The sequence below is a fragment of the uncultured Anaerofustis sp. genome (assembly GCF_938029165.1).
Taxonomy (GTDB): Bacteria; Bacillota; Clostridia; order Eubacteriales; family Anaerofustaceae; genus Anaerofustis.
The window spans coordinates 288358-403700 of record NZ_CALHFB010000039.1 but is presented as its reverse complement, the minus strand read 5'-3'; the positions used below and the strand labels follow the sequence as shown (position 1 = coordinate 403700).

The window sequence follows — 115343 nt, the reverse complement described above, 5'->3', positions numbered from 1 at the left end:
TTTTTTTATTCATGGCTGTTACCTATACATCTAAGAATTTCCTAATCGAGAAAGCACTTCCTGCTGCACCTATGATTATTCCGTAAACGATAAATAATAATGTTACTTGTCCCATTATTATTCCCGGAGGTGCTATTCCGCTTCCTAGAGGAAGTCCCGTTCCTCCGCCTTGAATAAATCCGATTACATAGTAGTAAATATTTCTTATTATTAGGATAGATACGCTGGAACCCAAAAGTCCGAGGATACTTCCTTCTATTAAAAATGGGAATCTTATAAAACAGTCCGTGGCACCTACGTATTTCATAACCGTAATGTCATTTCTTCTTGCATAAACAGTTAATTTAATGGTGTTATAAATGATAAATATACTCACTATACTTAGAACTATAAATATCACTATACAAACCACACTGGCCATATCGTTAAATTTAAGAAGGTTATCAACAACTTCTTCGCCGTAAACGACATCTTTTACTCCTGAAATATCCTTTGAGTAAGAATACATGTCTTTTAGCTTTGTAGAATCAGTTACTTTAACTATGTAAGATTCTGGAAGAGGATTGTTTTTCCCTTCATATCCGTTTAATAAATAGGATTTATCTCCAAAATCCTGTTTGAAATTTGTAAGAGCATCGTTTTTAGATTCATAAGTTACACTTTTACATAAACTATTTTTTTCTATATTTGTTTTTACACTATCTTTTTGTGCTTGGGTCAGTCCGTCATTAAGATAAACTTTAAGCTCTAAATTGTTTTCAATTTCACCTGTCATAAAGTTTAAATTTAATGCAAAAACGAGGAATACTCCGATAATGATAAGTGCGGCGACTACTGATAAAACAGATGCTACACTCATCAAAGAGTTTCTTTTGATATTTTGAAAAGAGTCTCTTATGAACACCTTTATAGTTGATAATTTAATTGTTATATCCTCCTTTTCTGTCTCCGATTATTTTTCCGTCTTTTAAAAGCACTACTCTTCTTTGCATAGCATCGACTATTGTTTTATCGTGTGTTGCTATAAGTAAAGTAGTTCCTCTTCTGTTAATGTCATGAAGAAGTTTCATTATCCCTATTGAGGTATGAGGGTCTAAGTTACCGGTAGGTTCATCGCATATAAGTATCTTTGGATTATTTATGATACTTCTTGCAATGGCTACTCTCTGCTGTTCCCCCCCTGATAATTGATTGGGATATTTTCTAGCTTTATCTTTAAGTCCAACCATTTTTAAAACATTTGGGACCCTTTTATGTATTTTATCGGGTTTATGCTGCATAACTTCCATTGCAAAAGCAACATTTTCGTATACAGTCCTGTTTTCCAGAAGTCTGTAATCTTGAAATACTACGCCTACATGCCTTCTTAAAAATGGGACTTGTTTGTTCGTTAAGTTGTTTAAATCATATCCCGCAACGGAGATGTCTCCGTAAGTTGGAGATATTTCTTTTAATATAAGTTTTAAAAGTGACGATTTTCCGGCTCCGCTTTTTCCGACAATAAATAAAAACTCGCCCTTATCAACATTTAAATTAATGTCTTTAAGTGCAGCTTCTTCTCCGCCTTCATATATTAATGATACATTATTTAAAGTAATCATACTTACTCCTATTCTAAATTTAAATAAATACTAAAAATACACATCTAAATATTACACTTTTAATATATTAATAAATAATTAAATAAATTTAGATGTTTTATTAAAACATTATAGCATATTTTGTCGTATTATCAATTATTTTGTCATTTTTTAATAATAGACAGCATCCATTTTATGGCATATATAGTTATATTTTCAAAAATATTAAAGAAAAGGAACAATATGTTGAAGGTTAAGTGATGATTATGTGGATTTATGGTTTTAAGTGGAAATCAAATAAAATTTTATTATGATATAATATTAATGAAATATTAATAATTTCCATAAAGAATATTAAATATTATGGTTTATAATTTATTCAACACTTAATTAGGGGGAAGACCATGGGTAAATATAATATATTAGTAGTAGACGACGATAAAGAAATTGTAAAAGCAATAAATATATATCTTTCCAATGAGGGATACAACATATATGAAGCTTATGACGGATATGAAGCATTAGGTATTTTAGAGAAGGAAGAAATCCATTTAATAGTACTAGATATAATGATGCCTAAATTAGATGGGATAGCAACCATTACCAAGGTTAGGGAAAAGCAAAATGTTCCTGTTATATTCTTGTCCGCAAAATCCGAGGATACCGATAAAATAATAGGACTAAATATCGGCGCCGATGATTATGTTACCAAGCCTTTTAATCCTTTGGAACTTATTGCAAGGGTTAAGTCTTTGATTAGAAGATATACGATACTCGGCAATATGAGTGAAATGGAAGCTGATAATATATTGACCACCGGTGGGCTCAGCTTGAATGAAGATACTACAGAGGTAACTGTTGACGGAGAAGAGGTAAAGCTTACCAGCACGGAATTTAAGATACTTAAGCTTTTAATGTCCAGACCTAATAAAGTGTTTTCCATGGAGGAAATATATGAAAAAGTTTGGGGAGAACTTTCTTATATGACAGATAATACTGTAGCTGTACATGTTAGGCATATAAGAGAAAAGATAGAAATCGATCCTAAAAATCCAAAATATTTAAAGGTGGTGTGGGGAATTGGATATAAAATTGAAAAACATTAAGGGAAATAAAAGTTTACTTAACCATATACTTTTGATAATAGCAATATTTATTACATTTAGTTTTGTAGTTAATAACGGCAATAAAGTCATTTTAAATAAATCTTATCAAATGTTTGGTAATCATGCTTATCTTACTTCTTCCGACTATGGATACAAGTTAGATGAAATACATGCTTACTTAAATAATGCTTTATACAGAGAATATAAAGAAGTACATGATAATAATCCGAAGGCGGATCTATTTAAGAGTGTTGCCGATATGTCTCCAAAACTTAGAGGTGAGCTTAAGGCAAACGTTATAGGCAGTTACGGACCTGAAGTATCCTACTATATAATGGATAATAATACCGATGTAGGCTATACGAACTCAGGTGTCAGGACAGAAAAAGAATTTGAAAAAGAATATAAAAAGGAAGGTTATACTTTTATTAGTACGAGAAGCAATGTGACAAACACATATGTGAACGGAAATAAAGAATTATTAAATGTGTCTTATAACCTTACAAATAATTTTGATATGTATGATGACAATAATTCTTTTCTTCAAACTAAAATACTTCCGCCGACGGTACTTGTAGCTGTGAATCATGACTTTACATCCGGAGGTTATTTCAAGGAAAGCTATGAGGCTTATAAATCAGATGGAGTATGGTCTACTTTAGGCTTTATTTTTTCCTCTATATTATTATTATATCTATTGATTATAATAAAAAAGAAATATGGAATAAAAGATTCTCTAGAAGTAATAGGACAAATATTTAATAAAGTATTCCTGGAAATAAAATTATTTGTAGCTTATTTTATATATAATAATTTTTATAGCATAAATGGCACGATAACTGCAATATTATTTGTTTTTTGTCTATACTGTGCTGCAATGTATGATAATGAAAATTTATTAAATGTATCTGTATATAAAAAGGTTATGGATATATATAAAAGTAATCAGGTCTTCAAACCATTTAGTAAAAAGGTACAGTCGAGAATGGTCAACGGGATTACAAGGTGTGTTGTTTCCGGCGGAATATTGATGTTTTCTTTTCTACTGTTGGCTATGGGATTATCGGGACCGTACGAGCAATTATATGCAGTAGTAATTGTAGCTTCTTTTATATATTTGATGTACTCGATATTTAGATTATATTCGTCTTCAATAAAGAGTGTAAAAGATATAGAAGATGTATATAACTATACGGAAACGCTTGGACTAGGGCACTTCAATGAAAATATTTATTTAAGTGAAAACAGTTATTTTAAAGAAATAGAATATAATTTGAATGCACTTAACGACCACATAAAAGAAGCAGTAGAAGAACAAGTGAAAAGTGAAAAAATGAAGAGTGAACTGGTAACTAATGTTTCACATGATTTAAAGACACCTCTTACATCTATCATTAATTATGTTGATTTAATGAAGAGGGAAGATATAAAGCCGGAAATTGCAAAGGAATATCTTGAAATACTCGATAGTAAATCTCAAAAATTAAAAAAATTGGTAGAGGATATATTTGATATTTCAAAGGCAACGAGCGGAAATATAGATTTGCATAATACAAATATCAATTTAAAAAGCTTGATTAATCAAAGCATAAGTGAGTTTAGTGACAGTATAAATGAAAATAATCTTGAAGTTAGAGTAAATGTGGATGATGATGTTTATATTTATGCCGACGGAGAAAGGCTTGGAAGAGTACTTGAAAATCTAATTCAAAATGCGGTGAAATATTCACTCAAAGGAACAAGGATATATATAGACTTGGATAAAGACGACCCGAGTATAACGATAAGTAATATATCTAATTATGAGATGGACTTTTCCAGTGAAGAAATTTTAACCAGATTTGCAAGAGCGGATAAAGCCAGAGATCTTGAAGGTTTTGGGTTGGGGCTTTCTATAGTTCAAAGTTTTACCGGCTTGATGGGAATTGACTTTAGTGTCACGATAGATAAAGATTTATTTAAAGCAAGGCTGGATTTTAAAAATAATAAATAAGATAAAAACGACATCAAATTAATGATGTCGTTTTTTATTGGATAGTAATAATGATTTATATTTATTGTAATTTGTTTAAATATGTTATAATCTCTTTATATATTATAATTTTAAGAGGTCAGTAGTGAATAAGTTTTTATTTGTAGTTTTATTTGTAGTCGCGTCATTAGGGATTGCATTTATAAAAATCAAAGAATATTATTTATATAAAATATGCACTAAAAGTACTTATGCTAAAATACTTTCCATTAAATCATCTTATGGAAATAACAGGAAAATTGCAGGTGCTGTTTTAACATATAAAGTAGATGAAAAATTTATTAATGCAAAAAGCAGTTTAGACGTAAACAGTGAAATGGTAAAGAAAGATGATGTTATAGAAATTTTATATAATCCAAGAAAACCAAGACAAAATGTGTGCTTTAAAAGAGAACTCCAAACTTCAAGATTATCTTTAATGATTCCATTATGGCTAGTGACATTGATAGCCTTAATAGTTTCTTTTATTATATAAAATATATAAAAATAAAAAGCGGATAATGCTCCGCTTTTTTCTTATATTTTTTATTTTGCGTAAGTCCTCGCTCCGTCCATTAGTATTACTTCTCCGCTTATATATGACGCCATTTCACTTGAAAGGAATGCTGTCATATAAGCTACATCTTCAGGTTCTCCAAGCCTTCCCACCGGTACTGTAGCAATTTTTTTCTTTAACATTTCATCATCGAATTTATTTAACATTTCTGTTTTAATAAGCGAAATCGCAAGTGTATTGCATCTAATATTTTCAGGTCCGTACTGTACTGCCATATATCTTGTAAGACCTAATAATCCTGCTTTTGAAGCTGAGTATTGCGGTCCTCCGCCCATTCCCGAATACATTGCAGAAGAGCCTATATTTATGATACTTCCGCCCCCTGCTTCTTTAAGAAGGTCCAAACCTCCTGCCATGATAGAATAAAATGAACCATATAAATTTGATTTTAATACAGTATCTAGATATTCCGGAGTAAGTTCGTCTATCTCTACGACTTTTGAACCTCCGGCATTGTTTATTATTATATCTAATTTACCAAACTTTTCTTTAATATTATTTAAAGTTTCTTTCATTTGGTCAAAGTTGCCGACATCGCATTTATAACAGTAAGCTTCTCTACCTAAAGCTTCTATTTCCTTTACTACTTCATTTGCTGCTTCATCTCTTGATAAATATGTGAATGCAACGTCTGCTCCGCACTCGGCAAGTGCAAGACAAATAGCTTTTCCTACACCTCTGCTGCCTCCTGTAAGAAATGCTTTCTTTCCCGTTAAGTCAATTTTTAACATAATTATTTCTCCTTAAACTTTGTATATTCTATAAATAAAGTTTATCATAACTTAAATATAATGTAAATTAAGATTTATCTAAAAAATGCGGGCACTACGCCTGCTGAAGCAGATTTCGCGCCCGCTGTTCTTACTATAAAATTAATTAATTTGAAAGCTTTATAAGTTCATCTTCATTTATTATTTCTATCCCGCCTCTGAATAGTTTTATGATATCGTTACTTTCAAAGTGTTTAAGCATCCTGCTTACCACTTCTCTCGCACTTCCCAAGTGATTTGCTATTTCTTCATGTGTCATTTTTATTTTATCTTTTTCGTCCCTATGGAAAAGTAAAAATTCCGCCAGTCTTGAATCGAATTTTTTAAATAATACCTGCTCCAAAATCCACATTACATCCGATAATCTTGAAGACATAATGCTATTAACATACTTTGACATTTCAATGTAATTATTAGCTATATCTTTATATATGTGTGTAGGTAAAATAGCTGCTTTTGTTTCCTCCATTGCTTCTATGAATATGTCAAACGTTATGTCTTTCATCACGCATGAAGCGGACATCAAACATATATCATTATCCATTAAATAATATAAACTGAGCTCTCTTCCTGTCTCCGATATCATGTAGGCCCTGAGCTTACCGCTTAAAATAAATATTAGTCCCGTGCATGTCACGGAGTTGTCGTGAACAGTTTCCCTTTTTTTAAATGTTTTAAATTTTAATTCTTTTAGTATTGTTTCCTGGCATTCATTTTTAAGACTATCCCAAAACGGGAGAAAATCTTTCATATTGAAGTTATCATCATTCATATTTTTACCGCCTTATTATATATTCTATAATTATTATTCTTATTTGTCCATTATGACTTTATATTTTCTTATGTGACTTTGTCACAGTCTTTTATTTTTTATTTGAATATAATATAAACAAATAACAGGAAAGAGGTAAGGAAAATGAGTGTAATAGATTTAACAAATAAAACCTTCAAGGAAGAGATAAATGATAATAGATTGGTGATAGTTGATTTTTGGGCTCCTTGGTGCGGACCATGCAGTGCTTTTTCTCCGGTAATAGATGAAGTGGCAGAAGATAGAAATGATATAAAAGTATGCAAGGTCAACGTAGATGATGAAAGAATGCTTGCAATGAAGAATAAAGTAATGTCTATCCCAACATTATTAATGTATAAAGACGGAAAGCAAGTAAAAAGAACACAAGGTGCAATGACAAAACAAGAACTTTTAGAAGTTATTGACCAAGTACAATAAATAAAATATAAACCTTTAAAATTAAATTGTTTAAAAAAGAGCGAAAGCTCTTTTTTATTATCATTAATATGTAAGTCTGGTTGACTGCATATTTAAGTTATGATATTTTACTGTATAATATAAAGGATTTATGATTTATTAAAGGAACAAATAGCCGAAAAAATATAAATTTATTGTAAATGTAAGATGTTTATTGAGTTTTTAAAATGTAACATAATAAAGTTTTAGAAGATGAAAAGAAAGATCATGTAAATTTTCTTTTTTGTTAAAAATATCTAAGGTATATTATGTAAAACCGAACAAATTTTCTAAAAATTTGTTGTTATTTTAAAAAATTTGTGATAATATCATATTAATGTTTAAGGAGGATATTATGACAGACAAAATTGTTATAAGAGGTGCCAGAGAAAACAACCTTAAAAATATAGATTTAACTATACCGAGAGACAAGCTTATTGTATTTACCGGACTGTCAGGTTCGGGGAAATCTTCTCTTGCTTTTGATACCATATATGCAGAAGGACAGAGAAGGTATGTAGAAAGTCTTTCTGCATATGCGAGAATGTTTTTGGGTCAAACAAATAAACCCGACGTAGATAATATTGAAGGGCTAAGTCCGTCTATTTCCATAGATCAGAAGACTACAAACCGTAATCCACGTTCCACTGTTGGAACGGTAACGGAAATATATGACTACTTCAGATTGTTATTTGCGAGAATAGGAACACCTTATTGTCCTAAATGCGGTAAGAAAATAGAAAGCCAGAGTATAGATACTATAATTGATGATATTTTATCTATGGAAGAGGGTACTAAAATACAAATATTAGCTCCCGTTATAAGAGGAGAAAAGGGGACTCAAAAGAATTTTCTTACTCATTTAAAGAAGGAAGGTTATCTTAGAGTATTTATAGACGGAGGGCTTTATGACCTTGATGATGAAATAAAACTTCCCAAGAATAAGAAGCATGATATAAGCGTTGTAATAGACAGGCTTAAAGTAAGGGATAAAATAAAATCAAGACTTAATGATTCCGTCGAGACAGCATTAAACTTAAGTGACGGATTGGTCATATGCAAAACCGATGATGAAGAAAAATTGTACTCGGAAAAATTTGCCTGCATGGACTGTGGTATCGCAATGGATAAGCCCGAACCGAGAAGCTTTTCATTCAACTCACCTTTTGGTATGTGTATGGAATGTAACGGGATAGGTTATCATCAAACCATCGATCCCGAACTTGTTATTCCCGACAGAAGTATTTCCATAAACGAAGGTGCTCTTTCCAATTTTGTAAGCAGTGACGACAGCACTTACTATTCTGTAATTGTCAAAACTTTGGTAGAAAAATATAATTTCTCTATGGATAAACCGCTTAATGAAGCAAGCGACGAATTTATGGAGGCTCTTCTTTACGGAGATAAGGATAAAATCAAAATCGGATTTAATTCTCATTTCGGAGGGTACAAGGAAAGAGAAATCGTATTTGAAGGAATAGTAAATAATTTAGAAAGAAGATACTTTGAAAGCAGCAGTGAGTATGTAAAGGCTAAGTTTAGTAAATTTTTGTCTAATATTACTTGTAATGCATGTAAAGGAAAAAGACTTAATGACAATTCTTTGAGTGTAAAGATCAATGGAGTCAATATTATTGAGCTTACGGAGATGTCTATAAGAGACTGTAAAAAGTTCATTGATAATCTTGTTTTAAATGAAAATGAAGCTAAAATAGCGGAACTTGTCCTTAGGGAGATAAAATCAAGGCTTGGTTTTTTAAATGATGTTGGACTAAGTTATCTTACTTTGGACAGAGCTGCTTCTACGTTATCCGGAGGAGAAAGCCAGAGAATAAGACTTGCCACTCAAATAGGTTCTAAGCTTACCGGAGTACTTTATGTTTTGGATGAACCCAGTATAGGGCTTCATCAACGAGACAATGAGATGTTACTTAATACACTAAGAGAGCTTACGGATATAGGTAATACAGTTATCGTAGTAGAGCACGATGAAGATACAATGAGAGAAGCGGATCATATAGTAGATATAGGTCCGGGCGCAGGTATTCATGGCGGAGAAGTTATAGCAAACGGCCCTTTGGAAGAAATAATAGATAACAAAAATTCTATAACTGCCGATTATTTGTCAGGCAGGAAAAAAATAGACGTTCCAAAAGAAAGGCAGAAAGGCAACGGACAGTATCTTGAAATAATCGGAGCTAAAGAAAATAATTTAAAGAATATTGATGTAAAATTTGAGCTTGGGAATATGACTTGCGTTACAGGAGTTTCCGGATCGGGAAAAAGTACGTTAATAAATGAAATATTATTTAAGGCTCTTAGAAAGAAGCTTTTGGGTTCTGTAGAAAAACCCGGAAAACATAAAGAAATAAGAGGCTGGGAAAACCTTGATAAGATAATAGATATAGACCAGTCGCCTATAGGGCGTACTCCGAGATCCAATCCTGCTACTTATACCGGAATGTTCGATCTTATAAGAGATGTTTTTGCTTCGACAAATGAAGCAAAAATGAGAGGATATAAGAAAGGTCGTTTCAGCTTTAATGTAAAAGGTGGAAGATGTGAGCATTGTAAGGGAGATGGTATAATAAAAATAGAAATGCATTTCCTTCCTGATGTTTATGTTCCTTGTGAAGTTTGTAAAGGACACAGATATAATGATGAAACTCTCCAAATAAAATACAAGGGCAAAAATATTGCAGAAGTACTTGATATGAGTGTTGAAGAAGCCTTGACATTCTTTGAAAATATTCCTTCAATTAAATCCAAAGTACAGACTTTATATGATGTGGGACTTGGATATATTAAACTGGGACAGCCTTCTACGACCCTTTCCGGCGGAGAAGCTCAAAGGATCAAACTTGCAACGTATCTTTCAAAAAGACAGACGGGCAAGACTTTATATATTTTGGATGAACCCACTACGGGGCTTCATATGGAGGATGTAAAGAAGCTTCTTGAAGTACTGTACAGATTAAGAGAAGGCGGAAATACCATACTCATAATAGAACATAATTTAGATGTCATAAAATGTGCAGACTATTTGATTGATTTAGGTCCCGAAGGAGGAGACGGCGGCGGAACCGTGATTGCAACGGGTACTCCGGAAGAAGTTGCCAAGGTCAAAAAAAGTTACACAGGACAGTTTTTGAAGAAAATATTATAAATAAAATATAATAATGAAAAGCACTCTAAATAATTAGGGTGTTTTTTATTTCGGGGCACTACGCCTGCTTCGCAGATTCCGCGCCCCTGTTTCTCTATAAAGATATGATTTTTTATGCGGATTAATATATTAACTTATTTTATTTGTTTTTTACTTTAAAACAGATATGTTAAGATGTATAATTAATGGGAATGATATTTTTATTGGACAATAAATTTTATTAATATAAGGAGATATTATGAAAGCAACGATACTTTGTATAGGTGATGAAGTTTTATGCGGAGATGTTTTGAATTCAAACGGAACTTTTTTTGCAAAAGAACTTACAGAAATAGGAATAGAAGTTGTAAAGCATGTAGTAGTAAGTGATGATGAAGATATGGTAGAAGGTGCATTTAACGATGCGGTGAATATAAGTGATTTGATTATAACTACCGGAGGACTTGGTCCTACACTTGACGATATGACAAAAGAGGCAATAGCCAAAGTCACCGGAAGACCGCTTGAAGAAAATGCAGAAGCCAGACATCATGTTGAGACATATTTCAAAAATAAAGAAAAAGATTTTGTTCTTACTCCAAATAATTTTAGGCAGGCACTATTCCCAAAAGGAGCAAAGATACTTAGTAATGACAGGGGAACAGCCCCCGGTGCACTTCTTGAAATAGATGACAAGATGATCATAATGCTTCCCGGACCTCCAAGGGAAAATACTTATATGTACAACAAGCATATCAAAGAATATTTAATGAATAAATTAAATAAATTCTTTGCTGTAAAGGACTATATGACAGCGGGTATAGGAGAGTCTGAAATTGAGTACAGAATGAGAGATCTGCTTCCTGATCTTGAGGGGGTAAATGTAAATACATATTTTAATGACAGCGGTGTTAAAGTCAAAGCGGTATCCAAGGCTGATAATCTAAAACATGCCATTGAAAATTTGGATAAAATAGATGATATTATAATGAAAAATTTTAAAGAATATATCTATTCCGTTAAAGGAGAAACACTTCCTCAAAAATTTGTTAATATACTTAAAAGTATGGGACTCACATTCTCATGTGCAGAGTCCTGTACAGGCGGACTTCTTGCCAGTTATTTAACAGAGATACCCGGAGTAAGCGAAGTATTTATGGGCAGTGCCGTTACTTATACAAATGAAATCAAACACTCTCTTCTCGGTGTTAAAAATGAAACATTGGAGAAATACGGTGCAGTTAGTTCTCAGTGTGTGGAAGAGATGGCTCTCGGCTGTGCTGAAAGGTTTAATTCGGATGTTGCTATATCAATAAGCGGAATTGCGGGCCCCGGCGGCGGTACTCCCGAAAAGCCTGTTGGAACTGTTTATATGGGATTTTATTATAAAGGACAAGTTTCTTCAACTAAATATAATATAACCGGAGAAAGAAAAAGAGTTCAGACACGAAGTGCATATTATTCGATAAATAATATGTTAAAAATAATGCAATAAATTGTTGACTAATCTCTAAACTAAATGTATAATTGAATAAGAACAAATGTTTGAAAGGAAGTCAAAATAATGAATCCAGATAAAGAAAAAGCTCTAGAGCTAGCAATGAGAAATATAGAAAGCAACTTCGGAAAAGGTGCGGTAATGAAATTAGGCGATAAACCTACCGTTACCATAGATGCTATTTCAACATCATCTATTTCCCTTGATGCTGCCCTTGGTGTAGGGGGACTTCCAAGAGGAAGAATAATCGAAGTATATGGTCCCGAGTCTTCAGGTAAGACGACTGTTGCATTACATGTTGTTGCGGAAGCACAAAAGGCAGGCGGTGTTGCGGCTTTTATTGATGCTGAACATGCTCTTGATCCTATTTATGCGGAAGCTTTGGGTGTTAATATAGATGAACTTATAGTATCTCAGCCGGATACCGGTGAACAGGCTTTGGAAATCACTGAAGCTCTTGTAAGAAGTGCTGCGGTAGATGTTGTCGTAATCGACTCTGTAGCAGCTCTCGTTCCAAAAGCGGAAATCGAAGGGGATATGGGGGACAGTCATGTGGGGCTTCAGGCAAGGCTTATGTCTCAGGCCCTTAGAAAACTGGCAGGAGCCATAAATAAATCAAATACTACGGCAGTTTTTATCAATCAGCTTAGAGAAAAAGTAGGGATTATGTTTGGTAATCCGGAAGTTACTCCGGGAGGCAGAGCATTAAAATTCTATTCTTCTGTAAGGCTTGAAGTAAGAAGGATCGATTCTATCAAGAACGGTCAGGATATAATAGGTAACAGAACTAAAGTCAAGGTAGTTAAAAATAAAGTGGCGCCTCCTTTTAAAATCGCCGAATTTGATATCATGTACGGTAAAGGTATTTCAAGAGAAGGTGATATAGTGGATATGGCCGCTAAATATGGAATTATCAAAAAAGCCGGTGCTTGGTATTCTTATAATGATGAAAAAATTGGACAGGGAAGAGATAAAGCAAAACAATTTCTTGCCGATAATCCGGAAATTGCCGAACATATAGAAAAGCTGGTATTGGATGAAGTTTTGGGCAGAAATAAAGAAGAAGAGCCTGAAGCTGCTGATACTGTAAAATCCGAAGAATAAAAAATAAAAAGAACAGCGAAAACTGTTCTTTTTATTTTTTATTCTAATTATTGTAAGTAATGTTTGTTCTTCCTACTCATATAATTTATCGGATAACGTTGCGCACATAACCGCTTTTATTGTATGAGCTCTGTTCTCTGCCTCATCGAATACTTTTGAATGTTTGCTTCTAAATACCTCGTCTGTTACTTCCATTTCTTTAAGACCATATTTTTCGTAAACATCTCTTCCTACTTCGGTATTTAAATCATGGAACGATGGCAAACAGTGAAGGAATATAACATTTTCGTTGCCTGTCTTTTTAAGCATTTCCATGTTTACTTGATAATCTTTTAAAAGTTCAATTCTTTCCGCAAATTTGTCTTCTTCTCCCATTGAAACCCATATGTCTGTATATATGGCATCACTGTCTTTAACCGCTTTATCAATATCATCGGTAATTAAAATCGTGCTGCCGTTTTCTTTTGCTATTATTTCCATTTCTTTAACCAGATTTTCATCAGGCCAAAGTGATTTTGGTGCCGCCGCCGCGAAATTGATACCAAGTTTTGCACATCCAATCAATAATGAGTTTGAAACATTGTTTCTTGCATCTCCGACATAGGTAAGTTTCATATCATTATTATTATCTTTATTTATATGTTCATACATTGTTAAAACGTCTGCCAATAGTTGTGTCGGATGATATAAATCCGTAAGTCCGTTCCACACGGGTACACCTGAGTATTTTGCTAAATCTTCAACGGTTTCCTGTTTGAATCCTCTAAATTCAATACCATCAAACATTCTTCCGAGAACATTTGCGGTATCCTCAAGAGATTCTTTCTTACCCATTTGAGAGTTTGTTAGGAATGTTACATGTGCACCTTCATCGTAAGCAGCCGTTTCGAATGCACATCTTGTTCTTGTGGAAGTTTTTTCAAACAATAAAACAATATTTTTGCCTTCCAGCAAGTCTCCTTTTTTTCCTCTTTTTTTCTTGGCTTTTAGTTCTTTTGCCAAATCCAGTAAATATTTTATTTCCTCAGTTGTATAATCTTTGAGTGTTAAAAAACTTCTTCCTTTTAAATTTATGCTCATTTATTCCTCCTAAAAATCTATATCTTCTCTTACCAAAGGCATGCTCATACATCTTGGACCGCCTCTTCCTCTAACTAATTCGCTTCCTTCTATAGAAAGTACTTTAATGCCGTTCCTGTCTAAAATTTCATTGGATATTTCGTTTCTGTTATATGTTATGACCACTCCCGGTGAAATAGCCAATGTATTTGTACTGTCATTCCATTGTTCCCTTGCCGAAATCACACTGCTGCTCCCTCCGCTTTTGATGAGTTTTACACTTGGAAGATTAAGTGCTTTTGCAAGTGCAGTTTTTAAATTCTCTTCGGCTTCGTATCTAAGTGAAGATTTTCCGCCTGATGTAATGGTGATGACTTCTATATCATTTAAAATATTAGGGAATATTACAAACTTATCGCAGTCTACCATTGTAAATACAGTATCAAGATGCATAAAAGCTCTTTCATGAGGTATTTTAACCGCTAAAACTTTTTTTACTCCGCTGTTTGAGTTTAATAAGTTAGAAGCGAGTTTATCTATCCCCTCTAAAGATGTTCTCTCGGAAAATCCGATTAGTACACATTCTTTGCTTAGTATAAGTACATCTCCGCCTTCCAAACTCATTTTTTCTTGTTTATTATCGAAGTAAACAGGTACACCTGAAAAGTCGGGATGGTATTTATATATCAGTCTTACAATCAGACTTTCTCTCCTTCTTATAGGTGTTTTCATCCTGCTGAGTGCAACGCCGTTTTTAATCACTACACCTACATCTCTCATGAAATAAAGATTTGGTATAGGTTTAAAATAGTAAGGATATTTATCCTGCATATAATCGGATAATGTCACTCTGCTTGATTTGACTTCGCTTTCACTGAGTCCCGCTATTATACATCTTATAAGTTCTTTGTTGTCTAAACTTAATAAGAATTCTCTTAGTCCGTTTATTGTAATACTGTCATACTGCACTTCTTCCAGTGCTAATTCTACAAGTTCTTTTTTAGCTTCTGCGTTATTATTTATTACTTCCAGCAAGCAATCTGTTACATATAATACTTCGGTACCTGTTTCTTTTAAAACTTTAGCAAAACCGTCATGCTCTTTTCTCATTCTGCTCATCCAAGGAATATCATCGAATAATACTTCCTTCAAGTCATCGGGAGTAATCCTGTCAAGTTCAAAGCCCGGTCTATGAAGCAAAATCTTTTTTAGTTTTCCAATTTCACTGTTAATTGATAATTTATCCATAATAACCTACTTTTTTATAATTTTTTTGTTATAATTATTATAATGTGTTTTTGATATACACTTAGTGCATAATATCAAATTATATATTACCACATTATGCCTTTGTAGTAAAATAAATAAATGAAAAATATTATCATATAAAGGAGAAATTTAATGTTTCCAAAAATAAAAATCGACTTACACGGGATTAGCGAAAATACAAAAAGAGTATGTGATAAATGTAAAGACATTGGAATAAATGTGACTGCTATAACTAAAGTATTTCTAGCAGATGAAAATATAGCGGAATGCTTGGTTACTGGAGGAGCTACCGCTTTGGGAGATTCAAGAATAGAAAATCTTAAAAATTTAGGATGCTTTAATATGGAAAAGTGGCTGGTGAGGATCCCTATGGAGAGTGAAATCGAAGATGTTATAAAATATAGTGATGTGTCGCTTAACAGCGAGATAAAGACGATCAGACTTCTTAATAAAGAAGCGTACAAGCAAGGTACTACTCATAAGGTGATTTTGATGGCTGATCTCGGAGATTTAAGAGAGGGGTATTTCAGTACAGATGATTTGCTTAGTGATGTAGACAAAGTACTTCAAATGAAGAATATAGAGCTTTATGGGATAGGAACAAACCTTACCTGCTTTGGTGCCATTATTCCTCGCCCCGAAACATTACAAAAGTTAGTTAAAATAAAAGAAAGAATAGAAAACGATTTTGATATAGAATTAAAAGTAGTTTCCGGAGGCAACTCAAGCTCATATACTTTGGTTGATAGGGGCGAGATGATTGACGGTATCAATAATTTGAGGCTTGGTGAAGTCATACTCCTTGGTAATGAGACCAGCTACGGGACTCCTGTAGAGGGACTTCATCATGATAATTTTATTTTGGAAGCACAAATCGTTGAACTAAAAGAAAAGCCCTCGGTTCCTATAGGTGAAATCGGAATAGATGCTTTTGGGAATAAACCGGAATTTGTAAATAAGGGAACGATGAAAAGAGCAATAATTGCCGTTGGTAAGCAGGATGTAAGGATCGATGGGATGACTCCTGTTGACAGTAATATTGAAATCCTTGGTGCAAGCAGTGACCATACTATCCTCGATTTAACAAATGTGGATAAGATATATAAGTTAGGTGACACTGTTTCCTTTAAATTGGACTACGGGGCTACTCTTGCGGCAATGACGAGTAAATATGTTGAAAAAGAATATGTTGATATATAAAATAAAAAAGAACACATATGTGTTCTTTTTTTATATAAATTCGACCATAACTGTATTGGCAAAATCCAGGCCTTTATAAGTAAGTTTAAAATGATTGTTTTCTATCATTACTAAACCTTGCCTTTTGAGCTTTTCGATTTTATCATTATAAATATCAGTGAAGTTGATATTGAATTTTTTATTTATTTTTTCAATATCAATCCCTTTTATTTTTCTAAGTCCAAGCATGATATAATCTCCCAGGAGTTCTTCTTTGCTTAGTTTGTTTTCTTCATTTATGGGCAGTATATTATTATTTAAATCATTTATATATTCTTTAATATTTGATTTATTTGTTTTTCTTGTATTTTCATTAAATCCCGAAGCATTAATCCCAAAGCCTATATAATCTTCAAGGTCCCAGCAGCTCATATTGTGTTTGCTTTCATAGCCTTTTTGGGCAAAGTTTGAAATTTCATACTGTTCGTAATCGTATTCGCTTAATTTGTTTATGCAGTAGTGATACATTGTCCTGTCTAAATCATCATCAATAATGATATTATTTTTTTTATAATTATTATATAATTTTGTTCCTTTTTCAAGTATCAACGAATATGTAGATATATGGGTAGGATTAAGCATAATAACTTCTTCGAGACTGTCTATAAAATCTTTTAAAGTTTCATTGGGAAGTGAGAACATCAAATCTATGTTTATATTGTCAAACCCGGCATTTTTGCAAAGTTCATAAGAGGATAAGAATTTTTCAAAAGTGTGTATCCTTCCTATTTCCTTTAATGTATTGTTATTTGCGGATTGAAGTCCCATACTTATCCTGTTAAATCCCGCTATTTTATAATTTTCAAGCTTTTCTTCCGTTACACTTTCCGGATTTGCCTCAATAGTGATTTCCGCTTCTTTTTTTATGTTGAATTCACTTTTCAATATATCCATTATATCAGTTATGTATTTGCTGTCCACATAACTTGGGGTACCGCCGCCAAAATAAACAGTAGAGATATCTCTACTGTTTATTTCATTTTTTCTTAGGATTATTTCTTTTTTTAGTGCCTTATAATATTCATTTATAAAATCTTCATTATTTGAAAATGATGCAAAATCACAATAATAACATTTGTGTTTGCAAAAAGGTGTATGAACGTATACAGATATATTATTCATCTAGTTTTAATACTGCTGTAAATGCTTCCTGAGGTACTTCTACTTTGCCTACTTGACGCATTTTCTTTTTCCCTTCTTTTTGTTTTTCAAGAAGTTTTTTCTTTCTTGTTATATCACCGCCATAACATTTAGAAAGTACATCTTTTCTAAGTGCTCTTACGGTTTCTCTTGCAATGACTTTTCCTCCTATTGCAGCTTGAATAGGTATTTCAAACATCTGTCTTGGGATTTCTTCCTTTAATTTTTTAACTATTTGTCTTCCTCTCGTCTGTGCTTTGTCTCTATGAACAATAAAGGACAATGCGTCGACTATTTCCCCGTTGAGTAATATATCCAGCTTCACAAGGTCTGCTTTTCTGTAATCCAGTAGTTCATAGTCTAGTGAAGCATAACCTTTTGTCCTCGATTTTAAAGTATCAAAGAAATCATATATTATCTCATTCAACGGCATTTCATATTTTAGGTTTACTCTGTTTTCATCTATATAATCCATGGTTTTATATATTCCCCTTTTGCCTTGGCATATTTCCATGACAGCCCCGACATAATCACTGGGAAGCATTATATTTGCGTCAACGAAAGGTTCTTCCATAAAACTGATTTCCGGGATAGGAGGCAGATTGGTAGGGTTGTCTACTTTTAATTTGCTTCCGTCGGTCTTTGTGACATTGTAAATAACGCTTGGAGTAGTCGTCACTATATCTAAATTATATTCTCTGTCGATTCTTTGCTGGGTCACTTCTAAATGAAGCAGTCCTAAAAATCCGCATCTGAAACCAAATCCCAATGCAACAGAAGTTTCCGGTTCATATAATAACGAAGCGTCGTTTAACTTCAGTTTTCCGAGTGCTTCTTTTAAATCTTCGTATTTACTTCCGTCAGCCGGATAAATTCCGCAGTACACCATAGGAGTGATACTTTTATATCCAGGCAGAGGTTCTTTTGCAGGATTTTCTTCATTCATTATTGTATCGCCGACTCTTGTATCCGCAACATTTTTAATACTCGCGCATATATAACCTACATCTCCGCTTTCAAGCTTATCAGTAGGGGTAAGAGTACTTGTAAATATACCCACTTCTTCCACTTCAAAAGTTTTTCCCGTCGCATAGAATTTTATTTTTGTACCCTTTTTTATTTCTCCGTCTACTATTCTTGTACTTATTACAACACCTTTGTATTGGTCGTAATAAGAATCGAAAATAAGTCCCCTTAATGGTTCTTTGTTTTTCTCTTTAGGAGGTGGAACATCTCTTACTATTGCTTCCAATACATCATCGATATTTAAACCTTCTTTTGCGGAAATAAGAGGAGCTTCGTCTGCGGGAAGACCTATATAATCTTCGATTTCTCTTCTTGCCATTTCCGGATCTGCACTGGGAAGGTCAATTTTATTTATTACCGGGATTATTTCCAAATCATTTTCCAACGCCAAATATACATTTGCCATTGTCTGCGCTTGGATGCCCTGAGTTGCATCAACTATTAATATTGCACCTTCGCATGCTGCAAGGGAACGTGAAACTTCATAAGTAAAATCCACATGTCCGGGAGTATCGATCAAATTTAAATAATACTCTTCTCCGTCCTTTGCATGATATACAAGTCTGACAGCCTGAAGTTTAATGGTTATCCCTCTTTCTTGTTCAAGGTCCATTTTGTCCAAGACTTGGCTTGTCATTTCTCTTTTTGAAATGAGTCCTGTTTTTTCTATTAATCTGTCGGCTAAAGTTGATTTGCCGTGATCTATATGAGCTATTATACAAAAATTTCTGGTTCTTTCTTGTTTTGTTTTCATTCTTCACCTTTTAAAATAATAATGTTAATAAATTTTACCACAAATTTATCATAAGTAAAAGTATCATAAAATAAAATACGATTTATTTTTTATTAATTAACTAAATGTTAAATTTTTATTGGTATCATAAGTTTTAATTATATTATTTGGTATTTTTATTATTTTCTTTTAAATTTTGCTCTAATTTAATATTTATATATTTAGTTATTTATAATAGGGTATTTAAATATCTGAAAGAATTAGTATAAATAATAGATTTTTATTTTGAACGTTAACTTTATATCCGGATATCCTTAAGTTTAAAAGTTTTTAGAGTACATAGTTTGGATATATATTTTTAAAGCGTACTTTAATAAGTTATAATTTGAATATTAGGTTCGAAGTACAACAATTTTAAGATAATTGTTGTTTAAAAGCGTACATGGTATAATTAAAAATATAAAAAAACTTTTCAAGGAGGATTATCGTGAGATATATAGTTGATGATAAAAATTTAGATGCAGAAATATTTATCTCTTTTGCAGGTAAAGTTTGGAAGGGAGAATACGATATTGAAAAAACGAAAAAGGCACTAAATAAAACTATCAATATCACCGCATATGAAGATAATAAACTTATTGGATGTATCAGGATATTATCTGACGGTTATTACTTTGGTACGATAACGGAATTATTAGTTTTACCGGAGTTTCAAAATAAGGGTATCGGAAGCAAATTGCTAAACCTTGCAAAAGAAAATTCTCCTACGATGTTGTATTTTGGTGCAAAACCCGGAGTAGAAGAGTTTTATGAGAAGAATGGGTGTGAAAAGGGAATGCAGGCATATATAATTAATAAGTAGTAATTTTAGACATAGATATGTTTAGTTAAATATAAAAATTGTAAATAAATATTATTTGTTTAAATAAAAAGGAATTATAAAAATATAATATTATGTTATATTTATCATTCTTTAATAAAGGGAAAAAGTCTTATTATATGGTTTTATAAGTAGAGAAAGATTATTTAAGTGATAATAATGATTATTTATATATTATTACTGAAAAGGAAATATTAATGTTGCTTATATAAGTAATAGATTACATCTATATTAAGATATTATATAGAATAATTATTTAAATTATTTATTTTCTAAGAATTATGAAAATATTGAAGTTTTTATTAATCAAATATAATATGTTTTACATATTAATTATCTATAGTTGAGTTTAATTGACTTTTATTTTTTCTTATGATAAGGTTTACTTGACGGCATTATGAAACATATCAATAAGTATTAAAACCTTATTTAATGGGATTTTAGATAAATAATTCAGAGCGTAAAATGATTAAGTTCATTTAATAAATTTATAGGAGGTAAAATAATGGGCTTTCATAAAGAAAATAATTTTAACTGGGAAGGTATAGAGAAAGTAGATTATAAGACTGCTTCTACAGACGGACCTATAAGTTTCAATAAGACAGACAGGCATACATTGGTAGGTGACGGACAAAATACTTCTTTTCATACCAGATATTTTGAATGTGACGGAGGAGGGTATTCTTCTCTTGAAAAACATGCGCATGTCCATGTTGTAATTGCGGCAAGAGGAAATGGTGTTGTTATAGTCGATGATAAAGTTTATGAAGTAAAACCTCACGATCTGATTGTTATTCCCCCTTGGGCAAAACATCAGCTTGTAAATGCTTCCGAAACAGAGCCCTTTGGTTTTTTCTGCATAGTAGATGCCGACAGAGATAGATTTCAAACTCTTACTAGAGAAGAAGTGGCGGATATGAAGAAAAATGAAAAAGTTGCAAATGCAATCAGAGTCCATGAAAAATACTGGGGTTAAGATATGGCTGTTTTAAAGTATAGCATAAAAGCAGAAAATGAAGGATATGCCAAGACCAGAGTTAAAGCTAGAAACTTCGAATTTATTATTGACGAACCTAAAAACGCCGGAGGAGAAGACGCTGGTCCCACACCTGTGGAATATTTAATAGGTGCTTTGGCAGGATGTCTTGGAGTGGTATGCAATAAAGTTGCAAAAGAAATGGATATTAAAATAAACTCTCTTAATATTGATATAGAAGGTGATCTTGATACTGACAAGTTTGCGGGTAAAGATACTGATAAAAGGAGCGGATATAGGGAAATCAGAGTGAATATAATCGCAGATGTCGATGCAGACAGTGTTAAGAAATATCAGTGGATAAAAGCAGTAAAAGAAAGGTGTCCGGTGAGTGATAATATCTCTAATCAAACTCCTGTTAAAATCAAACTTTCATAAATAGATGTATATGATTTTAAAGTATTAACCAAATACAATAATAAGCTAAATGAGTATTTTTAATCAATAATTTCTGAATTTATGTTTATTAAACTAAAAATTATTAAAAAATTAAAAAAACATTTGCAATATAGAAAAAAAAATAGTATACTTATTAGGCTACGAATATAGTGAAGAATATAAAATTATTTTTTTATATAATAATTTGTCAAAAGGGGTGAAAGAGATGAAAGAAGCAATACATCCAAAATATGGTAAATGCAAAGTAACTTGCGCTTGTGGGAATACTTTTGAAACAGGTTCTGTAAAAGACGAAATTCGTGTTGAAATTTGTTCAAAATGTCATCCATTCTATACTGGTAAACAAAAACTTGTTGATACAGGCGGTAGAGTTGATAGATTTAAGAAAAGATATAATATGGACTAAATATAATATAGAAGGAGGCATTATTTTATGAAAAGAACGTTTCAGCCAAATAATCATAAAAGAAAGAAAAATCATGGTTTCAGAAGCAGAATGTCTACTCCAGGCGGAAAAAATGTAATCAGAAACAGAAGAAAAAAAGGTAGAAAACAATTATCTGCTTAGATATTAACTGCTAGGGCTACTTAATGTAGCCTTTTTTTATATATGATAGGATCAAATCATGCAAAGATTAAAAAACAGTATTGATTTTAAAAAAGTTTACAATAATAAAAAATCCATTGCAAACAGGCATTTGGTGTTTTATACTTTAAAAACCGAAGGTGAAAGCAGGATTGGTTTCTCGATTAGTAAAAAAATCGGCAATGCGGTAAAAAGAAATAAAATAAAAAGGCGTCTTAGAGAAATTTCTAGGTTAAATGCATACCAAATAAAGGACGGCTATGATATAATATGCATTGTCAGAGTTTATGCTAAGGATATTGACTATAATACCTTGAACAATTCTTTTTTACATTTGGTAAAAAAATCCGGACTGATTTTGGGAGATGAGTATAAAAATGACAAAGATAATGACCGGAATAGTTAAATTCTATCAAAAGAATTTATCCGGACTTAAAAGACCTTGTTGTAAGTATATTCCAACGTGTTCAAATTATGCACTTGAGGCTTATGAAAAACATGGTTTTATAAAAGGCACTATTTTAAGTGTCTATCGAATTCTTAGGTGTAACCCTTTTTCAAAGGGGGGCTATGACCCTGTTCCCGAGAAATTTCTATAGGAGGAAAAAAGGAAAGTATGTCGTATTTATATATGCTATTTGGTAAAGTATTGCTTTTTATCTATAATTTCGTCGGAAGTTATGGATTATCGATTATTCTTTTCGCTTTATTCGCGAAATTGATACTTTTACCGATATCATACAAACAAATCAAATCAACACAAATTATGAAAGTAATCAATCCTGAAGTACAAAAGGTTCAGGAAAAGTATAAGAATGATAAGGCGAAACAAGGGGAGGAAATGTGGAAGGTATATGAGAAATACCACTACAATCCTATGAGCGGATGTCTTCCGTTATTCCTTCAGTTTCCGATTATCATCGGTTTATTTGGGGTAATCAGACAACCTGAAGCTTATGTTTTTATTGATGGGATGAAACATGTGTCCATGTCATTTTTATGGATAAAAGATATAAGTGTTTCTGCACTGGATATTGCAAAAACGAATGGATTTGCACTTCCTACGTTTCTTGCTATGATTATTCCGCTTATAAATGTCGTTGCTACATATATACAACAAAAGCAGGCAACTGCAAACCAAGCTGCCGATATGGGAGCAAGTATGCAGATGATGAATAATATGATGACATTAATGATCGGCTGGATGTCACTTACATTTCCGGGAGCTTTATCAATTTATTGGGCATCTACTACTATTCTTGGAATATTGCAAACGGAGATTATGTATAAATTTATGCCGGTTACTGCTGAATCGCTGCATGTTAAACCAGTGAGTAATTATACGGAGGTACCAAGTGGAAAAAAGAAGAAAAAGCGTAATAGGAAAAGGTAAGACTATAGAAGAAGCTGTTAGCGATGCTTTAAATAAGATAGGAGCTAAAAGCGAAGATGTAACTACTAAAGTACTCGAAGTACCTACTTCCGGATTTATGGGTATAGGTGCAAAAGGTGCCAAGGTAGAAGTTACTTTAATAGATAAATCAGATGAAATTGCAAAAGACTTCTTAAAAGACGTATTAAAGACCATGGGTATTGACGCTTTGATTTCTGTGGATTTCGATGAAGAAAGTAATAATATGTTCATTAAATTAGATCTTGATAACATGGGGATTTTGATCGGTAAACATGGACAGACATTAGATTCACTTCAGTATTTGACAAGTCTTGTTGTAAATAAAAGTTCTGAAGAATATATAAGAGTTATTTTAGATATAAATAACTACAGAGAAAAAAGAAAGACTACTTTGGAAAATCTTGCTGACAAGCTTGCAGATAAAGCTATCAGAAGAAGAGAAAATGTAGAACTTGAACCTATGAACCCTTATGAAAGAAGGATTATTCATTCTTATCTGCAGGGAAGAGAAGATATAACCACTTATTCTGTGGATGAAGGTATAAATAGGCATTTGATAATAGAATACAAAGGTTAATTAGAATGCTGCTTTAAGCAGCATTTTTTATTTTATCCAAAAATATTTATTCTCATGTTATCTATAAATTTAGTCCTATAAAATAGTACTGTCAAATTATGATAACTGTATTGAAAACTATTTATATTATATGTATAATCATGTATAATTCTGCCAGAAAAGTAAAGAGGCTCTGCATGAGTAATAAATTATATTTAAATAAAATACTGACCATATCATCTTCAAATAAAATTGATTATTTATATGATGAAGTTTTTTTTGTTAATTATTTTATTTTGAGACTAAAAAATTATAATATGGCTGATAAGGTGGTAATTGAAAAGTATAATAAAAACGGAGACGATGAAAATTTATATTCATATTTTATTATAAGTAAAAAGGATAATAAAAAATTATATCCCCGATATATAATCATCATTGACAGGAATGGCAGAGGTGAGGTGCACGTATACGAAGATACATTTTTTATGCATGATGATAAATTGTGTGATAGTATTTCTCTTTACCGAACAATAATGAAAAAAGTATTTGAAATATTTTTTAGAAAGAAGATAAAAGGAGTATAAATCATTATTTATACTCCTTTATATTATTTAATTTTTTTTGTACATATATTTATGAAGTCTTTATTGTTCCTTGTCTTTTTCATTAAATTAATTACTCTTTCCGATAAATCAAGACTATCGAGAGAATTTCTTCTGAGCATATTTGCACAGTTTAATTCTTCTTCATTTAAAAGCAGATCCTCTCTTCTTGCTCCCGATTTTATTATGTCTATTGCAGGGAATACTCTTCTTCTGGCTAAACCTCTGTCGAGTATCAGTTCCATATTACCTGTTCCTTTAAACTCTTCAAATATAACATCGTCCATTCTGCTTCCCGTATCGACAAGTGCAGTTGCCAATATCGTTAGACTTCCTCCATCTTCGATATTTCTTGCTGCACCGAAAAACTTTTTAGGATAATATAGACTTTCCGGATCCAATCCTCCCGATAAGGTTCTTCCGGAAGATGGTACGACTAAATTGTTTGCCCTTGTAAATCTAGTTATGCTGTCCATAAGTATTACTACATCTTCACCGACTTCAACGAGCCTTTTTGCTCTGTCTAAGACCATTTCAGCTGCTTTAATATGATTAGCCGGATTTTGGTCAAATGTAGAATAAACAACATCAGAATCAATGCTTCTTTGTATATCTGTAACTTCTTCAGGTCTTTCATCTATGAGGAGTACAATCAAGTGTATTTTAGGATGGTTTTTCCTTATTGCCTTTGCAATTTGTTTTAACAGGATTGTTTTACCTACTTTTGGAGCTGCTACGATAAGCCCCCTTTGTCCTTTCCCAACGGGAGAGAATACATCTATAAGTCTTGTAGAAATTATATTATTTTCTGTTTCTAAGGTTATTCTATCATTTGGAAATATAGGGACCAGTCTTTCAAAATCTGTTCTACCGACGATAGTTTCCGGGTCTTTGCCGTTTACCTTTTCTACATATAAAAGAGCGTCGAATTTTTCGCCTTCGGAAGAAAGTCTAATTTTTCCTTTTACCAAGTCTCCCGCTTTAAGCTTATATTTCCTGATATGCTGAGGAGCCACGTATATATCATTATCTCCCTGCAGATAGTTATTGGTTCTTAAAAAACCATATCCATCTGAGAGAATATCCAAAACACCTTCATGTGATTCGGAGTATAGGGTCATATCTTTTTCATCGTTTTTTTGAAGCTTCCTTTTTTCTTCTTTTAATATATCACTTGTTTTTCTTCCGTTGACACCTTCCAAGAATAACATAGCGTAATATTTTTCGCCTTCTTTTGGCGGACGAACTTTTCCCGATAAAATATCTCCGCTTTTTATTTTAAACCTTTGAACCTGGCTTGCCGCAACGTAAACTGCGTCTTCCGGTTTTTTCATGTCTTTTGGTCTTAGAAAACCAAATCCTTCCGGAAGGATCTGAACTTCTCCCTCCATGTTGAAACTGTTTGAAATAGGGTCTTTTAATTTGGAATATTTTTTTGTATTGTCATTGTCCTTTTCTAAGATAAGGTCAATAATTTCTGCTTTTTTAAGCCCGGTAGTTTTTTCTATACCAAGTTCTTTGGCTTTTTCTTTAAGTTCTGCGACTTTTAAATTGTTTAAGTCTTCAATATTCATTTGTTACCTCCGAGAAAATGAAACGAATAAAATCATTTAGATGTTTTAAAATAAAATAAATTGTTAAAGAGACTAAATTGAAATAATTCTACTTGATATTCTACTATGGTTAAAGGAATAAATCAATTAAAAGTAATTATTTTTTATTTATTTAATATAATATAAAAAAGACGGAGAATAAAAAAAATGTGGGTTGGAATAACATTTAATAAAATATTGTTTTATTTTGTATTTTTGGTTTTATTATACTTTATAACAAAGAAGTTTATTTTAAAAAGATAAATAGTCTAAAATTCTCGTTTTTTTATATAGTAAACTTTATTTAATAAATAAATGGTTAATATTCTAATGATATTTTAATCAAAAAAAGTGATTTTTTTCTTTTATCTTTCACATAAGAGACAAGAGACTGTCAATATACGGTTATATACTTAAGACTGTAAAACAGATAAGGTTTTACAAACAATTTCCCCTTTAATTTTAGAATGTTATGATTTTCTTTAAAATTAGGAAAAATAATCCTTTATAAGGAAGAAATAAATAACAAAGGAAGAAGACCGAAAGGTCTTTTTTCTTTTACTAAAATATTTTGTATATTATTATAATAAAAATGGAGAAAAGTTGTGTCTGAAACAGAATATGAATTTAAACTCCTAAAAGGATATATAAAGGAATAGGAAAATACATAAAAGAGATCCTATGAGAATGACTACCACAGGAGATGAGACCAATATAATGAAAGATCCCGGAGTTAAAAGTAATCCGGAATATATTTTATATTATAATCCAAAGTCATTATAAAACATAACAATCTACCTGAAATAACGATGTATGTAACAGGAAAAATATGTAAAACTAATTATTTTTTATATGTATCACGCCATCGATAAAATGAAGTATTCTATAATTAAGGTTATCTATCCTTATTGAGGAGAATCCTTTATTTATATAATAAATTTTATACATGATGAATAGATAATATAATTATTTAAAAGAGGTATTATATCTTTTTTTATTATGTTTGAAATTACGACAAATATTTATTTTATGTGAACAAACTTATTTAAAATTAATAAAAACCTTCAAAATAAATTTTTATTTAACACTTACAACTTTTGTTTTGATTCCACTTTTACATACGCTTTCACTCAATAAAACCCCCTATACTTTAATTGATATATTTATATATTAAAAATCTATAGGAGGATAAAATGTATATATTTAAAAATGCCCTTAGAAATATTTCAAGGTCCAAAGGAAGGAATGTGTTGATAGGTTTAATTGCCTTTATAGTTGCTCTTTCTTCTTGCATTGGTTTATCGATTAATCACAGTGCCGTCAAACAACAAGAGGAAGGTCTTGAAAATCTAAATGTAACCGCAAATATAAGTGTAGACAGACCAAAGATGATGGAAGGTGCCTCTTCAAAGAGTGATAAGCAGGAAGCTTTTAATAGAGTTTCCGAATTATCTTTAAGTGAACTGAAAAAGTATGCAAAGGCAAACAGTGTAAAAAGTTTTGATTATACTCTTTCATCTTCGTTAAATGCCGCAGGAAAACTTGAGGCGCTGAATAGTTCCGACAGTTCAAGCAGCAGTTCATCCGAAGACTCAAACTCCAATAAAGATGGTTCGAATATTGGTGGTAATGCGATCAAAGGCAGAATGGGAAATGAAGGAGATTTTACTTTGACCGGCTACAGTGAAGCGTCTGCCATGACGGATTTTAGCAGTAATATTTCTTCGATTACAAGCGGTAATATGCTTACTTTCTCTTCTTCCGATATGAACTGTATTATAAATGAAGAACTTGCTGCCCTTAATTCTCTAAAAGTAGGCAGCACTATAAAGTTATCTAATCCAAATGATGAAAATGAAATTTATAAATTAAAAATAGTGGGAATATATAAGACACAAATAAGTTCCGATGCATCAGGTGGACCGATGAGTTTTTCTAACTCTTCTGATCCCGCAAATCAAATTTATGTAAATTATGATACGTTAAAGAGCATTTCCGATAAAAGCACCAAAAATGCAACAACATCTACGGATAATGATGGTAATAAGACTACTACCGCTATTAGAACAAGACTTACCGGGACCTACTATTTTGAAAATGTTGAAAATTATGAAAAATTTGAAAGTGAAGCCAAAGCATTGGGGCTCAGTGATGACTATACGGTTTCGTCAAGTGATATTACTTCTTATGAACAAAGTGTTCAGCCATTGACTTATCTGGCAAGTTTTTCAAAGACATTCTTTATAATTGTTTTAATCATAGGTGGTTTGGTTCTTACTATATTAAATATATTTAATATCAGAGAGAGAAAATATGAAGTCGGAGTTTTAACTGCCATAGGTATGAAAAAAGGTAAAATAGCTATGCAGTTTATTACCGAGACATTTGTTATAACACTTATTGCAATAGTGATAGGTACAGGTATTGGGGCAGTTTCCTCTCCATATATAGCAAATAAAATGATTACTTCATCGGCTGTTACTTCCTCTTCAAATAATGCTCCTAACAATGCAGGTAATGAACTTTCTGGCTCATCTGACAGTAATACTTCCGGTTCGTTGGAAAATAATAATGAAGAAAAAGGTATGGGAGGCGGATTCAGAGGAGGTATTGAAAATGTAAAAAGTATGGTAACTGATATAAATACATCAACGGATTTTAGTGTTATAATCCAGCTTATAGGTATTTGTGTGCTGTTAACCGCTGTTTCAAGTATGGGTTCTGTACTATTTATTTTAAGATATGAACCTCTCAAGATATTAAGTGAAAGGAGTTAATAATGAGTTTATTAAAATTAGAAGATATTTCTTATAAATATGACGGCAGTAATAATTATGTTTTAAAAGACATTAATTTTGAGTTTGAGAAAGGTAAAATTTATGCAATAGTAGGAAAATCGGGTGCAGGGAAAACAACTCTTTTATCCTTACTTTCAGCTCTTACTTCTCCGTCAGACGGAAGTATTTTATATAATGACAATAATATAGAAAAAATAGATAAATATGAATATAGAAGTAAGTACGTAGGCGTTATTTTTCAAAGTTTCAATTTGCTTCCTATGTACACCGCCAAGGAGAATGTTATTCTTTCAATGGATATTGCCGGAGTGAATGATAGTAATAAGGAAGAAACTGCTTTAGATATATTAGAAAAAGTCGAGCTTACAAAAGAGAAGGCTGACAGAAAAATACTTAAATTATCGGGAGGGGAGCAGCAACGAGTTGCGATAGCCAGGGCTCTTTCTTATAATCCCGATGTCCTACTGGCAGATGAACCTACGGGAAACTTGGACAGAGATACAGAATTAGAGGTGATGAATATATTAAAAAAACTAGCTTACGAAGAAGATAAATGCGTGATTATCGTGACACATTCATCGGATGTTTCAAGAGATGCTGATGTAGTGTATAAACTAGAGCCGATAAAAAATTAGTTTTAAAAAGTCCTTAAGGGACTTTTTTATTTATGTTGTATTTATCATAAAGAAAAAAACGTTAAAGGTTTTTAAATTTTTCACATTAAAAACAATGGCATGTCATTTTTAAATTGTATACTCTAAGAGTAAAAAGTTTTAGAAACTTTTTCATAATTTCCCCTAAATGGTATGTAAGAAATTTCATATCATTCCCTCATTTTATCAAAAAAGAAATCCTATGACTAGGATTTCTTTTTTTGTAGTTCCTTTTATTTCCTATATTTTGCCATTTCGCTTTTATAAAGATTATTTCCTTTTGCATCTATTGCAACGATCAATGGAAAATCTTCCACGTAAAGCTCTCTAACGGCTTCTGACAGTAAGTGTGGATATGCTATCAGCTTGGATTTCTTGATACATTTTTTTATAAGTGCTCCGCAGCCGCCTACTGCCGCTAAATACACTGCTCTGTTTTCTTTTAAAGCATTCTCCACTTCATCATTTCTCTCGCCTTTTCCAATTATGAGTTTAAGTCCCTTTTTTAAAAGTAAAGGAGTATATTTGTCCATTCTTGCAGACGTCGTCGGTCCGCATGAACCTATTACTTCTCCGGGTTTTTCCGGACATGGACCTGCATAGTATATACATGCTCCCATTATATCAAAAGGAAGAGCTTCACTTTTTTGTATAGTTTCCACCATTTCTTTATGCGCGGCGTCTCTGGCAGTATATATGGTTCCAGTTAAATAAATCTTGTCACCGGCATTTAGATTTAATATTTCGTCATCGTTTAATGGTAATGTTACTTTCTTTTCCATATTATATCTCCATTTGTGTATGTCTCGATACATGACAGCCTATATTTACACTTACCGGAAGTCCTGCTATATGTGTTGGGTACGTTAAAATATTTACTCCGAGAGCGGTAGTAGTCCCTCCGAGACCTCCAGGACCTATCCCGAGATTGTTTATCTTTTCATATAATTCTTGTTCCATTTCAGCGTAATATGGATCAGTATTTTTGTGATTTATATCTAAAAGCAATGCTTCTTTTGCCATAATTGCGGATTTTTCCATTGTTCCTCCTATACCGACTCCTATTATCATCGGAGGACAAGGCTTGCTTCCCGCCTTCTTTACCGTGTCTAAGATAAATTCTATTACTCCGTTGTAGCCGTCAGCAGGCTTCAGCATTTTGGTTGCCCCGCAGTTTTCGCTGCCAAAGCCTTTAGGCATTACCTTTATACTTACTTTATCGCCTTTAACAATATTGTAATATATAATTCCCGGAGTATTGTCTTTTGTGTTTTCTCTTCTAAGCGGACAGCCAACTACGCTTTTTCTGAAGTATCCTTCATCATAAGCTTCTCTTATCGCTTCGTTTATTTCATCATAAATATAATTTCCTTTGAATATAACATCCTGTCCGACTTCCAAAAAAACTATACACATCCCCGTGTCCTGGCAAATGGGGCAGTTTTCACTTGCCGCAACTTCGATGTTTTCGTTTATTACATTTAAAAGTCCTTTACCTATCTCTGATTTTTCTTCCTTTTCTTTTTTAATAAGTTCATTCTTTATATCGGGACTTAAAAACACGTTTGCTTTTAATATCAATTCTTTAACTGTTTTTTTTACTAAATTTGTATCTACTTCTCTCATAATAACCTCTGTATTTGTTATATTTTTAAGTATATCACAGCAGTAAAATATTTTCTACTTGCGAAATAAAGTAATAGTAAAAATTTTGATTTGTTATATAATTAATTTAAATATACTTTCAAATAAAGGGGAATAGTTATGAATAGCAATGAAATAATCAATGAACTAAAAAAAATGAGTGATGAAAAATATAAGAAAAATATAATTAAGCTGGGTATTCCCGAAGATAGATGTATAGGTGTTTCTACAACGGATTTGAGAAGACTGGCTAAAAGTATCAAAAAGGATAATGAGCTTGCAGTAAAGCTTTGGCAGAGTAATTATCACGAAGCAATGCTGCTTTCTGTTTTAATAATGGATAAAAAGTCAATGACACTTGAATATATAGAAGAAATAATGAAAGATGTCATATCCTGGGATCTATGTGATCATTTATGTAAGAATATAATCATTAAAATAAAAGGATATGAAAATCTTATATATAAATGGTGTGACAGTGACAAATTATATTATAAAAGAGCTGCATTTACCCTTATTGCATCTTATGTGATTCACGACAAAAAAGCTGACGACGATACATTAAATAAAATGCTTCAAATAATAGAAAAAAACAGTGATGATGACAGGGAGCATGTAAAAAAGGCAGTATTATGGGCACTAAAGGAAATCGGTAAAAAAGATGTTTATTATAAAGAAAAAGCCATTGAACTTTCAAATAAATTAGTATCTTCCGGCATAAAATCAAAAGTATGGATCGGGAACAATGCTTTAAAAGAATTAAATACATTGGTTAAAGTTGAAGGGAGAACCAGACTTATTTCCAATAAATCAAAGATGGGAAGTAATGTTTGATTTTTCTTAATAAAATGCATATGAAAATGTTTTAATTGATAGTATAATACTTATAAGTAAAAAGTCAGGGGTTTTATATGTCAGAAAATATCATAGTTAAAAATGTTAGTAAGATTTACGGAAGCGGAGAAAATACTACGACTGCACTAAATAATGTAAGTTTTGAAATAGAAAAAGGTAAATTTACGATTATTGTCGGTCAAAGCGGTGCGGGTAAGACGACCCTTCTTAATCTGCTGGGAGGAATGGATTCTATAACCAGCGGAAGTATTATTGTCGGGGGAAAGGATATAAGTTCGTTTAATGAGAAAGAGCTTACAACATACAGAAGATATGATGTAGGTTTTGTTTTTCAGTTTTATAACCTTGTGCAAAATCTCACCGCAAAGGAAAATATAGAACTTGCTACCGAGATTTCAAATTCAGATATATCCGCCGAAAAAGCTCTTAGTGATGTCGGACTTTTAAATAGAAAAGATAATTTCCCTTCACAGCTATCGGGCGGAGAACAGCAGAGAGTATCTATTGCAAGGGCGCTTGCCAAAAATCCAAAATTACTTTTATGTGATGAACCTACGGGTGCTCTTGATTATAAGACCGGAAAATCGATACTTAAACTCTTGCAGGATATATGTTTTATGAATAATATCCCCGTTATTGTCGTTACCCATAACCTTGCACTTATGTCAATGGCAAATAAGATAATCAAAGTAAAAAACGGAGAAATAAGCGATATAATCATAAATGAAAATGTTAAGAATGTAGAGGATATTGAGTGGTAAGGATATAAGGCTTTGCCTTATGAACCAGTCCTTTTTTAGAGATAAACAAGGACGAAAAAATCTTCGCTCGAGCCGCGAAGGCTTAATCTCGACTGGATTTTTATAAAACTAAATTTTTATAAAACAGTCTCGATTTAAAGCTATATTGAAAATTTAGAAATTATTTTGAAACAATATGGAATAATTTCTAGTTTAGGTGTAAGGACAGTTTTATGAAGACTTTATTAAAAGACTTATTCAGAGAAATCAAGACAACTAAAAACAGATTTATTTCTATCCTATTGATCACGTTATTAGGTGTTTGTTTTTTTGTGGGTTTAAGAGTAATAGGTCCCCAGATGGAATTTACCGCAAATAAGTATTTTGAAGATACCAACTTATACGATATCAACTTTATGTCTACATATGGGTTCAATGATAAAGATGTTGAAGCAATAAAAAATGATAAGAATACAAAAGATATTCTCGCAACATATTCCACCGAGCTGTTATTAAAAAACGGTGATGACAGCATAGTTGCCAAAGCTTTTGGAATGCCGTCCGATAAAGACATAAAAATGATGAAATATGAACTTATTCAAGGAACTTATCCAAAGAAGAATGATGAGTGTGTTATTTCCGACAATTATATGCAGTTCAAAGGATATAAGCTGGGGGATATACTAACAATTGAAGATCATGACGGTGTAAAGTTAAAAGTAAAAAAATTAAAAATAGTTGGAAGTGCTGAATGGTCTTATTATATTACCGATGATGATTATGGTTCATCTACTCTCGGAAACGGCAGTATAAATACTTTTTTGATTTTAAATAAAGATGTTTTTGACAGCAGTGTATATACTGATTTATATGTTAGCCTAAATAATGTAGACAAAGTAAATTGTTTTAGTGAAGAATATAAAGATATTATAGATGATTACAAGACAGATATAAAGAAAGTAACTAATGAACGAGGCAAAGAAAGATTAAAAGAGGAAAAAGATAAGGCTAATAAAAAGATTAAAAAATCCGAAAGTAAGCTAAATAATAAAAAGAAAGAAACTTATGATAAATTAAATAAAGCAAAAAATACCTTAGACAGTAATAAGATAAAGTTAAATAACAGTGAAAATGAATTACGAAGAACTAAAAAAGAAACTAAATCTAAACTTAAAAAAGCAAAAAATGATTTAGATAAAGCTAAAAAAGAATTACCGAGTAATGAAAAGAAACTTAAAAAAGCAAAAGAAGAGATAAAAAAAGCGAGAAGTGAATTTGAACAGGGAAAGGCTCAGTTCGAGCAGTATCTTGCAGGTTTATCCGAGCAGGAAAAAGAATATTTAAAAGATGTAATAAGTAATAAACAAAAAGAACTTGATATTGCAGAAGCAAAAGTAGAAAAAGGCGAAAAGCAGGTTAAAGCTTCCGAACAAGAACTATTATCCGGAAAACAAAAAATAAAAGATGGATATAAAGATTTAGAAAAACAAGAAAAGAAAGCAAACTTAGAATTTAAAAAAGCAGAAGACCAAATAAAAGAGGGCAGGGCAGAATTAAATAAAGGCTATGCGTCTTATGAAAAAAACAAAATAAAAGCAGATGATGAATTCAAAAAAGCAGAAGATAAAATAAAAAAAGCTAAAAAAAAGGTAGAAGATTTAAAAGAAGTAAAATGGTATACATTAGATAGAAACTCCAATGAAAGTTATTTTAGTTACGCGGATAATTCAAAGAAGATAACATCTTTGGCTAAAGTATTCCCTTTGATTTTCTTTTTAGTGGCTGCTTTAGTATGTCTTACAACCATGACTAGAATGGTAGAGGAAAAAAGGACGGAACTTGGGATACTTAAAGCTCTTGGTTTTAGCAAGTGGGCTGTCAGTATAAAGTTTATCGTTTATGCATTTTTAGCAAGTTTTATAGGCAGTGTAGTAGGTCTTTTTATCGGATTTACCTTAGTGCCTAAGATGATTTACAATGCTTATAGGATACTTTATAAAACTCCGGATTTAGCTACCGTTATCTACCCAAGTTATATACTTTTATCATTATTTATAGGCGTTATGTGTACGGTACTTAGTGCATATTTTGCATGTAACAGTGACCTTAAGGAAGTAAGTGCTAGTCTTCTCAGACCTAAGGTAATGAAAAGCGGAAGAAAAACTTTACTTGAAAAAATACCCGCTGTTTGGAATAAGATAAGTTTTAAATGGAAAATAACCATAAGAAACCTTGTAAGGTATAAGAAACGTCTTATTATGAGTGTTGTAGGAATAGGAGCATGCTGCGGTCTGTTGATTGCCGCATTTGGCATAAGGTATTCGGTTTCGGCTATCGTTGACCTTCAGTATAATACTATTTGGAATTACAATATGGAAACTTCTATTGAAAGTGACCTTTCAAACAAAGAGATAAATGATATCAAATATACTTATGATGATAATAAAGAAATCAAGGGCAGTAAGTTATTTTTTAAAGATACTTACAGTGTAGTTGGAAAGAATAAGGATTATTCGTTTTCTTTAATGGTTCCCATTGATAAGGATGCTGTAAATGATTATATTTACCTTAGTGATTATGAAACCGGCGATAAGATAAACATGCCTAAAAGCGGTGTAGTTATAACCAGCAGACTAAGTGAAATAGCAGATATCAAAAAAGGCGATATAATAAAAATCAAGGATCTGGATGATAAAGAGTACGATGTACCCGTAGTGAATATTATCAATAATTATGTTTATCATTACATGTTTTTGAGTGAAGATTATTATAAAACCATAGTAGATGAGGATATTAAACCAAATCTTATTTTATCAAGGCTCAATAAAAACGATGAAAGTACTTATGATAAATTGAGTGAGACATTGCTTAAAGATGAAAATATAAGCAGTATTGAATTCAATGAAAGAGTCGCTGAAAATTTTGCAGGTCAGTTAGATAGTATGGATTTTGTCATTGTAGTTATAATAGTCGCCGCAGGTATGCTTGCATTTGTGGTAATGTTTAATCTGGATAATATAAATGTCAGTGAGAGAATAAGAGAAATTGCAACCATTAAAGTTCTCGGATTTTATAATAATGAAGTAAACTTTTATATAGTAAGAGAAAATATTATTTTAAATATCATTGGAATAATAGTTGGGTGTATAGTCGGGAAATATTTTCATAGATATTTGATTGATACCGTTTCAGTTGATTTTGTCCAATTTTATAAAGGGATCCAGCTGTCGAGTTATATATTTGGAATTATACTGACAATAGTATTTGCATTCATAGTTAACCTTTTCCTAAAAAAGACTCTTAAAAAAATCAATATGGTAGAATCACTTAAAAGCGTGGAATAAAAGAGAAGTTTTGCTTCTCTTTTTTATATTATTATTTAATAATATAAATTAATAAAATATAAGATTTTCTTCCTATTTTTCTTTCTTTTTTAGTTTTTATTTGATAAATTAATATGTATTGTTTTCATAGTCTATAGAGTAAATATAGTACATTGTGCTGTGCGTAATTTATTTAAAATAAGGTAAAGATTAAAATACAATTAAAAATGAAAATTAATTTTATAATCTATTGACAAAGTATTTTCTTGGTGGTATATTTATGACAGTGTTAGCACTCATGTTTAAGGAGTGCTAATAAGAAGGAGAAAGGAAAATGAACTGGGACGATAGAAAGTTTAACATTTTAAGAGCTATCATAAATGATTATATCAAAACAGCCGAGCCTGTAGGTTCAAGGACATTAGAGAAAAAGTATAATCTCGGTGTGTCTTCGGCAACTATCAGAAATGAGATGTCGGACCTCGAAGAAATGGGGTTTTTAATAAAGCCACATACTTCTGCCGGAAGAATTCCTTCTACCAGCGCATATAGATTATATGTTGATAATTTCATGAAAAAGAATGCTTTGGAGTCTGAAATCAGAGAGGCTGTCAGAGCGGAATATGATAACTATATGCTTGAACTTAATAATACAATAGAAAAAACTTTAAATATACTTACTAAAATGACTAATTACACATCACTGGTTATGGCACCTAGATTATCTTCTCTTAATGTAAAAGATGTTAAGATCGTTTTTATAGAAGAAGATAGGGTAATGCTTATAGTAGTTACCAAAGAAGGACTTATAAAAAATTCTGAAATAAGACTTAAAACTTATGTGACACTCGAAGAGATAGAAAGAATCAATAATGCTCTTACTACTATAATAAAGAACAGACCGGCAAATGAAGCAGTCAACTTATTAAGTGAATTGGTTGAAGGGTTAAGTGAGACGGAAAACAGGATACTATCGGAAATAATGCCGGTATTCAGAAGTTTGGTTGAAAATACGAATTCGTCAAAGATATATGCCAGAGGAGTTAGTAAAATTCTCAATTTCCCGGAATTCGGAGATATAGAAAGAGCAAAACATTTTATAGATTCTGTCAACAGTAAAGAGGCTCTTGAAAGTGCTATTTCGGTTGACAGTGATGATGGTGATATTCATATAGTGATAGGAAATGAAAATAAGGTTGAGGACTTTAACGATTGTTCCATTATAACCGCAAATTATAAATTGAACGGTAAAACGGTGGGAACGATAGGAGTTATAGGACCAACCAGAATGAATTATGATTACGCAGTTTCTACACTTGATTTTTTAAGTGATGAACTTACCAAACATATAACGAAAATTTTTAAAAAGTGAGGTAACTAAATGAGTAATGATAATATAAAAGATATAAATGAACTCAGAAAAGAAAAAGAAGAAAGAGAAAAGAAGAAGTATATGAGTAAAGATGAAAACAAAGAGATCAATCAGGATGAAGTGAAAGAAGAAACGGCTGAGAAAGTAAAAAAAGAAAATGAGCCTGAAGAAAAAGAGGAAGTCAAGGAAGAAAGCATGGAAGAAAAATATGATAAATTAAATGACAGCTATATGAGACTCTTGGCTGACTTTGATAATTACAAAAAAAGAGCAAGTAAAGATAAAGAAGCTATGATTATATATTCAACATCTAAGTTTGCGGAAGGTTTGTTTCCTATAATTGATAATTTTAAGAGGGCTTTGGATAGTGAAGCTGATAAAAAAAGCGGTTTTTATGAGGGTGTAAATATGATATTTACACAGCTGACCGAATTACTTAAAAATGAAGGTATAGAAACAATAGAAGCTCTTGATGAAAAATTTGATCCAAATAAACACTATGCGGTAGCGGTGGAAAAATTGGATGACAAAGATGACGATATCATTCTTGAAGTTTTTCAAGATGGATATATATACAAAGAAAAAGTCTTAAGACCAAGTATGGTCAAAGTAAATAAGTTAAAATAAAGGAATAAGGAGAGTAAGAAAGATGAGTAAAGAAAAGATTATAGGTATCGATTTAGGTACTACAAATTCATGTGTATCAGTATTGGAAGGCGGCGAAGCCGTTGTTATAGCAAATGCGGAAGGTGCAAGAACCACACCATCAGTAGTTGCATTTACAAATGATGGAGAAAGACTAATAGGTCAAGTTGCTAAAAACCAAGCAGTAACAAATCCGGAAAAGACAGTTGCTTCAATCAAGAGACATATGGGAAGCGATTATAAAGTTGATATCGAAGGCAAGAAATATACACCGCAGGAAATTTCTGCTTTTGTACTTCAAAAGCTTAAAAAAGATGCAGAAAGTTACTTAGGACAAACAGTTTCTAAAGCAGTTATTACAGTTCCTGCTTATTTCTCAGATGCTCAAAGACAGGCTACAAAAGATGCCGGTAAGATTGCGGGTCTTGAAGTTCTTAGAATTATCAACGAACCTACAGCAGCAGCTTTAGCTTATGGTCTTGATAAAGAACAAAGTCAAACGGTAATGATTTTCGACCTTGGCGGCGGTACATTCGACGTATCAATCCTTGAACTTGCAGACGGAGTATTCGAAGTTAAGGCTACAAACGGTAACAACCACTTAGGCGGAGATGATTTTGATAATAAAATAATCGATTACTTAGTCAGTGAATTCAAGAAATCAAACGGTATTGATTTAAGCGGAGATAAAATGGCTATGCAAAGACTTAAAGAAAGTGCAGAAAAAGCTAAGATTGAACTTTCAAGCAAAACGACAGCGCAAATCAATATTCCATTTATTACAATGGATGCAGCAGGTCCAAAACATTTAGATGTGACACTTACAAGAGCTAAATTTGATGAACTTACAGCAGATCTTGTAGAAGCTACAATGGAACCTGTAAGAAAAGCTATTGCAGACTCAGGTCTATCAGCAAGCGAAATCCATAAAATCGTGTTGGTCGGAGGTTCTACAAGAATTCCTGCAGTACAAGAAGCAGTTAAGAAAATTACAGGAAAAGATGCGGACAAAGGCATCAACCCTGATGAATGTGTTGCTATCGGTGCGGCTATTCAAGGCGGGGTACTTGCAGGTGATGTTCAGGATGTATTACTTCTTGACGTAACTCCGTTATCACTCGGTATCGAAACTCTTGGCGGAGTATTTACAAAATTAATCGAAAGAAATACAACTATACCTACAAAGAAAAGTCAAGTATTCTCTACAGCGGCAGACGGTCAAACGGCGGTAGATATCCACGTACTTCAAGGTGAAAGAGGTATGGCAAGCGGAAATAAAACTTTGGGACGTTTCCAATTAACTGGAATTCCATCAGCTCCTAGAGGAGTGCCACAAATCGAAGTTACTTTTGATATCGACGCTAACGGTATCGTAAATGTTACAGCTAAGGATTTAGGTACAGGAAAAGAACAAAACGTAGTAATCCAGTCTTCTTCAAATATGAGTCAGGAAGATATTGATAAAGCAGTTAAAGAAGCTGAACAATATGCAAGCGAAGACAAAGCTAAGGAAGAAGAAATCACTGTTAGAAATAATGCAGACGCAGCAGTATACAATGCTGAAAAGACATTAAAAGACCTAGGAGACAAAGTAACAGACAAAGAAAAAGCTCCTGTAGACGAAGCTATCAAAGATCTAAAAGAAAAATTAGAAGGTTCTGATGTTGAAGCAATCAAAACAGCAACAGAAAAATTAAGTGAAGCTTTATACCCAATCGCTGAAAAATTATATGCTGAACAAGCTCAGAACGGTGCAGGTGCGGCTCAAGGCACAGATGCAGGAAACAACAGCGAAACTAAAGAAGACGATAACGTAGTAGATGCAGATTACGAAGTAGTAGATGACGACGACAAATAAAATGTCTAACTTCACCCTGCCCAAACCGCAGGGTGATTTTTCATAATATATAAGGGAGTAAATAATAATGTCAAAAAGAGATTATTACGAGGTTTTAGGAGTAGATAAAAGTGCCGGCGAAGACGAGATAAAAAAAGCATACAGAAAACTCGCTATGAAATATCATCCGGACAGAAACCCTGATGATAAAGAAGCGGAAGAGAAATTTAAAGAAATAAACGAAGCATACGAAGTTTTATCCGATCCTGATAAAAAATCCAAATATGATCAATTCGGACATGATGCGTTCGACCCGAATATGGGCGGTGCAGGCTTTGGAGGTGCCGGGTTCGGCGGCTTTGAAGATATGTTTGGTGATATATTCGGCTCTATGTTCGGCGGAGGTTTTAGCGGGGGCGGTGCCTCAAGACAAAACGTTCGACAAAAGGGCAGAGATTTAAGGGTCAATTTGACACTTTCTTTTGAAGATGCTGTTTTCGGATGTAAAAAAGAAATCAAAATAAGAAGGACCGAAACTTGCGATACTTGTTCAGGAAAAGGTGCAGTAAACGACTCTGATATCAAAACCTGCGATAAGTGTCATGGTACAGGTCAGGTAAGAGTAACTCAGCAAAGTTTATTTGGAACAGTTCAGACAGTAAAAACTTGTGATGAATGTAACGGTACAGGTAAGAAAATAGTCAATCCTTGTAAGACTTGCGGGGGAACTGGTAATGTTAAGAAACAAAGAACTCTTTCTATAAGGATCCCTGCAGGAGTAGATACCGGAAGTGTACTTCCTCTCAGAGGAGAAGGCGAAGCAGGAAAGAACGGCGGACCTAACGGAGATGTTTATATTTATATTTCGGTTAAACCCCATGCTATATTTACAAGAGAAGAAAATGACATATACTGCAAGATCCCAATTACATTTGTTCAGGCTGCTTTAGGGGATAGTATAATGGTTCCTACTGTAGACGGTAAAGTTAAGCTTAAAATTCCTGAAGGAACACAGTCAGGTCAGGTATTCAAGCTTAAAGGCAAAGGGGTACAAAATCCTAACGGATTTGGTAAAGGGAATGAATACGTTGAAATCAAAGTTGAAGTTCCAAAGAACTTAAATGAAAAGCAAAAAGCAAAATTAAGGGAATTTTCGGATATTTCAAGCGATAAAAACAACGAGCAAAGCAAAGGCTTTTGGGATAAAGTAAAAGATAATTTTAAGTAAAAAGACCGCCTAAGCGGTCTTTTTTGTGTCATAATTGGATTTATTAATTCTTTACATTAATATATTATTAATGTGTTTACTTTCATTATTTATTAAATCAAACTTCATCTACTGTCTCATATGCTAAAAGAAAAAAAAGATTAAAGTTATCAATATTACTAAAAATAAGTAGAACAGTTTTCTTGATTTAAATATATAAATACTTATGATAATCAATATTTAATCGTATTTAATAATACCTTTATTTTTAAGTATTTTTATTATATAATTTAAAGGTAATTACTTTTAGGAGATTTGATATGTATAAGTATGTAGTTTTTGATTTGGACGGTACGCTGATAGATACGTCTGAAGGCACAGTTAAAATGTTTAAAAAATCTTTAAATCATGCCGGAATATTTGATACTGATGAAAATATAAAAGCTTTGATCGGTCCGCCTCTTACCAGAAGGCTTGTAAATGATTTTGGGCTAAGCGAAGAAAGAGCCAGAGAAGCCGTAGATGTGGGAAATAAGTATTTTTTTGAAAAAGGTGTTTATGAATGTCATACCTTTGATAATATGATAGACACATTGGAAGAATTAAAAGAGCGCGGTATTAAAATGTCTGTTGCAACAAGTCAGCCTGAAGAAACAGCTTTGATTGAAATGGAACATGTAGGGATACATAATTATTTTGAGACTATAGAAGCGAATAATTTATATCAAACAAAGGGAACGAAGAGTGATTTTATTAAAACGTGTTTAAAAACTATGAATGTTAAAGATAAATTAGATGCGATCATGATAGGCGATAAACGTCCGGATATATTAGGCGGAAAAGATAATGACCTTGATACTATAGGAGTGCTTTACGGGTATGGGGATTTAAAAGAAATAAAAGATAGTGAACCAACTCATATAGCCGATTTGCCGGTCGATATACCTAATATAATTTTAGGTTAGTTTTTAGCTGTTTTTTCTTGACACTCGGTGAATAAATATATAAAATTATAAGTTAAGGAAAAGCGTATTATTATAAGCTTTTTGAGCTTTTTAGGATAAAAAAGGAATGGAGTAAGATATGATATTTGAAGATTTAAATAAAAATAGTGTCAAAGATATGGAGAAAGAAGTATCTAAATACTGGGAAGATATAGATATACTAAAAAGATCTATTGAAACAAGAGAAGGATGCGAAAACTTTGTATTTTATGAAGGACCTCCTACAGCAAACGGTAAACCCGGTATTCATCATGTTATCGCAAGGACTCTTAAAGACAGCGTATGTAAGTTTAAAAATATGCAGGGATACAGAGTTAAGAGAAAAGCTGGTTGGGATACACATGGGCTTCCGGTTGAGATCGAAGTTGAAAAGACTTTAAATATGAACGGAAAGGGTGATATTGAAAAATATGGTATTGCCGAGTTCAATAAAAAATGCAGAGAAAGTGTTTTCACATATGAAGCTCTATGGAGAGATATGACAAAGAGAATGGGTTACTTTATAGATCTTGATGATCCATATATTACTCTTGATAATAATTATATAGAATCTGTATGGTGGATTTTAAAAGAGTTTTTTGATGCAGGTTTGATTTATGAGGGTCATAAAATATTACCTTACTGTCCTAGATGCGGAACGGGACTTGCTTCTCACGAAGTTGCACAGGGATATCAAAATATCAAGACCAATTCCGTTTATGTAGCATTCAAGATAAAAGGTAAAGATGAGTATTTCTTGGTTTGGACAACCACCCCTTGGACACTTCCTTCAAACGTTGCTCTTTGTGTAGGCGAAGATATTGACTATATAAAAGTTAAATCAAAGGGTGAAACTTTTATTTTAGCTAAAGCTTTGGTAGATACTGTTATAGGTGACGATTATGAAATAATCGAAGAAATGAAGGGTAAGGATTTAGAGGGTATAGAGTACGAACAGCTTTTAGACTTTGTTAAAGTACCACAGGGTAAAAAGGCATATTATGTGATTTTAGGAGATTTTGTATCAACGGAAGACGGTACAGGTATCGTTCATATCGCACCTGCGTTTGGGGAAGACGACTATAATGTTTCAAGAAAGTATGGTCTTCCAGTGTTAAATCCTGTAGGAGAAGATGGGGCATTCCTTGAAACTCCATGGAAAGGTACTTTTGTTATCGATGCGGATTTAGATATAATAAAATATCTTAAAGAGCATAATATGTTATTCAAGAAACAAAAGATAGAACATAATTATCCTCATTGCTGGAGATGTAAAACACCTCTTTTATATTACGGAAAACCCAGCTGGTATATAGAAATGACAAAGCTTAGAGAAGACCTCGTAGCCGCTAACGATACCGTAAAATGGTATCCTGATTTTGTAGGTGAAAAGAGATTTGGAAACTGGATAGAAAATGTAAAAGACTGGGCTATATCAAGAAGCAGATACTGGGGAACTCCTCTTAATATTTGGAGATGCGAATGCGGTCATCTTCACAGTGTAGGTTCGAGAAAACAACTTGCTATGGACGCCATAGAAGATATAGATGAAACTATCGAACTTCACAGACCTTATGTGGATGAAATCCATATTAAATGTCCGGAGTGCGGAAAATCTATGACAAGAGTAAAAGATGTAATAGACTGCTGGTTTGACTCGGGTTCCATGCCTTTTGCTCAGCAGCATTATCCTTTTGAAAATAAAGAAGAATTCGAAGAGCAGTTCCCGGCGAATTTCATTTGTGAAGGTATCGATCAAACAAGAGGCTGGTTCTATTCTCTTCTTGCGATTTCAACCTTTATTATGAAGAAGGCTCCATATAAGAGTGTACTTGTAAATGACTTGATTTTGGATGCTAACGGGCAGAAAATGAGTAAATCAAAAGGTAATACAGTTGACCCATTTGAATTATTTGATAAATACGGTGCGGACGCGTTAAGGTGGTATTTATTATATGTATCTCCTGCATGGACCCCAACCAAATTTGACGAAGAAGGTTTGAAAGAAGTAATATCTAAGTTCTTTAATACTTTAAAGAATGTTTATACTTTCTTTGTAATGTATGCAAATACAGATGATGTAGATCCAAGAGAGTTCTTTGTTGAATATAAAGACAGAGACGAAATCGACCTTTGGATTTTATCTAAATACAATAATCTTGTAAAAGCAGTAACTGCGGATATGGAAATCAATGAACATACAAAAGCCGTTAAGAAGATACAGGATTTTGTAAACGAAGATTTATCTAACTGGTATATAAGAAGGTGCAGAAGAAGATTTTGGGCTAGTGAACTCGATAATGATAAAAAAGCTGTTTACAACACTACTTATGAAGTTTTGGTAGGTCTATGCAAACTGATAGCTCCTTTTGCTCCGTTTATTTCCGAAGAAATTTTCAGAAAATTGACGGGTAAAGAGTCTGTTCATATTGAAAGATATCCTGAAGCAAATGAAGATTTGATCGATGAAAAAACAGAGTTTAAAATGGACTTGGTAAGGACTTTGGTATCTCTTGGAAGAAGTGCAAGGGAAGAAGCCAATATAAAAGTCAGACAGCCTGTTAAAGATATTTTGGTTTACGGAGCAGATAAGAAGATCATAGGTAACTTAATAGATTTGATAAAAGAAGAACTTAATGTTAAAATAGTTACTTTCCCTGATAACTTGGAAGAATATATGAACTTTATATTAAAGCTTGACTTTAAAGTTGCAGGTAAGATACTTGGTAAAGACGTTAAGAGAGCCGTAGCGGCTTTAAATATTTGTGACGCAAAGAAAACCATAGACGAGCTTGAAAAGAACGGAGAAGTGACTTTAGATACTCCTGAGGGACCTCTTACATTGAAACAGGAATGGGTCGAAGTAAGGACAGACGCAAAAGAAGGTTTCAACGTTCAAAAAGAAGAAGATTTGTTTGTAATTTTGGACACAAACTTAGATGAAGACTTAATTAAAGAAGGTTATGTAAGAGAAGTGATTTCTAAAATTCAGCAAATGAGAAAGAATAATGATTATGAAGTTACCGATAGGATAGATATAACTATAGAGTGTGATGATGTAATTAAGAGTTCTATCGAAGAATTTGAAGCTTATCTTAAAAAAGAAACATTATGTGATAATATCATTTACGCCGATAATGATGGAAGCAATGTTAAGTTAAACGACAAAGAAGCAATAATCACTTTAAAAAGAAAATAAATATAATTAAAAAAGAGTGTGAATGCACTCTTTTTTTGTAAATGAAAATAAAAAGAATAGCTTCAGCTATTCTTTTTTACGAACTTATTATTAATAATTTTGTTTTTTAATGAAGAAATAAGCTTGTGGATGTTTGCAAACAGGACAAACTTTAGGTGCATCTTTAGAAACTACTAAATGTCCGCAGTTACCACATTCCCAAATAACTTCTTCGTCTTTAGCAAATACTTTGTTTTCTTTTACATTTTTAAGTAAAGCATTATATCTTTCTTCGTGAGTTTTTTCGATCTTAAGAACTCCTTCAAAAGCTTCTGCGATATCGTCTAAACCTTCTTCTCTTGCTTCTTTAGCAAATGTTGCATACATTTCTGTCCATTCATAGTTTTCACCTGCTGCAGCGTCTACAAGGTTTTCTTCTGTAGTTCCTATACCGTGAATTAATTTGAACCAAAGTTTAGCGTGTTCTTTTTCGTTGTTGGCTGTTTCTTCAAAGAACCCAGCAATTTGGTTATACCCTTCTTTTTTAGCTTTACTGGCATAATATGTATATTTATTTCTAGCTTCACTTTCTCCGCCAAAAGCAGTTTTTAAGTTCTCAAGTGTTTTTGTTCCGTCTAATTTACCCATAATTATTTACCTCCTATATGATTATATCATTTAACATATTATATCACACTTAATTGGTAAATGTAACCTTTTTTAATTAAAAAATAATAATCATTCCTAAAAATTATACTATATATACATAAATAAAATAGTTTTATAAATAAAAAAGACCGCTTTTGCGGTCTTAAAATATTTTTAATTATTTGTATTCTCCGGTTCTTGTATCGATTCTGATTACATCACCTTCTTCAACGAATAGAGGTACGTTAACTTGTGCTCCTGTTTCTACGGTTGCAGGTTTTGTAGCTCCCTGTGCTGTATCGCCTTTGAATCCTGGTTCTGTTTCTGTTATTTCTAATTCAACAAATAATGGAGGTGCTACGCTGAAAGCTTCTCCGGAATGAAATCTGATCGTTGCATTATCATTTTCCTTTAAGTAAACGATCGCGTCTGCCACTTGGTCATAATTAAGCGGGATTTGGTCATAAGTTTCACCGTCCATGAAGTAGTAAAGTTCGCCGTCATTGTATAGATACTGCATTTCTTTTGTTGAAATATCTGCTTTAGAAAACTTTTCGTTTGGTGAAAAAGTTCTTTCTACCGTTGAACCTGTTTTAATATTTTTAATTTTTGCTCTTACAAAAGCGCTTCCTTTTCCCGGTTTTACATGTTGAAATTGTACGATCGTATAAACATCGTTATCCATTTCGAATGTTACACCATTTCTAAAATCGCCTGCTGAAATCATAATATACCTCCAATAAATTTGTTAAATTCTAATTATTTTTCATTACATATTTAAAATATTATATCATACATATTTTAGTTTGAAAACAGTAATGTATCTTTTTTTTCTAACTTTACTTTATTTGCATTATTTAATCTCGTAAAGTTTTCTTTCAAAAGATTAATAACATTTGTGGCAGATAATATTTCATCTGTCCTTAGGGACAACCTTGTCGTTATAATAAGATTATTGTCGGTTATAACACAATGAAAATCAAATATGCTCGGTTTTATATTTTTTGTTACTGTCCTGCCTTTTTTGTTTTCCTTTGTAATATTTAGTTCATTACTTTTCCAAATAAAATCATTTATTTCTTCTGCTGATATATTATTGGTATCGTCAAATGTAAATATTATATTATATATTGCACTGTCTAAAGATTTTCCCAGGCTTCTTGCATTATCTTCCAGTTTTTCGGTTTTTATTATTTGTAGATTGTCTGGAAGTGATTTATTTAATCTTGTTTGTATTTCATCTTCACTAAAATCCTCTTTAGTTTCCACATCCACATATTCTCCCATTGAAGATGTAAATAGGGGAAGGGGTGGTGCAAAATGAACTTTAGGGTGAGGATTGAACCCTTGTGAATGTTCAAGGTTGAGCCCCGCTCTTCTGAAAGCTCTTTGCAGTACTTTTAATATATCAAGGTGAGATATAAATATTAAATTATCCTTTTTTACATATTTAAGTCTATACTTCAAATTTACACCTCCCGTAAGCTTTACTTATTCCGCATGCTGAACATTTCTTGTGACAAGGCGGAGTAGTAGTTTCTTTTTTTGCTTTTTCGTTCTCTTTTATCAAAAATTCTTTATCAATATGATAATCAAATTTATCCCATGGAAGCTCGTCTTCATAATTTAATTCTCTGGAAGCGTATTCCTGCGGTTCGATACCTATTGACTTTAATGCATCTATCCAGCCTTCATAATTAAAGTGGTCAAACCATGAGTCGAATACACAGCCGTTTTCGTATGCTTTTATGATTGCTTTGGATAAAAACCTTTCGCCTTTTGCAAGTACCGCTTCCAGCATTGATAATTTGCTGTCGTGATAATTATAAGTTACCATTTTTGGCATTAATGATTTTAAATACTGCTGTTTTCTATGGAATTCTTCCATTGAATTTTGAGGGAACCACTGAAATGCGGTAAAAGGTTTTGGTACGAAACAAGATGTACTTACTGTCAGTTTAAATGGTTTAGGTCTTTTTTTCTTCTCTAAACTGTAATATATATCTATTATTTTTTGTGCTAAATCAGCTATTCCTTTTATGTCCTCGTCTGTTTCATATGGAAGACCAATCATGAAATATAATTTTATCTTTGAATATCCTGATTCAAATACTCTTTTTATAGTTCCCAGAATATCCTCTTCGGTTAAGTTTTTATTTATTACATTTCTCATTCTTTGGCTTCCCGCTTCAGGGGCAAATGTAAGGGAATTTTTCTTCATCGAACCTACTTCTTCCGATAGTTCCAAGGAGAACTCATCCATTCTGAGTGAAGGAAGGGAAACATTTATTCTTTTATCTTTGTAATTGTCAACAAGATATTTTACTAATTCCATACAATGAAAGTGGTCTGTAGTACTTAGACTTGTTAAAGATATTTCTTCGTATCCTGTATTCCTTATAAGTTCATCTGCCTGCTCTATTAAAGTAGGCAGAGATTTTTGTCTTACCGGACGATAGATCATTCCCGCCTGGCAAAACCTGCACCCTCTGAAACATCCTCTCATGACTTCGAGTGATATCCTGTCGTGTACCGGTGGGGTATAAGGTACGATAGGTTTTTTAAGTGAATAGACATTGTTCATACTAGGTATTATTGACTTTTCAATATGTTCCTGTTTAATTTCTTCGAGATTTGGGATATACACCCCCACTACTTCACTGGCTTTAATCAAAAATTCATTTTTGGAAGAAGATTTTTTATACAGATCCATTAAATGCGGAAGTACTTCTTCTCCTTCTCCCAGCATTATTAAATCAAAGAAATCCGCAAATGGTTCGGGGTTACAAGTACATGGTCCTCCGCATACCACGAGCGGGTCTTCTTCTTTTCTGTCCTTGGAAAGAAATGGGATATTTGCTAAATCGAGCATTAAAAGTATCGTCGTAAGACACATTTCAAATTGTATGGTAAATCCGACAAAATCGAAATCCGATACTTTAGAAAAGCTTTCCAAAGAAAAAAGAGGAAAATCGTGTTTTCTCATCTCTTCTGCCATATCCATTTTCGGTGCGAATACTCTTTCGCACATTACATCTTCCTCTCTGTTTAGTACTTCATAAAGTATCTTCATACCGAGGTGAGACATTCCGATTTCATATATATCCGGAAAACAAAAGGCAAATCTTACCTTAGGGTTTTTCTTTGGCTTTACGCTGTTGAATTCATCTCCTATATATCTTGAAGGTTTTTCTACATTTGGTAATATATTTTCAAATAAATATTCTTTTAAATCGTTCATAATATAATTTTCCTTATGTTTTTTGAGGCTTTATTATAACATTTTTTACTATTTTTTCAAAATATACTTACTTTAAATAAAAGGATTTGTTATCTATAGCCCTCATTGTGGCAAGTATCCCGTCTAAATGATCGTATTCATGTTGGATAAGCTCCGATAAATCGTCTTTTAAAATCATTTTACAGTCATTGAAATTTCTGTCTTTATAATTTAGAATACAATTTTTATATCTTTCTACCTTTACTATTAAATCGGGAAAAGACATACAGTCGTCCATTACTTGTATTTTCTCACTATCCGGAAATGTCAGCGTAGGGTTCACAATTAAAGTAGGTGTATCTGTATTCATATATAATATTCTTTTTTCTATCCCTATTTGAGGTGCTGCTATTGCCCTTCCCGCATTATGTTTCTTTCTATAATTCATTAATGTATCATGTAAATCAAGTTCGATTTTTTTCAGCAGTGATATTTCTTCTTTCTTAATCTCTTTGCATACATTGTATAGTTTCGGATTTCCGAGTTTTAAAATTTCTTTTATCATATTTTCTCCTTATATAAAAATATTGCCTTTATAAAATAAAGACAATATTAATATTTATCTATGAATTTAATATCTTCATAAATTCCTCGCCGGTTATTGTTTCTTTTTCATATAAGAATTTGGCGATTTCATGAAGTTTAGCCATATTTTCGGTTAGTATTTGTTTAGCTTTTTCATATTGTTCGTTTACGAGGGAAACGACTTTTTTATCGATTATCGTTGCTGTTTCATTTGAGCATGCAAGGGCTGTGTCTCCTCCCAAGTATGCATTGTTTTCAGTCTCCAATGCAACCATGCCGAACTCTTCGCTCATACCAAATCTGGTTATCATTGCTCTGGCAAGTTTAGTCGCCTGTTCTATATCATTTGCTGCTCCTGTTGTAATGGATTTGAATATAAGTTCCTCAGCGACTCTTCCGCCTGTGAATGTAGCGATTTTATTTTCTATTTCATCTTTGCTCATAAGGTTGTGTTCGCCTTCATCCACCTGAAGAGTATAGCCTAAAGCTCCCGAAGTTCTCGGGATTATTGTTATTTTTGTAACCGGTGCCGAGTCGGTTTGTTTAGCCGCAACAAGGGCATGACCTACTTCGTGATATGATACTATAAGCTTCTCTTTATCTGAAAGGACTTTATTTTTCTTTTGATATCCTGCAATGACCGTTTCTATACTTTCTTCCAAATCTGCCTGAGTTACTTCGCTTCTACCGTTTCTTACAGCATGTAAAGCTGCTTCATTTATCATATTTGCGAGTTCCGCACCGCTTGCTCCGGCGGCTGTTCTTGCTATGATGGAGAAATCTACATCATTTGCAAGTTTTATTTCCTTAGCATGAACTTTTAATATTTCTTCTCTTCCTTTTAAATCAGGAAGTTCAACAGGTATCCTTCTGTCAAATCTTCCCGGTCTTAGAAGTGCCGGGTCCAGTGAATCCGGTCTGTTTGAAGCTGCAAGTATGATGACACCTTTGGAAGTATCAAATCCGTCCATCTCCGTAAGAAGCTGATTTAAGGTCTGCTCTCTTTCATCGTTGCCGCCTATATTAGCATTTCCTCTTTTTTTACCTATTGTATCGATTTCGTCTATAAATACTATACAAGGAGCTTTTTCATTTGCTTGTTTGAATAAATCTCTTACTTTTGCAGCTCCCATACCTACGAACATTTCGACGAATTCTGAACCTGAAATAGAGAAAAACGGTACATTTGCTTCCCCTGCAACTGCTTTTGCAAGAAGTGTTTTACCTGTTCCCGGAGGTCCTACAAGAAGTGCTCCTTTAGGTATCTTTGCTCCGATTTGCTGATATCTTCCCGGGTTATGTAAAAAGTCTACGATTTCCGTTAGTGCTTCTTTTGCTTCATCTTCGCCTGCAACATCTTTGAATTTTACTCCGTCTGTTGATTTGACATATACTTTTGCATTGCTTTTTCCAAACTGCATCGTATTCATGCCGCCTGCACCCATTCTTCCTGCCATTTTTTTACTTATGAAGCTGAAAAATACTGTTACAAGAATGATCGGTAATAAGAACCAGAAAATACTTGAGAAGATAGAATTCTTTTCTACTATTTCGCTTCCGAATTTAGCTCCGCTTTCCTGTAATCTGTTTACAAGTCCCGTGTCGTTTACTAATCCTGTCTTATAATATTTTTTAGGGTTAGATTTATCAGAAAAAACTATTTTGTTTGAAGTTATTTCTACTTGATCAATCTTTTTTTGTTCTGTCATGGTAAGAAAAGTGCTGTAATCCACTTCTTTTACCTGCTGGGAAGTCATCATAGGGATCACTATCGTATTTAAGAGTATTACTATAAGCAGTAGTACTGCGTATATACTAAGTGTTCTCTTCGTTCCGTTATCCATTTTGTTCATTTCATTCTCCTTTTATTTATATCCACTACTAATTATCAATCATAAATTATATATAACATTATCACATATAACTTTAAGTAATCTTTCTAACTCTATAATCTCATCATTATTTAAAAATCTTTTGACATGTTCCTCCATTTCCTGTCTTTTAAAGTTTATTTTTTCTTCTATATCCAAAATCTTGTCTGTAAGTTTTATATTTCTTTTTCTTTTGTCCTCACTGCTTGTAGTGACAATAATAAGTCCTTTGCTTTTTAATCTTTTAAGTAATCCTATTACGGTAGGATGAGTTAAATGAAGGTGTTTTTCAATATCTTTTTGATATACTTTTTTATACTTATTTTCCATTAAAAAACATATTACTTCCATTTGTGAGTATGTAAGGTCCAATTCTTTTAATTCATTGTTTGCATAGGATATCATAGCATTGTTTATTCTTTTAAAATAAAATTCGAGATTATCTACCGATGACATAATATCCTCCTAATATGTATTATGCTACATATTTTAATGTAGAAGTATGTTAAAGTCAATAATTCTAATCTAATTTTAATTGACAAATAATAATCAAATTATTATAATAATTTTTAGATTGTGATTACCACAAGAAGGGGTACACCACCGCGGGTGTAGTTTCTTCTTGTGGTATTTTTATTTTATAAATAATTATTAAATTAAGGAGGAGTTATGATTAAAGTAAACGGAAAAGGACTTGATTTAAAGGATATTACTTTAAAGGAATTACTTATAAGTCTTAAATATGATATTTCAAGAGTTGCAGTCGAACTGAACGAAGAAATAGTAAGTAAAAATGATTATGAAAAAGTGATAATAAAAGATAATGATAAGCTGGAAATAGTAAGTTTTGTCGGAGGAGGCTGAGATGAATATACCAACCAGAGAAGAAATCAATCAAATTATTGATATAAGATTTTCAAGTGAAATCCATACTAAGCTTAAGAATGCAAAAGTAGGTATTGCCGGTCTTGGGGGGCTTGGTTCTAACATTGCTGCAATGCTTGCCAGAAGCGGTATAGGAAACTTACATATAGTAGATTTTGATAAAGTCGATCTGAGTAATTTGAACAGACAGAATTATTATATAAGTGACCTTGGGAGGTATAAAACAGAGGCAACGGCTAAAATATTAAAAAATATAAATCCTTATTTAAATATAACTTATGAAACTATCAAAATAAATGAAAATAATGCAGCTGATGTTTTTAAAGATGTCGATATAGTTTGTGAGGCCTTTGATAAAGCAGAAAATAAAGCGATGCTTATAAATACTATTCTTGGAACATGTAAAGATAAAAAAATAATATCCGGAAGCGGTATGGCTGGGTATGGAAGTTCCAATAGTATAAAAACGATAAAAAGGATGAAAAATCTTTATGTATGCGGTGATGAAAAGAGTGACATTAATAGAGGTATTGGGTTGATGTCCCCGAGGGTAATCATTTGTGCGGGACATCAGGCAAATATGGTCATAAGGCTTATTCTCGGTAACGATGAGGTCTGAGTGGTAAGGGGCGCGGATTCTGCGTAAGCAGGCGTAGTGCCCCGTGATTATAGAAATCAATATAAAAGGAGATGTAATATATGAATATAGAAAATGATAAATTATTAATCGGCGGTAAAGAATTTAATTCTAGGTTTATACTGGGTTCGGGCAAATATGATTTGAATTTGATTGACGCAGCTATTAAATATGCAGGAGCTGAAATAATAACTCTTGCTCTCAGAAGAGCAAACACGGTAAAAGGTGAGAACATACTTGATTTTATTCCTAAGGGAGTTACCTTGCTTCCTAATACTTCCGGAGCAAGGAATGCAAAGGAAGCTGTTCGTATAGCTAAGTTATCCAGAGAACTTGGCTGCGGGGATTTTATAAAGATCGAAGTAATCCATGAGTCAAAATATCTTCTTCCGGATAATTATGAAACGACAAAAGCGACTGAAGAGCTTGCAAAAGATGGATTTACGGTAATGCCGTACATGTATCCCGATTTAAATGCAGCAAGAGATATGGTAAATGCGGGAGCAGCTTGCGTAATGCCTCTTGCTTCTCCTATAGGCTCAAATAAAGGACTGTCAACTAAGGAATTTATAAGAGTTCTTATTAATGAAATTGATGTACCTGTAATCGTAGATGCAGGGCTTGGAAAACCAAGCGAAGCTTGTGAAGTAATGGAAATGGGAGCAGACGCGGTTATGGTAAATACGGCTGTAGCAACAGCAAAGGATATCCCTTTAATGGCTGGTGCTTTTAAAAATGCTATTGATGCAGGAAGAAAAGCTTATCTTGCAGGTCTTGGCAGGGTTATAGAAGACGGTGCGGTTTCATCTTCTCCTTTGACCGGATTTTTAAGAGATTAGGAGTCGAATTATGAAAAGTGTTGAAGAAATGAGAAAAGTAAACCATATGGAATATATGGAGGGAATGGAAGAAATATCTTCGGATATTATGAATAAGGTCATTTATGAAATAAATATTACTGATTTTGATACTTTTACAAAAGAAGATGTTATAAGAGCTTTAAACAGTGAAGAAAAGAGTGTTGAAGATTTTAAGGCATTACTTTCTCCTGCTGCTTTACCTTATCTTGAAGATATGGCGAGACTTGCTACAAAAGAAACAAGAAAACATTTCGGTAATTCCGTTTATTTGTTTACTCCTTTATATATATCTAATTATTGTGAAAATTACTGCATATACTGCGGATTTAATTGTTATAATAAGATAAAAAGAGCTAAACTTACATTTGAAGATATTAAAAAAGAAATGGAAGCTATTGCTAAGACAGGGATAGAAGAAATACTAATACTTACAGGGGAAAGCAGGAAAATGTCTGATGTGGAATATATAGGAAAGTCCTGTGAAATAGCAAAAAAGTACTTTAAAAACGTCGGAGTAGAGGTATATCCTATGAACTCAGATGAATATAGATATTTGCATGAACATGGAGCGGATTTTGTCACGGTTTTTCAGGAAACATATAATTCCGATAAGTATGAAACACTTCATTTAATGGGTCATAAAAGAATATTCCCATATAGATTTAATGCGCAGGAGAGAGCCTTGATAGGAGGAATGAGAGGCGTAGCTTTTGCTGCACTTCTAGGTCTTGACGATTTTAGAAAAGATGCTCTTGCAACAGGTCTTCATGCTTATTTACTTCAAAGGAAATATCCTCATGCCGAAATTTCTTTTTCATGTCCGAGACTTAGACCTATTATAAATAATGATAAAATAAATCCAAAAGATGTACACGAACCTCAGCTCCTACAAGTTATGTGTGCATATCGACTATTTATGCCTTTTGCGGGACTTACGATTTCTACGAGAGAAAGAGAATGTTTCAGGGATAATGTTATCGGAATGTGTGCTACAAAAATATCAGCAGGAGTTAGTACCGGGATTGGAAGTCATACGGAAGATATTGATGAAAAAGGTGACGACCAGTTTGAAATATGCGATGACAGAAGCCTTGAGGAAGTTTTGGATGCAATAAAAGATAAGGGCTTACAACCGGTGATGAACGATTATGTGTATATACCGTAATATAATATGTATAACGAATAGGCACTTATGTGACATCCCATTCCTTCAAAGAATAGAAACTATAGCAAAAAAACACCCTAAATATATAGTGTTAAGGGAAAAGGATTTAAGCGTAGATGAATATAATAAGCTGGCAAAAGAAGTCATAAAGATATGTAAAAGAGAGAATATAGATTTGATATTACATAATTTCATAGATACTGCAATTGATCTTGAAGTAAAAAATATACATTTACCTTTACATATAGCAAAAGAAGAAAAGTCAAAGCTTAAATATTTTGATGTTATAGGAATATCAACACATAGTATTAAAGAAGCAATAGAAGCAGAAAATATTGGTGCGACATATATAACTGCGGGACATGTCTTTGAAACGGACTGTAAAAAAGGACTTAAAGGCAGAGGACTTGATTTTATAAAGGATGTAGCAAATAATGTCAATATTCCTGTTTACGGAATAGGGGGAATAAACAAGCATAATATTAATGATGTATTAAAAAGCGGTGCTGCGGGAGTATGTATTATGTCTGAATTTATGAAAGATAAAATATGATAAAAAGAACTTATAACTTAAGTTCTTTTTTATTTATAGATGTTTTGAAGTTGTTATATCAATAAATATATCGAGATATATACTTTTTTATATAACTATGATATAATTGAACACAGAATATAATGGTTACATTTTTGAATGTTAACATGTAAAATGCGTTTTTTTATAACTAAAATTTTATTTTGATTTAAATATTACTAGTTAAAAATAAAATAATTAAATTCAAATGTATTATAAAACCTAAATAACATTTTGTTTATTGATTAAATAAGGGGGATATTTAAGAAGTGTTGAAACAAAAACTTGATTTAAAAAAGTTCAATTTAGGTTCATTGATGCGATGGTTTCGAGTAATTTGCATTATTTTGATCATATTTGATATATCTACTACCGTTGGGTTTTCTATTTCTACAATGAAAGAAAGTTCTTTAGATACCATTAAACGTACAGAAAGCAGGATAAGTGAATATATAAAATCTGTTTGGAATCTTGGTGATGCGATTGCAGCTGCTTCGACAACCAAGGATAGCTCTCTTTCCTTAAGGCAAAGAGCACAGCTCCTTATACCATATGCCGATGCATATGATTTATTTATGCTTGGCATCACAAATGAAAAAGGTATTTTAGGGAGCACATTGGAACGTAAACAGATTACATCAACAGCTATGCTTAATGACGAAGGTTTAGGTGATTTGAGCAGTCGTCCCGCTTTTAAAGAAATGATGTCTACCGGCAAATCTATCCTTACGGATACATACTTAGCTGGTGCAGACGGGAAAACTCAAATTTACACTATTTGGATACCTTATTATAACGGTAAAAAAATTGCAGGAGCAATTACTGTATCAATAAAGTTTGATTTTATTGATAACATTATTAAGAGTAATTCTCTGCAGGATAATTATTATTTCACTCTTATAGACAGCAAAAATACAATAAGTTCAAATCCTGAAAGTGATATTGTTGGAAATACTTTAAAAGAAGCATATGGTAAAAGTAAATGGGTGAGTGTTTCTCTGGATGATTTAGATAAAAATCTAAATGACGGTAAATCCGGGGACTATTGGGGTTTTAATAACGGAAGACTTGAGTATGTAGATTATATGCCAATAGAAGGCACTCCTTGGAAAATAGTGATGCGTACTGATTTCTTTGGCAGTTTCAATAATACTTTCTATTCTCTTGCCATTAAATTGGCAATATATTTATCATTGATTATTTTATTTTCACTTAGCAAAAACAGAGATATTTTTGCAAGGGAAAAAATGTTTAATATGATGACCGAAAATGTTGATGAAGTATTTTTAGCGTACAATTTAGATAAGAAAAAACTTGAATATGTCAGCAGTAATTTATCACATGTACTTGGTATAAATGCTGATGATTGGTTAAATGACGTAAATTTATCTTCTTCGATTCTTAGAATGCTAATTGATAATATGGAAATTGATGAAGAAAAAGGTACATATAATATTGAACGAGAAATTTTTAATCCTAAAACTAATGAAACTCATCCTTTCCGCTTACGTATATATAAAATTGAAGAAGACGGTAGTAAATGGGCTTGCATGGTTTTAACAGATGAGAGTGAAGAACAAGAAAAGAAGAAAGTTTTGGAAGATGCTCTTATTACGGCAGAGCAGGCAAATCGTGCAAAAAGTGAGTTTTTAACGAGTATGAGTCATGATATTCGTACGCCTATGAATGCTATTGTAGGGATGGTTACTATTGCACTGTCTAATTTAGATGACAAGAAAAAGGTTTCGGATTGTTTGAATAAAATATCTTTATCAAGTGAACGTTTAATGGAGTTGATTCAAGGCGTTCTTGATATGAGTCAAATAGAAAGCGGTAAATTGGAGTTACATTTAGATTATTTTGATTTAAGTTCTTTATTAAAAGAAACATATGAGATGTTTAAGAGCTTGGCTCTTGAGAAAAATATTGATTTTAGATTGGATACAAAAAACATTCGTCATTCCTATGTTGAGGGTGATATGCTTCGAGTTAATCAAATACTTTTAAATTTAATCAATAATGCTCTAAAATTTACTCCTTCAGGCGGATTTGTTCATATTGAGGCGGAGGAACAAACTTGTAATCAGGAAGATTATAATATATATAGGATCTCAGTAAAGGATAATGGTATCGGAATTGCTCCTGAATTTTTAGATAGATTATTTGATCCCTTTGAAAGGGCTGAACGTTCTACTGTAAGTAAAATAGAAGGATCCGGACTTGGGCTTTCTATTGTTAAACGCCTTGTAGATTTAATGGATGGAAGTATAGATGTTATAAGTGAAGAAGGAAAGGGTAGCTCTTTTACTGTTTGTTTAAGGCTAAAATCAGCAAAGGAAAATAGTAATGAAGGTTTACATTTAAATAAAAACGCCATAGATAAGGCGTCCTTTAATCAATTTAGGGTTTTACTGGTTGAAGATAATGAACTCAATATGGAAATAGCAAAGGAACTTTTGAGTATGGCAGATTTAAATATAGAAGAAGCTTGGGACGGCACACAAGCCATTGAAAAGTTTAAAAATTCTCCGGAAAACTATTATGATATGATCATTACAGATATCCAAATGCCTAATATGAACGGATACGAAGAAGCCAAATCTATCAGAGAACTTAATAGGTCTGACGCTTTAACTGTGCCTATAATAGCCATGACTGCCGATGCTTTTACAACTTCAAAAGAACGTGCTGAATCTGTCGGTATGAATGGATATATAACAAAACCTATAGAATTCAATAATTTGATAAATACATTAAAAGAATGGCTTAAATAGAAAATAGTAATTTTATATAGATTTAATATAAAATAATAAAAAAGAAACAAATCATTGTTTCTTTTTTATTACAGTTATTTTTAAAGCAATTATTGATTTTGATGTTTCGTAGCTATATAATTATATAAAAATCTGCAAAAGGGTGATAATATTGGGTGGTTTTATAAAAGATATCAAAAATTTCCCTCGAAATTACGTAGCCCAGCTTCCGACAATTTTTTTCTTTATAATTCTTTTTATATTAATTGTTTCGTTTTTCGGAGCCGGATACGCTATAATGGTGTCCGCATTTACAACGGTTTTTAAAGTTAAAAACAATAAAAACTTATCAATATATGAATTATTTAAGTTATTCGTTTTAGAAGCTTTACTATGTTTTCTTGGTATAATTGCTTCATATAATATATTTCTTTGTATATTTTTAAATATATTTGCGCTTTTTATTTTAGTTGTTTTACAGTCATCTCAATTTAATCCAAAAGGTGCCTTTGGATATGCGATGACTTTTGTTTTTGCACAGCTTAAACCTTTAGGTATTGCAAATTTTTCTTATGAATTTTTTGTTATGATAATATGTGATATATTTCTAATAATTTTCTTGTTGTTATGTTCTTTTTTCAATAAAAAAGAATACTCTCAAATAAAAAATTTACAGGAAGGTTTCTCTGTATTATCCAGTAAACTTCTTTTGATTAACAGCAGTGAATATAAAAAAGTCGGTGATGAACTTTTTAGTTACTCAACTTCTTATCAGCAAAGTGCTTACTTTAAGAAAAGTAGGGTAGGAAAGACTACAAATAAAGTTAAAATAGATTATATGATAGCTATTTTATTTCAAAGAAGCACATATCTTTGCTCTGATTTAAATAGCGGAAATTATATAGATAAATTTGAATGTATGTTATGTATGGACTCTTTATCGATATTTTTAAGTAATGTAAAAATTAAGATAGGAGAAGGTGATAATTCAGTTTTAATCTCAGAGGCTAAAAATCTGATTGAAACAGGTAAATTTAAAGATGAAAGAATAAAGACTTTTTATAACAGTTTTCTTTATATGATTATTTTGATTTTAAAGAACGTTACTATTGAAAATAGAGACAAAATAAAACATCCATTGACTTCTAATGTCAGTATATATTTAAAAAAGTTAAATAAAAAAATTAGCTATAAATCTTTTGAAGTAAGATATGCTGTAAGGCTCATATTTGTTATGACTTTAACATTAAGTATATGTAAAGTGTTTGATATAAGCCATCTATATTGGATACCTTTGAATGCACTGCTTCTCCTTCAGCCAAGTTATGAAGAATCAAATAAAAGAATGTTTACAAGACCGATCGGAACAGTGATCGGCTGTATCATCGTCTATTTTATATATCCTATTATTCCCGGTGTGATAGGAGTTTTTATGTTATCATTTATCATGCTTTCAATTATGTATTCTATGACTCCCGGAACTTGGTATCAGCCTATTTTTTCAACAGTTTATGCGCTTTCCATGGCTTCTTTGAGTATGAATAATACAACTGCAATAGGCATGAGATTATTGTATTTATTTATTGCAATTTTCTTAGTTATGATAATAAATAGTCTTTTATTTCCAAGTAAAAAAGAATATCAATTTAAACTTAATTTTAATACATTGAAGGATATACAACTTATGGGCTGGGAGCTTATTTATAAAAGTTTGCTTGCACATATAGATAATAGTATATTTCAGGATTATCTAAATTATTTTCACATGATTTATAATAGTTCGGAGGATTATATAAAAAGTATAGAAGATAAAGAGAAGAATGAAAATTATATGAGTATACTTACTATTCACTGGAGAATGCTATCGGAACTAGAACAGATATTATGGATGATTCAAACTAAAAGTATAGAATATGATGATATGGAAAATTTATTTAGACTGGCTGATTATTTTACTCACTTTGATATAAATAAGTTACCTATATCAGATGATTTTATAAAAGAAAATTTTTTATTTAATGACGAGAATATTAAATACTTTACCGAAGTTTATATAAAAAATATAAATAGACTAAATACTATATACAAAACTGTAGATATATAAAAAAGAACTTAATGATAAGTTCTTTTTATTTTTCAACTAAATAATTTTTTTCTTTTAAAGCTTTTTCGACCAAATCTAAAATCTCTTCATTGTCGGCTTCGACTGTATGATAATGATAATTGGATGTAGTATTTTTAAGAGGTTTTGATTTTCCTTTGTTTATATTATCCATAAAATTCATTACGTCTCTTCTTGATGCAACAGATAGATTAGCGCTGAGCCGTCCATAAACTTTATGTTTTACAAACACGTCTATGACTTTGGCACCCAGATCTACTATTGTATTAAGTTCATCAATGATTTCATCATCTCTGTGATATACTTTGAAAACCCTGCTGCATTTGTTATCCGATGTGAGTACATATCCTTTGTTTGTTGAGATTATGTCATTGTTCTGTGCTCTTAGCAGTGCGATATCCTGAACTATTACCTGTCTGCTTACACCCATTTTTTTTGCTAAAGTGGTTCCCGAGATAGGTTCTAAGTTATATCTTATTAAATTTAATATTTCTTTTCTTCTGCTTTCTGCATTCATATATTTTTCCCTTTATACTGCATGAAGATTTTTAAGTGATATATCCAAAATTTTTGCGGAATGAGTAAGTGCCCCGCTTGAGATATAGTCTACTCCTATGTCTGTAAGCTGTTTTATATTTTCTTTAGTTACATTTCCCGAGCATTCCGTCACTGCTTTGCCTTTACATAATTTAACGGCTTCGATCATATCTTCTTTGGTCATATTATCGAGCATGATTATATCTGCACCTGCATCTAATGCTTCCTTCAACATATTCAAGTTTTCCACTTCCACTTCTACTTTTCTAACAAAAGGAGCATATTCCTTAGCCATTTCAATAGCTTTTTTTACTCCGCCCGCAGCACCTATATGGTTATCTTTAAGTAAAATCCCGTCAGAAAGATTATATCTGTGATTATATCCTCCTCCAACTTTAACTGCGTATTTTTCAAATATCCTCATGTTAGGTGTTGTTTTTCTTGTGTCGAGAAGTTTTGTCTTGCTACCCTCTAATAGGCTTGCTACCTTACTTGTGTATGTTGCTATACCGCTCATTCTTTGGAGGTAATTAAGTGCGGTCCTTTCTCCCGATAAAAGTACCCTTATATCTCCTGTCACTTTTCCCATTAAATCTTTGTTCTTTACTTTATCTCCGTCTTTTACATAAAATTCTACTTTTGTATTTTCATCAAGAAGTTCAAAGGTCCTTTTAAATACTTCCAAACCTGCTATTATCCCGTCTTCTTTACATATTAAGTCAACCTCTCCCGTTTTACTTTCTCTCATTACTGCATTTGTGGTTATATCTTCACTGGTTATATCTTCTTCAATTGCCTGTAATATCAGTTTATCCATATTAAGCTTCATTGTGATTTGATTGTTCATACTCTTTCTTATTCCTTTCGATTTCGCCAAGTACGATTTTTCTATATGACTCTTGTAATTTGTTATAATCATTATAATTACTTAAATCGATGTTTAATTTTATATCTTCCGATTTTTTATTTTCTCTTGTTATATCCTTTGCCGCTCTTTTGGCGAATACCAAACTTTCTAGTAATGAATTGCTTGCAAGTCTGTTTTTACCGTGAACGCCGTTGCAGCTGGTTTCCCCGACGGCATATAAATTTTCCATCGAAGTCTTGGAATTGTAATCCACTTTTATCCCGCCCATAAAATAATGCTGGGAAGGTACTACAGGGATACACTCTTTTGTTACATCATATCCCTCTTTCAAGCAGTGTTCATAGATATTGGGAAAATGACTTTTAATATCTTTATTAGCTATTGGTTTCATGGAAAGCCACACATAAGGCATGTTATCTTTTTTCATCTGTTCCAATATTTTTTTTGTCAGTATATCTCTTGGGAGCAGCTCATCTGCAAATCTTTTCATATCCTTATTTAATAAAACCGCCCCTTCTCCTCTTACCGATTCGGAAATCAAAAATCTTCTGCCGGTCTTCTTTGAATATAAGGTAGTGGGATGGATTTGTATGTAGTCGATATTCTTTAGTTCTATGTTGTTATTTATTGCAATGGCTACTCCGTCTGCCGTTATATGAGGGAAATTCGTCGAGTTGTCGAAAAGTCCTCCTATACCACCGCATGCAAATATCGTGTAATCGGCTTTAATTGGAATTATAGAGCCTTTTTTATCTCTACCGATTATTCCATAGCATTTATTATTTTTATTTATTATATCGACCATGGTAAATTGCTCGATGATTTTTATATTATTCCTTTTTTTTGCTTCATTTAAAAGTTTAGAAGTGATTTCTTTACCTGTTATATCTTTATGAAAGAGTATCCTTGGAGAAGAATGAGCTCCTTCTCTTGTGTATACATATTTTCCGTTATCCTTTTTGAATTTGACATCATATTTTTCCAAATCTTCGATTATCTCTTTTGAAGAGTTTATCATTATTTCTACAGACTTTTTGTCATTCTCATAATGTCCGGCTTTTAGGGTGTCATCAAAATAATTTTTATAATCGTCTTTATTTTTAAGAACACATATTCCGCCTTGAGCTAAAAAAGAGTCGCTGTTTTCAGCCTTATCTTTTGTTATAATTATTATATTTTTGTCTAATGGCAGATTTAATGCAGAAAATAAACCCGCGGCACCTGTTCCGACGATTATAATATCAGTTTTCAGTTCCATTTTTTTATCCTTAATTTATTTTCCTAACTCAAGCATTTTTTTAAGTGGTTTATATGCCTTTTTTCTAAGTTCTTCATCAAGCTCTACTTTTGATTCATTGTTTGTCAGAGAGTTTAAAACTTTTTCAAGTGTTATCTTTTTCATGTCGGGACAGCATTGTCCGCAGCCTAAATTATAAAATTTCTTGTTAGGATTTTTGTTTTTAAGTTCATATAGAACGCCAAGCTCGGTTACGATTATGAATTCATCTTTATCGCTTTTTGTTGCATAGTCTATTATCCCCGCAGTGCTTCCTATGTAATCAGCAATCTCGAGTACATCTTCAGTACATTCCGGATGTATGAGAACCTCTGCATTTGGATAAGTTTCTTTTGTTTTAATTAAATTATCTTTTGTCATTTCCTTATGTATAGGACAGTATCCGTCGTTAAATATAAAATTCTTTTCAGGAACTTTTTTTGCTACATATCTTCCCAAATTTTCATCTGGTATAAAGAAAATATTTTTATTTGGTAAATTTTTAACTATTTTTAGGGCGTTTGAAGAAGTCACACATACATCACTGTGTGATTTAAGAGCCGCACTTGAATTTACATAACAAACTACAGCTACATCTTCAGTTTCATTCTTTATTTGTTCTATCTTTTCTATAGCAGCCATATGTGCCATAGGGCAGTCTGCTGTTTCATCGGGCATCAAAACTGTTTTTTCGGGGTTAAGTATTTTTGCGCTTTCTCCCATAAAAGAAACTCCGCAGAATACTATAGTTTTTTCTTTTACCTTTGTAGCTATCCTCGCTAAGTAGAAAGAGTCTCCCACATAATCAGCAACTTCCTGGACTTCATCTTCCACATAATAATGAGCAAGTATTACTGCGTCCTTTTCTTTTTTTAGTATTTCTATTTTATTTGCTAAATCGTTCATATTCATCTCCTTAAAGAATTTGCAATCAATTATACCACTAAAGTTAACATCTGACAAGACAGGTGTAAAAAATAGTGAAAATAAATAATTTTTATTTGATAGCAAAATACTTTATTTTTAGATAAAAGGATTATTTTATAATTACTTCGTGTTATATCTTTAAAAAATCTTTGAATAATGTATAATATAGTAATAATTATGGAGGTTTGTTATGTTTTGGGATTCTTTTGTTGATGCTTTTATGGACAGCATAAAAATATTTCCATTTTTACTTATAACATATATAGTTCTTGAATATATCGAACATAAAACAAGCGATAAGCTTGTACATATAATTGAACATGCGGGAATACTGGGACCTATACTCGGAGGAATTTTTGGAATAGTGCCTCAGTGCGGATTTTCTACTGCTGCTGCGAATTTTTATGCAGGAAGAATTGTTACGCTGGGGACTTTGATTTCCATATTTTTATCTACTTCCGACGAAATGCTTCCCATAATGATCTCCAATAATGCACCAATATCAATGATACTTAAAGTTCTCTTATTAAAGATGTTTATTGGTATAATCTTTGGTATCGTTTTGGATTTGATTTTTAGAAAGCGTTCCTTAAATGGAAAAATGCATATGGGAGAAACCGATAATCATATGCATGATGACTGCAGTGAAAGCGAAAGTTTTATTATGTCGGCTATAAAACATACATTAAATATTTTTGTGTTTATATTTATAATTTCATTTGTATTAAATATAATCATTGCTTTTATAGGAGAGGATAATTTATCTAATTTCATATTCAATACTCCAATCATTGGCTCACTTCTTGCAGGACTGGTTGGACTTATACCAAACTGTGCTGCTTCTGTAGTGATAACAGACTTGTATTTAAAAGGAGCGATATGTTTTGGGGCAATGATGTCAGGACTGTTATCTAGTGCCGGGGTAGGGCTCCTTGTTTTATTTAAAGTTAATAAGGATAAATTGGAAAACATAAAAATAGTTTCCATTCTTTATTTTATAAGTATCTTTTGTGGTATAGCACTGGAGATTTTAGGATTTGGTATATGATAAAATAATGAGTATTTATTCCGGAATCTTTTTTCTTCAAAATACGATAAGGTATGATATAATAGTATAAATAATTTAATATAATTTATGGAGGAAATTGAAATGCCGGAAGTTAATGAAGTTTTAGTCTGGACATTTGCATCGGAGTGTCCTATTCCCGATGATGTAAATGATTTATTGGTCAATGGGGAGAAAGCTGTCGCAGCATATAAAACAATAAGAGACAGTGCAATATTTACGACTAAGAGATTGATTGTAAGAGATGCACAAGGACTTAAAGGAAAAAAAATAGAAATATATTCTCTTCCTTATTCTTCAATAGAAATGTGGAGTACGGAGAACGCAGGTGGGATGTTGGATTTTAATGCGGAAGTAGAGCTTTGGACTAAAATAGGTCATATTAAAGTTAATCTTAAAAAAGGAATTGATATAAGAAAATTGGATAGACTTATTGCTACTGCTATACTTAGATAAAAGAGCTTTAAAAGCTCTTTTTTAATTTGTTATATAAGTCGATAAATGATATAATTCAGTATATTTTATATTAAGGTGTTAAAATGAATATTTTAAAAGAAAACGAAGAAAAACTGCTTAAAGATATAAGTCATATTTTGAATGTCCCAAATGAAACTACATTTGGATATTTTAAAGAAAAGATAGACAATAACAAAGATATAATTAATACTCTAAAATCTTTGGAAGATAACGGACTTATAAAAATAGACAATATGGAAGATTATCCAATAAATATTGAATTGACTGATTTAGGTAAAAATTATTTTACAGATAAAGATATTTATATTCAAAAAGCTAAGTTAGATAAAAGAAAAATTAAGAACAAAACTATTTCTCTATGTTTTATAAGTTTAATTTCCGGGATTATTATAGGGATTTTAATGTATCATTTCTTTATTATATAATTAATATTATATTGTAATAGTAAGTATTTATTACATATATTTTAATATATGACTTGTAATATTTGTTTGACAGGAATATTATTTGAATTTGTATTTTAATAAAGTAATTAGTTTATTATATTTTATTACACGATTTCCCGGGAAATGATAAATTTAGACTTTATACTAAACTTGAAAAGAATTTTCTATTTGACAAAAAATAAATTAAATGCTAATATTTTAATACAATTAAAAAAGCAGGGGAGCTTACGCGTAGGCTGAGAAAAAATACGAACGAATTTTGACCCTATAACCTCGTATGGATAATGCCATGATATGTAAGCGAAATAATATGTTAGTTCTAAAGCTTATCCAGAGGATAAGCTTTTTTATTTGAAAAAATTAAGGAGAACTGATATGAATTATACGACACAGATGAATGCTGCCAGAAAAGGTATTGTTACAAAAGAAATGGAAATAGTTGCTAATAAGGAAAATATGGAAATAAGTAAACTAATGAAACTTATGTCCGAAGGAAAGATAATCATTCCTTGTAATAAGCTTCATAAAAATATTGAGCCTAACGGTCTCGGTTCGATGTTAAAAACAAAAATAAATGTAAACCTGGGTGTGTCCAGAGACTTTAAAGATATGGATATGGAAATAGAAAAAGTTAATAATGCAGTAAAAATGGGTGCAGAGTCAATAATGGATCTATCTTCTTACGGAGATACGAGAAAATTCAGGAAACGTCTTACAAGTGAATGTCCTGCCATGATAGGTACCGTTCCGATCTATGATGCGGTAGTGTATTATCATAAAGCGCTTATGAAGATAACAGCAAAAGAATGGCTGGATATTGTAAGAATGCATGCTGAAGACGGTGTTGACTTTATGACTATTCACTGCGGGATTAATAAAGAAACTGTTAAAAAATTCAAGAAAAATAAAAGACTTACAAATATTGTTTCCCGAGGAGGTTCAATTATATTTGCATGGATGGAAATGACTGGGGAGGAGAATCCATTTTATGAATATTATGATGAAGTACTGGATATTTGCAGAGAATACGATATAACAATGAGTTTAGGTGACGCCTGTCGTCCGGGTTCCATTGCTGACGGTACGGATGCTTCTCAAATCGAAGAATTGATCACTTTGGGCGAGCTTACAAAAAGAGCATGGGAAAAAGACGTGCAGGTAATGATTGAAGGTCCCGGACATATGCCTATAAACCAAATTGCCGCTAATATGGAAATTCAAAAAACACTATGTTACGGTGCTCCTTTTTATGTGCTTGGTCCAATAGTGACAGATGTTGCTCCGGGATATGATCACATAACTTCAGCTATCGGAGGTGCGATTGCTGCTACGTACGGAGCGTCTTTCCTTTGTTATGTTACTCCTGCAGAGCATTTAAGGCTTCCTAACTTAGATGATGTAAAAGAAGGTATTATAGCAACTAAAATTGCCGCACATGCTGCGGATATTGCAAAGGGTATAGATGGAGCAGGTAACTGGGATAATGAAATGAGTTTGGCAAGGAAAGAACTTGACTGGGAAAAGATGTTTGAACTTTGTATCGATCCACAAAAAGCAAGGAGATACAGAGAAGAAGCAAAGCCTGAAAAAGAGGATACATGCTCAATGTGCGGTAACTTCTGTGCGTTGAAAAACACCAATAGAATTTTAGATGGGAAAATAGTTAGTATTTTTGATGAATAAAACTCCGAACTTTTTAGAGATAAAAAGTATCAAAAATCTCCGTTAAAGCTGTGGGGGATACATAGTTTAATTATTTAAAAAATTCTTATTCAAAATTTTTGAAATAACGGCTATCGTCATCCTCGGTTTAATAATCAAGAAATAAAAAAGACAGTTTAAAACTGCCTTTTTTTATTTTTATTTTATTCAAATATTGAAACTACGCTTCCTTCGTATTTACCGTCGATAAATTTCTTTACGTTGTCTGATTGAAGTACTTTTAATAATTCTTTTGTCTTATCCGTATTTTCATTTCCTTCTTTTACACAGATGATATTTGCATATGTTTTAGCTGCTTCACTGTCAGCAGTTTCGATTGCAAGAGCATCTTTCTTAACGCTTAATCCTGCTTCCATAGCATAGTTACCGTTGATGACTGCAAAATCTACGTCTTGTAAACTCTTTGGAATTTGTGCTGCTTCGAGTTCTTGAATTTTTACATTCTTAGGATTTTTTTCAATATCCTTTGCTGTAGCATTTAGACCCGCACCTTTTTTTAGTGTAATAATACCATTTTTTTCAAGAAGGAGTAGGGCTCTTGCTTCATTTGTTGTATCATTAGGAACTGCTATAGTTGCTTTATCAGGAATGTTTTTGATGTCTTTTGATTTACCTGCGTAAATCCCAAGAGGTTCATAGTGAACTGTTCCTACAGATACAAGCTTTGTTCCCTGTTCTTCATTGAATGAATCCATGTATGGTTTATGTTGGAAGAAGTTTGCATCTAATGTTCCGTCATCAACAACTTTGTTAGGCTGTACATAATCTGTAAATTCCGTAACTTCCAATGTATAACCATCTTTTTGTAAATCTTCTTTTACCGCATTTAAAATTTCCGCATGAGGTACTGCCGTTGCACCAACTTTAATAACTTTGTCGTCAGAACTGCTGCTTCCGCAGCCTGAAAGTAAACCTACGGCTAAAATACCGCTTAATAATACTGCTAATACTTTTTTCATAATTTTTTTCTCCTCATATGTATTTTTATTATATTCTTTTATCAATCTTCGCCGCAATCTTTGTTCCTATTGCCTGAAGAATTTGAACGATTAAAACCAGTAATATTACCGTGACAATCATTATATTTGATTGATATCTGTAATATCCGTATCTTATTGCTATATCACCGAGACCTCCGCCTCCGACAAAACCGGCAAGGGCTGAATACCCTAGAATTGTTGTTATTGAAATCGCGAACCCAACCATGAGTGACGGCATTGATTCCGTAATCATAACTTTACTTACTATTTGATAAGGAGATGCGCCCATGGAAAGCGAGGCTTCAATGACCCCTCTATCGACCTCCTTAAGTGATGATTCAACCATCCTTGCTATAAAAGGAGCTGCGCCTATTACCAGCGGGACGATAGTAGCAGTTGAACCTATTGTTGTGCCTACTATTAATCTTGTAAGTGGAATGACCAAAACAAGTAATATAAGGAACGGAACGCTTCTTAAAACATTTGTTAGTATATCAAGCACCTTAAATAGTATTTTATTCTCCTTTATCCCGTCCTTAGCGCTTGTTACCAGTAATACCCCCATAGGTAACCCTATTATGTAAGCAATAACCGTTGATACTATAGTCATATATAAAGTTTGGAGTATTCCTACACCAACCATTTGCCATTCTGAACCAGTTAACATATTATTCCTCCACCCTTTCTACTACAAGATTTTTTTCATTTAAATAATTCATTACTTTTTCTCTGTCTTCTTTATCCTTTGGGATTTCTATGACTAACTGTCCCAATGCTTTTCCCTCAATATCTTTGACATTAGCGTAAAGGATAGAAACTTTTACACCTAGATCCAATATCATATTTGATATTATAGGTTCATGGGTCGTGCTTCCGTCGAATACTATTCTAAGAGAATTTGTCTTTATATCGGGGCTCATGTTTTTACTGTCAGGATTTATTGTGTTTCTAGCCCAGTTACTCTTAGGATGAGTAAATATATCTTCAACCGTTCCTGTTTCTGTAATCCTTGAATTTTCGATTACCGCAACGTGAGTACATATTTCTTCAACAACACTCATTTCATGAGTGATTATCACTATAGTTATCCCAAGTTTTTGATTTATATCTTTAAGAAGTTCCAGTATCGAAGATGTGGTATTAGGGTCAAGAGCCGATGTAGCTTCATCACAAAGCAGTACGCTTGGATTTGATGCGAGTGCTCTCGCTATTGCCACTCTTTGTTTCTGCCCTCCGCTTAACTGTGCGGGATATGCATTTGCCTTTTCCGTAAGTCCTACTATATTTAATAGTTCCAATGCCCTTTTCTGTGCTTCTTCTTTTTTAGTGCCTATTATTTCAAGAGGGAACATTACATTCTTGATCACGGTTTCCTGCATAAGAAGGTTAAACTGCTGGAATATCATTCCTATTGAATGCCTTACATCTCTAAGCTCTTTGTCGTTTAGTTTTGATAGATCTTTATTTGAAATAAGGACTCTTCCCTTTGTAGGTTTTTCCAGATAGTTTATACATCTGACAAGAGTACTTTTACCTGCACCGCTCATACCTATTATCCCATAAATCTCTCCCTTATTTATTTCAAGATTTATATCCTTGAGAGCGTTTACTTCTCCGTCTTTGGAATAAAAAGTTTTATATAAGTTTTCAATTTTTATAATCGGATAATTCTCATTATTTAAATCCATAACAGCATCATTCCTCATTTTCTTATTAATTTTTAAACGTTAACTAATATTATAGCATAAGTTTATAATTTTTTTAACTGATTATTTATTCCGTAGACGTTTAAATATCTATAAATCAACAAACAAAAAACTTTTTATTTGAAATTGATTTTTTTTAGTATATCATATATTTTCATTATTCGTTAATTCTATTTCTTTATATCTTGATATAGCTAAAAGTTATATATCTTTTATGGTATTTCTTATTGATTAAATAAAAAAAGCTTTCATTATAATGAAAGCTTTTAAATTTATAAAAATTTATTTGTTTTTGAGATAATTTATTAATCCGCCGTTTTTAAGTAACATTCTTTCTCTGTCAGAAACTTCTAATTTTAATTTATATTCTTTATTCTTTGTTTCGTTTTTCACGATTATCTCGTCTCCGTCAAGTTGTTTGAGCATATCTTTTGCACTTAATATGTCGTCAATATCTATATTATCATAATCTGCTTCATCAGTAAATGTTAATGGAACGATACCGTTATTGATCAGATTATTTTTATGAATCCTCGCAAAAGATTTTGTTATAACGACTTTTGCTCCGAGATATAAAGGTGCAAGTGCCGCATGTTCTCTGCTTGAACCTTGTCCGTAGTTATCGCCTGCAACTATTATTGAACCTTTTTCTTCTGCTTTTGCTTTTTTAGAGAAATTTTCGTCTACAGGTCTTAAACAAAATTCACTTAAGTATTCTATGTTAGATCTGAAAGGAAGCAGTTTTGCGTTTGAAGGCATGATATCATCTGTTGTTATATTGTCTTCAAGTTTTGTTACGACTTTTAAATCAAAATTATTATATATCACACTTGCTTTAGGGAAAGGCTTAATGTTCGGTCCTTTTACGCTTACTTTGTTTTTATCAGGTTTAGGCATAATGAACATATTGTCATTGATTATATATTCATTTGGTTCTTCAACGACAAAATCAATTTTTCCGTAAGGATCGGCTATTTCGCCTTTTATTGCAGAATATGCAGCTACTTCGGGAGAGACCAAATATACATTTGCGTCTACAGTCCCGCTTCTGCCCTTGAAGTTTCTGTTGAATGTTCTAAGTGATACTCCGCCTGAGTTTGGACTTTGACCCATACCTATACACGGACCGCATCCGCATTCCAGTATCCTGGCTCCGGCATTTATTAAATCGGAAAGACCTCCGTCCCTTGAGAGCATGTCAAGAACTTGTCTTGAACCCGGTGCTATAGTGAGAGATACATTGTCTGCGATAGTATTTCCTTTTAATATTTTAGCTGCTGTCATCAAATCTTCATATGAAGAATTCGTACAGCTTCCTATCGATACTTGAGTGATCTTTGTTCCTTCAAGTTCTTTTACGTCTTTTACATTATCGGGAGAATGAGGACATGCTGCAAGAGGTTTTAACTCGCTTAGGTTGATTTCAAGATCTTCATCATATATACATCCTTCGTCTGCTCTTAGTTCCTTAAAGTCATCTTCTCTTCCTTGTGCTTTAAAAAATTTTAAAGTTTCGCTGTCAGAAGGGAATATAGATGTTGTTGCGCCCAATTCGGCACCCATGTTTGTGATGGAACCTCTTTGTGAAACAGTTAATGATTTAACCCCTTCTCCGTAATACTCAATTACTTTGCCTACTCCGCCTTTTACGGAAAGTCTTCTGAGTACTTCCAAAATAACGTCTTTTGCACTTACGCCGTTACCGAGTTTACCTGTTAGTTTTACACCTACGACTTTAGGCATAGTAAGGTAATATTCACTTCCTGCCATTGCTGCCGCAATGTCAAGTCCGCCTGCTCCTATAGCAATCATACCGACGCCTCCGCATGTAGGGGTATGAGAATCCGAACCGAGTAACGTTTCGCCTGGCATGGAAAATCTCTCCAAGTTTAGTCTATGACAAATCCCGTTTCCCGGACGAGAGTATATAACTCCTATTTTATCCGTAACTGTTTGTATGTAAATATGGTCATCCATGTTTTCAGGACCGGTTTGAAGCATATTGTGATCGATATATGCAACAGATCTCTTTGTTTTTACTTTATCTTCACTTATGGCTTCATATTGTAAATAAGCCATAGTTCCCGTTGAATCTTGAGTCAGTGTATTATCGATTTTAATGGCAATCCCTTCTCCCGCTGTCATTTCACCGCTGACAAGATGATTTTCTAATATCTTATAAGTAAGTGTTTTTTTCATATACTTATCTCCTTATATTTTCATTTAGATAATACTATCAGAAAAGTTTAGAATTTTCAATAAATATAGAATATATAATTATTAAAAAGAATAATTATGCAAATAATTTGTTTTTTGTATAAATTTGTTATAATCTAAAAAGAACATCCGGTTTCGGAAGTTCCTTTTAGCGACTCACTTATAGCAAATTATGTTTGAAAAGATTGATTTGTTGCAAGTTTAGTATATCAAAGATAAAAAAATAAGTCAACCATAACTATATCATTTATAACTGTATCATCTATAAAGTACTTATATTTTAAATGAGTTTTGTATAGAATAGTTAATATAAATATAAAACAAAGGAAAGTGATTAGTATGGTTTATTTAAATTTAAAGTATCTGCTGGAAAAGAACGATAGGAGTAAATATTGGCTTGTTAAAACAATTAACAGTAATTATGACACTGTGAATAAATTGGTAAAGAATGAAACTACTAAAATATCATTTGATATGATTGACAGATTATTGAATGCTTTCGATTGTGATATGAATACTTTATTTATTAAAGATGACAAGTAAAAAGCTCCTTATTTAAGGAGTTTTTTATTTAGTACAATGGTTTTTGTTTGATATATAGTGTTTTATTTATTATAGCTTGACATGGATTTTTTCTATATGTCATAATAAACCAAATAAAAATTAAGGATAATGATATGGAAGAGATAAAGCAAAAAGGTTTTTTATATTTAATAGGAAGTTTACTATTAATGATTTTATCCGTAATTTTATTTAGATATTTGTGGGTACCATTATTATTAGTTTTATTCATCTATAATAAAAAAATTGACAGCGATAAGAATGAGAAGAAAAAAGTTCTTATAATTGGATTTATTATTTTCTTTATTTCATTTTTATCTTTTATTTTTGTTCCTTCAAATCCTGTTAGACCTGAGAAAATTAATATCTCATGTAAAAGTTATAATATGGATATTAATTCTATTCAAGCTATAGATATTGAAGTTTTCCCGGATGATGCAAACATAAATAATTTAGAATATATTTCTGCCGATAAAAGTGTAATAAAAATAAATAAGGAAGACGGAAAAATAATAGTAAAATCTTTTAAGGAGGGAAAGTCAGATCTATATATAACAGATAGCGAAAGCGGTGTTAAAAGCAATGTTATAACAGTTAGAGTGATTGATAAAAGAGCACAAGCCTTAAAAAAGAAAAAACAAAAATTAAAAAAGAATTCTAATAAAATAACTTATGTCTATATTTCTCGTACAGGAAGCAAATATCACTCAAACAAGTACTGCAGTCATATGAGAAAACCCAACAAAGTCACTATAAAAAAAGCTAAATCTACGGGATATACTCCTTGTAAAAAATGTTATTAAGTATTAGGTATTTTAAAAATAAAAGAGTATAATTAATAAAAAATATTGGAGTAAAGTATGGAAAAGTATAAATTAAATAATGGTATATACATAGATAAAATAGGTTTTGGAACATACAAGGCGGGTAACGGGGATTATGTTCCGACATTATTGGATGCTATTGAAGCCGGATATAGGCATTTTGATACCGCAGCTTTTTACAATAATGAAGAATTGATCAAAGAAGCAATTGCTAGGTCAAGTGTCAAAAGAGATGATTTATTTTTATCATCAAAAGTTTGGAAGACTGAAATGGGATATGACAATACTATTAAATCATTTGAAATATCGCTTAAAAATTTGGGAACGGATTATCTGGATATGTTTCTTATCCATTGGCCAAAAGATAATTTGAAAAATCAAGACTGGAAGAGAATAGATATCGAAACTTGGAAAGCTTTAGAAACTCTTTATAAAGACGGAAGGGTAAAATCCATCGGCGTCAGTAATTTCCTGCCTCATCATTTGATCAATATTCTTGATAACTGTGATATCAAGCCAATGGTCGATCAGCTTGAAATACATCCCGGATATATTCAAAAGGCTGCCATTGATTTTCTAAAAGATAATGATATCTTACCTCAAGCCTGGTCGCCCATAGGAAGGGCAAGGGTATTAAAAGAAGAAAGACTTATCGAGTTTTCAAAGAAATATAATAAATCCGTAGCTCAAATTTGTATAAGATTTATTTTACAGCTGGGTGTTCAGCCTCTTCCAAAGTCTTCGTCAATAGAAAGAATGAAAGAAAATATGGATGTTTTTGATTTTGAAATTTCTAAAGAAGACGAATATGAATTGATGTGCCTTCCTCAAATCGGGTGGTCAGGTGAACATCCCGACAGAGAAAGAGTATATTTTGATTAAGTATTTACTTTTAATAAATTATTATTTACAAGGAGAATGTCATGCAATTTAAACTTATTTTAGCTATTATAACAATAACTCTCGCATTAGTATTTTATACTGTCGGAGTTTTTTCTGAGAGGAAAGCAAAGATATTAAAACCAATTCATGTTATTTTTTTCCTTCTGGGACTTGTATGTGATACTACGGGAACGACTATCATGTCTTTTATTGCAAAAGCAAACAGCAGCAGCTTTGGTATTCATGGCATAACCGGTCTGATAGCAATACTTCTTATGTTATTCCATGCTATATGGGCTATTATAGTCCTTAGGAAAAACAATGAAGAAATGCAGAAAAATTTTCATAAATTCAGTATAGTTGTATGGCTTATATGGCTTATACCTTATTTTATAGGTATGTTTATGGGAATGAATATATAGGAGTTTCGTATGGAATATCATAATATTAAACCTGTTTACGATAAAAATTCAAAAATATTGATCCTTGGATCATTTCCATCTGTTAAGTCAAGAGAAACTCAATTTTTTTATGGGCATCCGCAAAACAGATTTTGGAAAGTAATAAGCAGTATTACAAATACAAAGCTTCCCGGTACAATAGAAGATAAAAGAAAAATGTTAATAAATAATAATATAGCGGTGTGGGATGTAATTGCTTCGTGTGACATAGAAGGTTCAAGTGACAGTTCAATCAAAAATGTGATTCCAAATGATTTATCAGCGATTTTAAAAGAGACGAATATAAAAACTATATTTTTAAATGGAGGAACTGCTTATAATTTGTTTAAAAAGTATAATAAGGATTTGAATATGAATATTATAAAGCTTCCGTCTACAAGCCCTGCAAATGCAAGGTATTCACTGGAAATGTTGATCAATGATTGGAATATTATCCAAGATAAATTGTAAATACAAGAAAATCTGCTGCTAAATCGCCTAAAGTAGCATGAAAATGTTTATGTTTCTTTGAATATATCATTGACGACTTATGATTCTGGTTATATAATGAGAAAAATGTCAGAAATGAAGGGTGAATGTGTAACTATGATTAAGGGGAATGCAAAATATAACGAACAAGATTATAATTTTGTTTATGAGGATTCAATTTTAAAATTGACTTTGGCTCATAATGGGAAACCTGACTTTTATTTTAATACTTATTGTAACATCGGGAATAATTGTTTGGTCAGTTTGTTTATAATAGGTGAAGTCAAAGGTAACAGGGATACTATAATTTTTAAACCAAGAGTGATTATTTCAAATGAAAATAATAATATAATAAAAATCAAAATTGATTATTTTATTACACTTAAAAATAAACAAACCGGATATGACGGTATTTCAATAAGAATAGCCAAAATGAATTATCTGAATTTTGTTGAGTATTTAAAGTTTCTGGATGAGAAAGAAGACGGTAATATAAGTCTTTTAGATTTTAGAAAAGTAAAATCCGTGAATGAAGTTTTTAATTATAAAGGAATTAAGATAAGCTGTTCTTTTCATGTAGTAAGAGATATTTACTATAAATATCCACTTGCAGTATATCCTGCTTTTGATTTATATTTTGATACTATTCAAAATTCGAGATTTCTAGTGGCTCTTGATAAAATTATAAGAGATTTTTTATCCTTTTTATTTTACCGAAGGGATATAAATATAAAAGAGATAGCTTTAATGAAAAAGAATGATAAAGATGAAGATTATGATATGATTGGCGAAATGGTATTTCCAAAGTTCAATACTCATAACTACAATTTTAATCAAAAGGTAGAATTATATCCCAGCATAAGAATAAGGTATATAAACGGACACATCGGTAAAATATTGGAACTTATTTCTAATAATGATTTATATTTAAAACATATACCCGAGAACGGACATGATAGGGATATGCGAAGAATAGAAAAACTTGCATATATTATCGAGGGGTTGGACATAGAATTTGATAAATTATACAATAATAAAAATATACAAAATATGATTTTTGTTAAGAAGATAAAATATCATATAGAGCATTCTAATGATACATTATCGGCTTTGATTGATAGTATTTTTAGTAAATACCATAAAGAATTTTCTCTTGACAGTTTTTTATCTGATATACATAGTGTACAAACACTAAATGATTATGATGAAATAAAAAATATATTATATGCTATAGAAGTATTGGAGATTATGATATACGATATACAACTTAGGAGGATTGGATTATCTAAATCGAATATATTAGGAGCTATAAAAGTGTTATTTGATTTATAAAAATTTAAAAAGTTTAATTAAATAAGTACAAGCAAGATTTTTTACTCACCCTCATATATTTTATGGGGGTGATTTTATGTTAGGTTTTCTAGGGATTTTGGATTTATTGCAGAGAGTATTAGTATTCTTAGGCTATTTCTCAGCCAGCGAATCTTTTCCAAAACCACTAAAAAAAGAAGATGAAACGAAATATTTTATAAAGTTCAAAGAAGAAAATGATATGCATGCTAAAGAAATGCTTATAAATCATAATCTTAGGTTGGTTGCTCATGTAAGCAAAAAATATTCTTCTTCGAATATTTCAAAGGAAGATCTCATTTCTATAGGGATCATCGGTCTTATCAAAGGGATAAATTCTTTTGATTACAACAAAGGAACTAAATTTGCGACTTATGGGGCGAGATGTATAGATAATGAAATACTAATGGCACTAAGAAGTGAAACAAAGACTGCTTCCAATGTATTCTTGGAAGATTATATCAGCTTTGATGAAGAAGGGAACAATATATCTCTACTTGATATTTTAGCTACCGATGAAGACGATGTTAACAGCAAAGTAAATTTAAAAGTAGAAAGCGAATTCCTTTATAAGATAATGGATGAAGTGCTTGAAGACAGAGAAAAAGAAATACTATATCTTAGGTACGGATTAAAAGGAAAGCGAAGTTATACACAAAGAGAAATCGCAAATTTGTATGATATATCAAGGTCTTACGTTTCAAGGATTGAAAAAAAAGCTATAGAAAAGATAGCAATTTCATTTAAAAAGAAGTATTAAAAATCGTTGATATGATAAAAAATAAAAGTTAAAAGGTTGTGAATTATTATATAAAAGGGTAAAATCATAATATAGAAATCAGTAAAAGAGGTATCAATATGAAAGTATCGATTTTAGGATGCGGGCGCTGGGGGACTTTTCTTGGATGGTACAGCGATAAGATAGGTTACGACGTAACTATATGGGGAAGAAGCGGTTCTAAAAATTTAGAAGAACTTAAACATACAAGAAAAAATAAATATTTATATTTGAGCGAGACTACCAAGCTTACGAATGATTTAATTGGAACGATAGAAAAAAGTGATTATATAATAATTTCAATTTCATCACAGCATTTAAGAAATCTTTGTGAAGATATAAAAAGGTCAAATTATAAAGATAAGACTTTTATCCTTTGTATGAAAGGTATTGAGGTAGCAACAGGAAAAAGGCTAACTGAGGTTTTTAGGGAAATACTCGGAAATAAAGTGAATTTAGCCATTTGGGTAGGTCCGGGACATGTTCAAAGTTTTGTGAAGAGGATCCCTAACTGTATGGTTATAGACAGCGATGATAAAAATGTTACCGATGATGTCGTAAAAACATTCTCCAGCGATTTGATAAGACTTTATATAGGTGAAGATTTGATAGGTGATGAGCTTGGTGCGGCAGCTAAAAATGTTATCGGAATTGCTGCGGGTATGCTTGATGCCGTCGGATATTCATCTTTAAAAGGCGCATTGATGGCAAGGGGTGCGAGAGAAGTTTCAAGACTGATAAAAGCAATGGGCGGAGATGAGATAACCGCCTATGGACTTTGTCATTTGGGAGATTATGAGGCTACACTATTCAGTGAATTTTCCAATAACAGAAGATATGGTGAAAATTTTGTAAGGGGGACTTTGCGTGATGATTATCTTGCCGAAGGTGTAACTACAGCCGAAGCTATTGTAAAGTTAAGTGATGATTATAATGTTGAAATGCCTATAATAAAAGGAGTCAATGCAGTTCTTAAAGGTGAATTAAGTCCTCATAAAATGCTTAAAGATATGTTTTTAAGAAGCGTTAAAAAAGAATTTTATTAAAATAAATTAAACGTCTAGCGGTTAGGCGTTTTTTTATTGTAAATAAAAATTATATATTTCTTTATTATGTAAATATTAAGTTTTCATATTGCTAAAAATAGTAAAAGATTCAATTTAAATTTATTAATAATAATGAGGTATATATATTGAAAAAAAATAATGAAAATAAAATAGATTTAGGCAGCGGGAATATAGGGAAACTTATTTTTACTCTTGCTATCCCGGCAATAATCGCACAAATCGTTAGTGTGCTTTACAATATCATCAATAGGATGTTTATAGGACATATAGAAAATGTAGGTACTCTTGCACTTACCGGAGTCGGTGTTTGTTTTCCCATACTTATATTGGTGTATGCTTTTGCGGCTCTTACGTCAATGGGAGGTGCTCCCAGAGCAGCTATAATGCTTGGTAAAAAAGATAAAGACAGTGCTGAAAAAATTCTCGGGAGCTGTACTATCGGTACAATTATTTCAGGTATCATTCTGACTATAGTTATTTTACTGTTTGGTGAAAGGCTATTATTCCTTTTTGGTGCAAGCACGGCTACCATTGAATATGCATTATCTTATTTAAGGGTTTATTCCTTGGGGATTGTATTTATTCAAATCGCTATAGGACTTAATACATTCATTATGGCACAGGGCTTTGCTATCACCGGAATGATAAGCATTTTAATAGGGGCAATTTTAAATATGATTTTAGACCCTATTTTTATATTTGCTCTTGATATGGGTGTAAAGGGAGCTACCCTTGCTACTGTTACTTCACAGTTTTTATCTGCTCTTTGGGTGTTATATTTTTTAAACAGCAAAAAAAGTTATATAAAAATAAAAAAAGAAAACTTAAAGATTGATTTAAAAATATATCTTCCTTGTCTTCTTCTTGGATTGTCGCCTTTTGTCATGCAGGTAACGGAAAGTGCTATAGCTATTATTTTTAATTCTTCGCTGCTTAAGTACGGCGGAGATATAGCTGTCGGTTCGATGACCATTTTAAATATTATATTACAGTTCTATACTATGCCTATACAAGGTTTTACTCAAGGTGCACAGCCTGTGATAAGCTTTAACTACGGAGCGGGAAAATCCGATAGGGTCAAGAAAGCATTTTTATTTCAAATCGTGATATGTACGTTTTATTCCCTTATCCTTTGGTGTTTAACGATGTTTTTACCTACGGTTTTGATTAGCTTGTTCACTTCGGATGCTGCACTGATAGCATATACGCAGTGGTCGATAAAGATTTATATGGCTGTTATGTTCTTGATAGGAATCCAAATATCATGTCAGCAAACTTTTGTTGCTCTCTCTAATGCTAAGGTTTCTCTTTTCCTTGCTATATTCAGAAAGCTAGTACTTTTGATACCACTAATACTGATATTGCCAAAACTAATCACAAATAATGTTTTAGGTGTATTTTTAGCACAGCCCATAACAGATATAATAGCTGTAAGTGTGACTGTCATATTATTTATAATCGAGGTCAGAAAAACATTAAGAGAAATTAAAGAATAAAATATATCATTTTTACTAAATTTTCCATTATTGCTAAGATAAAAAGATAATTGTGGTATAATATTCCCGAGGTACTAACTATGAAAAAGAAAATAGATGATAATTTGGTATTTTTGCTTGGTGTCAGGAATGATACAGAGGGGTGTATTATCGAAGGGCTTTTGGATTCATGCGGAGTAAAAGCAACGCTTAAATATGATACCGACATCGCATGGGCAGAAGTGATAATAGGTAAAAGTGCCATGCCTGTAAGTGTTTATGTAAACAAAGAAGATTATGATAAAGCTAAACAAATACTTGACAGTAAATTGGAAGATGATGAAGACGAGTAGGTGACATTATGGATTATTATGACATAAATTTAAATAAACTTATAGATTATTTTAAAAGTGGTATAAAAGAAGAAAAAGATAAAAGTATGGGGTTGGAGCTTGAACATTTTATTGTAAAAGCAGATACCATGGAAAGTGTTGATTACTATGAAGAAAATGGGATAAGAGATATTTTAAAACTTCTTAGTCCATATTTTGAAAAAGAAATTTACAAAGACGGAAATCTTATCGGACTTGTAAAAGATAAATCCAATATCACTTTGGAACCTGCAAGTCAGCTAGAAATCAGTATAGGTCCTTTTATCGATACTCTTGATATTCTTGAAGAGTATAATTATTTTTTACTTAAGATAAAACCTATATTAAAAAAATTTGATTATAAAATGATATATGCGGGTTATCAGCCAAAATCCAAAGTCGATGATCTTAATTTGATTCCTAAAAAAAGATATGAATATATGCTTGACTACTTTTCAAAAGTGGGTTTGCATGGTAAAAATATGATGAAGGGCTCCGCCTCGGCACAAGTCAGCGTAGACTACTTCAGCGAAGAAGATTTTAAAAATAAATTTAGGCTGGCAAATATTTTATCACCCATTATTTCTTTCATGACTGATAATACCAATATATTTGAAGGTGAACATTATGATAAAAATTGTGTTAGGGTTGAGATATGGAATGATGTCGATCCCGACAGAAGTATGATTGTTAAGGGCGCTTTAAATAAGGAATTTGGTTTTAGCGAATATAGTGAATATATATTAAATTCCCCTGCCATTTTAATAGAAGATGATAATGGTAACAGTGTATATACGAAAGATAAGAAAATAAAAGATATATATAATGACAGAGAGTTAAGTAAGAAAGATATAGAACATATAATTTCAATGTTTTTCCCGGATGTAAGACTTAAAAATTATGTGGAAATCAGAATGGCAGACTGTCTTCCGATAGATTACGCACTATCTTATGCAAGTATAATCAAAGGTATTTTTTATAGTGAAGAGGTAGTAAAGTTACTTCTTGATAAGTTTGAGGATATAAAAGATATAGATGTTATAAAAGCGAAAGAAGAAGTCGTAAATAAAGGTTATGATGCAAAAGTTTATGGCTTTGATATCAAAGATTTAATGTTAAACTTGATTGAGCTTGCAAAAGATCATTTGTGTCATGAAGAAAAAGATAGGGCAAGTCTGTTCTATGACCTTATAAAAATGGAAAAGACTTTAAAAATATTAAAGGATGAAAGAGGTGAGTAGATGCAGGTAAGAGAACTTACGGATGAATACTTGGATTTGATTAAATCCGATATGGATAAATCAAAGGAAAGTTATGAAAAAGCAATAAATTATATAGAAAATTCAACGGCTATTTATCACGGAGAACATATAAGGTTTCCATATGTTCCAAAGCTCTATACAACGGAAGTGATAGATTATTTTAAATATATCGCCATGACTACTCATACTATTCTTTGTAAAATAATAAATAAATATATCGAAGATGAAGAATATAGGAAGTTATTTCCGTTTAGTAAAGAGCTGGAAGAACTAATTTTATGCGAAAATTATTATGAACAGCCGCTTCCTATTACGAGGATCGATTTGTTTTTGAATGAAGAAGATTTTACATTTAAATTTTGTGAATTTAATGCTGACGGTGCCAGTGCAATGAACGAAGACAGGGAACTCAATAATGCTTATAAGGATGATGAAATATTTAATCAGTTCAGTAAAAAGTATAATATTAGTCATTTTGAACTCTTCGACAGCTGGGTAGATGAATTTTTAAATATTTACGATACTTTTAAATATAAGGTCGAAAAACCTACGATAGGAATAATCGATTTTATGGAAAGTGCTACTAATGAAGAATTCAAAGTGTTTAAGTCTCGTTTTGAAAAACGAGGATATGATACCGTTATAGCCGATATTACTACCCTTAAATACGATGACGGACTTTATACTAAGGACGGCGTAAAAATAGACGCGGTTTACAGAAGAGCCGTTACCAGCGAAATGATGGAAAAAATTGAAAAGATACCTGCATTTATTAAAGCAATCAAAGATAAAAAGACTTGCATAATAGGTTCCATGAGGACTCAGGTAATCCACAATAAAATAGTCTACATGATAATGCATAAAAAGGAAACTTTTGACTTTTTAACTGCTGAGGAAATCCTTTTTATAAAAGACCATATCCCATATACTTGCTGGTTAAATGATGGGGTATTTGACAGAGAAAAAGTGATAAGCAATAAAGACAGCTGGATAATAAAACCCGATGATTTGTACGGAGCTAGGGGTGTATATGCGGGAGTAGATTATTCAAAAGAAAAATTTACGAAACTTATAGATGAAAATACTAACAATGGATATCTTCTTCAGGAATATGCTGCAATGTATAAAACAAAGAACTTTATAAAAGAAAAAAACGGAGAATTTGTCTTTGATGAGTTCAGCAATATGCCGGGCATATTTATATATAACGGAAAATTTAAAGGTTTATATTCCAGGGGCGGCAGACAGGGGATAATTTGTGAAGCCGCCGGAGGGATTGCGATGTGTTCAATGCATGTCGAGATTTAAATAATTAAATAAAAGGAGTTTGTTATGAAAATTGACAGGTTGATGGGTATAATCACAACTTTACTTAATAAGGAAAAAGTGACAGCTCCTTTTTTAGCGGAAAAATTCGAAGTATCCGTAAGAACCATAAACAGAGATATAATGGATTTATGTAAGTCAGGAATTCCGATAGTAACAACTAGGGGAGTAGGGGGCGGTATATATTTGGATCCGGATTTTAAAATGGATAAAAGTTTACTTAAAGAAGAGGAAATAAGTGCTATATATGCGGGGCTCAAGGGTATTATAAGCGTAAGTGATAACAGTAAATACGAGCTTCTTATTGAGAAATTTAAGGATAATCCCAAGAATGATTTAGATATAGACCTTTCATCTTATTATAAGAAATCATTATCGGATAAGATAGAAAAAATACAAAAAGGTATCAATGATAAATTACTCTTGGAATTCGATTATTTTTCAAAAAAGGGTAAAAGTCACAGGATAGTGGAACCATATACTCTTACATTTAAATGGTCAAGCTGGTATTTATACGCTTATTCGATTGAGAGAGAAGATTTTAGATTATTTAAATTAAATAGGCTCATAAATCTTGATGTAACGGAAAATACTTTTTTACCCAGAGAAGTTCCTTTGGTAGAAGATGATATCGATGTGATTTTCCCCAATACCATAAATGTACTTATATTGTTTGATAAGGACGTAGAGTATAGAATAATAGATGAGTATGGCAAAGATAGTTACACATATTTCCTTGACGATAAAATTTTCTTCGGATTTTCCTTTTATGATAAAGAATACTTATTTAATTGGTTATTAAGTTTTGCTGATAAAGCAGAAATCATATTCCCAAGTGATATAAGATATGAATTTATTGAACTTATAAAAAAAATTAATAATAAATACAATAAACATGACATATAGTTGTCATGTTTATTATTATATAATATATCTAAAATAATAGGAGATATAGATATGGCAACTAGTATTGAATTTGTTGATTACGTTTATGAAAATTTGAAACCATTGGGAGATATTAAGTGTAAAAAAATGTTCGGTGAATATGGACTTTGGTATAAGGGAAAATTCTTTGGATGTATCTGTGATAATCAGCTGTTTGTTAAAGATACTTCTTTAGGCAGAGAACTGCTGGGAGAGGATATATTATACGCAAGTCCCTATGAAGGTGCAAAAGAACATATTTTGATAGAAAATATTGATGATAAAGATTTGCTGAAAGATTTGGTAATAAGTACTTATAATGAGCTAAAAAAATAGGAGAATAAAAATGGATATAATAACTTTAAATAACGAAAATATCGAAAAAGAACATATTTGCTGTCTTATGTCCGCAAAAGACAGCGGTTATGTGAATCAAAAAAAATCTTGGCTTAAAGATAGGATGAAAGAAGGCTTGACATTTAAAAAGATGGACGTAAGAGGTAAAGTTTTTATTGAGTATGTTCCTCTTAAAAATGCTTGGTATCCCGTTGACGGAGATGAGTACATGTTTATAGACTGTCTTTGGGTGAGCGGGAAATATGCCGGAAGCGGAAATTCCAGCATACTTCTTGATGAATGTATCAGGGATACAAAAGAGCGCGGATTAAAAGGACTGGCTATTCTTTCTTCCGATAAAAAGAAGGGATATATGGCAGATAAAAAATTCTTGATGCATAAAGGGTTTATAAAGTGTGATGAAGCAGAGCCTTATTTTGAACTGTTGTACTTACCTTTTGAAGAAGACATTGCTCCTCCTAAATTCAGAGATAGTGTAAAAAATCCAAAGACAGGAAATGATGGGTTTACTTTATATTACACTTCCCAGTGTCCTTTTACTCTAAAGTATGCTCCTATTATAGAAGAAGAAGCGAAAAGGAACAATATACCTTTTAATAGTATACAAATAGATACTTTGGAAAAAGCAAAGAATGCTAAATGTCCTTATACTTCATATAGTGTATTTTATAAGGATGAATTTATTACTCATGAAATCTTGACGATTAAAGCTTTTAACAATTTAGTTGATAAATATGTAAATAAAAAATAACCCTATATAGGGTTATTTTTCTATTATATTAAAAAGTTCTTTTAAATTATCTATAAAATAAGTCGGTTCTTCACTTGATAAATATTCTTTTGTGTTATATCCATATGTCACACTTGCAATATCAATGTTGGCTTTTTTTGCCGAAACGATATCCCTTACTTCATCGCCTACATATAATATATCCTCATCTTTTAATTTTAATTTCTTCTTTAATTTATTTATCTTTATTTCCTTTGAAAAAAGAGGTGAAGATATTATAAAATCCATTGTATCAATATTTTCATTTTTTAAAAAAGTATTGATATTCTTTTTTGAATTGGATGAAATAATACCCATATAGCTAAGTTTGGATTTTAAAATTTTTAGTGTTTCTTTTATGTCTTCTTCATACGGATCCATTGACTTATGGTATTCTTTCATTAATTTTTGTCCTTTTTTAATAAGAGAAAATACCTTTAAATAGGGAACCCCCAAATCTTTAATTATGTTATGGATAGGCTGATGTTTGAGTTCATCTATATAATCGTGTGTAATTTCTTTGTAACCATATTTTTTGGCAATCTCATTGTATACGCGAAAAATAACATTTTCCGTGTTTGCAAGGGTACCGTCAAAATCAAAAATTACACATTTATATTTCATTTCTTATTCCTTTTCCTTTATTTGTAAAATATATTATATCATAAATAATGTTATCTTATTATATTTTTACATTTAGTTTACATTATAAATCAGAATTCTTTATTTTATCTTAAGCCTTAATGAATGATTTATTAAATCTGAATAAGAAAATGATAAAATATCATCTTTGTTATCTATATTAGTAGATATGGTAAAAATATTATTATATGCGTTTAAAATAGTACCTTCATTTTTGATTATCTTTCCTCTTGAAACTTTACTTATAAAATCTACATCTTTGCCGACATTATCCACAATGATTTTTTTTGCACTGTTGTAAGAATGACTTGGTAACTTCATATTTATACCTCCGCTTTTTATATTATTATTACCTCTATAACCATGCTTTAAACCAAATTTTTCATTCTCTTCCACAAACTATCATCAAAAAAAAGCCTTTTTTCTTTCTTTTTTATTATTATTATGATAAACTTTTAATACGTATAGATATAATTCGATAGAATTATACATATAGGAGGTCATGTCTGTTTATGAAAATTAAATGGGTCAATAGACGTAATGAAGAGCAGGAGCTCGATAAAGTATATAAACAAATAGTAAGAAGAGAAAATAAATATCATATAGCAGAAGAATCAACATATATACATAAAAAAGAAAATATATTTAGAAGAATTGCCGGTGGACAAGATGTAAAAAAAGAACCGTCAAAACTTAGACAAAAATATGAGGGAAGCTGGCTTCATAATCAAATCGATGAAATCAAAGAAGATTTGGATGAATTTTTTGTCGGAGTCAAATATTATTTAAAAAGAGTAAAATTCGGACTAAGAGATTTTAGAGAATATGCAAAAGACCATCTTTTTAGTTTTTTAGTGGGCGTTTTTTGTGTGATTATATTTTTTGTGGGAGCATTTACTTATAAAAACTTATTTGGATATGAAGTAATTTTTAATGGTACAAAGCTTGGTATAGTTAAGAATGTCAATGACTTTGAAAATGCATTAACTAATGTAGATGCTAATTTAACAAAATGGTATGATAATTCAAATATTTATTATGAAAAATCAATTTCTTATCAGAAAGTACCAATAAAAAATCCAAAGGATGTAATGGATACGGAAGAATGTGAAAATGCTGTTTATAATTTAAATATCCCTCTATTTTGTAAGGGTGCTGTTATTAGTGTTAACGGTAATGAGGCCGTAAGGGTTGCTTCTGTCCAGGACGCAAAGACGGTAATAAAGAATATAGGTAATAATTACGAAAAAGAAAGTTCTAACGAAAAACTCATAAAAGGCAGTAAAGTAAAAGAAGATATGGAGTATAAGGAAAAACTTATATCTATAGATTCTGCAATGGATGTTAAAGATGCAATTAATTATTTGAGTAATAGTTCAAACCATGAGGTTGAAAATACCGGAGACAGTGATATTTTAGGTAAGATTGATGAATCTAAGAAGAGCACTAATCTTGTAAGTGCTTTGAATTTTAGGGAAAATGAATTTTCTACAGATGAAATCAGCAGTAAACCTTCTATCACTATAACTACCGTAAAACAAGTAACATATAAAAAGGATGTAGCTTATAAAACTGTTTACAGAGATGATCCTGATGTGTATGTAGGTACCAATAAGGTTAAGCAAGAGGGAAAAGACGGAGAAAAGAAGGTTACTGCCGTAAATACTTATGAAAACGGATCTGTAGTAAAAAGTGATATAAAGAAAGAAACAGTTACAGAAAAATCTACCAGCAAAATCATTTCGAGAGGTACAAAGCCTCTGCCTCCTGTAACGAGTACGGGAAGGTTCATAATGCCTGCAAGCGGTACTATTTCGGCTCTTAATAAAGCAGGTTCTCATGCAGGATACAAAGCTGTGGATATTGCCAATCCTCAGGGTACTCCCGTTTATGCTTCCGATACAGGTATAGTAACCAGAGCAAGCTGGTACGGAGGATATGGTAACTGTGTAGATATTGATCACGGTAATGGATATTCTACAAGATACGGACATAATGTAAGGATACTTGTAAAAGTAGGGCAGAAAGTTCAGCAAGGTGAACAGATTGCGGTAATGGGAAGTACCGGTAACTCTACGGGACCTCATTGTCACTTTGAAATACATTATCACGGTGTAAGCCAAGTAATCTTAAATTACTTTAAGTATTTGGCAAACGGTATTCACGTTGACGCATTCCAATAAAATAATATATGTAATAATATACGGAGGAAAAGATTTTGAATAGTTTAATAATAGTTTTAGTATGTGTCGTTCTGGCAGTGTTGATTCAATTTTTACTTTGCAGATCCGACAATATTCTTATGGGACTAATAATCCCTGCGGTATTTGCTTTGATTGCAATAATGATGAGTGTAGTAACAAAAGGAAACGGGCTTAATAAGTTTACGGAATTTGTTCAGTGGTTCTTACCCGGATTGATTGCTCTTATAATTTACTTCTTTACTAAAAAGAAAAAACATGATAAGAGAAAAGAAGAAAAAGAAGCTAGAAAAAAATTAAAAGAAGATAAAAAGCTTGCTCTTGACTCTAATGACGATGAAGAAGAAGTTGAGGAAGTAGAAGCTGAAATAATCGATGAAGATAATTAAAAAGATCCGCTTTATGCGGATTTTTTATTTGTATAATAATTTCATAAAATAAATGAAACGTTTAGGTTCAATGTTATATTGAAAATATTTCATAAAAATGATAATATGTTATAGAAGCTGATACCACGAAGGTATTTTATATTAAAGTATTATTAAGAAATAATTCCACGAAGGATAATCCATTACATGAAGTAATGTCTTTCTTTCGTGTTTTTTTATGGGAGGAAATAGTTATGCATATGGCGGATGCTTTGGTGTCTCCTGCTGTGGGAGGTGCTATGATAGCTGTAAGTGCTGGTGCACTTGCTTATTCGGTTAAGAAAATAAAAGAAGATGATAATTTGGAGAAAAAGGTTCCGTTGATGGGAATTATGAGTGCATTTGTATTTGCGGCTCAAATGATTAATTTTACTATACCTATGACGGGTTCAAGCGGACATATCGGGGGAGGTATACTTCTGTCTTTGATTTTAGGCGGTCCCGCGGCGTTTATATCCATATTTTCGGTGTTACTTATCCAGTGTTTGTTTTTTGCGGACGGGGGTCTGTTGGCTCTCGGATGTAATTTATTTAATATGGGTGTAATTCCTTGCTTTTTAATTTATCCTTATGTTATAAAGTCTATATTACAAAAGGGAATAAATAAGAAAAGTATTGGGGTTGCATCAATTCTCGGGTGCGTATTATCATTACAGTTAGGTGCTTTTATGGTTGTAATAGAAACTTCTTTTTCGGGGATAAGCGAACTTCCTTTTAATCAGTTCCTGATTTTAATGCAGCCGATACATTTGGCTATAGGACTTGTTGAAGGTATTGTCACCATGCTCGTAGTAGACTTTATATTTAATCAACGAAAAGAAATTTTAGATGAGAGCATATTTAGTAAGAAAAGTAAAGCCAGTTTTAAAAAAGTCATTGTGTCTTTAAGTATTATTACTCTTATTGTTGCAGGAGGGTTATCTCTTTTCGCTTCGTCAAATCCTGACGGTCTTGAATGGTCTGTTCAGGGGGTTACGGGAAGTACTGAGGTTGAAAAGGGAAACCATGATATTTATACTGCGATGAATAATATCCAAGAAAAGACGGCTTTTATGCCTGATTATAATTATAAGAATGAAAATAACGAAAGTTTAATAAGTGGAACATCTGTTGCCGGCGTAGTCGGAGGTGTAATAGTATTTATTTTCGCAGGTGTTATTGGGATAAGCGTATATAAAGTAAGGAAATTAAAAAGGTCATAATATAATAGAAAGGAGTAAGTAATGGCGAATATAAGAACATCCTTAAATGATATTTATTTTATGGAAAATTTAGCAGACGATAACAGTTTTATCCATTTACTTACACCTTCTGTTAAGGTATTTACGACTTTAGTTTTTATAATAGCTGTTATTTCAACTGCAAGTTATAATATTTTAAGGTTACTGTTTTTTTTATTATATATAATTGTAGTGTCCATAATAAGTCAAACAGATAATAAACTATTGTTTAAAAGATATTTGATCGTCCTTCCGTTTTCTTTCTTTGTTGGTATCGGTAATATTTTTGTAAACAATAATGTTTATTATGAAATATTAAATATTCCAATTACCTTTGGATTTATATCTTTTATAGGTATAATTTTAAAATCTTACCTTACTGTAATGGCAGTGTTTTTACTTGTTTCAACTACTAGATTAAACGATATATTTGCTTTTATGGGAAATATAAAAGTTCCAAAGATTATTGTCAATGAGTTGAACCTTTCATTCAGGTATATACATACTTTAGCCGATGAAGCAGGAAATATGTATACTTCATATATTTTAAGAAGTAACAGGAAAAAAGGTATAGATATCAAAGATATGGGAAGTTTTCTCGGAAATTTACTCCTTAGAAGTGTGGATAAAGCTGATAAAGTATATCATGCAATGAAACTCAGAGGTTATAACGGCGAGTACAATTACAGTAAAATATATAAGTATTCAAAAAGAGATTATATTAGTTTTATAATCTTCTTTGTATATTTAGTAATAAGTTTTTATGTTATTTAAAGGAGCGTCAATGATAAGTATAAAAGATTTAAATATAAAATATCCCGACGGAACAAATGCACTAAATAATTTAAATTTAGATATAAGTGACAATGAAAATATAGGCTTGCTTGGTGCAAACGGTGCCGGGAAATCCACCTTATTTTTAAGTATGCTTGGAGTTATTCCAATAGCTGACGGAAGTATAACCATAGATGACAGTGAAGTAAATAAAAACAATATCGATAAAATAAGGAGGGAAGTCGGGCTTATATTTCAAAATCCCGATGACCAACTGTTTTCTTCTACTGTATACGATGATGTTGCCTTTGCTTTAAATAATTTAAATATGAATAAATATGATGTTAAAAATATAGTGTACGATATATTAAATAAACTCGGTATTTATCATTTAAAAGATAAGGCTGTTTATAAGCTTTCCGGAGGAGAAAAAAGAAGTGCTTGCATTGCTTCTATATTGGTACAAAATCCCAATATTATATTATTTGATGAACCAACTTCTTATTTAGACAGAAAATCAAAAAGAAAACTGATTGAAATAATAAATTCTATTAATTCCACTAAACTTATTGCTTCCCATGACTTTGATTTAATAAAAGAAACTTGTACAAGGATTGTTATTTTAAAAAATGGAAGTATATATTATAATGGAAATATGGATGTACTAAATAATGAAGAATTTCTTATGGAGGCAGGATTATGACCCTTGAAGAATTTTTTAAGTATTATAAAAAAGTTGCTTTGGCTTTTTCAGGAGGTGTTGATTCCTCTTATCTTTTATACATATTAAAAAAACTAAATATAGAATCTACGGCTTATTTTGTAAAAAGTGAGTTTCAGCCTGACTTTGAATTAAAAGAGAGTATCACTCTTGCAACTAAACTTGGTGCGGACCTAAAAATAATAGATAATCCTATTTTAAATGAAGAAAAGATTATAATTAATGATAGCGGCAGGTGTTATTACTGTAAGCAGAATATTTTTTCCCATATTATAAAAGCGGCTAAACAGGATGGATATAATATTATAATCGACGGAACCAATGCTACCGATGATGAAAGTGACCGCCCCGGAATGAAAGCGTTGAAAGAAATGAAGATCTTATCACCTTTAAAAATATGTTCTCTTACGAAAGAAGATATAAGGAATTTATCAAAAGACGCCGGGCTTCCTACATGGGACAAGCCTTCTTATTCATGCCTTGCAACCAGGATAAACTCGGGAGAGAAAATAAAAAAAGATACTCTTGTTAAAATAGAAAAAAGTGAGTCCTATTTATTTAAATTAGGCTTTAAGGATTTTAGGATAAGAGTTAAAGATAATAGCGCGGTAATTCAAGTGAAAGAAAAAGATTTTCAAAAAGTCATGGAAAACAGAGACAGAATATTAAAAACGATATCTCATATGTTTGATGAAATCAGTTTAGATTTAAGACCAAGAAGGTAAAGTGATATGAATAGTAAAGAAGGATTAAAAGACTTACTTAAGAAAGTTAAAAATAATGAGATATCAATCGATGACGCTGTAGTAAAACTCAAAATGAAACCTTTCAGTGATATCGGATATGCAAAGATCGATAATCATCGTTCTATAAGGCAAGGCGTATCGGAAGTCATTTACGGAGAAAAAAAGACAGCAAAGCAAATCATTGGCATTGTAAACAGCATGAGAGATAATGGCAGTGAAAATATACTTATTACAAGAATTGATGAAAATAAGTATAAAAAATTGAAGGATAGTATAGATATTGTGTACTATGACAAAGCTAAAATGGGTATAGCTTACGAAAATAAGGATATAGATAAAGTCGGGAAAATTGTTATTGCCGCGGCGGGTACCAGTGATATAGATGTATGTGAAGAAGCCTATATTACCGCATCTACCCTTGGTAGCAATGTTGAGAGGCTTTATGATGTAGGAGTGGCAGGACTTCACAGATTACTGAATAATTTGGATGTTTTGATGTCTGCACGAGTAATAATCGTGGTTGCTGGAATGGAAGGTGCTTTGGCAAGCGTTGTCGGAGGGCTGGTTGACTGTCCCGTTATTGCCGTTCCGACAAGTGTTGGGTACGGTGCTAATTTCGGCGGACTTTCTGCTCTTCTCTCGATGCTTAATTCCTGTGCAAGCGGAGTTAGTGTAGTGAATATTGATAATGGTTTCGGTGCAGGATATCTTGCGAATATGATAAACAAAATGGAGGGTATTGATGAATAGCTTATATATAGAATGTAACAGCGGTGTGGCAGGTGATATGTTAATGGCTGCACTTTTGGATTTATATGTTGATAAAGAAGATTTTTTATACAAGATGAATAATCTCGGTCTTGAAAATGTAAGTGTAAGTTTTAGAGAAGAAAATAGAAATGGTATAACTGGGAAAAACATCATCGTAACCGTTGATGGTGTAGAGGAAGAAAGCCTTGATGTAATAGATAATAAACAAGAACATCATGAACATGAAGGTAACCATGAAGATGATTTAATTCTAGACAGTTTTTATGCTTTTGAAGGCGGATATCATGATTTTTTGAACAGCAGAAACGAAAATAAAATTGATATTAGTGAAGAAATAAAAAAAGAAGTAAAAGAACCTACTTTCCCCGCAGATAGTTTATATGCTTTCGAAGAAAGCTACAGCGATTTTTTGAATGACAGAAGTAGAACTATAGAACATGAACATCATCATATTCCTGAAAGAGCCGAAGAAAAAATAGAAATAAAACACGATGAAAAAAATGAGGATATTTCATTTCCGGCAGACGGGCTATATGCCTTTGAGGTAGGATTTGACGATTATCTTAAGGCACGTGAAACTTTACATTCTCATCACGAGCATGACTGTGGTCATGAACATCATCATCATGGACATGCTCATAACCATGAACCTTTACATGTACATGGACATCACCATAAGCATAATCATAATGACATCAAACATATCAATAATATAATAGATAAGTTATATGTAAGTAAAAATGTGAAACATCATGCTAAAGAAATATATAATCTTATTCTTGAAGCGGAAGCAAAAGCTCATGGATGCAGTGTTGATAAGGTTCATTTTCACGAAGTCGGGAATTTAGATGCTATAGTTGATATCGTTGGAGTGTGTTATTTGATTGAAAAATTAGATATAGATAATATTATTTGTTCTCCTTTAAATGTCGGATACGGAAATGTAAGGACCGCTCATGGTATACTTCCGGTGCCTGCTCCCGCAACTGCATATATCTTAAGAGATGTTCCTACTTATACGAACGAAGAAAAAGGTGAACTTACAACACCGACGGGAGCTGCTATTTTAAAACATTCCGTTAAAGAGTTTACAAACAGAAGAAACATGACCTATGAAAAGATAGGATACGGTTTAGGAAAAAAAGAGCTAAAATCCGCTAATTTTGTTAGGGTATTTCTAGGTAAAATCAATGATGAGGATAAACTTAAAGATAAAATATTTAAGCTTTCGTGTAATATAGACGATATGACGGGAGAGGAAATCGGACTTGCTATTGATAAACTGTGGGATAACGGTGCCCTTGATGTGTATACGATCCCCGTAAGTATGAAGAAAAACCGTCCGGGGGTAATACTCGAAGTACTAATGAAAGAAGAAGTTGAAGAAAGATTATTGAATGTTATCATGAAATATACTTCTACCTTTGGAGTCAGAAGAAGCGAATATGATAGGTATATATTAAATAGGACTTTTAAAGAAAAAAAAACGAAGTACGGAAGTATAAAAGAAAAAGTCGGAAGCGGATACGGTATTGAAAAAAGCAAGTTAGAATTTGATGATTTAAAAGAAGTTTCGGATAAATATAAAATCCCAATAAGAGATATAAATTAAGAAACGCTGAAAGCGTTTTTTATTTTGTTTAATATTTGTATAAATATAAAACTTTACATTTAAACCTCACATATATATTTTAAAGTAGGGTATTTTTTGTTATAATATAATTTAAGTTTAAATCAGATAGGTATATTTATGAGGATAATAACAAGAAATGATATAGAAACTACCTCGTTAGGCAAAGAGATAGGTAAATTACTAAAAAATAATACAAGTGTATATTTAATAGGAGAAATGGCAAGCGGGAAGACGCAGCTTAGCAAAGGTATTGCTGAAAGTTTGGGGCTTTTAAATAAATTTTCATCTCCTACTTATACGATTATTAATGAATATAAAAATGAATTTGATACACTTTATCATATGGATGCTTACAGGATAGAAGATATAAGTGAACTTGATTATATCGGTTTTTATGATATATATAAAAATGAAAAAATGATTATCGAATGGGCTGATATGATAATGAGCAAGCTTGATGAAACCGGAATAATCGTTGATATAAATAAAGATGAACAAGATTTTAACAAAAGAGTTATAGATATAAAAGCGTTCGATGACAGCATTGATATAATGAAAAAATTGGAGGAAATTTATGAGTAAGATACTTGCGATAGATACTTCGACCGTTGCGGCGAGTGCGGCTATTTTAGATGATGATAACATACTTGGAGAAGAATATACTGCTTATAAATTAAAACACTCAGAAAAGCTTCTTCCGTTAATAAAACATCTTCTTGAAGATGTAAGATTAAGTTTAAATGATATAGATTACTTTGCTGTCGGTTCCGGACCGGGGTCCTTTACGGGCTTGAGGATCGCGGCTTCTACGGTTAAAGCTTTTGCTCATGCTATGGATAAACCCATAGTGTCGGTTTCTTCACTATTTGCATGTGCGGAAAATTTAAAGGGTATGAATGATGTGATTTGTATAATATTTGATGCACAGAGAAATGATGCTTATTATAATATTTTTATAAATAAAGACAATAAATTAACTCCTTTATATTCTGATAGTATTATAAATATTAATGATTTAGTCGATAAATTAGAAGGATATGAGAGAGTTTTATTTGCAGGTGACGGTGTTAATAAATATAAAGATAAGATTAAAGAAAGAGTATCTGACAAAGCTATTTTTGCAGACAATTATAATTTGCTTCCAAAGGCAAGCGGAGTAGCGAAAATTTCTAAAGGATATATTGAAGAAGATATAAATATATATTCTTACGATAATTATCTTCCCAATTATATAAGACCATCGGCGGCAGAAGAGCAAAGGTTAAAAAAGAAATAGTATGGAACTTGAAATAAGAGAAGCAGTCATTACAGACGTTGAAGACATAATAGAATTTGAAAGAGATTGTTTTGAGCATCCTTGGGGAGAACAATCTATTTTTGCGGAACTTATAAACAATAAAAGTTTTTATATAGTGTTCTATGAATGGGAAGACGTCGTAGCTTTTGGCGGGTATCAGGATATAGTTGGACAAGGTCATATTACCACAATGGGTGTAAGGGAAGACAAAAGAGGTCTTGGATATGGTAAAAAGCTGTTATCTTTGATAGTAGAACATGCATATAGAAAAGATATCAAAGAGATGACCTTAGAGGTGAGAGAGTCGAATATAACCGCGATTAATCTATATGAGAGTATGGGATTTAAAATATATGGAAAGAGAAAAAATTATTATGCTGATAATCACGAAGACGCATATATAATGTGGAGATTTGATATATAGTATTTCTTCCGGGGGAGACATAATGAAAGAAAAAAGAAAAAGTAAAATAAGTATAATATTTAGTGTGGTTATGGTGTTGTTGTTAATTCCATCTGTTATTTTTGGAGCCAATATCGAAAATAATGTAAAAAAGGAGAATCTTAAAACCAACACCGAAGGGACTATATTTACTCTTAATAAAAAAGATACTTACAATAAATCCATTTTTATGGGGACTTATACAAATATTTTAAACGAAGGTAAAATTAACGGGAGTGTAATTACAGCTTCCACTTCAATAAATAACAGCGGTAATATAAGCGGAAGCGTTATTTCCATTGCTCCTAATTTCACCAATTCCGGAGTAATAAATAAAAGCGTAATAGGCTTTTATAATAATATGTATTTGAATGATTCGCATATTAAAAAAGACTTGATTTGCTATGGAAATAAAGTTATAACAAATGAAAAGACAGTAGTGAACGGGGATGTAAATCTTTATGTTGATGATGTCCTTTTAAAGGGTAAAGTTGACGGAGATGTATTGGTAGTAGGTAAGAGTGTTACCATTAACGGAGTTGTAAACGGAAATGTAAAAGTAGGATGTAATGAACTTGTTCTAGGCAGAGGTACAAGAATAAATGGTTCGTTAACATACGAAAGTCCCAATCCTATAGTAAAAACCGATCAAAGTAAAGTTAAGGGAAGTATAAAAAATGAAGATTTGGGTTTTAAAATCCCAAGTGTGGCAAACGAAGAGGGAAGTGCTCTTGCAGGATTTATATCTTATTATGGGATATTAAATAAAATTTCCATACTTTTGATTGCTGTTTTATTATTCAAATTATTTCCAATGAGTGCTTTAAAGGTAGAACTGTTTACAAGGCGAAATGTATTTAAGTGCTTAAGTGTAGGTGCTATGACTATGTTATTCATAATACCTGTAATATTCATACTCCTCATTACTATTGTAGGAATGCCTGTTGCACTTCATATTGCAAGTTTATATTTTGATTTGACTTACATTGCAACCATACCAACGGCATTGGTACTGGGGGGATTATTTATAAAAGGTCAAAATCTTTCATCAAAGATGTTAACAGGGATACTTGTAATCTTCGCTTTGGATTTCCTTCCTTCATCATTCTTTAGCTCTGTAATCACATTAATAGCTAATTTGATTGGTATTGGAAGTATTGTAATGCTTATTTCTCTATACCTTCGTTTTCAGATTAAAAGAGAAAGAACAGAGTATGTTACTCTTATGAGTATCAATAATTCCAAGGAAGATATAATAAGGACAAAACAAAAATTTGAACAAATGAAGAGTCAAAAATTTGAAGAAGCTATGAAGCAAAAAGAAGAAGATAAGAGTAATAATGAGGAAAAAGATACTACAAATAAAATAGATGATGAAAATGATATTACTAGAAATGAAGATGAAGATCATGATGATATAGATAATAAAGAGGATGATACAGATGAGTAAAATAATTACTTTAGCTATTGAAACTTCGTGTGATGAAACAAGTGCCTCAGTCGTTGAGGACGGGGTAAAAGTGAAATCAAACGCCATTCATACTCAAATAGATATCCATAAAGTATATGGCGGAGTTGTTCCCGAAATCGCATCCAGAAATCATCTTATGAAGATATCTAGTGTTGTGGATAAAGCACTTTTAGATGCAGGTGTCACTTTTGATGATATAGATTTCATAAGTGTAACCACGGGGCCCGGACTTGTCGGAGCTTTATTGATAGGTCTATCATATGCAAAGGCTTTGGCATTTAGCTTGAATAAGGATTTGGTCGGAGTTAATCATATGGCGGGACATATTTCAGCCAGCTTTATAATGGGAGCAAAACCTCCTTTTATATGCCTTACTGCCAGCGGAGGACATACCAATATTACAAAGGTAAATGATTATACGGATTTTGAGCTTCTTGGTTCTACTAAGGATGACGCCGCCGGAGAGGCTTTTGATAAAGTAGCAAGGAGCCTCGGACTTTCATATCCCGGGGGAGTACAAATAGATAAACATGCTAAGCTTGGAGATGAATATAGTATCGATTTTCCGGTAGTCCTTATGGGAAAGGATAACCTTGATTTTAGTTTCAGCGGACTTAAGAGTGCTGTTTTAAATTATTTGAACAGCAAAAAGATGAAGAACGAAGAAGTTAGTATTGATAATGTATGCGCAAGTTTTAACAGATGTGTCGTAGATACTATAGTTACAAAGACCATGCTCGCACTAAAAAAAGAAAATATGACAACTTTATGTGTCGGCGGCGGAGTTTTGTGTAATGATCTGCTTAGAAATGAACTTAAAAAGAAATGCGAAGAGAAAAATATAAAGCTTTTTTTGCCGGATAAAATTTACTGCACGGACAATGCTGCGATGATAGGTTCGGCAGGATATTTTAATTATATAAACAACAAAAAAGACAGCTTGATTTTAAATGCAAATCCTGACTTAAAATTATAAAATATATTTAATAGAAATACAAAAATGTAACAAATATTATCAACATTTTTACGTGGATTTTTAAACATTATTACCTTAAATCAGTGGTAAAATGTTGATAATTATTGCCATGATTTTGATGAAACTACCATAAAATAGCGGATTTTTATATGTAGAAAATGTGGAAAACTGTGGATAACTATGTTGATATGTGTATAAATATGTCAATTTCATAACAAATTCGTCACTTTTTAGTTTTTTTTGTCGAAATTAGTATAAAACATCATATTTAGGAGATAATCATAAAATGGAAAAATTTCAAAGCGGTGTAAAAATCAATTTAGATAATTTAATAAGTAATTACAGGGTAATAAAAAAGAAAGTCAAAGGTAAAAAAGTCATACCGGTAATCAAGGCTGATGCATATGGGCACGGAGCTGAAATTTGTGCAAAGATCTTAATGGAAGAAGGGGCGGATTTATTTGCCGTTTCCAGTGTGTATGAAGCAATGTGTCTAAGAGATTATGGTATAGATGCGGATATTTTGATTTTGGGTTATGTTCCCGACAGAAAGATAAATAAAATAATCGATAATGATATCATTCCTACGATTTATAATTTGGATTTTGCAAATAAGTTGAACGAAGAAGCAGAGAAAAAGAATAAAAAAGTAAAGGTACATATTAAAATCAATACCGGAATGAACAGACTGGGCTTTAATAAAAATGAAATCGACGAAGCGTTTAAAGTATTAAAAGGTTTGGATAATTTGATTTATGAAGGTCTGTTTTCTCATTTTGCGACCAGTGATGAAGTTGATAAATCTTACAGTAATATGCAGTTTGAAATTTTTGAATATGCTTTGAAAAAATCCAAGGAATATGAATTGGGTATAACTATCTACCATATTGCAAATTCTGCTGCCATAACCGACTTGGATGAATATAGCCTTGATGCGGTAAGAGCGGGGATAGTCCTTTACGGAGTCTATCCATCTGAAGTAAAGCCAAAAATAAATCCATATAAGCCGGTAATGTCATTCTATACTACAATAACCAATATATTTCATATAGATAAGGATGAAACTGTGGGTTATGGAAGGACTTTTACAGCCATGGATAAAACGAAAGTAGCAGTGATGTGCGTTGGTTATGCCGATGGTTATAACAGAAAACTATCCAATAAAGGCGAAGTTTTAATAAACGGTAAATATAAAGCTAAGGTAATAGGTAATGTTTGTATGGATATGACAATGCTTGAAATACCGGAAAACGCGGATATCAATATAGGAGACAAAGTTGAGATTTTTGGGGAAAATATAAATATATCATCGCTTGCGGATATATGTGAAACTATTCCTTATGAATTACTATGCTGCATAAATAAAAGAGTTAAGAGAGAATACATATTAAATGGAAAAACCGAGGAATTTGAAATATAGTCCTCGGTTTTTATATTTTTCATGTTTTTAAATTTTTTTTATTTTTTATTAGTTTAAATAATTTTTTTCATTTAGTGAAAAAATAAATAAAGAAAATAAAAATATGGAGGATTATTATGTTTAAACATGAAAAACAATTATTTCATGCTGTTCAAGTCGAAGGTCCCAACCCTCAGTATGCGGCGTTGCTTCAGGAACAGCTTGGAGGAGCAAACGGAGAGTTAAAAGCTGCTATGCAGTATATGTCTCAAAGCTTTAGGATTAAAGATCAGGAAATCAAAGATTTATTCCTTGATATCGCTGCTGAAGAGCTTGGACATATGGAAATGGTCGCTACAACTATCAATTTATTAAACGGACACGATGTTAATTATAATAAAGTAGATGTGGGAGAAGTTGAAACGCATGTACTATTAGGACTAAATCCGGGACTTATCAATGCTTCGGGATATTCTTGGACAGGCGATTATGTAACCGTAACTGGAGATTTATGTGCTGATCTGCTTTCTAATATCGCATCTGAACAACGTGCAAAAGTTGTTTATGAATATTTATATCGTCAAATCAATGATAAAAAAGTTAAAGAAACTATAGATTTTCTTCTTAACAGAGAAGAAGCGCATAATGCGATGTTCAGAGAAGCTTTTAACAAAGTTCAGGACACAGGCTCAAACAGAGATTTCGGAACTACAAAAGCTGCCAAAATGTATTTTAATATGTCTGAACCATCACCTCAAAGTGAATTGCATCATGTAGACGGAAAACCGCCTGCATTTAATTAGTGGGTTTTAAAGACTATCTTTGTGATAGTCTTTTTATTTATTATAAAAGTGGAAAATTGTCATTTTATACATGGAATAAAAATATCATTCATACAAAAAATAATTTTGTAAATAAATTTCAAGGAAAGGAACTAAAAAATGAGTGATTTATATAAACCCGGTACAGACAATTTACCGGCAGGAGAATACAGAGAAGTAGAAAATGATGGGTCATAATATATTGAAAATGGTAGATTAGTAAATATAGACCAAGGTGACAGACTTCCGCCTACAGGTGCTAAAGGCAGAAGATGGATTAAAGAAGACTAACTGTTATGTGTTTTTTTTATTATGTTTATTATTTTATAATTTTAAAAGGAATTGAATATATTGAACAGTTAGTATGTTTAATAAAAGAAAAGATATATAAATTTGTATAAAGCAGCATTATGCTGCTTTTTTAGTTACCAAAAGGAAACTATAGCACTTTAAAGTGCTTACTTTACAACTTAAATGAGCTGTTTTATATTATTTATATAAAGATATATATACATTTATATATGGAGGTATGGATATGTGTAAAGAAGATTTATTATGGCTTATTAAATATTTAAAAAATGAAAATGATGAATATAAAAATTTAAAAATACCAAAAGATGAAGAGGATAGATTTTATTTATACAGAGCTCTTGTTAATATTAGGGAGCCTAAAGAAATAAGCAGTGAATATTTAAAGAGGGAAGATAAATTACTGAAGGAGGTCGCTGACAATAAAGGCATTGTAAGCATTGACAATATAGAAAATATAAGTAAAAACTTATATTTATATAAAGGGGATATAACCCTTCTTGAATGCGACGGTATCGTAAATGCAGCAAACAGCGGAATGCTAGGATGTTTTTATCCAAATCATAAATGTATCGATAATGCTATTCATACTTTTGCGGGAGTTAGATTAAGACTTAAGTGCAGTGAGATAATAAATGAACAAGGTCACCCTGAAGCTACGGGAAAGGCAAAAATAACACCTGCTTATAATCTTCCAAGCAAATATATCCTACATACCGTCGGTCCTATTGTGAGAGAAGAGTTGACAAAACGGAATATATCAGATTTAAAGAGCTGCTACAGTGAATGTTTGACTTTAGCAAAAAAGTATAAGTTAGAGAGTATAGCATTTCCTTGCATATCTACAGGAGAATTTTGTTTTCCGAATAAAGAAGCCGCAAAAATAGCTTTAGATGTTATATGTAAATTTTTGAAAGACAATGATATGAAAATCATAATAAATATATTTAAAGATGCAGACTATCAGATCTATAAGGATTTAGCAAAGAAAAAATATTAATAATTAGGCTAATAAAATAAATTTATTGGGGAGAAAATATCGATGAATAATATTATTGGGGAAGACCTAAAACAAATAGTCGATGTCATAGATAACGCCGAAGCGTTAGTCCTTGGAGCCGGTTCAGGACTTTCATCAGCAGCCGGTTTTAAATATGAAGGAATGTTTTTTGAAGAAAACTTCAGTGATTTTATAGAAGAGTATGGATTTAGTGATATGTATTCTGCCGGATTTTATCCTTTCGAGACTTTGGAAGAGTACTGGGGGTACTGGAGCAGACATATTTATTTAAACAGATATAAATATAAAGATAATGAATTATATAAAAATTTGATTGATTTTATCAAAGATAAAAATTATTTTGTTATAACTACAAATGTAGATCATCAATTTCAGCTTTCCGGAGTGGATAAAAACAGATTATTTTATACTCAGGGTGATTACGGACTGTTTCAATGTTCAGTTCCTTGTCATAATAAGACTTATGATAATAAGGATATAATAGCTGAGATGGTAGAAAAACAAAAAGACAGAAAAATACCGTCAAATTTAGTACCTTATTGTCCGAAATGCAATAAACCTATGACGACAAATTTAAGAGTTGATGATACTTTTGTTGAAGATAAAGGCTGGCATAGAGCACATGAAAACTATAAAAATTTTCTTGATATAAATAAATATAAAAAAATAGTTTTCTTGGAACTAGGGGTTGGGTTTAATACCCCCGGTATAATAAAATATCCATTTGAAAACATGGTAAGAAAATATGAAAATGCAGTACTTATAAGAATAAATCAAGAAAAAAGTCCTTACTTTTTTGATATAAAAGATAAAATAATTTTTGTGAAGGGAGATTTAAAAGAAACTTTAAACGATATTTTTAAATATAAAAATAAAAAAGAACAGCTTTAGCTGTTCTTTTACTATAGAGAATTTATGATTTCCACATATTTTTCTTTTGGATATGCACCGACTTCTCTTGAAACTTGTTCTCCGTTTTTAAAGAAGATCACAGTCGGTATGCTCATAACTCTGAACTGCATTGAAAGTTCTCCGTTTGCGTCTACATCTACTTTACAAACTTTTACTTTGTCAGAGTATTCATCAGCAATTTCATCTATAATAGGAGCAAGTCCTTTACAAGGCCCGCACCAATTTGCCCAAAAGTCTACCATTACGGGTTTGTCGCTGTTTACTACTTCGCTTTCGAAGTTTTCATTTGTAATTATTACTATATTTTCACTTGCCATAATCGTCCTCCTAAATATTAGTATTTCACATCTTTAACATTATATCATTTAAATTTAAATATTTACATATTTAATTGAAAATTAATGTTATATGCTTAAATTTAGAATTTGTTTTATGCTATAATAAAATAAATATAAGAGAAGTAATATTTTGAAAAAAATATAGTGACTTAAAGATTTATTAAAGAATTTTATATTATTTTATATGTAAATAAATGAGACTGATTATGAAAAATGAATTAAACATAAATATAAAAAAATATATAGACAAAAATCCTGTCAGATTTCATATGCCGGGGCATAAGGGAAGGGTGGAAAAAGAACATTTTTACGAGTCGGATGTTACCGAACTCTCCTTTAACGATAATTTACTTGCTCCGACCGAAGTGATATCAAGACTCAATGAATATATAAGAGATACTTTTAAAAGCAAAAAGTCTTTCATTCTCGTCGGCGGAAGTACAAGCGGTATCATAAGTTCACTTCTATATTCATTAAATCAAAATGATAAGATACTTTTTCCCAGAAACAGTCATATATCCGGTTATTACGGACTTTATTTAAGCGGCGGAAGACCTATATATATTTACCCAAAGGATAATATATTAGGTGTTACGGAAGATGAATATATAAATGCAATAAAGGAAAATCCTGATATAAAAGCTGTTATCATTACTTATCCGAGTTACTTTGGTTATAGTTTGGATATTAAAAACGTATGTGATGAAATAAAGAAAATAAATAAGGAAATCATAATAATAGTTGATGAAGCTCACGGAGCACATTTTTCTTTCAGTGATGAATATCCCATGAGTTCTTTAAAAGCTAACAGTGATATTGTCATAACATCCATGCACAAAACGCTGACAGCTCTTACTCAGACGTCACTTCTTCATGTAAACAGTGATTTGATAGATATAAATAAGCTAAAATTATATATAAATATGACTACATCTACATCTCCTTCTTATTTGTTTCTTACTTCTGTTGAGGCGGCTGTTCATTTTGCCGAAGACGAAGGGCATGGGATTTTAAAAGATATAAAGAAATGGTACATCGAAACCAAAGATTTTGTGGAGAATAATACCCGGTTTAAATTTGAAGAATTTTCAGGGAAAATACATGATTATACCAAGATTTGTATAGATACTTCAAATACTGATTTGGATGGATATACTTTATCCGAAATACTGGAAAAAGAATATAATATATTTACCGAGTGTTCCACTGATAAGTATTCTCTTTGCTATTTGGGATTAAAGACCAACAAAGAAGATTTAGATAAATTAAAAAAAGCTTTAATTTTTATAGATAAAGAAGATTTTAAAATTAAAAAAAGAAATGATATTGTTTTTAAAAATATTAAACCTGTTATTAAATATAAAATGCGAAATGCGCTAAAAATGAATAGAGAAAGTATCAAATTGGACAAGGCAGTAGGTAAAGTAATCAGTGATTATATTGTCCCTTATCCTCCCGGATTTCCGATACTTGTTCCCGGAGAAGTGTTAGATAAAGATATGATATCTTATTTAAAGAGTATAATGGACAAGCAGAGTGTTTTAGGGTTAAATAATGGGTATATAGACGTGATTAAGGAGTAATAATGAACAAAGGAAAGTTATTTGTTATAGAAGGGCTTGACGGAAGCGGTAAGCAGACACAAAGCGAACTTATAACCAAGAGACTGAAAGATGAAGGATATAATGTCATAAGAGCCAGTTATCCCAATTATAAAAGTGAATCTTCCGCTCTTGTCAAGATGTATCTAAACGGAGATTTCGGTGAGAATGCGGATGATATAGATCCAAAGGTAGCTTCAGCCTTTTATGCGGTTGACAGATATGCTACTTATAAAAAGGAATATGAAGACTTTTACTTAAGAGGCGGTATAATCATAGCAGACAGATATGTAACGAGTAACATGGTGCATCAGGGCTGCAAGATAAAAGATATAGGAAAAAAGGAAGAGTATTTGGATTGGTTAGTGGATTTTGAGTATAATATTTTTAAGATTCCAAGACCTGATAGAGTATTTTTCCTGGATATCATCCCCGAGGTTTCCAAGGAACTGATAAAAGATAGGGATAATAAGTTTACTAATGAAAGTAAAAAAGATATACATGAAAGTAATTATGAATATTTACTGTCTGCTTATGAGAATGTTAATTTTTTAGTGGACAAGTATGGATTTGAGAGAATAGAGTGTGTAAAGGGAAATTCACTTAAGAGTATAGAAGAAATAAATGATATTTTATATAAAAAAATAATAAAAGACCTTAGGAGGCAGGAAAGATGATGAAATTAATTATTGCTATGGTACAAAATGAAGATGCATTCATATTATCCGATGCACTTACAGACGAAGGATATCAAGTAACAAAGCTAAATACGATAGGCGGGTTTTTGAAGATGAAAAATGTTACTTTGATGATTGGTACCGAAGAAGAAAAAGTTGAAAAAGCTTTGGAAATAATGAAGAAAATATGTAAAAAAAGAGAACAAGTTATATCTACACCTGTGGACGCTTCTTTTATGGAAAGTCCTCTTACGACATATACAGCAAGCGTAGAGGTTGGAGGCGCAACAGTCTTTGTATTGGATGTTGCACAGTTTGAAAAGTACTAATAATGTTAGATAATTTATTTGAAACGGAAAAAAATATACTTTTAAATCATATTGAAAAAGATACAATGTCTCACGCTTATATGTTTTACGGAGCAGGAGAAGAAACTCTAGATAAAACAATACTGGAATTTCTTAAGACCCTATACTGTAAAAACGCTAAGTACTACTGTGATGAGTGTGAGGAATGTATAAAAATCAATACGAACAATAATATAGATATAACTCATATTTATAAAGATCCCGCAAGTATCAAAATAAAACAAATCAGGGATATGCAGTACAAAATAAGTTTATCTTCAAGCGAATATAAGTATAATATATTTGTTATTCATAATGCGGATACGATGACTATAGAGTCTTCCAATGCTTTTTTAAAGACCTTGGAAGAACCTGTTAAGGATACTATAATTATTCTATCCTCACCTTCCAAAGAAATACTTCTTCCCACGATACTTTCAAGGTGCATTCATATAAAAGTTAATGATAATAAAGTTACTTTAAGCCTTTCTGATGAGGAAAAAAATTATATATTGGAAAGTTTAGTTAATATATTAAAAGGAAATAATCTAAATAATGTAAATATAAGTAAAAAACTGACAAAAGAGAAGAATAAAGTTGAAAATTATACACTTTTTATAATGAAATTTTTCTCAGATGTGTTAATATATAAAGAAAGTAATTTAGATATGACTTTTAATGATAAAAGCCCTGTTTATGTGGAATATATAAAACAAGTAAATAAGCTTGTTACTAAGGATAAATTACAAAAAATAATAGACAAAATTTTATATATAAATGAAATGATAAATTATAATGCGAATGCTTCTTTGGCATTTCTGAGTACATTTATATATATAGGGGAGGAAGTATAATGCAAAAAGTAGTAGGTGTAAGATTCAAACCTGCAGGTAAGATATATTATTTTGACCCTACAAATATTTATCTCAAATTGGAAGATAATGTAATTGTAGAGACAGCAAGAGGACTTGAGTATGGTACGGTTGCGAGTAAGGTAAAATACGTCGAAGAAGACGAAGTTACAAAACCGATCAAACCTGTCATAAGAAAAGCTACTGTAAAGGATACTAAAACGAATGAGGAAAATCTTAAAAAAGCAGAAAAGGCTTTAAAGATTTGTAAAGAAGAAATAATCAAGCAAAAACTTGATATGAAACTTATAAGAGCAGAGTATACATTCAATGCTTCAAAAGTTATTTTTTATTTTACGGCTGACGGAAGGATAGATTTCAGAGAGCTTGTAAAAAATTTAGCGTCGATATTTAAAATCAGAATCGAACTCAGACAAATAGGGGTAAGAGATGAAGCGAAGATTTTAGGCGGTGTAGGTCCATGCGGATGCGGACTTTGCTGTAATAAATGGCTTGGAGAATTTGAGCCTGTTTCAATTAAAATGGCAAAAGAACAAGGATTATCTCTTAATCCTTCAAAAATATCGGGAATATGCGGAAGACTTTTATGTTGTCTACAATACGAACATAACTGTTATGAAGATGCTCTTTCAAGACTTCCTAAGGTTTCTGACAAAGTGAAGACCCCTGACGGTATAGGTACTGTCGAAAGACTTAATGTATTAAAAGAGACATTTCTCGTTAAATTTGAAAACGATGGAGATATCGCTTTTAAAGAATTTACGAATGGAGAAGTAAAAGTACTTAAGAAAAAGAAAAAACATTGTTCAAACAAAGATACATGTCAAAATAAATCTTGTCCAAATCACGATAAACATGCTGAACATGCAGATGAAAATATAGATGAAGAACTTAAAAAATTAGAAAAAGATAATTAGGAGAATTAAGTTGAAGAAATTCTTTAAAACTTATTTTATAGATACTTTATCAAGCATGGCTTTAGGGCTCTTTTCTACACTGATCATAGGCAGTATTTTAAACCAAATCGGTGTAGTTTTTCATATCAGTTTTTTAACTGATACTCTTTTTCCCGCACTAAAAACCATGACGGCACCGGTAATAGCTGTCAGTGTTGCTTACGGACTTAAATCGGATCCTCTTGTAATATTTGCCTGCGGTGGTGCGGGGCTTATAGGAGGAGATCCCATAAGTGCACTGCTTGTGGGTATATCGGGTTCAATAGCGGGAATGCTGGTATCGAAAAAAACAAGTCTTGATATAATAATAACTCCGATAGTAACGGTTCTCGTAGGCGGACTTGTCGGATTTTACATAGGACCTGTAATGCAGAAGTTTATGCTGTTACTTGGTGAACTGATAATGAAGTCATGTGAACAGGAACCTTTGATTATGGGTATTTTGGTAAGTGTTATTATGGGTATTATTTTAACGCTTCCGATAAGTTCCGCGGCTCTCGGTATAATGCTTAATCTATCGGGACTTGCGGCAGGTGCTGCGTGTGTAGGCTGTGCTTCACAAATGATAGGTTTTGCGGTGATGAGCTACAGAGAAAATAAGTTTGAAGGTCTCATATCTCAGGGGCTTGGGACGAGTATGCTTCAAATCGCAAACATAATGAAAAAACCTATACTTTTTCTTCCGCCTATAATAACGAGTGCGATACTCGGACCTATTTCAACGGTCGTATTTAAGATGACAAATACCGCTTATGGCGCCGGAATGGGAACCAGTGGACTTGTTGGGCAGTTTGGGATGATAGAAGCAATGGGGAGCAGTACAGGAACTATTGCTATGATTATACTTATGCATTTTGTTCTTCCTGCTTTTTTAACACTTGTAATCAGTGAAATATTTAGGAAAAAGAATATAATAAAACCCGGAGATTTAAAATTAGAATTAAAATAGGAGAGATATTATGGAGAAACTTTTTAACAGTACAAGAGATAATAATAATAATAAACTCAGTCCTTCCAAAGCTATTATAAAAGGTCTTAGTGATGACGGAGGATTATTTGTTCCCGAGTTTTTGAAAGATGTAAAATTTAATTATAAAGACTTTATCGGTAAATCTTATAACTACATAGCTAAAATTATTTTAAGCGAATTTTTGGATTTTTCAAAAGAACAAATAGATTACTGTGTTGATACAGCTTATAGTTTAAACAACTTTGAAACCGAAGATATATTTAAAGTCGTTGATGTAGAAGACGGACTTTCTATATTGGAATTATTTAGCGGTAACACCATAGCATTCAAAGACTGTGCTCTTTCTATTTTGCCTCTTTTATTAAAATGTGCCAAAGAAAATGAAAATGACAAAGATGATGTTTTGATACTTACCGCAACCAGCGGGGACACTGGTAAAGCTGCTTTGGAAGGTTTTCATGATGTAGATGGTATAGACGTTATAGTTTATTATCCTTATAAAGGTGTTTCAAGATTACAGTTACTTCAAATGCTTACTCAAAAAGGAAGTAATGTCAAGAGTTATGCAGTGAAGGGTAATTTTGATGATACACAAGCCGGTGTAAAAGAAATATTTAACGACAGTGACTTTGAAAAGGAACTTGAAAAATACGGAGTTAAACTTTCTTCCGCAAATTCAATCAATATCGGAAGACTTCTTCCTCAGGTTGTATATTATTATCACTCATATGTAAGATTGATTGAACAAGGGAAAATTAAAGAAGGGGATAAAGTAAATTTTATAGTTCCTACAGGAAACTTTGGTAACATTTTGGCGGGATATTATGCTTATTTGACAGGTCTTCCGGTTAATAAACTAATTTGTGCTTCCAATGATAATAATGTTCTTTTTGATTTCTTCAAAAGCGGTGTATATGATAAAAACAGAGAATTTAAAAAGACAATTTCACCTTCAATGGATATTTTGATATCCTCTAATCTTGAAAGACTTATTTATCATATGTATGATGGAGATGATAAAAAGGTAAAAGATTTGATGACTAAGTTAAATAATGAGGGTAAATATACTATAGACAGTAAATATATGTCTAAAGCCGATAATTTTATCGGAGGTTATTCAACCGAAAATGAAATCAGAAAAGTAATCAAAAAGGTTTATGAAGAAGATGATTACTTAATGGATACTCATACTGCTGCGGGGTATAAGGTTTATAAAGATACTAAAGAAAATGATGATACATATTCTGTTTTATTATCCACAGCTTCACCTTATAAGTTTTCTAAAGACGTATATGATTCGATTTTTGAAGATGATGTAAAAGCTAGTGATGACGTTGAATATATGTATAAACTTAACGAGAAAACCAATGTAAATATACCAAAACCTGTAAACAATATAGAAAGCTTTGAAAGAAGAGAAGAAGAAGTTATTACAAAAGAAGATATGAGAAATTCTATACTAAAATATATAGAGGGTAAGAAATAATGTTTGAAATTAAAGCCCCCGCAACCAGTGCTAATTTATGCTGCGGATTTGATACTTTTGGACTTGCAGTAACTTTATATAACACTTTCAAAGTAGAAAAATGTGATAAATTTATTTTCGACGGAAAAGAAGAAGATATTAACAATACAAATAATTTGATTTTAACCAGTATGCTTACGACATGTAGATTTTTAAATAAAAAGCCTATTGGTGTAAAAGTAGAAGTTAAAAGCGACGTTCCTTCGACCAGGGGTCTTGGCAGTTCCGCCACATGTGTAGTTGCAGGGATCATAATGGCGTATAAAGTTTTGGGTATTGAAGTTGATATAGATGATGTTTTTAATATCGCTTCAAGTATCGAAGGGCATCCCGATAACGTTGCTCCTTGCATATTCGGAGGGACCACTCTTTCATATAAAGAAGATACGGAGTTTAAATATTACAAGATACATACCAATAAAAAATATAGGATATGTGCGTTTATTCCTCGTTTTAAACTTTCTACAAAGAAGGCAAGAAACGTGCTTCCGGATAAATACACTAGAGAAGATGTTGTATTCAATATTCAAAGAGCATCTCTTCTTCCACTTAGCTTGGAAAGAGGTGACAGCGAATTTGTAAAAGATGCACTTCAGGATAAAATCCATGAACCATACAGAAAAAATCTTATTAACGGATATGATGACATTGTAAATTTAACCGAGAAATATGGTTTTATCGGTACATATCTGTCTGGTGCGGGTCCTACAATAATGGGAATATATGAAGGTAATATCAATCTCAGAAAGCTTGATTATGACATAAAAAAATTAAAAGATAAATATGACTTGTATCCGCTTAAAATTGATTTTGACGGAGTTAAATATTAAAAATAAAAATGAACAGTAATTTACTGTTCATTTTTTTATAATTGATACTAAAAATAATAATTATGGGTTGGGGTAGCTTCTCTTTCATAAAATGCGGGCAGCATTTTATTGAAAATCGAGAAGCGTTTAAGCCATAGTGGCGTTTGAACGTAAGGATTTTTTGGCTTCTTTTGTAGCCTGGGACAAAAGAAGCTCGCCCTTTAGGGCGAAATGTTTTAATCCTCTAACCAAGCACTAAAATCCGCATCGCTCGGCATTCTGAAGTCTCCTCTGGGACTTAAACTTACCGAGCCGACTTTAGGTGCGTCAGGTGTACATGAACGTTTGAATTGAGATATGAAAAACCTTCTCATAAAATTATTAAGCCATTTTTCAATCGTTTCATCACTGTATTTATCTTTAAAAGCTTGTTTTGCAAGGAAGTGAAGTTTATCTTTCTTCGCTCCGAACCTTATAAAATAATATAAGAAAAAGTCATGAAGTTCGTACGGACCTATATTATCTTCGGTTTTTTGGGCTATCTTTCCGTCCTTTGTCGGAGGTAGTAATTCCGGACTAACTGGAGTATCTAGAATATCCAAAAGAATTTCCTTTGTTTTATCATCACTCATCATTGCTACAGTCCTGACTAAATGAGAAACCAAAGTTTTCGGAACGCTTGCATTTACTCCATACATACTCATATGGTCGCCGTTATATGTGCACCATCCAAGAGCCATCTCACTTAAATCCCCTGTGCCTACGAGTATAGCTCCGTGCTTATTAGCCATATCCATTAGTACTTGAGTTCTTTCTCTTGCCTGTGTATTTTCATATGTTACATCATGAACATCTATATTGTGTTCTATATCTTTCATATGAAGAGTTGCGGCTTCTTTTATGCTGATTTCCTTTATTGTTACTTTTAATGATTTCATTAAATCTATAGCATTTGTATATGTCCTGTCTGTTGTACCAAATCCCGGCATTGTGATCCCTATTATATTTTCACTTGGAAGATTTAAAAGTTTCATTGTCTTATTTGCAACGAGTAAAGCCAGTGTTGAATCAAGTCCTCCCGAAATCCCTACGACCAATTTTTTTAGCCCTGTATGTTCAAGTCTTTTTGCGAGAGCCGAAGACTGAATATTGAAAATTTCGTTGCATCTTTCTATACGTTTGGTTTCGTCGTTAGGCGTAAAAGGATGAGGATCAATAAATCTATTGAAATCGGTAATATCAATATCATCTTCAAATTCGCACTCGATCTCTTCATAAAATTCTTCATATTGTTCTCTGCTGTCGCTGAAACTGATATTTTGCCTTCTTTGGAAATTTAATTTCTGTAAATCTATATATGCACATGTAAGTTGATTTTCTCTTTCAAATCTTTTTCCTTTGTTTAGTATAATTCCATTTTCCGCTATCAGAGAACTTCCTCCAAATAGTAAATCGGTCGTGGATTCATGAACCCCGGCTGAAACATATGCGTAAGCACATAAACATTTAGCACTTTGTGAAGAAATCAAATTGGTTCTGTACTCGTCTTTTGAAACTACTTCATTGCTTGCGGAAATGTTCAAAATAAGATTAGCTCCGGATAGTGCAAGTTTTGCACTCGGTGCTATAGGTACCCATAAGTCTTCACATACTTCTATCCCGACAGTAAGATCATTACTTAATTTAAACAGCATTTGTCCGAAGGATACTTCCTGTCCTGCCAAGTATATTTCGTCTGATACGTTACTGCCGCTTACAAACCATCTTTTTTCGTAGAATTCGCTGTGAGTAGGTATAAATTCTTTGGGGATTACTCCAAGGATTTCCCCATTTAAAAATGCAACGGCACAGTTATAAAGTGAATTTTTATATCTTACCGGCATTCCCACAACAATGAAAATATCATCATTTGCAGTCTTTTCAACAAGGTTTTCAAGTTCTTCTTCACATTTTTCAAGAAGGGTATCCTGAAAGAATAAATCCGCACAAGTATAAGAACTTATTGAGAGTTCCGGCGTTATGAGTATTTTTGCACCTTCTTTTTTTGCTTCTTTTACTAACTTATATATTTCATTTGTATTATAGCTTGGATTTGCGACTTTAACCTTAGGTACTCCGCATGCTACTTTTATAAATCCGTGATTATTCATTATTTTTATCCTCTTAAAAATTTTATAGATATTAATTATATCATAATTTATCTTTATTTAAAATATTATGCAGTTTTAATGTCTTTTATATTCTAAGTATACTTTTAATAACTTAAAAATATAAATTTTGATATATTTAAACAAAAACATTAATTTACCTCCTCAATATGTTTCAAACTGCGCAAAGTTTGACATTTAACGGGCTTCGTAGTATACTAAATTGCAAATAATTTAAGTAAATATCTAGTTAATTTACATAAAAATTAATTAAAAAATACATAGGAGAAAGTAATTGACAAAGAAGAAAAGGTTAGCAATATTATTTATTGTAGATGCTTTGATAGTAACATTCAGTTCTATGATGTCTTTACTCTTAAGATTTGATTTGTTTACTATTCCTTCAAGGTTCTTATATCCTGCACTTAAGTTTCTCCCTCTTGATATATTTATAGCAATTTCTGTTCTTGCTATATTTAAAATGTACAACAGGGTATGGACTTATGCTTCCTTGGATGAGGTAATGTCTGCACTTAAAGCCTCTATAGTAATCGAACTTATTTATCTTTTATATCATAAACTTTTAAATGTAGGTATGCCCAGAAGTTATTACTTCTTTGATATTACCTTCTTATTTTTGCTCATTGCTTTATCCAGACTTTCCGTTAGAGTATTTAAAGGAATAATTGCAAGAAGACAAAAAAGTGCACTTAAAAGAAATATAATGATAATAGGTGCAGGTTCGGCAGGTTCTCTTCTAATCAAAGAAATCAGAAACGGAATGAAGAGTTATGATGTCGTTTGTATCATTGATGACAATGACGACAAAGTAGGAAAATATATACATAATATACCTATAGTCGGAGCAAGGGACGATATATTAAAAAATATTGCAAAATATGATGTTGATGAAGTAATAATTGCAATGCCTTCGGCCTCTGTAGATACGATAAGAGATATAATCACTATTTGTAATCAAACCAGCGTTAAGTTAAAAATCCTTCCTGCAATAGCTAAAAGCCTTACAAGTTCTCTTACTCAAAAAGTAAGAGAGGTAAATTATGAAGATTTACTTGGCAGAGATGCCGTAGATA

General features: G+C 31.9%; 112 protein-coding genes (2 of these 112 only partly in view). 81 read left to right on the top strand and 31 right to left on the bottom strand.

The genetic code is table 11. The features are described from left to right. The 3 genes in view from Q0516_RS06680 to ftsE are tightly spaced (at most 16 nt apart) and all read right to left on the bottom strand, a layout consistent with a single transcriptional unit that may run on beyond the window. Positions 1 to 13, bottom strand: the 5' end (the start) of a protein-coding gene (locus Q0516_RS06680; protein ID WP_294464728.1) for a murein hydrolase activator EnvC. The gene continues 1253 nt to the left of window position 1, outside the view; the window shows 13 of its 1266 coding nt (coding positions 1-13); the start codon lies at positions 11 to 13; the stop codon falls past the left edge of the window. Positions 14 to 22: 9 nt separating this feature from the next. Continuing rightward, on the bottom strand, positions 23 to 904 hold the full coding sequence (ftsX, locus tag Q0516_RS06675) for a permease-like cell division protein FtsX (RefSeq protein WP_294464726.1): 882 nt from the start codon (positions 902 to 904) through the stop codon (positions 23 to 25). Between the two features lie 16 nt (positions 905 to 920). Beyond that, entirely contained in the window at positions 921 to 1601 is a 681-nt protein-coding gene (ftsE, locus tag Q0516_RS06670) for a cell division ATP-binding protein FtsE (protein ID WP_007050189.1), read from the bottom strand. Positions 1602 to 1984: 383 nt separating this feature from the next. Between ftsE and Q0516_RS06665 the strand changes: the two genes are divergently transcribed. The 3 genes from Q0516_RS06665 to Q0516_RS06655 all read left to right on the top strand — a co-directional run bounded on the left by Q0516_RS06665 (position 1985) and on the right by Q0516_RS06655 (position 5193). Next, a complete protein-coding gene (locus tag Q0516_RS06665; RefSeq protein WP_257479641.1) occupies positions 1985 to 2686 on the top strand; it encodes a response regulator transcription factor in 702 nt (233 codons plus the stop codon). Continuing rightward, positions 2661 to 4679, top strand: coding sequence for a HAMP domain-containing sensor histidine kinase (locus tag Q0516_RS06660; RefSeq protein WP_294464707.1), 2019 nt, complete (start codon positions 2661 to 2663; stop codon positions 4677 to 4679). Before Q0516_RS06665 ends, Q0516_RS06660 begins: the two co-directional genes overlap by 26 nt. 124 nt (positions 4680 to 4803) lie before the next feature. Beyond that, entirely contained in the window at positions 4804 to 5193 is a 390-nt protein-coding gene (locus Q0516_RS06655; RefSeq protein ID WP_294464705.1) for a hypothetical protein, read from the top strand. Between the two features lie 50 nt (positions 5194 to 5243). On the opposite strand, the gene Q0516_RS06650 is transcribed toward Q0516_RS06655, so the two are convergent. Continuing rightward, positions 5244 to 6005, bottom strand: a complete 762-nt coding sequence (locus tag Q0516_RS06650) for an SDR family oxidoreductase (RefSeq protein WP_294464702.1) — start codon at positions 6003 to 6005, stop codon at positions 5244 to 5246. Between the two features lie 145 nt (positions 6006 to 6150). Next, entirely contained in the window at positions 6151 to 6816 is a 666-nt protein-coding gene (locus Q0516_RS06645) for a Crp/Fnr family transcriptional regulator (RefSeq protein WP_294464700.1), read from the bottom strand. A gap of 144 nt (positions 6817 to 6960) precedes the next feature. Between Q0516_RS06645 and trxA (Q0516_RS06640) the strand changes: the two genes are divergently transcribed. From trxA (Q0516_RS06640) to recA, 4 genes are all read left to right on the top strand, one after another. Continuing rightward, entirely contained in the window at positions 6961 to 7275 is a 315-nt protein-coding gene (gene trxA, locus Q0516_RS06640; RefSeq protein ID WP_294464697.1) for a thioredoxin, read from the top strand. A 373-nt stretch (positions 7276 to 7648) separates the two neighbouring features. Continuing rightward, on the top strand, positions 7649 to 10459 hold the full coding sequence (gene uvrA, locus Q0516_RS06635; RefSeq protein WP_294464694.1) for an excinuclease ABC subunit UvrA: 2811 nt from the start codon (positions 7649 to 7651) through the stop codon (positions 10457 to 10459). Positions 10460 to 10697: 238 nt separating this feature from the next. After that, complete coding sequence (locus Q0516_RS06630) at positions 10698 to 11933, top strand: competence/damage-inducible protein A (protein WP_294464691.1); 1236 nt, start codon at positions 10698 to 10700, stop codon at positions 11931 to 11933. Positions 11934 to 12002: 69 nt separating this feature from the next. Beyond that, positions 12003 to 13040, top strand: a complete 1038-nt coding sequence (recA, locus tag Q0516_RS06625) for a recombinase RecA (protein WP_294464688.1) — start codon at positions 12003 to 12005, stop codon at positions 13038 to 13040. Positions 13041 to 13112: 72 nt separating this feature from the next. Here recA and argF read toward each other — a convergent pair whose 3' ends face one another. Further along, positions 13113 to 14120, bottom strand: coding sequence for an ornithine carbamoyltransferase (gene argF / locus Q0516_RS06620; RefSeq protein ID WP_257479650.1), 1008 nt, complete (start codon positions 14118 to 14120; stop codon positions 13113 to 13115). A gap of 9 nt (positions 14121 to 14129) precedes the next feature. Beyond that, positions 14130 to 15347 carry an arginine deiminase gene (locus Q0516_RS06615; protein ID WP_294464684.1) on the bottom strand — a complete coding sequence of 406 codons (1218 nt, stop codon included), beginning with the start codon at positions 15345 to 15347 and terminating at the stop codon, positions 14130 to 14132. Positions 15348 to 15500: 153 nt separating this feature from the next. Here Q0516_RS06615 and orr point away from each other — a divergent pair, with 153 nt between their 5' ends. Further along, positions 15501 to 16568 (top strand): ornithine racemase Orr, encoded by a 1068-nt coding sequence (orr, locus tag Q0516_RS06610; RefSeq protein WP_294464681.1) that lies wholly within the window; start codon positions 15501 to 15503, stop codon positions 16566 to 16568. A gap of 30 nt (positions 16569 to 16598) precedes the next feature. Here the strand turns inward: orr and hemW are convergent, their stop codons facing one another. Both hemW and lepA read right to left on the bottom strand, forming a co-directional pair. Beyond that, positions 16599 to 17729 (bottom strand): radical SAM family heme chaperone HemW, encoded by a 1131-nt coding sequence (gene hemW / locus Q0516_RS06605; RefSeq protein ID WP_294464679.1) that lies wholly within the window; start codon positions 17727 to 17729, stop codon positions 16599 to 16601. Beyond that, positions 17722 to 19527: a translation elongation factor 4 gene (gene lepA / locus Q0516_RS06600; RefSeq protein WP_294464676.1), complete on the bottom strand. Its 1806-nt coding sequence runs from the start codon at positions 19525 to 19527 to the stop codon at positions 17722 to 17724. Before lepA ends, hemW begins: the two co-directional genes overlap by 8 nt. A gap of 466 nt (positions 19528 to 19993) precedes the next feature. Here lepA and Q0516_RS06595 point away from each other — a divergent pair, with 466 nt between their 5' ends. The 10 genes from Q0516_RS06595 to Q0516_RS06550 all read left to right on the top strand — a co-directional run bounded on the left by Q0516_RS06595 (position 19994) and on the right by Q0516_RS06550 (position 24964). Next, entirely contained in the window at positions 19994 to 20368 is a 375-nt protein-coding gene (locus Q0516_RS06595) for a GNAT family N-acetyltransferase (RefSeq protein WP_294464671.1), read from the top strand. A gap of 523 nt (positions 20369 to 20891) precedes the next feature. After that, a complete protein-coding gene (locus Q0516_RS06590) occupies positions 20892 to 21362 on the top strand; it encodes a cupin domain-containing protein (protein WP_294464668.1) in 471 nt (156 codons plus the stop codon). A 3-nt stretch (positions 21363 to 21365) separates the two neighbouring features. Next, positions 21366 to 21800 carry an OsmC family protein gene (locus tag Q0516_RS06585; protein ID WP_294464665.1) on the top strand — a complete coding sequence of 145 codons (435 nt, stop codon included), beginning with the start codon at positions 21366 to 21368 and terminating at the stop codon, positions 21798 to 21800. Between the two features lie 226 nt (positions 21801 to 22026). Continuing rightward, positions 22027 to 22227 carry a 50S ribosomal protein L31 gene (gene rpmE, locus Q0516_RS06580; RefSeq protein ID WP_257479658.1) on the top strand — a complete coding sequence of 67 codons (201 nt, stop codon included), beginning with the start codon at positions 22027 to 22029 and terminating at the stop codon, positions 22225 to 22227. A 27-nt stretch (positions 22228 to 22254) separates the two neighbouring features. After that, positions 22255 to 22389, top strand: a complete 135-nt coding sequence (gene rpmH / locus Q0516_RS06575) for a 50S ribosomal protein L34 (protein WP_007050165.1) — start codon at positions 22255 to 22257, stop codon at positions 22387 to 22389. A 58-nt stretch (positions 22390 to 22447) separates the two neighbouring features. Beyond that, complete coding sequence (gene rnpA, locus Q0516_RS06570; RefSeq protein ID WP_294464652.1) at positions 22448 to 22813, top strand: ribonuclease P protein component; 366 nt, start codon at positions 22448 to 22450, stop codon at positions 22811 to 22813. After that, positions 22785 to 23006, top strand: a complete 222-nt coding sequence (yidD, locus tag Q0516_RS06565; protein ID WP_257479661.1) for a membrane protein insertion efficiency factor YidD — start codon at positions 22785 to 22787, stop codon at positions 23004 to 23006. Before rnpA ends, yidD begins: the two co-directional genes overlap by 29 nt. Before the next feature lie 17 nt (positions 23007 to 23023). After that, on the top strand, positions 23024 to 23800 hold the full coding sequence (locus tag Q0516_RS06560) for a YidC/Oxa1 family membrane protein insertase (RefSeq protein ID WP_257479662.1): 777 nt from the start codon (positions 23024 to 23026) through the stop codon (positions 23798 to 23800). Further along, entirely contained in the window at positions 23763 to 24398 is a 636-nt protein-coding gene (gene jag / locus Q0516_RS06555) for an RNA-binding cell elongation regulator Jag/EloR (RefSeq protein ID WP_257479663.1), read from the top strand. The genes Q0516_RS06560 and jag overlap by 38 nt, the downstream gene beginning before the upstream one ends. Before the next feature lie 176 nt (positions 24399 to 24574). Then, positions 24575 to 24964 carry a hypothetical protein gene (locus Q0516_RS06550; protein WP_257479664.1) on the top strand — a complete coding sequence of 130 codons (390 nt, stop codon included), beginning with the start codon at positions 24575 to 24577 and terminating at the stop codon, positions 24962 to 24964. Positions 24965 to 24987: 23 nt separating this feature from the next. On the opposite strand, the gene rho is transcribed toward Q0516_RS06550, so the two are convergent. After that, positions 24988 to 26556 (bottom strand): transcription termination factor Rho, encoded by a 1569-nt coding sequence (gene rho, locus Q0516_RS06545; protein WP_294464647.1) that lies wholly within the window; start codon positions 26554 to 26556, stop codon positions 24988 to 24990. A 1211-nt stretch (positions 26557 to 27767) separates the two neighbouring features. Between rho and Q0516_RS06540 the strand changes: the two genes are divergently transcribed. Together Q0516_RS06540 and Q0516_RS06535 are read left to right on the top strand one after the other, a co-directional pair. Beyond that, a complete protein-coding gene (locus tag Q0516_RS06540) occupies positions 27768 to 29351 on the top strand; it encodes an ABC transporter permease (RefSeq protein WP_294464645.1) in 1584 nt (527 codons plus the stop codon). Between the two features lie 2 nt (positions 29352 to 29353). Continuing rightward, a complete protein-coding gene (locus tag Q0516_RS06535; RefSeq protein ID WP_294464643.1) occupies positions 29354 to 30007 on the top strand; it encodes an ABC transporter ATP-binding protein in 654 nt (217 codons plus the stop codon). Between the two features lie 251 nt (positions 30008 to 30258). On the opposite strand, the gene Q0516_RS06530 is transcribed toward Q0516_RS06535, so the two are convergent. Together Q0516_RS06530 and Q0516_RS06525 are read right to left on the bottom strand one after the other, a co-directional pair. After that, on the bottom strand, positions 30259 to 30807 hold the full coding sequence (locus Q0516_RS06530) for a Fe-S-containing hydro-lyase (protein WP_294464641.1): 549 nt from the start codon (positions 30805 to 30807) through the stop codon (positions 30259 to 30261). Between the two features lies 1 nt (position 30808). Then, positions 30809 to 31651 (bottom strand): fumarate hydratase, encoded by an 843-nt coding sequence (locus tag Q0516_RS06525; protein WP_294464639.1) that lies wholly within the window; start codon positions 31649 to 31651, stop codon positions 30809 to 30811. A 138-nt stretch (positions 31652 to 31789) separates the two neighbouring features. On the opposite strand from Q0516_RS06525, the gene Q0516_RS06520 reads away from it, so the two are divergent. The 9 genes from Q0516_RS06520 to ileS all read left to right on the top strand — a co-directional run bounded on the left by Q0516_RS06520 (position 31790) and on the right by ileS (position 45830). Continuing rightward, complete coding sequence (locus Q0516_RS06520) at positions 31790 to 32503, top strand: DNA alkylation repair protein (protein ID WP_294464637.1); 714 nt, start codon at positions 31790 to 31792, stop codon at positions 32501 to 32503. 77 nt (positions 32504 to 32580) lie between these two features. Beyond that, on the top strand, positions 32581 to 33285 hold the full coding sequence (locus Q0516_RS06515) for an ABC transporter ATP-binding protein (protein WP_257479672.1): 705 nt from the start codon (positions 32581 to 32583) through the stop codon (positions 33283 to 33285). 212 nt (positions 33286 to 33497) lie between these two features. Continuing rightward, positions 33498 to 36608 (top strand): FtsX-like permease family protein, encoded by a 3111-nt coding sequence (locus tag Q0516_RS06510; RefSeq protein WP_294464629.1) that lies wholly within the window; start codon positions 33498 to 33500, stop codon positions 36606 to 36608. 313 nt (positions 36609 to 36921) lie between these two features. Further along, entirely contained in the window at positions 36922 to 37959 is a 1038-nt protein-coding gene (hrcA, locus tag Q0516_RS06505) for a heat-inducible transcriptional repressor HrcA (protein ID WP_294464627.1), read from the top strand. 9 nt (positions 37960 to 37968) lie between these two features. Beyond that, positions 37969 to 38586 carry a nucleotide exchange factor GrpE gene (grpE, locus tag Q0516_RS06500; protein ID WP_257479675.1) on the top strand — a complete coding sequence of 206 codons (618 nt, stop codon included), beginning with the start codon at positions 37969 to 37971 and terminating at the stop codon, positions 38584 to 38586. A 22-nt stretch (positions 38587 to 38608) separates the two neighbouring features. Beyond that, positions 38609 to 40462 carry a molecular chaperone DnaK gene (gene dnaK, locus Q0516_RS06495; protein ID WP_294464622.1) on the top strand — a complete coding sequence of 618 codons (1854 nt, stop codon included), beginning with the start codon at positions 38609 to 38611 and terminating at the stop codon, positions 40460 to 40462. Between the two features lie 67 nt (positions 40463 to 40529). Then, positions 40530 to 41669, top strand: a complete 1140-nt coding sequence (dnaJ, locus tag Q0516_RS06490; protein ID WP_257479677.1) for a molecular chaperone DnaJ — start codon at positions 40530 to 40532, stop codon at positions 41667 to 41669. A 299-nt stretch (positions 41670 to 41968) separates the two neighbouring features. Further along, entirely contained in the window at positions 41969 to 42613 is a 645-nt protein-coding gene (locus Q0516_RS06485) for an HAD hydrolase-like protein (protein WP_294464619.1), read from the top strand. Positions 42614 to 42731: 118 nt separating this feature from the next. Beyond that, a complete protein-coding gene (gene ileS, locus Q0516_RS06480) occupies positions 42732 to 45830 on the top strand; it encodes an isoleucine--tRNA ligase (protein ID WP_294464616.1) in 3099 nt (1032 codons plus the stop codon). 90 nt (positions 45831 to 45920) lie between these two features. Here ileS and rbr read toward each other — a convergent pair whose 3' ends face one another. From rbr to Q0516_RS06445, 7 genes are all read right to left on the bottom strand, one after another. After that, complete coding sequence (rbr, locus tag Q0516_RS06475; RefSeq protein WP_294464614.1) at positions 45921 to 46457, bottom strand: rubrerythrin; 537 nt, start codon at positions 46455 to 46457, stop codon at positions 45921 to 45923. Between the two features lie 178 nt (positions 46458 to 46635). Next, positions 46636 to 47184, bottom strand: coding sequence for an elongation factor P (gene efp / locus Q0516_RS06470; protein WP_294464611.1), 549 nt, complete (start codon positions 47182 to 47184; stop codon positions 46636 to 46638). Between the two features lie 74 nt (positions 47185 to 47258). Continuing rightward, on the bottom strand, positions 47259 to 47924 hold the full coding sequence (locus Q0516_RS06465) for a TIGR03936 family radical SAM-associated protein (RefSeq protein ID WP_294464606.1): 666 nt from the start codon (positions 47922 to 47924) through the stop codon (positions 47259 to 47261). Next, on the bottom strand, positions 47914 to 49698 hold the full coding sequence (locus Q0516_RS06460; RefSeq protein WP_294464605.1) for a TIGR03960 family B12-binding radical SAM protein: 1785 nt from the start codon (positions 49696 to 49698) through the stop codon (positions 47914 to 47916). Before Q0516_RS06460 ends, Q0516_RS06465 begins: the two co-directional genes overlap by 11 nt. 67 nt (positions 49699 to 49765) lie before the next feature. Beyond that, positions 49766 to 50242 carry a peptide deformylase gene (locus Q0516_RS06455; RefSeq protein WP_294464602.1) on the bottom strand — a complete coding sequence of 159 codons (477 nt, stop codon included), beginning with the start codon at positions 50240 to 50242 and terminating at the stop codon, positions 49766 to 49768. 58 nt (positions 50243 to 50300) lie between these two features. Beyond that, complete coding sequence (gene ftsH / locus Q0516_RS06450; protein ID WP_257479683.1) at positions 50301 to 52115, bottom strand: ATP-dependent zinc metalloprotease FtsH; 1815 nt, start codon at positions 52113 to 52115, stop codon at positions 50301 to 50303. Positions 52116 to 52154: 39 nt separating this feature from the next. Beyond that, positions 52155 to 52589, bottom strand: a complete 435-nt coding sequence (locus Q0516_RS06445) for a MarR family winged helix-turn-helix transcriptional regulator (RefSeq protein ID WP_294464597.1) — start codon at positions 52587 to 52589, stop codon at positions 52155 to 52157. Between the two features lie 213 nt (positions 52590 to 52802). On the opposite strand from Q0516_RS06445, the gene thiS reads away from it, so the two are divergent. From thiS to Q0516_RS06410, 7 genes are all read left to right on the top strand, one after another. Continuing rightward, positions 52803 to 52997, top strand: a complete 195-nt coding sequence (gene thiS, locus Q0516_RS06440; RefSeq protein WP_257479685.1) for a sulfur carrier protein ThiS — start codon at positions 52803 to 52805, stop codon at positions 52995 to 52997. A 1-nt stretch (position 52998) separates the two neighbouring features. Then, entirely contained in the window at positions 52999 to 53637 is a 639-nt protein-coding gene (gene thiF / locus Q0516_RS06435; protein WP_294464594.1) for a sulfur carrier protein ThiS adenylyltransferase ThiF, read from the top strand. Positions 53638 to 53723: 86 nt separating this feature from the next. Continuing rightward, positions 53724 to 54494 carry a thiazole synthase gene (locus Q0516_RS06430; protein ID WP_294464944.1) on the top strand — a complete coding sequence of 257 codons (771 nt, stop codon included), beginning with the start codon at positions 53724 to 53726 and terminating at the stop codon, positions 54492 to 54494. A 10-nt stretch (positions 54495 to 54504) separates the two neighbouring features. After that, positions 54505 to 55680 carry a 2-iminoacetate synthase ThiH gene (gene thiH, locus Q0516_RS06425; RefSeq protein ID WP_294464591.1) on the top strand — a complete coding sequence of 392 codons (1176 nt, stop codon included), beginning with the start codon at positions 54505 to 54507 and terminating at the stop codon, positions 55678 to 55680. Further along, the gene (locus Q0516_RS06420) at positions 55664 to 56233 is read left to right on the top strand and encodes a thiamine phosphate synthase (protein ID WP_294464589.1); all 570 of its coding nucleotides are present in this window, start codon (positions 55664 to 55666) and stop codon (positions 56231 to 56233) included. Before thiH ends, Q0516_RS06420 begins: the two co-directional genes overlap by 17 nt. 287 nt (positions 56234 to 56520) lie before the next feature. Further along, complete coding sequence (locus Q0516_RS06415) at positions 56521 to 59025, top strand: hybrid sensor histidine kinase/response regulator (RefSeq protein WP_294464587.1); 2505 nt, start codon at positions 56521 to 56523, stop codon at positions 59023 to 59025. A 277-nt stretch (positions 59026 to 59302) separates the two neighbouring features. After that, positions 59303 to 61108 (top strand): FUSC family protein, encoded by a 1806-nt coding sequence (locus tag Q0516_RS06410; RefSeq protein WP_294464584.1) that lies wholly within the window; start codon positions 59303 to 59305, stop codon positions 61106 to 61108. A gap of 25 nt (positions 61109 to 61133) precedes the next feature. Here the strand turns inward: Q0516_RS06410 and Q0516_RS06405 are convergent, their stop codons facing one another. The 4 genes from Q0516_RS06405 to nadA are packed head-to-tail and all read right to left on the bottom strand — an operon-like array spanning position 61134 to position 64719. Then, entirely contained in the window at positions 61134 to 61643 is a 510-nt protein-coding gene (locus Q0516_RS06405; RefSeq protein ID WP_294464583.1) for a transcription repressor NadR, read from the bottom strand. Positions 61644 to 61655: 12 nt separating this feature from the next. Beyond that, positions 61656 to 62510 carry a carboxylating nicotinate-nucleotide diphosphorylase gene (nadC, locus tag Q0516_RS06400; protein ID WP_294464581.1) on the bottom strand — a complete coding sequence of 285 codons (855 nt, stop codon included), beginning with the start codon at positions 62508 to 62510 and terminating at the stop codon, positions 61656 to 61658. Continuing rightward, a complete protein-coding gene (locus Q0516_RS06395) occupies positions 62482 to 63789 on the bottom strand; it encodes an L-aspartate oxidase (protein WP_257479694.1) in 1308 nt (435 codons plus the stop codon). The genes nadC and Q0516_RS06395 overlap by 29 nt, the downstream gene beginning before the upstream one ends. Before the next feature lie 15 nt (positions 63790 to 63804). Continuing rightward, a complete protein-coding gene (nadA, locus tag Q0516_RS06390) occupies positions 63805 to 64719 on the bottom strand; it encodes a quinolinate synthase NadA (RefSeq protein WP_365945333.1) in 915 nt (304 codons plus the stop codon). A gap of 205 nt (positions 64720 to 64924) precedes the next feature. Here nadA and Q0516_RS06385 point away from each other — a divergent pair, with 205 nt between their 5' ends. From Q0516_RS06385 to thiC, 4 genes are all read left to right on the top strand, one after another. After that, positions 64925 to 65782 carry a putative manganese transporter gene (locus Q0516_RS06385; RefSeq protein ID WP_294464575.1) on the top strand — a complete coding sequence of 286 codons (858 nt, stop codon included), beginning with the start codon at positions 64925 to 64927 and terminating at the stop codon, positions 65780 to 65782. 102 nt (positions 65783 to 65884) lie between these two features. Further along, complete coding sequence (locus Q0516_RS06380; protein WP_294464573.1) at positions 65885 to 66256, top strand: PH domain-containing protein; 372 nt, start codon at positions 65885 to 65887, stop codon at positions 66254 to 66256. Positions 66257 to 66339: 83 nt separating this feature from the next. After that, positions 66340 to 66702 carry a hypothetical protein gene (locus tag Q0516_RS06375; RefSeq protein WP_294464568.1) on the top strand — a complete coding sequence of 121 codons (363 nt, stop codon included), beginning with the start codon at positions 66340 to 66342 and terminating at the stop codon, positions 66700 to 66702. A gap of 396 nt (positions 66703 to 67098) precedes the next feature. Then, positions 67099 to 68406 carry a phosphomethylpyrimidine synthase ThiC gene (gene thiC / locus Q0516_RS06370; RefSeq protein ID WP_294464566.1) on the top strand — a complete coding sequence of 436 codons (1308 nt, stop codon included), beginning with the start codon at positions 67099 to 67101 and terminating at the stop codon, positions 68404 to 68406. Positions 68407 to 68588: 182 nt separating this feature from the next. Here thiC and Q0516_RS06365 read toward each other — a convergent pair whose 3' ends face one another. The 4 genes from Q0516_RS06365 to Q0516_RS06350 form a co-directional block, all read right to left on the bottom strand. Next, complete coding sequence (locus Q0516_RS06365) at positions 68589 to 69404, bottom strand: MetQ/NlpA family ABC transporter substrate-binding protein (protein ID WP_257479700.1); 816 nt, start codon at positions 69402 to 69404, stop codon at positions 68589 to 68591. A gap of 28 nt (positions 69405 to 69432) precedes the next feature. Then, the gene (locus tag Q0516_RS06360) at positions 69433 to 70092 is read right to left on the bottom strand and encodes a methionine ABC transporter permease (RefSeq protein ID WP_257479701.1); all 660 of its coding nucleotides are present in this window, start codon (positions 70090 to 70092) and stop codon (positions 69433 to 69435) included. Between the two features lies 1 nt (position 70093). Further along, positions 70094 to 71113, bottom strand: coding sequence for an ATP-binding cassette domain-containing protein (locus Q0516_RS06355; RefSeq protein WP_294464551.1), 1020 nt, complete (start codon positions 71111 to 71113; stop codon positions 70094 to 70096). A gap of 300 nt (positions 71114 to 71413) precedes the next feature. Beyond that, entirely contained in the window at positions 71414 to 73330 is a 1917-nt protein-coding gene (locus tag Q0516_RS06350) for an aconitate hydratase (protein ID WP_294464548.1), read from the bottom strand. A 357-nt stretch (positions 73331 to 73687) separates the two neighbouring features. Between Q0516_RS06350 and Q0516_RS06345 the strand changes: the two genes are divergently transcribed. From Q0516_RS06345 to Q0516_RS06275, 15 genes are all read left to right on the top strand, one after another. Next, positions 73688 to 73891: a helix-turn-helix transcriptional regulator gene (locus Q0516_RS06345; RefSeq protein WP_257479703.1), complete on the top strand. Its 204-nt coding sequence runs from the start codon at positions 73688 to 73690 to the stop codon at positions 73889 to 73891. A 134-nt stretch (positions 73892 to 74025) separates the two neighbouring features. Then, positions 74026 to 74712, top strand: a complete 687-nt coding sequence (locus Q0516_RS06340) for a hypothetical protein (protein WP_294464542.1) — start codon at positions 74026 to 74028, stop codon at positions 74710 to 74712. Between the two features lie 57 nt (positions 74713 to 74769). Then, positions 74770 to 75615: an aldo/keto reductase gene (locus tag Q0516_RS06335; RefSeq protein ID WP_294464539.1), complete on the top strand. Its 846-nt coding sequence runs from the start codon at positions 74770 to 74772 to the stop codon at positions 75613 to 75615. Between the two features lie 41 nt (positions 75616 to 75656). Then, positions 75657 to 76037: an HsmA family protein gene (locus Q0516_RS06330; RefSeq protein ID WP_294464534.1), complete on the top strand. Its 381-nt coding sequence runs from the start codon at positions 75657 to 75659 to the stop codon at positions 76035 to 76037. A 9-nt stretch (positions 76038 to 76046) separates the two neighbouring features. Beyond that, positions 76047 to 76526, top strand: coding sequence for a DNA-deoxyinosine glycosylase (locus tag Q0516_RS06325; protein ID WP_294464532.1), 480 nt, complete (start codon positions 76047 to 76049; stop codon positions 76524 to 76526). 105 nt (positions 76527 to 76631) lie between these two features. Next, positions 76632 to 77876, top strand: coding sequence for a hypothetical protein (locus tag Q0516_RS06320; RefSeq protein WP_294464527.1), 1245 nt, complete (start codon positions 76632 to 76634; stop codon positions 77874 to 77876). 76 nt (positions 77877 to 77952) lie between these two features. Then, positions 77953 to 78654 carry an RNA polymerase sporulation sigma factor SigK gene (gene sigK / locus Q0516_RS06315; RefSeq protein ID WP_257479709.1) on the top strand — a complete coding sequence of 234 codons (702 nt, stop codon included), beginning with the start codon at positions 77953 to 77955 and terminating at the stop codon, positions 78652 to 78654. Positions 78655 to 78752: 98 nt separating this feature from the next. Then, complete coding sequence (locus Q0516_RS06310; protein ID WP_294464518.1) at positions 78753 to 79718, top strand: NAD(P)H-dependent glycerol-3-phosphate dehydrogenase; 966 nt, start codon at positions 78753 to 78755, stop codon at positions 79716 to 79718. 146 nt (positions 79719 to 79864) lie between these two features. Further along, positions 79865 to 81235 (top strand): MATE family efflux transporter, encoded by a 1371-nt coding sequence (locus Q0516_RS06305; RefSeq protein ID WP_294464515.1) that lies wholly within the window; start codon positions 79865 to 79867, stop codon positions 81233 to 81235. Positions 81236 to 81315: 80 nt separating this feature from the next. Further along, positions 81316 to 81567 (top strand): hypothetical protein, encoded by a 252-nt coding sequence (locus Q0516_RS06300; protein WP_294464511.1) that lies wholly within the window; start codon positions 81316 to 81318, stop codon positions 81565 to 81567. A gap of 8 nt (positions 81568 to 81575) precedes the next feature. Further along, positions 81576 to 82826, top strand: a complete 1251-nt coding sequence (locus Q0516_RS06295) for a glutamate-cysteine ligase family protein (RefSeq protein ID WP_294464508.1) — start codon at positions 81576 to 81578, stop codon at positions 82824 to 82826. Beyond that, on the top strand, positions 82827 to 84155 hold the full coding sequence (locus tag Q0516_RS06290; RefSeq protein WP_294464503.1) for a glutathionylspermidine synthase family protein: 1329 nt from the start codon (positions 82827 to 82829) through the stop codon (positions 84153 to 84155). Positions 84156 to 84179: 24 nt separating this feature from the next. Further along, complete coding sequence (locus Q0516_RS06285; protein ID WP_294464501.1) at positions 84180 to 85079, top strand: YafY family protein; 900 nt, start codon at positions 84180 to 84182, stop codon at positions 85077 to 85079. Positions 85080 to 85130: 51 nt separating this feature from the next. After that, complete coding sequence (locus Q0516_RS06280; protein ID WP_257479717.1) at positions 85131 to 85433, top strand: TfoX/Sxy family protein; 303 nt, start codon at positions 85131 to 85133, stop codon at positions 85431 to 85433. 10 nt (positions 85434 to 85443) lie between these two features. Next, positions 85444 to 86205 carry a YoaP domain-containing protein gene (locus Q0516_RS06275; RefSeq protein ID WP_294464498.1) on the top strand — a complete coding sequence of 254 codons (762 nt, stop codon included), beginning with the start codon at positions 85444 to 85446 and terminating at the stop codon, positions 86203 to 86205. A gap of 12 nt (positions 86206 to 86217) precedes the next feature. Here Q0516_RS06275 and Q0516_RS06270 read toward each other — a convergent pair whose 3' ends face one another. Then, on the bottom strand, positions 86218 to 86847 hold the full coding sequence (locus Q0516_RS06270; RefSeq protein WP_294464496.1) for an HAD-IA family hydrolase: 630 nt from the start codon (positions 86845 to 86847) through the stop codon (positions 86218 to 86220). 99 nt (positions 86848 to 86946) lie between these two features. Beyond that, positions 86947 to 87186, bottom strand: a complete 240-nt coding sequence (locus tag Q0516_RS06265; protein ID WP_187361976.1) for a Veg family protein — start codon at positions 87184 to 87186, stop codon at positions 86947 to 86949. A 191-nt stretch (positions 87187 to 87377) separates the two neighbouring features. Between Q0516_RS06265 and Q0516_RS06260 the strand changes: the two genes are divergently transcribed. From Q0516_RS06260 to Q0516_RS06180, 17 genes are all read left to right on the top strand, one after another. Then, positions 87378 to 89048, top strand: coding sequence for a peptidoglycan DD-metalloendopeptidase family protein (locus Q0516_RS06260; RefSeq protein ID WP_294464489.1), 1671 nt, complete (start codon positions 87378 to 87380; stop codon positions 89046 to 89048). Positions 89049 to 89083: 35 nt separating this feature from the next. After that, positions 89084 to 89455 (top strand): hypothetical protein, encoded by a 372-nt coding sequence (locus Q0516_RS06255; protein ID WP_294464485.1) that lies wholly within the window; start codon positions 89084 to 89086, stop codon positions 89453 to 89455. A gap of 233 nt (positions 89456 to 89688) precedes the next feature. Beyond that, positions 89689 to 90696 (top strand): energy-coupling factor ABC transporter permease, encoded by a 1008-nt coding sequence (locus Q0516_RS06250; protein ID WP_294464482.1) that lies wholly within the window; start codon positions 89689 to 89691, stop codon positions 90694 to 90696. Between the two features lie 21 nt (positions 90697 to 90717). Then, entirely contained in the window at positions 90718 to 91488 is a 771-nt protein-coding gene (gene cbiQ / locus Q0516_RS06245; RefSeq protein ID WP_294464479.1) for a cobalt ECF transporter T component CbiQ, read from the top strand. Between the two features lie 10 nt (positions 91489 to 91498). Further along, complete coding sequence (locus Q0516_RS06240; protein WP_294464476.1) at positions 91499 to 92191, top strand: ABC transporter ATP-binding protein; 693 nt, start codon at positions 91499 to 91501, stop codon at positions 92189 to 92191. Next, positions 92188 to 92934 carry an ATP-dependent sacrificial sulfur transferase LarE gene (gene larE / locus Q0516_RS06235; RefSeq protein ID WP_294464473.1) on the top strand — a complete coding sequence of 249 codons (747 nt, stop codon included), beginning with the start codon at positions 92188 to 92190 and terminating at the stop codon, positions 92932 to 92934. The genes Q0516_RS06240 and larE overlap by 4 nt, the downstream gene beginning before the upstream one ends. A 6-nt stretch (positions 92935 to 92940) precedes the next feature. Next, on the top strand, positions 92941 to 93705 hold the full coding sequence (gene larB / locus Q0516_RS06230; protein WP_294464471.1) for a nickel pincer cofactor biosynthesis protein LarB: 765 nt from the start codon (positions 92941 to 92943) through the stop codon (positions 93703 to 93705). After that, positions 93698 to 95338, top strand: a complete 1641-nt coding sequence (gene larC, locus Q0516_RS06225) for a nickel pincer cofactor biosynthesis protein LarC (protein ID WP_294464468.1) — start codon at positions 93698 to 93700, stop codon at positions 95336 to 95338. Before larB ends, larC begins: the two co-directional genes overlap by 8 nt. Before the next feature lie 138 nt (positions 95339 to 95476). Next, entirely contained in the window at positions 95477 to 95941 is a 465-nt protein-coding gene (gene tsaE / locus Q0516_RS06220) for a tRNA (adenosine(37)-N6)-threonylcarbamoyltransferase complex ATPase subunit type 1 TsaE (protein ID WP_294464462.1), read from the top strand. Then, positions 95934 to 96635 (top strand): tRNA (adenosine(37)-N6)-threonylcarbamoyltransferase complex dimerization subunit type 1 TsaB, encoded by a 702-nt coding sequence (tsaB, locus tag Q0516_RS06215; RefSeq protein ID WP_294464459.1) that lies wholly within the window; start codon positions 95934 to 95936, stop codon positions 96633 to 96635. The genes tsaE and tsaB overlap by 8 nt, the downstream gene beginning before the upstream one ends. A 1-nt stretch (position 96636) precedes the next feature. Continuing rightward, positions 96637 to 97080, top strand: a complete 444-nt coding sequence (gene rimI, locus Q0516_RS06210) for a ribosomal protein S18-alanine N-acetyltransferase (protein ID WP_294464456.1) — start codon at positions 96637 to 96639, stop codon at positions 97078 to 97080. 22 nt (positions 97081 to 97102) lie between these two features. Continuing rightward, positions 97103 to 98548 carry a hypothetical protein gene (locus tag Q0516_RS06205; protein WP_294464453.1) on the top strand — a complete coding sequence of 482 codons (1446 nt, stop codon included), beginning with the start codon at positions 97103 to 97105 and terminating at the stop codon, positions 98546 to 98548. Beyond that, positions 98541 to 99545, top strand: coding sequence for a tRNA (adenosine(37)-N6)-threonylcarbamoyltransferase complex transferase subunit TsaD (tsaD, locus tag Q0516_RS06200; protein WP_294464450.1), 1005 nt, complete (start codon positions 98541 to 98543; stop codon positions 99543 to 99545). Before Q0516_RS06205 ends, tsaD begins: the two co-directional genes overlap by 8 nt. 286 nt (positions 99546 to 99831) lie before the next feature. Continuing rightward, positions 99832 to 100965 (top strand): alanine racemase, encoded by a 1134-nt coding sequence (alr, locus tag Q0516_RS06195; RefSeq protein ID WP_294464447.1) that lies wholly within the window; start codon positions 99832 to 99834, stop codon positions 100963 to 100965. Between the two features lie 116 nt (positions 100966 to 101081). Next, a complete protein-coding gene (locus Q0516_RS06190) occupies positions 101082 to 101747 on the top strand; it encodes a manganese catalase family protein (RefSeq protein ID WP_294464444.1) in 666 nt (221 codons plus the stop codon). A gap of 553 nt (positions 101748 to 102300) precedes the next feature. Next, entirely contained in the window at positions 102301 to 103074 is a 774-nt protein-coding gene (locus Q0516_RS06185) for a protein-ADP-ribose hydrolase (RefSeq protein WP_294464442.1), read from the top strand. Positions 103075 to 103116: 42 nt separating this feature from the next. Continuing rightward, on the top strand, positions 103117 to 103986 hold the full coding sequence (locus Q0516_RS06180; RefSeq protein WP_294464440.1) for a Sir2 silent information regulator family NAD-dependent deacetylase: 870 nt from the start codon (positions 103117 to 103119) through the stop codon (positions 103984 to 103986). Positions 103987 to 103997: 11 nt separating this feature from the next. On the opposite strand, the gene trxA (Q0516_RS06175) is transcribed toward Q0516_RS06180, so the two are convergent. Beyond that, positions 103998 to 104324, bottom strand: a complete 327-nt coding sequence (gene trxA / locus Q0516_RS06175; RefSeq protein ID WP_257479738.1) for a thioredoxin — start codon at positions 104322 to 104324, stop codon at positions 103998 to 104000. Between the two features lie 227 nt (positions 104325 to 104551). On the opposite strand from trxA (Q0516_RS06175), the gene Q0516_RS06170 reads away from it, so the two are divergent. Genes Q0516_RS06170 through thrB form a run of 8 tightly spaced genes read left to right on the top strand, consistent with a single transcriptional unit; the run spans position 104552 to position 112123 of the window. Then, positions 104552 to 105928 carry an aminotransferase class I/II-fold pyridoxal phosphate-dependent enzyme gene (locus Q0516_RS06170; RefSeq protein ID WP_294464435.1) on the top strand — a complete coding sequence of 459 codons (1377 nt, stop codon included), beginning with the start codon at positions 104552 to 104554 and terminating at the stop codon, positions 105926 to 105928. Between the two features lie 2 nt (positions 105929 to 105930). After that, positions 105931 to 106623 carry a deoxynucleoside kinase gene (locus tag Q0516_RS06165; RefSeq protein ID WP_294464432.1) on the top strand — a complete coding sequence of 231 codons (693 nt, stop codon included), beginning with the start codon at positions 105931 to 105933 and terminating at the stop codon, positions 106621 to 106623. Then, a complete protein-coding gene (locus Q0516_RS06160) occupies positions 106623 to 106952 on the top strand; it encodes a cyclic-di-AMP receptor (RefSeq protein WP_257479800.1) in 330 nt (109 codons plus the stop codon). Before Q0516_RS06165 ends, Q0516_RS06160 begins: the two co-directional genes overlap by 1 nt. A 2-nt stretch (positions 106953 to 106954) precedes the next feature. Then, positions 106955 to 107824 carry a hypothetical protein gene (locus tag Q0516_RS06155; RefSeq protein WP_294464430.1) on the top strand — a complete coding sequence of 290 codons (870 nt, stop codon included), beginning with the start codon at positions 106955 to 106957 and terminating at the stop codon, positions 107822 to 107824. After that, a complete protein-coding gene (locus tag Q0516_RS06150) occupies positions 107824 to 108759 on the top strand; it encodes a stage 0 sporulation family protein (protein ID WP_294464429.1) in 936 nt (311 codons plus the stop codon). Before Q0516_RS06155 ends, Q0516_RS06150 begins: the two co-directional genes overlap by 1 nt. Positions 108760 to 108769: 10 nt before the next feature. Then, on the top strand, positions 108770 to 109747 hold the full coding sequence (locus Q0516_RS06145) for a PTS transporter subunit IIC (RefSeq protein WP_294464426.1): 978 nt from the start codon (positions 108770 to 108772) through the stop codon (positions 109745 to 109747). A gap of 10 nt (positions 109748 to 109757) precedes the next feature. Further along, on the top strand, positions 109758 to 111254 hold the full coding sequence (thrC, locus tag Q0516_RS06140) for a threonine synthase (protein ID WP_294464423.1): 1497 nt from the start codon (positions 109758 to 109760) through the stop codon (positions 111252 to 111254). Next, positions 111254 to 112123 (top strand): homoserine kinase, encoded by an 870-nt coding sequence (gene thrB / locus Q0516_RS06135; RefSeq protein WP_294464418.1) that lies wholly within the window; start codon positions 111254 to 111256, stop codon positions 112121 to 112123. The genes thrC and thrB overlap by 1 nt, the downstream gene beginning before the upstream one ends. Positions 112124 to 112338: 215 nt before the next feature. On the opposite strand, the gene Q0516_RS06130 is transcribed toward thrB, so the two are convergent. Further along, the gene (locus Q0516_RS06130) at positions 112339 to 114252 is read right to left on the bottom strand and encodes an NAD(+) synthase (protein ID WP_294464414.1); all 1914 of its coding nucleotides are present in this window, start codon (positions 114250 to 114252) and stop codon (positions 112339 to 112341) included. Positions 114253 to 114610: 358 nt separating this feature from the next. Between Q0516_RS06130 and Q0516_RS06125 the strand changes: the two genes are divergently transcribed. Further along, on the top strand, positions 114611 to 115343 hold the 5' portion of the coding sequence (locus tag Q0516_RS06125; protein ID WP_294464939.1) for a nucleoside-diphosphate sugar epimerase/dehydratase. It continues 1031 nt past the right edge of the window; the window shows 733 of its 1764 coding nt (coding positions 1-733); its start codon is at positions 114611 to 114613; the stop codon falls past the right edge of the window.

What these genes read in the sequence shown, in the direction of transcription:
- ftsE (WP_007050189.1), bottom strand. Translation starts at nt 1,601, where the DNA reads ATGATTACTTTAAATAATGTATCATTAATATATGAAGGCGGAGAAGAA.
- Q0516_RS06665 (WP_257479641.1), top strand. Translation starts at nt 1,985, where the DNA reads ATGGGTAAATATAATATATTAGTAGTAGACGACGATAAAGAAATTGTA.
- Q0516_RS06650 (WP_294464702.1), bottom strand. Translation starts at nt 6,005, where the DNA reads ATGTTAAAAATTGACTTAACGGGAAAGAAAGCATTTCTTACAGGAGGC.
- Q0516_RS06645 (WP_294464700.1), bottom strand. Translation starts at nt 6,816, where the DNA reads ATGAATGATGATAACTTCAATATGAAAGATTTTCTCCCGTTTTGGGAT.
- trxA (WP_294464697.1), top strand. Translation starts at nt 6,961, where the DNA reads ATGAGTGTAATAGATTTAACAAATAAAACCTTCAAGGAAGAGATAAAT.
- uvrA (WP_294464694.1), top strand. Translation starts at nt 7,649, where the DNA reads ATGACAGACAAAATTGTTATAAGAGGTGCCAGAGAAAACAACCTTAAA.
- Q0516_RS06630 (WP_294464691.1), top strand. Translation starts at nt 10,698, where the DNA reads ATGAAAGCAACGATACTTTGTATAGGTGATGAAGTTTTATGCGGAGAT.
- recA (WP_294464688.1), top strand. Translation starts at nt 12,003, where the DNA reads ATGAATCCAGATAAAGAAAAAGCTCTAGAGCTAGCAATGAGAAATATA.
- argF (WP_257479650.1), bottom strand. Translation starts at nt 14,120, where the DNA reads ATGAGCATAAATTTAAAAGGAAGAAGTTTTTTAACACTCAAAGATTAT.
- Q0516_RS06615 (WP_294464684.1), bottom strand. Translation starts at nt 15,347, where the DNA reads ATGGATAAATTATCAATTAACAGTGAAATTGGAAAACTAAAAAAGATT.
- orr (WP_294464681.1), top strand. Translation starts at nt 15,501, where the DNA reads ATGTTTCCAAAAATAAAAATCGACTTACACGGGATTAGCGAAAATACA.
- hemW (WP_294464679.1), bottom strand. Translation starts at nt 17,729, where the DNA reads ATGAATAATATATCTGTATACGTTCATACACCTTTTTGCAAACACAAA.
- lepA (WP_294464676.1), bottom strand. Translation starts at nt 19,527, where the DNA reads ATGAAAACAAAACAAGAAAGAACCAGAAATTTTTGTATAATAGCTCAT.
- Q0516_RS06590 (WP_294464668.1), top strand. Translation starts at nt 20,892, where the DNA reads ATGGGCTTTCATAAAGAAAATAATTTTAACTGGGAAGGTATAGAGAAA.
- Q0516_RS06585 (WP_294464665.1), top strand. Translation starts at nt 21,366, where the DNA reads ATGGCTGTTTTAAAGTATAGCATAAAAGCAGAAAATGAAGGATATGCC.
- rpmE (WP_257479658.1), top strand. Translation starts at nt 22,027, where the DNA reads ATGAAAGAAGCAATACATCCAAAATATGGTAAATGCAAAGTAACTTGC.
- rpmH (WP_007050165.1), top strand. Translation starts at nt 22,255, where the DNA reads ATGAAAAGAACGTTTCAGCCAAATAATCATAAAAGAAAGAAAAATCAT.
- rnpA (WP_294464652.1), top strand. Translation starts at nt 22,448, where the DNA reads ATGCAAAGATTAAAAAACAGTATTGATTTTAAAAAAGTTTACAATAAT.
- yidD (WP_257479661.1), top strand. Translation starts at nt 22,785, where the DNA reads ATGACAAAGATAATGACCGGAATAGTTAAATTCTATCAAAAGAATTTA.
- Q0516_RS06560 (WP_257479662.1), top strand. Translation starts at nt 23,024, where the DNA reads ATGTCGTATTTATATATGCTATTTGGTAAAGTATTGCTTTTTATCTAT.
- Q0516_RS06550 (WP_257479664.1), top strand. Translation starts at nt 24,575, where the DNA reads ATGAGTAATAAATTATATTTAAATAAAATACTGACCATATCATCTTCA.
- rho (WP_294464647.1), bottom strand. Translation starts at nt 26,556, where the DNA reads ATGAATATTGAAGACTTAAACAATTTAAAAGTCGCAGAACTTAAAGAA.
- Q0516_RS06540 (WP_294464645.1), top strand. Translation starts at nt 27,768, where the DNA reads ATGTATATATTTAAAAATGCCCTTAGAAATATTTCAAGGTCCAAAGGA.
- Q0516_RS06535 (WP_294464643.1), top strand. Translation starts at nt 29,354, where the DNA reads ATGAGTTTATTAAAATTAGAAGATATTTCTTATAAATATGACGGCAGT.
- Q0516_RS06530 (WP_294464641.1), bottom strand. Translation starts at nt 30,807, where the DNA reads ATGGAAAAGAAAGTAACATTACCATTAAACGATGACGAAATATTAAAT.
- Q0516_RS06525 (WP_294464639.1), bottom strand. Translation starts at nt 31,651, where the DNA reads ATGAGAGAAGTAGATACAAATTTAGTAAAAAAAACAGTTAAAGAATTG.
- Q0516_RS06520 (WP_294464637.1), top strand. Translation starts at nt 31,790, where the DNA reads ATGAATAGCAATGAAATAATCAATGAACTAAAAAAAATGAGTGATGAA.
- Q0516_RS06515 (WP_257479672.1), top strand. Translation starts at nt 32,581, where the DNA reads ATGTCAGAAAATATCATAGTTAAAAATGTTAGTAAGATTTACGGAAGC.
- Q0516_RS06510 (WP_294464629.1), top strand. Translation starts at nt 33,498, where the DNA reads ATGAAGACTTTATTAAAAGACTTATTCAGAGAAATCAAGACAACTAAA.
- hrcA (WP_294464627.1), top strand. Translation starts at nt 36,922, where the DNA reads ATGAACTGGGACGATAGAAAGTTTAACATTTTAAGAGCTATCATAAAT.
- grpE (WP_257479675.1), top strand. Translation starts at nt 37,969, where the DNA reads ATGAGTAATGATAATATAAAAGATATAAATGAACTCAGAAAAGAAAAA.
- dnaK (WP_294464622.1), top strand. Translation starts at nt 38,609, where the DNA reads ATGAGTAAAGAAAAGATTATAGGTATCGATTTAGGTACTACAAATTCA.
- dnaJ (WP_257479677.1), top strand. Translation starts at nt 40,530, where the DNA reads ATGTCAAAAAGAGATTATTACGAGGTTTTAGGAGTAGATAAAAGTGCC.
- Q0516_RS06485 (WP_294464619.1), top strand. Translation starts at nt 41,969, where the DNA reads ATGTATAAGTATGTAGTTTTTGATTTGGACGGTACGCTGATAGATACG.
- ileS (WP_294464616.1), top strand. Translation starts at nt 42,732, where the DNA reads ATGATATTTGAAGATTTAAATAAAAATAGTGTCAAAGATATGGAGAAA.
- rbr (WP_294464614.1), bottom strand. Translation starts at nt 46,457, where the DNA reads ATGGGTAAATTAGACGGAACAAAAACACTTGAGAACTTAAAAACTGCT.
- efp (WP_294464611.1), bottom strand. Translation starts at nt 47,184, where the DNA reads ATGATTTCAGCAGGCGATTTTAGAAATGGTGTAACATTCGAAATGGAT.
- Q0516_RS06460 (WP_294464605.1), bottom strand. Translation starts at nt 49,698, where the DNA reads ATGAACGATTTAAAAGAATATTTATTTGAAAATATATTACCAAATGTA.
- Q0516_RS06455 (WP_294464602.1), bottom strand. Translation starts at nt 50,242, where the DNA reads ATGATAAAAGAAATTTTAAAACTCGGAAATCCGAAACTATACAATGTA.
- ftsH (WP_257479683.1), bottom strand. Translation starts at nt 52,115, where the DNA reads ATGAACAAAATGGATAACGGAACGAAGAGAACACTTAGTATATACGCA.
- Q0516_RS06445 (WP_294464597.1), bottom strand. Translation starts at nt 52,589, where the DNA reads ATGTCATCGGTAGATAATCTCGAATTTTATTTTAAAAGAATAAACAAT.
- thiS (WP_257479685.1), top strand. Translation starts at nt 52,803, where the DNA reads ATGATTAAAGTAAACGGAAAAGGACTTGATTTAAAGGATATTACTTTA.
- thiF (WP_294464594.1), top strand. Translation starts at nt 52,999, where the DNA reads ATGAATATACCAACCAGAGAAGAAATCAATCAAATTATTGATATAAGA.
- thiH (WP_294464591.1), top strand. Translation starts at nt 54,505, where the DNA reads ATGAAAAGTGTTGAAGAAATGAGAAAAGTAAACCATATGGAATATATG.
- Q0516_RS06420 (WP_294464589.1), top strand. Translation starts at nt 55,664, where the DNA reads ATGTGTATATACCGTAATATAATATGTATAACGAATAGGCACTTATGT.
- Q0516_RS06410 (WP_294464584.1), top strand. Translation starts at nt 59,303, where the DNA reads ATGGTGTCCGCATTTACAACGGTTTTTAAAGTTAAAAACAATAAAAAC.
- Q0516_RS06405 (WP_294464583.1), bottom strand. Translation starts at nt 61,643, where the DNA reads ATGAATGCAGAAAGCAGAAGAAAAGAAATATTAAATTTAATAAGATAT.
- nadC (WP_294464581.1), bottom strand. Translation starts at nt 62,510, where the DNA reads ATGAACAATCAAATCACAATGAAGCTTAATATGGATAAACTGATATTA.
- Q0516_RS06395 (WP_257479694.1), bottom strand. Translation starts at nt 63,789, where the DNA reads ATGGAACTGAAAACTGATATTATAATCGTCGGAACAGGTGCCGCGGGT.
- nadA (WP_365945333.1), bottom strand. Translation starts at nt 64,719, where the DNA reads ATGAATATGAACGATTTAGCAAATAAAATAGAAATACTAAAAAAAGAA.
- Q0516_RS06385 (WP_294464575.1), top strand. Translation starts at nt 64,925, where the DNA reads ATGTTTTGGGATTCTTTTGTTGATGCTTTTATGGACAGCATAAAAATA.
- Q0516_RS06380 (WP_294464573.1), top strand. Translation starts at nt 65,885, where the DNA reads ATGCCGGAAGTTAATGAAGTTTTAGTCTGGACATTTGCATCGGAGTGT.
- Q0516_RS06375 (WP_294464568.1), top strand. Translation starts at nt 66,340, where the DNA reads ATGAATATTTTAAAAGAAAACGAAGAAAAACTGCTTAAAGATATAAGT.
- thiC (WP_294464566.1), top strand. Translation starts at nt 67,099, where the DNA reads ATGAATTATACGACACAGATGAATGCTGCCAGAAAAGGTATTGTTACA.
- Q0516_RS06365 (WP_257479700.1), bottom strand. Translation starts at nt 69,404, where the DNA reads ATGAAAAAAGTATTAGCAGTATTATTAAGCGGTATTTTAGCCGTAGGT.
- Q0516_RS06360 (WP_257479701.1), bottom strand. Translation starts at nt 70,092, where the DNA reads ATGTTAACTGGTTCAGAATGGCAAATGGTTGGTGTAGGAATACTCCAA.
- Q0516_RS06355 (WP_294464551.1), bottom strand. Translation starts at nt 71,113, where the DNA reads ATGGATTTAAATAATGAGAATTATCCGATTATAAAAATTGAAAACTTA.
- Q0516_RS06350 (WP_294464548.1), bottom strand. Translation starts at nt 73,330, where the DNA reads ATGAAAAAAACACTTACTTATAAGATATTAGAAAATCATCTTGTCAGC.
- Q0516_RS06345 (WP_257479703.1), top strand. Translation starts at nt 73,688, where the DNA reads ATGGTTTATTTAAATTTAAAGTATCTGCTGGAAAAGAACGATAGGAGT.
- Q0516_RS06340 (WP_294464542.1), top strand. Translation starts at nt 74,026, where the DNA reads ATGGAAGAGATAAAGCAAAAAGGTTTTTTATATTTAATAGGAAGTTTA.
- Q0516_RS06335 (WP_294464539.1), top strand. Translation starts at nt 74,770, where the DNA reads ATGGAAAAGTATAAATTAAATAATGGTATATACATAGATAAAATAGGT.
- Q0516_RS06330 (WP_294464534.1), top strand. Translation starts at nt 75,657, where the DNA reads ATGCAATTTAAACTTATTTTAGCTATTATAACAATAACTCTCGCATTA.
- Q0516_RS06325 (WP_294464532.1), top strand. Translation starts at nt 76,047, where the DNA reads ATGGAATATCATAATATTAAACCTGTTTACGATAAAAATTCAAAAATA.
- Q0516_RS06320 (WP_294464527.1), top strand. Translation starts at nt 76,632, where the DNA reads ATGTCAGAAATGAAGGGTGAATGTGTAACTATGATTAAGGGGAATGCA.
- sigK (WP_257479709.1), top strand. Translation starts at nt 77,953, where the DNA reads ATGTTAGGTTTTCTAGGGATTTTGGATTTATTGCAGAGAGTATTAGTA.
- Q0516_RS06310 (WP_294464518.1), top strand. Translation starts at nt 78,753, where the DNA reads ATGAAAGTATCGATTTTAGGATGCGGGCGCTGGGGGACTTTTCTTGGA.
- Q0516_RS06300 (WP_294464511.1), top strand. Translation starts at nt 81,316, where the DNA reads ATGAAAAAGAAAATAGATGATAATTTGGTATTTTTGCTTGGTGTCAGG.
- Q0516_RS06295 (WP_294464508.1), top strand. Translation starts at nt 81,576, where the DNA reads ATGGATTATTATGACATAAATTTAAATAAACTTATAGATTATTTTAAA.
- Q0516_RS06290 (WP_294464503.1), top strand. Translation starts at nt 82,827, where the DNA reads ATGCAGGTAAGAGAACTTACGGATGAATACTTGGATTTGATTAAATCC.
- Q0516_RS06285 (WP_294464501.1), top strand. Translation starts at nt 84,180, where the DNA reads ATGAAAATTGACAGGTTGATGGGTATAATCACAACTTTACTTAATAAG.
- Q0516_RS06280 (WP_257479717.1), top strand. Translation starts at nt 85,131, where the DNA reads ATGGCAACTAGTATTGAATTTGTTGATTACGTTTATGAAAATTTGAAA.
- Q0516_RS06275 (WP_294464498.1), top strand. Translation starts at nt 85,444, where the DNA reads ATGGATATAATAACTTTAAATAACGAAAATATCGAAAAAGAACATATT.
- Q0516_RS06270 (WP_294464496.1), bottom strand. Translation starts at nt 86,847, where the DNA reads ATGAAATATAAATGTGTAATTTTTGATTTTGACGGTACCCTTGCAAAC.
- Q0516_RS06265 (WP_187361976.1), bottom strand. Translation starts at nt 87,186, where the DNA reads ATGAAGTTACCAAGTCATTCTTACAACAGTGCAAAAAAAATCATTGTG.
- Q0516_RS06260 (WP_294464489.1), top strand. Translation starts at nt 87,378, where the DNA reads ATGAAAATTAAATGGGTCAATAGACGTAATGAAGAGCAGGAGCTCGAT.
- Q0516_RS06250 (WP_294464482.1), top strand. Translation starts at nt 89,689, where the DNA reads ATGCATATGGCGGATGCTTTGGTGTCTCCTGCTGTGGGAGGTGCTATG.
- cbiQ (WP_294464479.1), top strand. Translation starts at nt 90,718, where the DNA reads ATGGCGAATATAAGAACATCCTTAAATGATATTTATTTTATGGAAAAT.
- Q0516_RS06240 (WP_294464476.1), top strand. Translation starts at nt 91,499, where the DNA reads ATGATAAGTATAAAAGATTTAAATATAAAATATCCCGACGGAACAAAT.
- larE (WP_294464473.1), top strand. Translation starts at nt 92,188, where the DNA reads ATGACCCTTGAAGAATTTTTTAAGTATTATAAAAAAGTTGCTTTGGCT.
- larB (WP_294464471.1), top strand. Translation starts at nt 92,941, where the DNA reads ATGAATAGTAAAGAAGGATTAAAAGACTTACTTAAGAAAGTTAAAAAT.
- larC (WP_294464468.1), top strand. Translation starts at nt 93,698, where the DNA reads ATGAATAGCTTATATATAGAATGTAACAGCGGTGTGGCAGGTGATATG.
- tsaE (WP_294464462.1), top strand. Translation starts at nt 95,477, where the DNA reads ATGAGGATAATAACAAGAAATGATATAGAAACTACCTCGTTAGGCAAA.
- tsaB (WP_294464459.1), top strand. Translation starts at nt 95,934, where the DNA reads ATGAGTAAGATACTTGCGATAGATACTTCGACCGTTGCGGCGAGTGCG.
- rimI (WP_294464456.1), top strand. Translation starts at nt 96,637, where the DNA reads ATGGAACTTGAAATAAGAGAAGCAGTCATTACAGACGTTGAAGACATA.
- Q0516_RS06205 (WP_294464453.1), top strand. Translation starts at nt 97,103, where the DNA reads ATGAAAGAAAAAAGAAAAAGTAAAATAAGTATAATATTTAGTGTGGTT.
- tsaD (WP_294464450.1), top strand. Translation starts at nt 98,541, where the DNA reads ATGAGTAAAATAATTACTTTAGCTATTGAAACTTCGTGTGATGAAACA.
- alr (WP_294464447.1), top strand. Translation starts at nt 99,832, where the DNA reads ATGGAAAAATTTCAAAGCGGTGTAAAAATCAATTTAGATAATTTAATA.
- Q0516_RS06190 (WP_294464444.1), top strand. Translation starts at nt 101,082, where the DNA reads ATGTTTAAACATGAAAAACAATTATTTCATGCTGTTCAAGTCGAAGGT.
- Q0516_RS06185 (WP_294464442.1), top strand. Translation starts at nt 102,301, where the DNA reads ATGTGTAAAGAAGATTTATTATGGCTTATTAAATATTTAAAAAATGAA.
- Q0516_RS06180 (WP_294464440.1), top strand. Translation starts at nt 103,117, where the DNA reads ATGAATAATATTATTGGGGAAGACCTAAAACAAATAGTCGATGTCATA.
- trxA (WP_257479738.1), bottom strand. Translation starts at nt 104,324, where the DNA reads ATGGCAAGTGAAAATATAGTAATAATTACAAATGAAAACTTCGAAAGC.
- Q0516_RS06170 (WP_294464435.1), top strand. Translation starts at nt 104,552, where the DNA reads ATGAAAAATGAATTAAACATAAATATAAAAAAATATATAGACAAAAAT.
- Q0516_RS06165 (WP_294464432.1), top strand. Translation starts at nt 105,931, where the DNA reads ATGAACAAAGGAAAGTTATTTGTTATAGAAGGGCTTGACGGAAGCGGT.
- Q0516_RS06160 (WP_257479800.1), top strand. Translation starts at nt 106,623, where the DNA reads ATGAAATTAATTATTGCTATGGTACAAAATGAAGATGCATTCATATTA.
- Q0516_RS06155 (WP_294464430.1), top strand. Translation starts at nt 106,955, where the DNA reads ATGTTAGATAATTTATTTGAAACGGAAAAAAATATACTTTTAAATCAT.
- Q0516_RS06150 (WP_294464429.1), top strand. Translation starts at nt 107,824, where the DNA reads ATGCAAAAAGTAGTAGGTGTAAGATTCAAACCTGCAGGTAAGATATAT.
- thrC (WP_294464423.1), top strand. Translation starts at nt 109,758, where the DNA reads ATGGAGAAACTTTTTAACAGTACAAGAGATAATAATAATAATAAACTC.
- thrB (WP_294464418.1), top strand. Translation starts at nt 111,254, where the DNA reads ATGTTTGAAATTAAAGCCCCCGCAACCAGTGCTAATTTATGCTGCGGA.
- Q0516_RS06130 (WP_294464414.1), bottom strand. Translation starts at nt 114,252, where the DNA reads ATGAATAATCACGGATTTATAAAAGTAGCATGCGGAGTACCTAAGGTT.